Annotated in this window: 112 protein-coding genes, 3 tRNA genes, 1 pseudogene and 1 riboswitch (2 of these 117 cut by a window edge); of the genes and pseudogenes, 47 read left to right on the top strand and 69 right to left on the bottom strand. The window is 39.2% G+C overall.

Translation table 11 applies throughout. The annotated features are described in order from the left end of the window. Positions 1-126 carry the 5' end (the start) of a 1-deoxy-D-xylulose-5-phosphate synthase gene (dxs, locus tag JXQ92_RS15825; RefSeq protein WP_421987610.1) on the bottom strand. Its footprint begins 1,809 nt before the window's first position, so only the first 126 of its 1,935 coding nucleotides appear in the window; the start codon lies at positions 124-126; its stop codon lies off the left edge, out of view. Positions 127-275: 149 nt separating this feature from the next. Between dxs and JXQ92_RS15820 the strand changes: the two genes are divergently transcribed. Next, complete coding sequence (locus tag JXQ92_RS15820) at positions 276-1,025, top strand: segregation and condensation protein A (protein ID WP_421987609.1); 750 nt, start codon at positions 276-278, stop codon at positions 1,023-1,025. Between the two features lie 6 nt (positions 1,026-1,031). Then, positions 1,032-2,057: a TIGR00374 family protein gene (locus JXQ92_RS15815; protein ID WP_421987608.1), complete on the top strand. Its 1,026-nt coding sequence runs from the start codon at positions 1,032-1,034 to the stop codon at positions 2,055-2,057. A 110-nt stretch (positions 2,058-2,167) separates the two neighbouring features. Here the strand turns inward: JXQ92_RS15815 and JXQ92_RS15810 are convergent, their stop codons facing one another. After that, on the bottom strand, positions 2,168-2,587 hold the full coding sequence (locus JXQ92_RS15810; protein WP_421987607.1) for a nucleoside-diphosphate kinase: 420 nt from the start codon (positions 2,585-2,587) through the stop codon (positions 2,168-2,170). Between the two features lie 191 nt (positions 2,588-2,778). Between JXQ92_RS15810 and JXQ92_RS15805 the strand changes: the two genes are divergently transcribed. The 7 genes from JXQ92_RS15805 to secDF all read left to right on the top strand — a co-directional run bounded on the left by JXQ92_RS15805 (position 2,779) and on the right by secDF (position 9,949). Continuing rightward, the gene (locus JXQ92_RS15805) at positions 2,779-3,804 is read left to right on the top strand and encodes a DHH family phosphoesterase (RefSeq protein WP_421987606.1); all 1,026 of its coding nucleotides are present in this window, start codon (positions 2,779-2,781) and stop codon (positions 3,802-3,804) included. Further along, positions 3,801-4,673, top strand: coding sequence for an FKBP-type peptidyl-prolyl cis-trans isomerase (locus JXQ92_RS15800; RefSeq protein WP_421987605.1), 873 nt, complete (start codon positions 3,801-3,803; stop codon positions 4,671-4,673). Before JXQ92_RS15805 ends, JXQ92_RS15800 begins: the two co-directional genes overlap by 4 nt. Next, complete coding sequence (locus tag JXQ92_RS15795; protein WP_421987604.1) at positions 4,674-5,159, top strand: FKBP-type peptidyl-prolyl cis-trans isomerase; 486 nt, start codon at positions 4,674-4,676, stop codon at positions 5,157-5,159. 21 nt (positions 5,160-5,180) lie between these two features. Continuing rightward, positions 5,181-5,756, top strand: coding sequence for an RdgB/HAM1 family non-canonical purine NTP pyrophosphatase (gene rdgB, locus JXQ92_RS15790; protein WP_421987603.1), 576 nt, complete (start codon positions 5,181-5,183; stop codon positions 5,754-5,756). A 25-nt stretch (positions 5,757-5,781) separates the two neighbouring features. Further along, positions 5,782-6,408 (top strand): uridine kinase family protein, encoded by a 627-nt coding sequence (locus JXQ92_RS15785; protein WP_421987602.1) that lies wholly within the window; start codon positions 5,782-5,784, stop codon positions 6,406-6,408. Positions 6,409-6,445: 37 nt separating this feature from the next. After that, positions 6,446-6,811, top strand: coding sequence for a hypothetical protein (locus JXQ92_RS15780; protein WP_421987601.1), 366 nt, complete (start codon positions 6,446-6,448; stop codon positions 6,809-6,811). Between the two features lie 93 nt (positions 6,812-6,904). Next, a complete protein-coding gene (secDF, locus tag JXQ92_RS15775) occupies positions 6,905-9,949 on the top strand; it encodes a protein translocase subunit SecDF (RefSeq protein ID WP_421987600.1) in 3,045 nt (1,014 codons plus the stop codon). 70 nt (positions 9,950-10,019) lie between these two features. On the opposite strand, the gene JXQ92_RS15770 is transcribed toward secDF, so the two are convergent. The 5 genes from JXQ92_RS15770 to JXQ92_RS15750 form a co-directional block, all read right to left on the bottom strand. After that, positions 10,020-10,904 (bottom strand): succinylglutamate desuccinylase/aspartoacylase family protein, encoded by an 885-nt coding sequence (locus JXQ92_RS15770; RefSeq protein WP_421987599.1) that lies wholly within the window; start codon positions 10,902-10,904, stop codon positions 10,020-10,022. A 76-nt stretch (positions 10,905-10,980) separates the two neighbouring features. Beyond that, positions 10,981-12,450 (bottom strand): IMP dehydrogenase, encoded by a 1,470-nt coding sequence (gene guaB, locus JXQ92_RS15765; protein ID WP_421987598.1) that lies wholly within the window; start codon positions 12,448-12,450, stop codon positions 10,981-10,983. 134 nt (positions 12,451-12,584) lie between these two features. Further along, complete coding sequence (locus JXQ92_RS15760; protein WP_421987597.1) at positions 12,585-13,001, bottom strand: DoxX family protein; 417 nt, start codon at positions 12,999-13,001, stop codon at positions 12,585-12,587. Next, positions 12,994-14,160, bottom strand: coding sequence for an aminotransferase class V-fold PLP-dependent enzyme (locus JXQ92_RS15755; RefSeq protein WP_421987596.1), 1,167 nt, complete (start codon positions 14,158-14,160; stop codon positions 12,994-12,996). Before JXQ92_RS15755 ends, JXQ92_RS15760 begins: the two co-directional genes overlap by 8 nt. 1 nt (position 14,161) lies before the next feature. Then, positions 14,162-14,689 (bottom strand): thioredoxin family protein, encoded by a 528-nt coding sequence (locus JXQ92_RS15750; protein WP_421987595.1) that lies wholly within the window; start codon positions 14,687-14,689, stop codon positions 14,162-14,164. A gap of 15 nt (positions 14,690-14,704) precedes the next feature. On the opposite strand from JXQ92_RS15750, the gene pnuC reads away from it, so the two are divergent. From pnuC to JXQ92_RS15725, 5 genes are all read left to right on the top strand, one after another. Further along, positions 14,705-15,376 (top strand): nicotinamide riboside transporter PnuC, encoded by a 672-nt coding sequence (gene pnuC / locus JXQ92_RS15745; protein ID WP_421987594.1) that lies wholly within the window; start codon positions 14,705-14,707, stop codon positions 15,374-15,376. After that, entirely contained in the window at positions 15,373-15,882 is a 510-nt protein-coding gene (locus JXQ92_RS15740) for an AAA family ATPase (protein ID WP_421987593.1), read from the top strand. Before pnuC ends, JXQ92_RS15740 begins: the two co-directional genes overlap by 4 nt. A 28-nt stretch (positions 15,883-15,910) precedes the next feature. Next, positions 15,911-16,023: riboswitch (TPP riboswitch) on the top strand. Positions 16,024-16,075: 52 nt separating this feature from the next. Further along, a complete protein-coding gene (locus JXQ92_RS15735) occupies positions 16,076-18,532 on the top strand; it encodes a TonB-dependent receptor (RefSeq protein ID WP_421987592.1) in 2,457 nt (818 codons plus the stop codon). Positions 18,533-18,804: 272 nt separating this feature from the next. Beyond that, a complete protein-coding gene (locus tag JXQ92_RS15730; protein WP_421987591.1) occupies positions 18,805-19,803 on the top strand; it encodes an ROK family protein in 999 nt (332 codons plus the stop codon). Positions 19,804-19,806: 3 nt separating this feature from the next. Next, on the top strand, positions 19,807-20,454 hold the full coding sequence (locus tag JXQ92_RS15725) for a hypothetical protein (protein ID WP_421987590.1): 648 nt from the start codon (positions 19,807-19,809) through the stop codon (positions 20,452-20,454). A 56-nt stretch (positions 20,455-20,510) separates the two neighbouring features. On the opposite strand, the gene JXQ92_RS15720 is transcribed toward JXQ92_RS15725, so the two are convergent. The 4 genes from JXQ92_RS15720 to prmC form a co-directional block, all read right to left on the bottom strand. Next, positions 20,511-22,214, bottom strand: coding sequence for a M56 family metallopeptidase (locus JXQ92_RS15720; RefSeq protein ID WP_421987589.1), 1,704 nt, complete (start codon positions 22,212-22,214; stop codon positions 20,511-20,513). Continuing rightward, positions 22,214-22,582, bottom strand: coding sequence for a BlaI/MecI/CopY family transcriptional regulator (locus JXQ92_RS15715; RefSeq protein ID WP_421987588.1), 369 nt, complete (start codon positions 22,580-22,582; stop codon positions 22,214-22,216). The genes JXQ92_RS15720 and JXQ92_RS15715 overlap by 1 nt, the downstream gene beginning before the upstream one ends. Before the next feature lie 111 nt (positions 22,583-22,693). Next, a complete protein-coding gene (locus tag JXQ92_RS15710; RefSeq protein ID WP_421987587.1) occupies positions 22,694-23,377 on the bottom strand; it encodes an alpha/beta fold hydrolase in 684 nt (227 codons plus the stop codon). Between the two features lie 5 nt (positions 23,378-23,382). Next, positions 23,383-24,228, bottom strand: coding sequence for a peptide chain release factor N(5)-glutamine methyltransferase (prmC, locus tag JXQ92_RS15705; protein WP_421987586.1), 846 nt, complete (start codon positions 24,226-24,228; stop codon positions 23,383-23,385). 59 nt (positions 24,229-24,287) lie between these two features. Here prmC and ribD point away from each other — a divergent pair, with 59 nt between their 5' ends. Together ribD and JXQ92_RS15695 are read left to right on the top strand one after the other, a co-directional pair. Continuing rightward, a complete protein-coding gene (gene ribD, locus JXQ92_RS15700) occupies positions 24,288-25,334 on the top strand; it encodes a bifunctional diaminohydroxyphosphoribosylaminopyrimidine deaminase/5-amino-6-(5-phosphoribosylamino)uracil reductase RibD (protein ID WP_421987585.1) in 1,047 nt (348 codons plus the stop codon). A 10-nt stretch (positions 25,335-25,344) separates the two neighbouring features. After that, the gene (locus tag JXQ92_RS15695) at positions 25,345-25,827 is read left to right on the top strand and encodes a GAF domain-containing protein (protein WP_421987584.1); all 483 of its coding nucleotides are present in this window, start codon (positions 25,345-25,347) and stop codon (positions 25,825-25,827) included. Here JXQ92_RS15695 and JXQ92_RS15690 read toward each other — a convergent pair. The 5 genes from JXQ92_RS15690 to JXQ92_RS15670 form a co-directional block, all read right to left on the bottom strand. Next, positions 25,819-26,481, bottom strand: a complete 663-nt coding sequence (locus JXQ92_RS15690; protein ID WP_421987741.1) for a phosphatidylserine decarboxylase family protein — start codon at positions 26,479-26,481, stop codon at positions 25,819-25,821. The two genes, JXQ92_RS15695 and JXQ92_RS15690, sit on opposite strands and share 9 nt — an antisense overlap. Before the next feature lie 12 nt (positions 26,482-26,493). Then, positions 26,494-27,771 carry a Glu/Leu/Phe/Val family dehydrogenase gene (locus tag JXQ92_RS15685; protein ID WP_421987583.1) on the bottom strand — a complete coding sequence of 426 codons (1,278 nt, stop codon included), beginning with the start codon at positions 27,769-27,771 and terminating at the stop codon, positions 26,494-26,496. Positions 27,772-27,930: 159 nt separating this feature from the next. Beyond that, entirely contained in the window at positions 27,931-28,743 is an 813-nt protein-coding gene (locus JXQ92_RS15680; RefSeq protein ID WP_421987582.1) for a phosphatidate cytidylyltransferase, read from the bottom strand. After that, positions 28,736-28,948 carry a hypothetical protein gene (locus tag JXQ92_RS15675; protein WP_421987581.1) on the bottom strand — a complete coding sequence of 71 codons (213 nt, stop codon included), beginning with the start codon at positions 28,946-28,948 and terminating at the stop codon, positions 28,736-28,738. The genes JXQ92_RS15680 and JXQ92_RS15675 overlap by 8 nt, the downstream gene beginning before the upstream one ends. Next, complete coding sequence (locus JXQ92_RS15670) at positions 28,941-29,891, bottom strand: CPBP family intramembrane glutamic endopeptidase (RefSeq protein WP_421987580.1); 951 nt, start codon at positions 29,889-29,891, stop codon at positions 28,941-28,943. Before JXQ92_RS15670 ends, JXQ92_RS15675 begins: the two co-directional genes overlap by 8 nt. Before the next feature lie 35 nt (positions 29,892-29,926). Here JXQ92_RS15670 and dusB point away from each other — a divergent pair, with 35 nt between their 5' ends. Then, positions 29,927-30,922, top strand: a complete 996-nt coding sequence (dusB, locus tag JXQ92_RS15665) for a tRNA dihydrouridine synthase DusB (RefSeq protein WP_421987579.1) — start codon at positions 29,927-29,929, stop codon at positions 30,920-30,922. Positions 30,923-30,944: 22 nt separating this feature from the next. Next, positions 30,945-31,844, top strand: coding sequence for a DMT family transporter (locus tag JXQ92_RS15660; protein ID WP_421987578.1), 900 nt, complete (start codon positions 30,945-30,947; stop codon positions 31,842-31,844). Here JXQ92_RS15660 and JXQ92_RS15655 read toward each other — a convergent pair. Beyond that, positions 31,825-32,658, bottom strand: coding sequence for an endonuclease/exonuclease/phosphatase family protein (locus JXQ92_RS15655; RefSeq protein WP_421987577.1), 834 nt, complete (start codon positions 32,656-32,658; stop codon positions 31,825-31,827). The genes JXQ92_RS15660 and JXQ92_RS15655 overlap by 20 nt on opposite strands. A 225-nt stretch (positions 32,659-32,883) precedes the next feature. Here JXQ92_RS15655 and JXQ92_RS15650 point away from each other — a divergent pair, with 225 nt between their 5' ends. Further along, positions 32,884-33,765, top strand: a complete 882-nt coding sequence (locus JXQ92_RS15650) for a TraB/GumN family protein (protein WP_421987576.1) — start codon at positions 32,884-32,886, stop codon at positions 33,763-33,765. Positions 33,766-33,795: 30 nt separating this feature from the next. Here JXQ92_RS15650 and JXQ92_RS15645 read toward each other — a convergent pair whose 3' ends face one another. The 9 genes from JXQ92_RS15645 to JXQ92_RS15605 all read right to left on the bottom strand — a co-directional run bounded on the left by JXQ92_RS15645 (position 33,796) and on the right by JXQ92_RS15605 (position 44,069). After that, positions 33,796-34,002 (bottom strand): hypothetical protein, encoded by a 207-nt coding sequence (locus tag JXQ92_RS15645; protein ID WP_421987575.1) that lies wholly within the window; start codon positions 34,000-34,002, stop codon positions 33,796-33,798. Between the two features lie 20 nt (positions 34,003-34,022). Beyond that, positions 34,023-34,601 (bottom strand): DinB family protein, encoded by a 579-nt coding sequence (locus JXQ92_RS15640; protein ID WP_421987574.1) that lies wholly within the window; start codon positions 34,599-34,601, stop codon positions 34,023-34,025. 66 nt (positions 34,602-34,667) lie between these two features. Next, positions 34,668-35,249: a Crp/Fnr family transcriptional regulator gene (locus tag JXQ92_RS15635; RefSeq protein WP_421987573.1), complete on the bottom strand. Its 582-nt coding sequence runs from the start codon at positions 35,247-35,249 to the stop codon at positions 34,668-34,670. A 66-nt stretch (positions 35,250-35,315) separates the two neighbouring features. Continuing rightward, complete coding sequence (locus JXQ92_RS15630) at positions 35,316-36,062, bottom strand: sulfite exporter TauE/SafE family protein (RefSeq protein ID WP_421987572.1); 747 nt, start codon at positions 36,060-36,062, stop codon at positions 35,316-35,318. A gap of 5 nt (positions 36,063-36,067) precedes the next feature. Then, positions 36,068-37,537 (bottom strand): M20/M25/M40 family metallo-hydrolase, encoded by a 1,470-nt coding sequence (locus JXQ92_RS15625; protein ID WP_421987571.1) that lies wholly within the window; start codon positions 37,535-37,537, stop codon positions 36,068-36,070. A gap of 79 nt (positions 37,538-37,616) precedes the next feature. Then, on the bottom strand, positions 37,617-39,101 hold the full coding sequence (locus JXQ92_RS15620; RefSeq protein WP_421987570.1) for an MFS transporter: 1,485 nt from the start codon (positions 39,099-39,101) through the stop codon (positions 37,617-37,619). Positions 39,102-39,106: 5 nt separating this feature from the next. Beyond that, positions 39,107-40,474, bottom strand: a complete 1,368-nt coding sequence (locus JXQ92_RS15615; protein ID WP_421987569.1) for an alpha-amylase family glycosyl hydrolase — start codon at positions 40,472-40,474, stop codon at positions 39,107-39,109. Between the two features lie 2 nt (positions 40,475-40,476). Beyond that, positions 40,477-42,882, bottom strand: a complete 2,406-nt coding sequence (locus JXQ92_RS15610) for a glycoside hydrolase family 31 protein (protein ID WP_421987568.1) — start codon at positions 42,880-42,882, stop codon at positions 40,477-40,479. 161 nt (positions 42,883-43,043) lie between these two features. Continuing rightward, positions 43,044-44,069, bottom strand: a complete 1,026-nt coding sequence (locus JXQ92_RS15605) for a LacI family DNA-binding transcriptional regulator (protein ID WP_421987567.1) — start codon at positions 44,067-44,069, stop codon at positions 43,044-43,046. A gap of 434 nt (positions 44,070-44,503) precedes the next feature. Between JXQ92_RS15605 and fbaA the strand changes: the two genes are divergently transcribed. Then, entirely contained in the window at positions 44,504-45,568 is a 1,065-nt protein-coding gene (fbaA, locus tag JXQ92_RS15600) for a class II fructose-bisphosphate aldolase (protein WP_421987566.1), read from the top strand. Positions 45,569-45,616: 48 nt separating this feature from the next. Here fbaA and pfkA read toward each other — a convergent pair whose 3' ends face one another. The 5 genes from pfkA to JXQ92_RS15575 form a co-directional block, all read right to left on the bottom strand. After that, positions 45,617-46,600: a 6-phosphofructokinase gene (gene pfkA, locus JXQ92_RS15595; RefSeq protein ID WP_421987565.1), complete on the bottom strand. Its 984-nt coding sequence runs from the start codon at positions 46,598-46,600 to the stop codon at positions 45,617-45,619. A 150-nt stretch (positions 46,601-46,750) separates the two neighbouring features. Then, positions 46,751-47,320: a NifU family protein gene (locus JXQ92_RS15590; protein WP_421987564.1), complete on the bottom strand. Its 570-nt coding sequence runs from the start codon at positions 47,318-47,320 to the stop codon at positions 46,751-46,753. Positions 47,321-47,367: 47 nt separating this feature from the next. Beyond that, entirely contained in the window at positions 47,368-48,762 is a 1,395-nt protein-coding gene (locus JXQ92_RS15585) for a dicarboxylate/amino acid:cation symporter (RefSeq protein ID WP_421987563.1), read from the bottom strand. Positions 48,763-48,782: 20 nt separating this feature from the next. Continuing rightward, on the bottom strand, positions 48,783-49,859 hold the full coding sequence (aroC, locus tag JXQ92_RS15580; RefSeq protein ID WP_421987562.1) for a chorismate synthase: 1,077 nt from the start codon (positions 49,857-49,859) through the stop codon (positions 48,783-48,785). Between the two features lie 48 nt (positions 49,860-49,907). After that, the gene (locus JXQ92_RS15575; RefSeq protein WP_421987561.1) at positions 49,908-51,362 is read right to left on the bottom strand and encodes a BatD family protein; all 1,455 of its coding nucleotides are present in this window, start codon (positions 51,360-51,362) and stop codon (positions 49,908-49,910) included. Between the two features lie 146 nt (positions 51,363-51,508). On the opposite strand from JXQ92_RS15575, the gene JXQ92_RS15570 reads away from it, so the two are divergent. Further along, the gene (locus tag JXQ92_RS15570) at positions 51,509-51,697 is read left to right on the top strand and encodes a hypothetical protein (protein ID WP_421987560.1); all 189 of its coding nucleotides are present in this window, start codon (positions 51,509-51,511) and stop codon (positions 51,695-51,697) included. A gap of 37 nt (positions 51,698-51,734) precedes the next feature. Here the strand turns inward: JXQ92_RS15570 and queG are convergent, their stop codons facing one another. Next, entirely contained in the window at positions 51,735-52,670 is a 936-nt protein-coding gene (gene queG / locus JXQ92_RS15565) for a tRNA epoxyqueuosine(34) reductase QueG (RefSeq protein WP_421987559.1), read from the bottom strand. Further along, positions 52,670-53,698 (bottom strand): Holliday junction branch migration DNA helicase RuvB, encoded by a 1,029-nt coding sequence (ruvB, locus tag JXQ92_RS15560; RefSeq protein WP_421987558.1) that lies wholly within the window; start codon positions 53,696-53,698, stop codon positions 52,670-52,672. Before ruvB ends, queG begins: the two co-directional genes overlap by 1 nt. A 119-nt stretch (positions 53,699-53,817) precedes the next feature. Here ruvB and JXQ92_RS15555 point away from each other — a divergent pair, with 119 nt between their 5' ends. The 5 genes from JXQ92_RS15555 (at position 53,818) to JXQ92_RS15535 (ending at position 59,250) form a co-directional block, all read left to right on the top strand. After that, entirely contained in the window at positions 53,818-54,843 is a 1,026-nt protein-coding gene (locus tag JXQ92_RS15555; protein WP_421987557.1) for an FAD:protein FMN transferase, read from the top strand. Positions 54,844-54,922: 79 nt separating this feature from the next. Continuing rightward, on the top strand, positions 54,923-55,669 hold the full coding sequence (locus JXQ92_RS15550; protein WP_421987556.1) for a ZIP family metal transporter: 747 nt from the start codon (positions 54,923-54,925) through the stop codon (positions 55,667-55,669). Between the two features lie 75 nt (positions 55,670-55,744). After that, a complete protein-coding gene (locus JXQ92_RS15545) occupies positions 55,745-56,986 on the top strand; it encodes a DUF4221 family protein (protein ID WP_421987555.1) in 1,242 nt (413 codons plus the stop codon). 85 nt (positions 56,987-57,071) lie between these two features. After that, on the top strand, positions 57,072-58,304 hold the full coding sequence (locus tag JXQ92_RS15540; RefSeq protein ID WP_421987554.1) for a DUF4221 family protein: 1,233 nt from the start codon (positions 57,072-57,074) through the stop codon (positions 58,302-58,304). Positions 58,305-58,362: 58 nt separating this feature from the next. Then, positions 58,363-59,250: a cation diffusion facilitator family transporter gene (locus JXQ92_RS15535; protein ID WP_421987553.1), complete on the top strand. Its 888-nt coding sequence runs from the start codon at positions 58,363-58,365 to the stop codon at positions 59,248-59,250. A 73-nt stretch (positions 59,251-59,323) separates the two neighbouring features. Here JXQ92_RS15535 and JXQ92_RS15530 read toward each other — a convergent pair whose 3' ends face one another. After that, a complete protein-coding gene (locus JXQ92_RS15530) occupies positions 59,324-61,693 on the bottom strand; it encodes a ribonucleoside-diphosphate reductase subunit alpha (protein WP_421987552.1) in 2,370 nt (789 codons plus the stop codon). 36 nt (positions 61,694-61,729) lie between these two features. Next, positions 61,730-62,731, bottom strand: coding sequence for a ribonucleotide-diphosphate reductase subunit beta (locus JXQ92_RS15525; protein WP_421987551.1), 1,002 nt, complete (start codon positions 62,729-62,731; stop codon positions 61,730-61,732). Between the two features lie 473 nt (positions 62,732-63,204). On the opposite strand from JXQ92_RS15525, the pseudogene rplU reads away from it, so the two are divergent. The 5 genes and pseudogenes from rplU to JXQ92_RS15500 form a co-directional block, all read left to right on the top strand. Then, positions 63,205-63,507, top strand: a pseudogene (gene rplU, locus JXQ92_RS15520) (50S ribosomal protein L21); the annotation flags it as partial. 113 nt (positions 63,508-63,620) lie between these two features. Further along, positions 63,621-63,899, top strand: a complete 279-nt coding sequence (gene rpmA, locus JXQ92_RS15515; protein WP_421987550.1) for a 50S ribosomal protein L27 — start codon at positions 63,621-63,623, stop codon at positions 63,897-63,899. A 348-nt stretch (positions 63,900-64,247) separates the two neighbouring features. Beyond that, positions 64,248-64,511, top strand: a complete 264-nt coding sequence (locus JXQ92_RS15510; RefSeq protein ID WP_421987549.1) for a hypothetical protein — start codon at positions 64,248-64,250, stop codon at positions 64,509-64,511. A gap of 19 nt (positions 64,512-64,530) precedes the next feature. Continuing rightward, positions 64,531-64,812, top strand: a complete 282-nt coding sequence (locus tag JXQ92_RS15505) for a hypothetical protein (RefSeq protein ID WP_421987548.1) — start codon at positions 64,531-64,533, stop codon at positions 64,810-64,812. Positions 64,813-64,863: 51 nt separating this feature from the next. Beyond that, positions 64,864-66,012, top strand: a complete 1,149-nt coding sequence (locus tag JXQ92_RS15500; RefSeq protein WP_421987547.1) for a 6-bladed beta-propeller — start codon at positions 64,864-64,866, stop codon at positions 66,010-66,012. Positions 66,013-66,216: 204 nt separating this feature from the next. On the opposite strand, the gene JXQ92_RS15495 is transcribed toward JXQ92_RS15500, so the two are convergent. The 10 genes from JXQ92_RS15495 to pgi all read right to left on the bottom strand — a co-directional run bounded on the left by JXQ92_RS15495 (position 66,217) and on the right by pgi (position 75,926). Next, positions 66,217-66,822 (bottom strand): rhomboid family intramembrane serine protease, encoded by a 606-nt coding sequence (locus JXQ92_RS15495; RefSeq protein WP_421987546.1) that lies wholly within the window; start codon positions 66,820-66,822, stop codon positions 66,217-66,219. Further along, entirely contained in the window at positions 66,823-67,797 is a 975-nt protein-coding gene (locus tag JXQ92_RS15490) for a polyprenyl synthetase family protein (protein WP_421987545.1), read from the bottom strand. Further along, complete coding sequence (gene rnr / locus JXQ92_RS15485; RefSeq protein ID WP_421987544.1) at positions 67,790-69,952, bottom strand: ribonuclease R; 2,163 nt, start codon at positions 69,950-69,952, stop codon at positions 67,790-67,792. The genes JXQ92_RS15490 and rnr overlap by 8 nt, the downstream gene beginning before the upstream one ends. Positions 69,953-70,020: 68 nt before the next feature. After that, positions 70,021-70,728, bottom strand: coding sequence for a 3'-5' exonuclease (locus JXQ92_RS15480; protein ID WP_421987543.1), 708 nt, complete (start codon positions 70,726-70,728; stop codon positions 70,021-70,023). Positions 70,729-70,766: 38 nt separating this feature from the next. After that, entirely contained in the window at positions 70,767-71,165 is a 399-nt protein-coding gene (locus JXQ92_RS15475) for a hypothetical protein (protein ID WP_421987542.1), read from the bottom strand. Positions 71,166-71,185: 20 nt separating this feature from the next. Next, positions 71,186-72,322 carry a glycoside hydrolase family 113 gene (locus JXQ92_RS15470; protein WP_421987541.1) on the bottom strand — a complete coding sequence of 379 codons (1,137 nt, stop codon included), beginning with the start codon at positions 72,320-72,322 and terminating at the stop codon, positions 71,186-71,188. Continuing rightward, positions 72,312-73,046 carry a lipoyl(octanoyl) transferase LipB gene (gene lipB / locus JXQ92_RS15465; RefSeq protein WP_421987540.1) on the bottom strand — a complete coding sequence of 245 codons (735 nt, stop codon included), beginning with the start codon at positions 73,044-73,046 and terminating at the stop codon, positions 72,312-72,314. Before lipB ends, JXQ92_RS15470 begins: the two co-directional genes overlap by 11 nt. 35 nt (positions 73,047-73,081) lie before the next feature. Beyond that, positions 73,082-73,270: a hypothetical protein gene (locus JXQ92_RS15460; protein WP_421987539.1), complete on the bottom strand. Its 189-nt coding sequence runs from the start codon at positions 73,268-73,270 to the stop codon at positions 73,082-73,084. A gap of 14 nt (positions 73,271-73,284) precedes the next feature. After that, complete coding sequence (locus JXQ92_RS15455; RefSeq protein WP_421987538.1) at positions 73,285-74,274, bottom strand: type I phosphomannose isomerase catalytic subunit; 990 nt, start codon at positions 74,272-74,274, stop codon at positions 73,285-73,287. Beyond that, positions 74,274-75,926, bottom strand: coding sequence for a glucose-6-phosphate isomerase (pgi, locus tag JXQ92_RS15450; protein WP_421987537.1), 1,653 nt, complete (start codon positions 75,924-75,926; stop codon positions 74,274-74,276). The genes JXQ92_RS15455 and pgi overlap by 1 nt, the downstream gene beginning before the upstream one ends. A gap of 40 nt (positions 75,927-75,966) precedes the next feature. On the opposite strand from pgi, the gene JXQ92_RS15445 reads away from it, so the two are divergent. Beyond that, entirely contained in the window at positions 75,967-76,344 is a 378-nt protein-coding gene (locus JXQ92_RS15445) for a YraN family protein (RefSeq protein WP_421987536.1), read from the top strand. Here JXQ92_RS15445 and JXQ92_RS15440 read toward each other — a convergent pair. After that, positions 76,338-77,144 carry a toxin-antitoxin system YwqK family antitoxin gene (locus JXQ92_RS15440; RefSeq protein ID WP_421987535.1) on the bottom strand — a complete coding sequence of 269 codons (807 nt, stop codon included), beginning with the start codon at positions 77,142-77,144 and terminating at the stop codon, positions 76,338-76,340. The two genes, JXQ92_RS15445 and JXQ92_RS15440, sit on opposite strands and share 7 nt — an antisense overlap. 223 nt (positions 77,145-77,367) lie before the next feature. Here JXQ92_RS15440 and JXQ92_RS15435 point away from each other — a divergent pair, with 223 nt between their 5' ends. Together JXQ92_RS15435 and JXQ92_RS15430 are read left to right on the top strand one after the other, a co-directional pair. Continuing rightward, complete coding sequence (locus JXQ92_RS15435) at positions 77,368-78,057, top strand: hypothetical protein (RefSeq protein WP_421987534.1); 690 nt, start codon at positions 77,368-77,370, stop codon at positions 78,055-78,057. A gap of 28 nt (positions 78,058-78,085) precedes the next feature. Next, positions 78,086-79,195, top strand: a complete 1,110-nt coding sequence (locus JXQ92_RS15430) for a helix-turn-helix domain-containing protein (RefSeq protein WP_421987533.1) — start codon at positions 78,086-78,088, stop codon at positions 79,193-79,195. An 82-nt stretch (positions 79,196-79,277) separates the two neighbouring features. On the opposite strand, the gene JXQ92_RS15425 is transcribed toward JXQ92_RS15430, so the two are convergent. From JXQ92_RS15425 to JXQ92_RS15405, 5 genes are all read right to left on the bottom strand, one after another. Then, positions 79,278-81,257, bottom strand: a complete 1,980-nt coding sequence (locus JXQ92_RS15425) for a cadherin domain-containing protein (protein WP_421987532.1) — start codon at positions 81,255-81,257, stop codon at positions 79,278-79,280. Positions 81,258-81,377: 120 nt separating this feature from the next. Continuing rightward, a complete protein-coding gene (locus JXQ92_RS15420) occupies positions 81,378-82,031 on the bottom strand; it encodes a response regulator (protein WP_421987531.1) in 654 nt (217 codons plus the stop codon). Between the two features lie 42 nt (positions 82,032-82,073). Continuing rightward, complete coding sequence (locus JXQ92_RS15415; protein WP_421987530.1) at positions 82,074-84,995, bottom strand: ligand-binding sensor domain-containing protein; 2,922 nt, start codon at positions 84,993-84,995, stop codon at positions 82,074-82,076. Positions 84,996-85,140: 145 nt separating this feature from the next. After that, positions 85,141-85,214: transfer RNA gene (locus tag JXQ92_RS15410), tRNA-Asn, on the bottom strand. A gap of 91 nt (positions 85,215-85,305) precedes the next feature. Then, positions 85,306-86,559, bottom strand: a complete 1,254-nt coding sequence (locus JXQ92_RS15405) for an NRAMP family divalent metal transporter (RefSeq protein WP_421987529.1) — start codon at positions 86,557-86,559, stop codon at positions 85,306-85,308. A 202-nt stretch (positions 86,560-86,761) separates the two neighbouring features. Here JXQ92_RS15405 and JXQ92_RS15400 point away from each other — a divergent pair, with 202 nt between their 5' ends. From JXQ92_RS15400 to JXQ92_RS15390, 3 genes are all read left to right on the top strand, one after another. Beyond that, entirely contained in the window at positions 86,762-87,187 is a 426-nt protein-coding gene (locus JXQ92_RS15400) for an Hsp20/alpha crystallin family protein (protein WP_421987528.1), read from the top strand. Positions 87,188-87,335: 148 nt separating this feature from the next. After that, the gene (locus tag JXQ92_RS15395) at positions 87,336-88,784 is read left to right on the top strand and encodes a S1C family serine protease (RefSeq protein ID WP_421987527.1); all 1,449 of its coding nucleotides are present in this window, start codon (positions 87,336-87,338) and stop codon (positions 88,782-88,784) included. A 144-nt stretch (positions 88,785-88,928) separates the two neighbouring features. Next, positions 88,929-90,479, top strand: a complete 1,551-nt coding sequence (locus tag JXQ92_RS15390) for an aldehyde dehydrogenase family protein (protein WP_421987526.1) — start codon at positions 88,929-88,931, stop codon at positions 90,477-90,479. A 34-nt stretch (positions 90,480-90,513) separates the two neighbouring features. Here JXQ92_RS15390 and JXQ92_RS15385 read toward each other — a convergent pair whose 3' ends face one another. From JXQ92_RS15385 to JXQ92_RS15375, 3 genes are all read right to left on the bottom strand, one after another. Next, a complete protein-coding gene (locus JXQ92_RS15385) occupies positions 90,514-91,215 on the bottom strand; it encodes an NRDE family protein (RefSeq protein WP_421987525.1) in 702 nt (233 codons plus the stop codon). Then, entirely contained in the window at positions 91,203-91,718 is a 516-nt protein-coding gene (locus JXQ92_RS15380; protein WP_421987524.1) for a hypothetical protein, read from the bottom strand. Before JXQ92_RS15380 ends, JXQ92_RS15385 begins: the two co-directional genes overlap by 13 nt. A gap of 78 nt (positions 91,719-91,796) precedes the next feature. Next, positions 91,797-92,273 carry a YHS domain-containing (seleno)protein gene (locus tag JXQ92_RS15375; RefSeq protein WP_421987523.1) on the bottom strand — a complete coding sequence of 159 codons (477 nt, stop codon included), beginning with the start codon at positions 92,271-92,273 and terminating at the stop codon, positions 91,797-91,799. Between the two features lie 134 nt (positions 92,274-92,407). On the opposite strand from JXQ92_RS15375, the gene JXQ92_RS15370 reads away from it, so the two are divergent. From JXQ92_RS15370 to JXQ92_RS15345, 6 genes are all read left to right on the top strand, one after another. Further along, positions 92,408-94,282, top strand: a complete 1,875-nt coding sequence (locus JXQ92_RS15370) for a sigma 54-interacting transcriptional regulator (RefSeq protein WP_421987522.1) — start codon at positions 92,408-92,410, stop codon at positions 94,280-94,282. 434 nt (positions 94,283-94,716) lie between these two features. Then, complete coding sequence (locus tag JXQ92_RS15365) at positions 94,717-95,793, top strand: hypothetical protein (protein ID WP_421987521.1); 1,077 nt, start codon at positions 94,717-94,719, stop codon at positions 95,791-95,793. Continuing rightward, positions 95,790-96,413, top strand: a complete 624-nt coding sequence (locus JXQ92_RS15360) for a LysE family translocator (protein ID WP_421987520.1) — start codon at positions 95,790-95,792, stop codon at positions 96,411-96,413. Before JXQ92_RS15365 ends, JXQ92_RS15360 begins: the two co-directional genes overlap by 4 nt. 3 nt (positions 96,414-96,416) lie before the next feature. Next, complete coding sequence (locus tag JXQ92_RS15355; protein WP_421987519.1) at positions 96,417-97,100, top strand: Crp/Fnr family transcriptional regulator; 684 nt, start codon at positions 96,417-96,419, stop codon at positions 97,098-97,100. Positions 97,101-97,209: 109 nt separating this feature from the next. Then, positions 97,210-97,911 carry a head GIN domain-containing protein gene (locus JXQ92_RS15350; protein ID WP_421987518.1) on the top strand — a complete coding sequence of 234 codons (702 nt, stop codon included), beginning with the start codon at positions 97,210-97,212 and terminating at the stop codon, positions 97,909-97,911. A 62-nt stretch (positions 97,912-97,973) separates the two neighbouring features. Beyond that, positions 97,974-98,441 carry a hypothetical protein gene (locus JXQ92_RS15345; RefSeq protein ID WP_421987517.1) on the top strand — a complete coding sequence of 156 codons (468 nt, stop codon included), beginning with the start codon at positions 97,974-97,976 and terminating at the stop codon, positions 98,439-98,441. Positions 98,442-98,466: 25 nt separating this feature from the next. On the opposite strand, the gene JXQ92_RS15340 is transcribed toward JXQ92_RS15345, so the two are convergent. The 7 genes from JXQ92_RS15340 to mltG all read right to left on the bottom strand — a co-directional run bounded on the left by JXQ92_RS15340 (position 98,467) and on the right by mltG (position 104,173). Further along, a complete protein-coding gene (locus tag JXQ92_RS15340; RefSeq protein WP_421987516.1) occupies positions 98,467-98,625 on the bottom strand; it encodes a hypothetical protein in 159 nt (52 codons plus the stop codon). Positions 98,626-98,815: 190 nt separating this feature from the next. Next, complete coding sequence (locus JXQ92_RS15335) at positions 98,816-101,176, bottom strand: ABC transporter permease (RefSeq protein ID WP_421987515.1); 2,361 nt, start codon at positions 101,174-101,176, stop codon at positions 98,816-98,818. Between the two features lie 370 nt (positions 101,177-101,546). After that, positions 101,547-101,618: transfer RNA gene (locus tag JXQ92_RS15330), tRNA-Glu, on the bottom strand. A gap of 12 nt (positions 101,619-101,630) precedes the next feature. Next, positions 101,631-101,715 (bottom strand) — tRNA-Ser (locus JXQ92_RS15325). A gap of 69 nt (positions 101,716-101,784) precedes the next feature. Continuing rightward, positions 101,785-102,732 (bottom strand): YihY/virulence factor BrkB family protein, encoded by a 948-nt coding sequence (locus JXQ92_RS15320; RefSeq protein ID WP_421987514.1) that lies wholly within the window; start codon positions 102,730-102,732, stop codon positions 101,785-101,787. Beyond that, the gene (locus JXQ92_RS15315; protein WP_421987513.1) at positions 102,729-103,136 is read right to left on the bottom strand and encodes an acyl-CoA thioesterase; all 408 of its coding nucleotides are present in this window, start codon (positions 103,134-103,136) and stop codon (positions 102,729-102,731) included. Before JXQ92_RS15315 ends, JXQ92_RS15320 begins: the two co-directional genes overlap by 4 nt. A 2-nt stretch (positions 103,137-103,138) precedes the next feature. Then, positions 103,139-104,173: an endolytic transglycosylase MltG gene (mltG, locus tag JXQ92_RS15310; RefSeq protein ID WP_421987512.1), complete on the bottom strand. Its 1,035-nt coding sequence runs from the start codon at positions 104,171-104,173 to the stop codon at positions 103,139-103,141. A gap of 51 nt (positions 104,174-104,224) precedes the next feature. Here mltG and JXQ92_RS15305 point away from each other — a divergent pair, with 51 nt between their 5' ends. The 3 genes from JXQ92_RS15305 (at position 104,225) to JXQ92_RS15295 (ending at position 108,144) form a co-directional block, all read left to right on the top strand. Then, positions 104,225-104,848, top strand: a complete 624-nt coding sequence (locus JXQ92_RS15305; RefSeq protein ID WP_421987511.1) for an L-threonylcarbamoyladenylate synthase — start codon at positions 104,225-104,227, stop codon at positions 104,846-104,848. Continuing rightward, on the top strand, positions 104,848-105,483 hold the full coding sequence (locus JXQ92_RS15300; protein WP_421987510.1) for a WbqC family protein: 636 nt from the start codon (positions 104,848-104,850) through the stop codon (positions 105,481-105,483). The genes JXQ92_RS15305 and JXQ92_RS15300 overlap by 1 nt, the downstream gene beginning before the upstream one ends. 96 nt (positions 105,484-105,579) lie before the next feature. Next, positions 105,580-108,144 (top strand): ATP-dependent Clp protease ATP-binding subunit, encoded by a 2,565-nt coding sequence (locus JXQ92_RS15295; RefSeq protein ID WP_421987509.1) that lies wholly within the window; start codon positions 105,580-105,582, stop codon positions 108,142-108,144. Positions 108,145-108,206: 62 nt separating this feature from the next. On the opposite strand, the gene JXQ92_RS15290 is transcribed toward JXQ92_RS15295, so the two are convergent. From JXQ92_RS15290 to JXQ92_RS15265, 6 genes are all read right to left on the bottom strand, one after another. Next, positions 108,207-109,382, bottom strand: a complete 1,176-nt coding sequence (locus tag JXQ92_RS15290) for an amidohydrolase (RefSeq protein WP_421987508.1) — start codon at positions 109,380-109,382, stop codon at positions 108,207-108,209. Positions 109,383-109,456: 74 nt separating this feature from the next. Further along, positions 109,457-110,608, bottom strand: a complete 1,152-nt coding sequence (locus JXQ92_RS15285) for a cytochrome-c peroxidase (RefSeq protein ID WP_421987507.1) — start codon at positions 110,606-110,608, stop codon at positions 109,457-109,459. A gap of 52 nt (positions 110,609-110,660) precedes the next feature. After that, positions 110,661-111,188 (bottom strand): Spy/CpxP family protein refolding chaperone, encoded by a 528-nt coding sequence (locus JXQ92_RS15280; RefSeq protein ID WP_421987506.1) that lies wholly within the window; start codon positions 111,186-111,188, stop codon positions 110,661-110,663. Position 111,189: 1 nt separating this feature from the next. Continuing rightward, complete coding sequence (locus JXQ92_RS15275) at positions 111,190-111,522, bottom strand: hypothetical protein (RefSeq protein WP_421987505.1); 333 nt, start codon at positions 111,520-111,522, stop codon at positions 111,190-111,192. Between the two features lie 47 nt (positions 111,523-111,569). Beyond that, entirely contained in the window at positions 111,570-112,151 is a 582-nt protein-coding gene (locus JXQ92_RS15270) for an RNA polymerase sigma factor (protein WP_421987504.1), read from the bottom strand. 85 nt (positions 112,152-112,236) lie between these two features. Continuing rightward, positions 112,237-112,770, bottom strand: a complete 534-nt coding sequence (locus JXQ92_RS15265; RefSeq protein WP_421987503.1) for a Spy/CpxP family protein refolding chaperone — start codon at positions 112,768-112,770, stop codon at positions 112,237-112,239. Between the two features lie 188 nt (positions 112,771-112,958). Between JXQ92_RS15265 and JXQ92_RS15260 the strand changes: the two genes are divergently transcribed. Next, a complete protein-coding gene (locus tag JXQ92_RS15260; RefSeq protein ID WP_421987502.1) occupies positions 112,959-113,516 on the top strand; it encodes a thioredoxin family protein in 558 nt (185 codons plus the stop codon). Here JXQ92_RS15260 and JXQ92_RS15255 read toward each other — a convergent pair. Together JXQ92_RS15255 and JXQ92_RS15250 are read right to left on the bottom strand one after the other, a co-directional pair. Further along, positions 113,513-114,199 (bottom strand): ATP-binding cassette domain-containing protein, encoded by a 687-nt coding sequence (locus JXQ92_RS15255; protein ID WP_421987501.1) that lies wholly within the window; start codon positions 114,197-114,199, stop codon positions 113,513-113,515. The genes JXQ92_RS15260 and JXQ92_RS15255 overlap by 4 nt on opposite strands. Positions 114,200-114,545: 346 nt before the next feature. Beyond that, on the bottom strand, positions 114,546-115,343 hold the 3' portion of the coding sequence (locus JXQ92_RS15250; RefSeq protein WP_421987500.1) for a YpdA family putative bacillithiol disulfide reductase. The gene runs 165 nt beyond the window's last position; 798 of the gene's 963 nt are visible here — the last part of the coding sequence; the start codon falls outside the window, past its right edge; it ends in the stop codon at positions 114,546-114,548.

Raw genomic sequence — 115,343 nt, 5'->3', positions numbered from 1 at the left:
AGAGACATTATCTACTATAAATTGACGGAGTTCGTCACAAACGGCAACAAGTTGCGCTTGGTCTAATTCCTTTAAATCTGCTGGAGAATCAATTTTTGAGAGAAGTGGGCCGGGCTGTATTAACATCTATCTTTGAACTAGTGCCTAAACAACTACGCATATGCGCTGAATGTTTGACACTGTTTTCTATCTGCTACAAAATTAAAAATATTTTTGGGTCGAAATGAGAGATTTGACCATTCTCTATATATTTGATTGAAAAGACTTGATAATCCTTGAGTTTCGAGATTAAACTTCCACTCTTTGAAGGTCCATTCGACCTGCTACTTTTCTTTATTCAAAGGGATGAGTTGGATATTCATGATATCCCTATAAACCAAATCACAAAGGACTTCTTAGACTATTTACAGCATTTGGAAAAAATGAATGTGGAAGTAGCGAGTGAATTTATACTGGTGGCTGCAACTTTAATGCGTATAAAAGCAAAGCTTTTGTTGCCAAGGCCTGTTCTAGATGAAACAGGAGAAGAGATAGATCCTCGTGAAGAACTGGTTAGGCACTTGCTCGAATACAAGAAGTATAAGTCGGTGATTGAAGAATTGAGCCAAATGGAGGGCGATAGGCTTCAAAAGGAAACGCGCGGCAATGTTGTGAAAGAGCTGAAGAAGCTGGCGGAAACAAACAATGTTGAATCAGAGCTTCAGGATATCGATTTGTATAAACTCTTAAAAGTTTTCCAAAAAGTACTTTCCCGTCATCAGTATGAGTTAAATAAACCAACTCACAAAGTTGTGCAGTATCCTTACACCATTGCTACGCAAAGGGCCTATGTATTGAATAGGCTGATTGAAACCCCGCGTTTATCTTTTACAGAGCTAATCTCTTTATCACCCGAAAAAATCGTCGTTATTTTCAATTTCTTGTCCATTTTAGACCTTCTGCAGATGAGAAAAATCACAATGCACCTTGGCGATGGCTTCAATAATTTTTGGATTGAGCGAATTGAAGAAGAATTAGTTGATTAATCTCTCATGGATTCTGAGAAGGCACTTAAAACCCTCAATATTAGAAGTGTTTGGATTCCTGTAATTCTCGGCTTAGGTATAGTAGTTGCACTTATTCTTACGGATGATCGAATAAATGCTGAAACACTCGGACTAATCAAGGAAATAAGCCCCATAGCACTTCTTGTAGGCATAGGTATATTACTTTCTAAAGACTTTGTGAATACCGCTAGGTTCAGGTTTATTTCCAAACAACCTGTTACTTGGTCAAGCGCGATACGAGTTATCTTCCTCTGGGAATTCGCCATTGCGGTAACACCACCAATTGTTGGTGCTACTGGCGTGTTGGTTTACATTATGTTTCGGGAAAAGCTGTCTTTTGGCACCGCTTTAGCGTTTACATTATTGCTCGCCACTTTTGACAATCTGTTTTTTCTGACCGCCTCACCCATAGCCTTGTTAGTTTCAAATGGCGCTGTTTTACCAGAGAGCCAGGAAGTTTCAGCACGATTAGGAAAAGGAATTGAGCCCTTATTTTGGCTTAGTTATTCGCTAATTGCCCTATACACCACATTTATGCTCTCAGCAGTTTTACTTTTCCCTAAAGGGATTAGAAAGTTGACAGGAGCAGTTATGAATTTGAAATGGCTCAAGAAATGGGAGCTTGTCGTTACAAAGCAGGCTGATGATTTGGTACTCGTTTCGCAAGTATTGAAAGGAAAGCCTATTAGCTTTTGGTTATCTGTTTTAGGTATTACCTATGCCGTTTGGATACTGAAGTACAGCATGCTCAATGTATTAATTTGGGGCTTTACAGATTTAAATTTTGCGGATCAAGCTTTATTATTGGGTAGACATTTAACCATGTGGATAGTACTGCTGGTTTCACCTGCTCCGGGAAATGCAGGCGCTGCGGAACTTATTTTCCCAGTGTTTTTTGAAGAGTACCTTCGAGAATACACATTTGTTTGTTCACTACTTTGGCGATTATTAAGCTATTACCCATATCTATTGATCGGGGCTATTATCCTTCCAAAATGGATAAAAAGGTAAGTTTTTACCTAGCACCATTTGATTTAACCATTAGTTCTAAAGCCATTCAATCATGTTAGTACATAAAAAAAGCGGCCTAAGCCGCTTTCAATCTTCAGTTCGTTAAAAACTTAAAATCTCTCAGCCATTGAGAAATAAAAGTTTCCTTCTAGCGCCGCATTGTCATCAGAATCAGAACCATGAACGGCATTTTCTCCAATTGACTTAGCGTATATTTTTCTGATAGTTCCTTCAGCAGCATCAGCAGGGTTAGTAGCACCAATAAGCGTTCTGAAGTCTTCAACAGCATTATCTTTTTCAAGAATTGCAGCTACGATTGGTCCAGAAGACATATATTCTACTAGCTCACCGTAAAAAGGTCTTTCTTTATGCACTTCGTAGAATTTACCAGCCAACTCATTAGTCAGTCTAGTATATTTCATTGCAATGATTTTAAAACCCGCTTCTTCGATCATTTTCAAGATCCCTCCAATGTTGCCATCTGCTACTGCATCAGGCTTAATCATTGTGAATGTTCTGTTAGTTGCCATAACGTTATATATAGTTCCTTTTTAAAATTCGTGCGCAAAAATAGGGGATAATTTTAAAAATGAAGTGGCTTCAATATGAATCTTTCTAGGACTTAATATTCTGATAATCAATAAGCCTTTGATTGTTTGGTATCCGATTTCTTGACAACTTTGCCGATTCTTTGACAATCGACTTCGGTCGCAACTGTTGCATGGAAGATATAGACTTACTAAAAGCCAAGCTTAATAGCCCAAGCAAAATTGTAATTACTACCCATCATAAACCTGATGCCGATGCGCTAGGTTCATCTTTGGGAATGGCCAATTACCTGCTTAAAAAAGGGCATCAAGTACAGGTAATTACCCCTTCAGAATACCCTTCTTTTATTCATTGGATGAAAGGAAATGACGATGTACTCATTTATTCTGAAGGAACGCATGATCAATGCCAAACGCTTATTGAAAAAGCGGATATTATTATAACCTTAGATTTTTCAGTACTCAGTAGAATTAATGAGCTAGGAGAAATGGTAAGGTCAGCCGGCGGGTTTAAGGTTAATGTAGACCACCACCTTGATCCTGAAGATTTTGCTGATTTTAGACTTTGGAACACTGGGGCTGCTGCCACATGTGAACTTTGCTACGAGCTTATTTTGGCTTTAGGAGATGAGCATTTAATGGATAAAGATATCGCGGAATGTCTATATGCTGGCATATTGACAGATACAGGAGGTTTTAGACACCCAAATACAACCCAAAATGTTCATGAGGTGGTGTCAAAACTTATCGCTCATGGTGCTGATAACAGTAGAATTTCTAAAAATATTTACGATAAAAATTCTATAGATCGTTTGAGGTTTTTAGGTTATGCATTAAGCCAAAACCTAGAAGTATTAATGGATCAGAGAGTCGCCTTTTTTGCTTTATCGCAAGACGAACTAAGAAAGTACAATTCTAAAACAGGAGATACCGAAGGCCTTGTAAATTATGCTTTGTCAATTGAGGGTATTACCCTAGCTGCATTGTTTAAAGAAGCAGACGATGGCGTAAAAATTTCTTTGCGATCAATTGGAGAGTTTCCAGCCAATGAAATGGCCGGTAAATTTTTTAATGGTGGTGGCCATAGAAATGCGGCAGGAGGAAAAGTAGAAACATCGCTTGCTGAAGCGGTTTCCATGTTCAAAACGGCTATCGAAGAATACAAAGAAGGCCTAGAAGAAGAATTTAAAAAGGTATGAAAGGAAGCGTTGGACTAAGCTTTTTGTTGTTTTTGGTAATCATTTTAGGATGTGAAGGACAACCTGAATTTACACAGTTAGCATCTGGCCTTAGTTTTCGCTATGTCGATCAGCAAGAAGGAAATAAACCTCGAGTTGGCGATATCATGAAAGTTCAAATGAGTCACTTCTTAGGTGACTCCCTCATTTTTGAAACAAAAGAAGGCGGTATTTTCATCAACCCGATCACAGGGGCTCCGCCAAATTTGAGCGAAGCCCTAAAAATGTGTGGGACCGGCGATAGCGTACAAATTCAGATGTCTTTGGGTAAATACGGTCGGATGATTCAGATGCCGATGTCACCGAAAATGGATACCAGTCAAATCGTGACATGGAACATGAGAGTGGATGAAGTTGATAATGAATCAACCATTCTGGCCAGAATGAGAAGCGAACAACTTGAGAAAGACGAAGAATTAATTCAAGAATACATCGTTAACAATAATTTAGAAACTACTAGGACGGACGAAGGGCTTCATTACGTAACTTTACAAGAAGGGAATGGACAGTTTCCGAAATTGGGTGATAAGGTTTCTGTAAACTATACCTTGACGAGACTTGATGGCACTGTGTTGGATACCAGCCGGGAGGATGTAGCTAGAGCCAATAATCAGTATAGCGACAGAAGGACTTATGTACCTTACGAATTTGAAATAGGTACACAGGGTATTATTGAAGGTTGGAACCTAGGCGTACCAAAATTCAGTAAAGGTGGAAGAGGAAAGCTTATCGTACCATCGGTATTTGGTTATGGGGTGCAAGGCAAAGGTGCTGAAGTACCACCCAATACAGTTTTAGTGTTTGATATTGAATTAGTAGATATTAAGTAGATGAAAAAATTAACATACATATTTAGCGCATTAATGCTCTTGCTAGCAGTTTCTTGTGATTCAGACAATATTTTTGATGAAGCAGAACAACTTGAAATTGACGTAGCGCTAATCGATGATTATCTATCAGAGAATAACATGACTGCTCAAGTTGATGAGGAAAGTGGTTTACGCTATATCATCCAACAAGAAGGAACAGGTGACAATCCTGGCTTTGGATCTACAGTTTTTGTGCACTATACAGGTACACTTTTAGATGGAACTCAGTTCGATACTTCAGAAGGTTTAGATCCATTTGCTGTTGTTATCGGAAGAGGCAATGTAATTCAAGGATGGGACATAGGTTTAAGAAAATTAAAGGTCGGTACAGTGGCTAAATTCTTAATACCATCACGTCTTGGTTATGGTAGTAATCGACAAGGGTTACTTATTCCACCAAACTCTGTGTTGCTTTTCGATATTCGTATCACAGATATAAGGCAGTAATCTACAACTTGCTAATCAGCCATGAAACTCTGTTTTGCTACTAATAATGAGCATAAGTTAGAGGAGGTCCGTCAGATACTTGGCGATCGTTTTCAAATTCTCTCACTTAAGGATATTGGTTTTGAAGGCGAACTGCCAGAAACACATGAAACGCTAGAAGAAAACTCATTTGAAAAGGCAGAATACTTATTTGAGCGTTTTCAAATCCCTATTTTTTCCGATGATTCTGGTTTAGAAGTACATTCCCTTAACGGAAGACCGGGCGTACATACAGCATATTATGCTGGCGACAGAAATGCATCTAAAAACATGGCTAAAGTACTAGAAGAATTAGCTGAACATACTGATAGAAGCGCCCAATTCAGAGCCGTGGTAACGTTTATCGACACCAATGGGCATCATCAATTTGAAGGGATAATTGAAGGTCAAATTGCTCCTGAAATGACAGGTGAAGATGGATTTGGCTATGATCCAATATTTCTTCCTGAAGGGTACAACAAAACCTTTGCTCAGCTTTCGGCAGAAGTGAAGAACACAATGAGCCATAGAAAAAGATCTGTTGAAAAGCTCGCTCAATTCCTAAAAGCACTAAATTAATCTATAAGCTTTCTATTTTTGCACAATGGAGAAACCATTCATTATTGGCATTACCGGCGGTAGTGGTTCGGGAAAAACCCGCTTCTTAAAAGAATTACTTAAAGGGTTCGACGGTCGCTATGTTACCTGTATTTCACAAGATGATTACTACCGGCCAAGAGAATATCAGTTGGTAGATAAGAATGGTGAACTCAATTTTGACAGACCAGAATCTATCGATTATGAGCATTTTGCTAGCGATTTAAAGGCGCTTAGCGAAGGAAGGTCAGTTGAAAAGCTCGAATATACTTTCAATAACCCAGATGTAGAGCCAAAAAAACTGGTCAGAAAATCGGCACCAGTTATTCTAGTAGAAGGTATTTTTATATTTCATTATCAGAAAATCTCCGAGCTGATCGACCTTAAAATCTTCATTGACGCAAAGGATTATATCAAGTTGCAAAGAAGACTTAAGAGAGATAGAGAGGAAAGAGGCTATGAAGCAGATGATGTACTTTATAAATATGAGAACCATATTATGCCTTCATACCAAAAGTATATAGCGCCATACAAAGAGGAGGCGGATTTGGTAGTTCCTAACAATAAAGACTTTGATAAGGCTTTAGATGTACTTAGAGGCCTCATTCAGAGCAAAATAATCGATCAAGGTTAATGTTTCTTCATTCGTTTTAGTAAATTCGTGCCGCTGAATGAAAAGCCCAGTTCAAATATCTAACATAAAACGCTCGCTTTTTTTCCTAATGGGAATCTTAGTAGCCGTTTTTGTGGTGTCACAAGAAATTGTGGATTATCACTGTACACAGATATGCGAACAGATTGAATCTACGGATGATGAAGCCAATGATAAGCCAGAGCAAAATGTAGTTTATTCACTGACTACTCAGGTTTTATTACCGGCAAACATCCTTCAGATTGAGCCTTTTCAAGCCATTTTCATTGGAGAAGTAATCAGAGAGAAAGAAGAGAAAAGCATTTTTCTTCCAGAAATTGCATTACACGATTCTCCACATTACCGAACATTATTTCGGAAAATACAATCCCCTAACGCCCCATAGTTAGTCGGTTTAGGTTCATCAATTGAACCCACTTCTAAGTGCTTTTCAGCACCATTATATTTTAAATCTTTTTGAATAACCTATATATCACTAATGAAAAATAAGAATACGATTGTCTTTTTGACCGTCATAATTACAATGCTTTGCTTGTATTACTTATCTATTACCTTCTATTCTAGAGGTATCCAAGCAGACGCAATCGAATACTCAACTGATGAAAGTGGGGTAATTGACCAGACAAAAAAGCAGGCATATCTTGATTCAATCTGGATGGAGCCTGTCCTAAATATTTTAGGAGCAGAATTTACCTATAAGCAAATCAAGGATATTGAATTAAACCTTGGGCTTGACCTTCAAGGAGGTATGCACGTAACTTTGGAAGTATCTCCTGTTGAGATCATCAAAGGGCTTTCTGGCAATAGCCAAGACCCTGATTTCCTTAGCGCAATCGATGTAGCTTTAGATCGTCAGAAAAATAGCCAAGCGCCATTTACTACCTTATTTCAGCAAGCATATACTGAAATAAGCCCAGGTGGAAGATTAAGCAATATTTTTGCGAATGCGGCTAACAAAGGGAAGATTACATTTGAATCTTCTAACGATGACGTTATGAGTTTGATCAGCGAAGAAGTTGATCAATCTATCGATCGTGCTTTCCAGATTTTACGTACAAGAGTTGACCGTTTTGGTACTTCTCAACCAAATATTCAGCGACTTCAAGGAACAGGAAGAATCCAAATTGAGCTTCCAGGTGTTGACAACCCACAACGAGTTAGAAAATTGCTTCAAGGTGTAGCGAAACTAGAGTTCTGGGAAGTTTATAACGAACAGGAGATTACCCCAACGCTTCGGATTATCAATGATGAATTATTAAAACTTGAAACTGCAGCAGCGACAATTACTACTGATTTAAGTTCTGAGCTAAAGCCAGCTGATGGTGAAGCAGATAACGCATTGGAGGCACAATTGGCACAACAAGCCGATAGTCTAGCTAATGATTCTACAACCACTCAAACACCAGGCGTATCTAGTTTTATTTCTTTAAGAAAGAGTTACCGAAACGCAGACGGTCAAACCTTAGCCGGTTTTTATTACAATATGGCGGATACAGGTAAGATTAATACAATCTTGAAAAATGAGAAAATCACCAAACTCATACCTAATAACCTATCCTTCAAGTGGAGTGTTAAGGCAGAAGAGAACGATGCTGAAATGCTTCAACTTTATGCAATTAAGTCTACTAGGGGTGAAGCGCCTTTAACTGGTGAAGTAATAACGGACGCTCGTCAAAGTCTAGATCAAACAGCTAGACCTGCTGTAAGCATGCAAATGAATGCCTTGGGGTCTAAGAAATGGAAGAACCTTACCGGCTCTAACATCAACAGACAAATTGCCATTGTTTTGGATAACTACGTTTATAGCGCACCACAGGTAAATCAAGAGATTCCTTCGGGAAGCTCCATTATCAGTGGAAATTTCTCAGTAGAAGAAGCTGATGATTTGGCCAATATTCTAAAAGCAGGTTCGCTTCCAGCACCAACAAGAATTGTTGAAGAGGCCGTAGTTGGACCAACGCTAGGTATTGAAGCACAAAGACAAGGGATCTCTTCTATTCTAGTAGGGCTACTTATAGTTGTGGTGTTTATGATTGCTTACTACGCTAAAGGCGGGATAATAGCAAATGTTGCCTTATTGTTCAATGTATTCTTCATCATGGGAATTTTAGCAAACCTTGGAGCAGCACTTACGCTACCAGGTATTGCCGGTATTGTATTGACGATTGGTATGTCAATTGATGCCAACGTTCTGATTTTTGAAAGAATTAGAGAAGAGCTTAGAAATGGCGTGCCTATGATTCAGGCTATAAGCTCAGGTTATAAGAAGGCCTATAGCTCTATTATAGATGCGAACGTTACAACCTTCCTAACAGGTGTAATTCTTTACTCTTTAGGTCAAGGTCCGGTTAAAGGATTTGCCGTTACTTTAATGATCGGTATTATCTGTTCATTCTTCTCAGCTGTATTCATCACAAGAGTAATTGTGACATACATGACGAAGAAAGGAAACGACAGTAAAATCTCTTTCGAAACGCCATTCTCTAAAGGCTGGTTAAGAAACGTAAACTTTGATTTCCTAGGGAAAAGAAGATTGGCTTACATGATCTCAACTATCGTAATTGGTGTTGGTATTGTGGCGCTATCAACTAGTAGCTTAAGACTAGGTGTAGATTTTAAAGGAGGTAGATCTTATGTTGTAAACTTTGACGAGCCAATGGTGGCTTCAGATATGAAAGCAGCGCTTTCAACGGGTACTTTCAGCGAATCTGGTGTTGAAGTAAAAGAATACAATTCCAGCAACGTTCTGAAAATTACAACTTCTTACAAAGTAGATGAAGAGTCTACAGAGGCAGACGATGAAGTAAGAAATGAACTTGTTGCTGGTTTGGCCGGCGCAACCGGAAAAACCTTTATCGATGGAAAACTAGTACCAGAAACAGGTGAATTTACCATTGTAGGTTCTTCTAAAGTTGGTGCTACAATTGCGGATGACATTAAGAAGTCTTCTTACCAATCTTTCGGTTTAGCGATTATCGCAATCTTCTTATACATCTTAATTAGGTTCCGTAGATGGCAGTTCTCACTTGGTGCTATTGTAGCCCTAGTGCACGATGCATTTATTGTACTTTCTGCTTTCGCTATTATCGGATGGTTCGGAATTAGCTTTGAAATTGATCAAGTATTTATTGCGGCACTGCTAACGATTATCGGTTACTCCATAAATGACACCGTGGTTGTATTTGACCGTATTCGTGAGAACCTACAATTGAAAGGGTCCAAAGATTTGATTGGTACTTTCAATGAATCTATTAACTCAACTATAAGCAGAACTTTAATTACCTCTATGACTACATTGATCGTAGTATTGGTATTGTTCATTTTTGGTGGTGAAGTATTAAGAGGCTTCTCGTTCGCTTTACTCATCGGTATTCTTGTAGGTACTTATTCTTCAGTTTTTGTAGCAACGCCAATTGTTGTTGACATGACTAAGAAAACATTAGGTGCTGCGGCTGATAAGGAGAAAGAATCGGCTAGAGCTAGAGCATCTGCTAAGGCAGAAGCTACTGCGCAGCAAGGTTAATCCTTGGCGCAATACAAAAAGAAGCCCCTCCGATTTCGGAGGGGCTTCTTTTTTTGACGTAAATTATTCCTTAAATCTCTTCAACGATGAAGAAACCATCGTCGCCCGCTGCCTGGTAAAGTGGCATGAAAATTCGGCCCTCTTTTGGTGCAGTGATTTCGCCGTTATTATCTTCGGCAATGAGTTCTCCTTTTGCGATAGGTTGAAAACTTTTAAAGCCACCCTTCATTTTAAATGCATCGCCAACTTTTACCCCATGCCTATGAATTACACGCAAAAGGGATGGTAAATTTTCCTTAGGATCGATAAGAAGTTTAGGCGCTTCTGTCTGGGCTATTATACCTGAAAGCTGAAGTAACTGCCAAATTCCTTCTGTATGTATGTCGATAGCTTTAGGAGAACCAATTTGCCCCCCTTCGAAAGCAAACGAAACAACTTCTTCAGAAGAATAGTACTTCAATAAGGTAGTTCCTTGAAGGTAGTCGTCCAGATTGGTAATCATTGGAAGCCCCAACTTTTCAGCAATCGTAGTTTCATCTACCTTTCCAGGGTAGACTAAAAAATTGCCATTATCAGCAGATGTGGTATGTAAATCGATTACGAATTTCTGCTTGTAATCTTCTGAGAGCACCTCGTTAATAAGGTGATATAATTCTACTAATTCTTTGTCTTCGTTAACTAAATCATTGGGGTTTGAAAGGCATTGCTGAATGTGCTCGTCGGTCCAGCATCTGTTCAAGTCATGGTCAAGGAATCGTTTATGCGCTTCAATGGCTTTGAGGTTTCCAGCGATACCAATGATTTTTCCATTGATTTCGAAATTGCCATTATTGAGTCTTTGAAAGGTTCTTTCTATTGCCCTTATTCCTTCTTTCTCGTTGCCATGAATGCTACCAATCAAAATGATTAGTACTTCATTGCTAAGGCCAGTTTTTGACTCAATTATTCTCTTCATCTAAAGGGTATTGGTTGTCTTCAAAGCAGAAAAAAATTGCTTCAATGTACTTTTAAGACAACCACTACTTAAAAAATTATCTACTGTAGTTAGGCGCTTCTCTTGTGATAAAAATATCGTGCGGGTGGCTTTCTTTTGCGCCAGCTCCAGTAATCTTAACAAACTTAGCTTCTTGCATTTTTTCAATAGTTGGGGCACCGCAGTATCCCATACCTGCTTGAAGTCCACCAACTAGTTGATAAAGTACTTCTTGCACTAATCCTTTGAATGGTACACGGCCAACAATACCTTCTGGTACTAATTTCTTAATGTCATCCTCAGCATCTTGGAAATAACGATCCTTGGATCCATCTTCCATAGCTTCTACAGAACCCATACCGCGGTATGATTTAAATTTTCTGCCTTCATAAAGGATAACTTCACCCGGTGCCTCTTCAGAACCGGCGAGTAAGGAGCCAATCATGATTGTGTTTGCACCTGCAGCCACTGCTTTAACAACATCTCCTGAGTATCTGATACCACCATCTGCTATAATCGGAACACCAGAGCCTTTTATAGCTTTAGCGCATTCAAAAACAGCTGATAACTGAGGCATTCCTACGCCGGCAATAATTCTAGTTGTACAAATACTACCCGGACCTACACCAACTTTAATGGCGTCTGCACCAGCTTCTACTAAGGCTTTAGCCGCTTCAGCCGTGGCAACATTGCCCACGATAACGTCTAGTTCAGGGTAGGCTGATTTGATTTTTTTGGCGGTGTCTATTACACCTTTAGAGTGCCCATGAGCAGTATCAATACTTACCACATCAACACCTGCCTTAATTAAGGCGGCTATTCTTTCTTCTATATCTGGGGTTACACCAACTGCCGCCCCAACTCTTAACCGACCAAACTGATCTTTACAAGCATTTGGTCTATCCCTATTCTTTAAAATATCTTTATAAGTGATCAGCCCCGTTAATTTGCCTTTGTCATCTGTGATCGGTAGTTTTTCAATTTTATATTCTTGAAGAACATCTTCCGCATCATCTAGACTGATCCCCATTTTGCCCGTAACGAGGTTTTCTTGCGTCATGATTTCGCGCACTGGCTTTTTCATGTTTTTGATGAAGCGCATGTCGCGATTCGTGACAATTCCAATGAGAATACCTTCGCCGTCTACCACTGGAATACCACCAATTTTATTCTCGCGCATCATACGCTCTGCTTCCATAGCGGTACTATCTACATGAAGCGTTACTGGGTCCAAGATCATTCCACTTTGTGAACGCTTAACCTTCCTAACCTGTAAAGCTTGTTGCTCTACCGACATGTTTTTATGGATGAAACCAAGTCCACCTTCAAGCGCCATGGCGATGGCTAATTTGTGCTCAGTAACCGTGTCCATGGCGGCTGATACTAAAGGAATATTCAACTGAATATTTTTAGTCAACCACGTTTTGGTATTGGTATCTCTTGGTAAAACTTCAGAATAAGCGGGGAGAAGAAGCACATCGTCATAGGTAAGTGCTTCAAAAAGGAATTTGGATTGATCTATGGGCATGGCAAATAATTGTTTTATTATTTGCGGGACAAAAGTACGTAGATGATTCGAATCTTAAAAACGTTGCTACCTAAATAATTTTTTTGAAATAGGGAAGACTGGTTTGCGTGGAAAGGGTTTTCTGTTCAAGATTCTTAGATGTCCTTTTTCTTCTTTAAAAGATGCTCTATTTGCCATTTGTCCCACTCCTTAGGGATTACTAAAAGGAAAATAAGTAGTACTGCACGCCACATTACATTATTTAAGTCCCAAATGGGGCTACTTAGGCCATGGCCGAAAGAAACAATGAGTAGTACTAGCGCTAAGGCATAGAGCGCATAGTTTTTAAAAAGCCCAAGGACAAGCAAAGCGCCACCAATTAACTCAGCATAAGAAGTATAATAAGCAGCAAAAACAATCGAAAACTTAGGAAGAAAAGTTTCTTCATAGGGTTGAAAGCTGCCATAGACACCGTCTAAACCCCAAGTAAAGACCTTACCAATACCTTGCATCAGAAAGATGAGACCAAGTAATACTCGCGCAAAAAATGCAACAATAGTATGGTTAAGCATGTGATTGGTCTAAAACCTTAAAAGTATCCACTAGTTTTTCCAGATCGGATGCATCGTTGTAAACATTAGGCGAAATACGAATGGAATTTCCTCTTACAGAAACGAATATTCGCTGTTCAGCAAATCGGTGTTTTATGTTTTCCATATCCATGTGCTTAGGTAGCCTAAGCCCGAAAAGATGCTCGCCTCTAAATGCATTGTCTTCTATACTTACACCAAGATTTAATAATTCATTGATGTACGGTTTTGTGATTTCAGCACAATAAGCTTGAATGTTTTCTTGTCCCCATTCGTTTACTTGTGCTATGGCATGGGTAAGCATAGGTGTTAAGATGAAATTTGCACTTTCGCCAACTTCATATCGGATTGACCCTGGCTGATATGCTTCTTGATAGTTGATTAAGTTTCCAAAATCTTCGCTATTTAGCCTGTTCATCCAGTTATTCTCTATCGGAGCACCATCTTTAAAATATTCACCAAAGTAAGATACACCTGTAGCGTAAGGCCCCATCATCCATTTGTAGCCTGCTGCCACAACGGCATCGGGTCTAAATTCCTGCACGCTAAAGGGCAGCGCACCAATTGACTGAGTTCCATCGATGACTAAAATAGAACCAACCTCGTCGGCTCTTTGTCTAATCGCTTTTAAGTCGAATTTTGTGCCATCGGCCCAATGCACATGACCAGTGGCCACCATTTTTGTATTACCATCAATAGCCTCTAAAATCAACTCATTCCATCTTTTTCCTCTGCCTTCTTTTAAGTCTGGTGCTGAAACTACTTTTAACTCAATGCCTTTTTCTTTCGATAAAGTGTCCCAAGCATAAAAGTTGCTGGGAAACTGCTCGTCGGCAATTACAATATTATCTCCTTTCCCTGCTCTCAGGTTTTTAGCCACATTGGCCAAAGCATAGGATACTGAAGGTGTTATGGCACAAGATCGCTCTGACGGCGCGTCAATTAAGCGAGCAAATTCAGTTCTCAATCCTTTCGTATTATTGAAAAAATCCTCGGGTTTATTGGTGCTAGGGTCGTCTTTAGCATAAATAGCGTGGACGCCAATTTCGGCTACCGACTTTAACATCGGAGACATATAACTACAATTTAAATAGGTAATGTCGTCTGGTAGGTTGAATAAATGCTTTTGATTGGTCAGCATATCACTTTAATATTTTTTCAAGGTCTTGTTCAAAAGAGGCATCGGGCTCTTCTAAAATTCGTGCAACTTCTTTTCCATCAATCATGAATATGATGGTAGGTGTCTTTTTCACATTATACCCTTCTTCTCTTCCGGCCTGACTTTTCTTGTTTACATCTAAAGCATAAAGCTCAAGTTGATCGGCAATTCCAAGTTCTTCGCAAACCCTGATTAGTCTAGGTATTTCACGGTTACTATCGTGGCACCAAGTACCCATAAAAGCTAGAATTTTTAAGTCTTTCAGCTTACGTCTTTTGATATTTTTTAAGGTGTTTGTATCTACGAGGTAGGTCTTATAGTTTGTAGTGAACCATACTTTATAGGGCATTTTTTGAAGCCCTTCTTTGGTGATTGGGCCGTTTAGAATTTTATCAACCCTGCTTGAAATACTTTCTGTTTCCAAATTGTATTTAGTCTCTTGGGCAGAAGTCGCTAATGGGAAAACGATCATTAGTATAACTAGAATGATCAGTGCTTTATACATTTCCATATCAAATTATTCAGAGTGAATATATCAATTAATCATATCTTTGGCGCCATGCAGTTCAACGAGATTTGGGATCAAATCGTATCTACGGCGCTCAGCATGGACCTATGGGGAATCACTGGATTTCTTTTCGGGTTGTTGGCCGTTTATTTTCTCATAAAAGAGAGCATTTATACATGGCCATTTGGCATTCTTTATGTTATAATCTCCTTTGTAGTTTTTTGGCAAGCCAGATTATATGGAGACTTTCTTTTACATATATTTTTCCTTGTACTCAATATTTATGGATGGATTTATTGGACAAGGCCGAAGGATAAAGCCAAGCCTGAACTAAAGATTACACATTCTAACTCGAAGGAAATGCTAACCATGGTGCTGCTTACTGTTGCTGGTGTTTTTGTATTTGGCAAACTGTTGATTGAAATTCCGAACATGTTCGAAGGCGTAGAACCACCAGCACTGCCATATTGGGACAGTACTACATCCATTTTGAGTGTTACCGGTATGTGGCTTACCGCCAGAAAGAAAATAGATAATTGGTACTATTGGTTTGTAGTGAATGTACTGGCTACAGGAATCTACTTTTACAAAGAATTATATTTTTATTCACTGCTATACTTCATTTATATCGGCATGGCAGTAGCAGGATACCGCGCTTGGAAAAAAACAATGACACTTAATCAAGTATGAATTCAATCGCTGTTATTGGACCGGAAAGCACAGGTAAATCCACTTTGGCCAGTGCTTTAGCAGATTATTTCGGAACCAGATGTGTTCCTGAATATGCTAGAGAATTTCTCGGTAAACTGGATAGGCCTTATAATCAAGATGATTTATTAACCATTGCGAAAGGCCAGTTGGAAGACGAAAAAGCTTTTAGGAAGCAGGCAAATGATCTTATTATTCTTGATACCGATCTCTTTGTTATTAAAGTTTGGAGCGAATTTAAATACGGAAATGCTGATCCCTTCTTGCTTCAGTTACTTTCCATGAATCAAGCCGACTTGTACTTATTGACTTCCCCAGATATTCCTTTTGAAGATGATCCATTGAGAGAAAGCCCAAAAGACAGAGCGCGTCTATTCGATATTTATCACAAAGAATTGATGAATGCCGGTGTAAACTTTCAAATCGTAGATGGTTCACATGAGTCGAGGCTTCAGAAATCGATCATGGTCATAAATGATCTGATTTAGTGGATTTCATTTATGGATCACTAACTTTGCATGTAATAGGGGGTGCCTTTGCTCGATTTACGAGATTAAAAACAGGCTGAGATTATACCCATTGAACCTGATGCAGATAATGCTGTCGCAGGGAGGTATGTTAAACAATTGTAGGGAGTGCTCCCCTTTAGCACTTCTAAGTTTGACCATTTTAAATTAAATAATGAGAAAATTAGTATTGATGTCGGCTTTGCTGCTGACAGGATTGAGTGTATTTGCGCAATACACCATTAAAGGAACTGTAACGGATGCCGCAAATGGAGAAAAGTTACAGCGCGTAGGAGTTGTTTTAATTGAAACGACGCTAGGAGAGCCTACGAATGAAAGCGGTGAGTTTGAATTTAAGGACTTAGCTGCAGGAAAGTATCGCATAGTGGCCTATATGGTAGGTTATAAGCGATATGATGAAGTAATTGATCTTACTGGAGATTTAGACCTATCGATAGCGCTCGAAATAAGTACTACGAGCTTAGACGATGTTATAGTAACAGGAACACGAGCCACAGAAAAAACCCCGACAACCTATACGAATGTGGGTGCCGAAGAGATTCGAAAACAGAATTTAGGGCAAGACTTACCCTTTCTTTTGAATTGGACTCCGTCGGTAGTGACTACTTCCGATGCGGGGGCTGGAATTGGCTACACAGGGATAAGAATTAGAGGTAGCGATCCGACCAGAATTAACGTGACTATTAACGGAATTCCAGTAAATGATTCAGAATCTCAAGGCGTTTTTTGGGTCAATACACCTGATTTTGCCTCTTCTGCTGCCGATATTCAAGTACAACGTGGTGTAGGTACATCTACGAATGGTGCTGGCGCTTTTGGTGGATCGATCAATATCTTAACCAATGGATTGAGTCAAGATGCTAGAGCTGAAGTGAACACAAGTGTAGGATCGTTCAACACGCAAAAATATAACGCCATCTTTTCTACCGGTTTGCTCAAAGACAAATGGGCATTTGAAGGAAGGCTATCCCAAATTAGCTCAGATGGATTTGTAGATCGTGCATCATCTGACTTGCAATCTTATTACCTGTCAGGAGGCTATTTTGGTAAGAAAACGAGCATTAAATTCATCACTTTTGGCGGGGATGAAGTGACTTACCAAAGTTGGTATGGAACACCTGAAGCAAGACTTAGAAATGATGCCGCTGGAATTGAAGCAGTAATTGCAAATAACGGTTTTACCAATGCTCAGGCTGAAAACTTGAGGAATTCGGGGCGCAGTTACAACTTCTATGAATACGATAACCAGGTAGACGATTATGGACAAGATCATTACCAACTGCACATGAGTCATAACTTCAACACCGAATGGAATATGTCCCTAGCAGGGCACTATACAAAGGGTGCCGGTTTCTTCGAAGAGTTTAGAAACGACGATGACTTGGCCGACTATGGAATTGCTGATGTAGTGATTGGAGGGGCAACTATTTCAAGTTCTGATTTGATCAGAAGACGATGGTTGGATAATGATTTCTACGGGGTGGTTTATGATTTAAACTATACTTCAACAGATCTTGATGTCACTTTCGGAGGGGCATTAAATGAATACATTGGCGATCATTTTGGAGAAGTTATTTGGGCAAGGTTTGCCGGAAATAGCGATATCAGAGAGCGATATTACGAAAGCGAGTCACAAAAGGTAGATTTTAACACGTATGCTAAGGTAAACTATCAGGCAGGCGAAAAATTAAATTTGTTTGGTGACATACAGTTCCGAAGTGTCAGTTATAACGGAATGGGAATCGATAACGATTTAAGACCAATCGATTTCGATAAGAACTTTAATTTCTTCAACCCTAAAGTAGGAGCAACTTACCAGCTTACAGAAAATGCCAATCTATATGCCTCTTTTGCAGTGGGTAATAAGGAACCAAATCGATCTGATATTATTGATGCCGCACCAGGAGTAGATCCTAAGCATGAAACGTTGAATAACATTGAAATTGGCTATAAGCGTCAGTCAACCAATGGTGCCTTTGAATTCAATTACTATTTGATGGATTACAAAAATCAATTGGTACTAACTGGTGAAGTAAATGATGTTGGTGCCGGTATTAGAACTAATGTGCCTGATAGTTACCGTATGGGTATCGAGCTTTCAGGAACAACCAAGGTTGCGAAAAATCTTTTTTGGTCGGCCAATGTGGCGTTCAGTCAGAATAGAATTCAGTCATTTGACGAGGTAATCTTTGATTTTGGTGCAGCTTTTGACGAGTTCAATGAAGTAAGAACTAATTTCAGTGACACTGATATCAGTTTTTCACCAAGCGTTGTAGCAGGTAGCCAATTAGCTTTTAGGCCTGCCTTGGGCTTAGAATTTAGTCTATTATCGAAATATGTAGGAGAACAGTTTTTGGATAATACGTCAAATGATAACCGAAAAATCGATGCCTTTTTCGTCAATGACCTAAGAATTAACTATAGCTTTTCTACTGAACTTGTAAAAAGAGTTTCAGTGAACTTGTTGGTGAATAACCTCTTTAGTCATGAATACGAGTCTAATGGCTATACTTTCGGCTACTTCGGAGGTCTAGATTTTGAAGTAAGAGAGAACTATTTCTATCCGCAAGCAGGTACAAACTTCTTGTTATCATTAGGTTTATCCTTCTAATCACTTAAAGGGTAGTCTCTTCATGAAAAGAGGCTACCCTTTTATATTTTTCATTACTTTTTTAGTCACATCCCTAATCCTATTGATTATTCAGAGATTCAAATTTTGTTGACGAATTGTTTTATGCAATCGTTTACAGAGATATTAAAACTCATGTAAGAGTTTATGCCTTGAGATTGTAGATATTGGAATTAATCTACGAAAAATCACCCTTAACCGATTTTTTAGCCACTAAATACGGAGTTAGAGTCATCTGATCCCAAAAAAGAGCCATGAGGGAAACAGCAATTGGTATAGACATAGGAGGAACATTCACCAAATTCGGTTTGAGTGATGTTGAAGGGAACGTCCTGATGGAAGGTTCTATACCTACTTATACCCATTTAGAAATTAAGCCATTTTTAGACGCATTGAGCGAAGCTATCAAAGATGGCTTGAATCAAATTAATGAACCTTTTGAAATATTAGGTATCGGTATTGGTGCGCCTAATGGCAATTATTACAAAGGAACAATAGAACACGCGCCCAATTTGAATTGGAAAGGAATTGTGCCTTTTATTGAAATGTTCCAAGAATATTTCGACCTACCAATGGTTTTAACCAATGATGCCAACGCCGCCGCTATCGGGGAAAAGGTCTTTGGAGGTGCCAAAAACATGAACGATTTCATAGTCGTTACGCTAGGTACAGGCTTAGGTTCAGGTTTAGTGACACGTGGTAAGCTAATCTATGGCCACGATGGCTTGGCCGGAGAACTTGGTCACACCAATGTTTACCCTGATGGCCGTGAATGTAATTGTGGTAAAAGAGGTTGTTTAGAAACCTATGCCTCTGCCTCTGGTATTAAAAGAACTGTATTTAAACTTTTGGCTACCAATAACGATGAAACGCCTTTGCGTTCATATACTTATGAATCGCTAACGGCAAAGAAAATTACTGAAATGGCTTTAGCAGGTGATCCAATCGCGCTCGAAGCCTATCGATATACTTCCGATATACTTGGGTTGAAGTTGGCAGATGCTGCCGCAGTAACCAGTCCTGAAGCAATATTCCTTTTTGGCGGCCTCGCCAAAGCCGGTGATATTCTAATAAAACCTACAATGGATTCCTTCAATGAATACCTTTACCCTGGGTATAAAGGCAAAATAAACATCCGCCTTTCTGAATTAATGGATAGAAATGCTGCCGTTTTAGGTGCAAGTGCGCTAGTTTGGAGCGAAATTGTGCAAAACGAAGCAATTCAGGTGCCTCAACAGGTACGAGCCATATAGTTTATGTCATCACACCATATTGTAAGAGACGAGCAGGAGCCTGCCCTTTTAATCGATGATGCAGGTACACTCAGTACAGAATTCATTGACTTATTGTTGGAATGGAGTCCAACGATAATTGTTACTGCATATGCGCTAGATGAGGTACTATCTTGGGGAATAAAGATTGATGTGGTGGTGGCCCAGGCCAAAGATTTAGAAGTCCTCAAACCAAAATTGAAGCCTCAATCTCCCGTACAATTACTCGGTTTTGAGTCTGAAGACCTATTGAGTTGTGGCTATATATTTCTAAGCGATCAGAAGCACAGTGCAGTAAATGTTTTGGCAAGATTATATGATTCAAGAGCACTCGATCTGACAAAAGAGTACTTAGATACCATAGATACCGTCATTTACTATAACGACAAAAAATGGGTTTTCGCTCCGAATGGGCAGTTTGAAAAATGGGTTTCAGGAGGACAGCTTTTCGGTATTCATCCAGTGGCGAGAAGTACTTTCTTTAGCTCTGAGGGGTTTTATGCCGACTGGGTAAATGAAATGCTGCTAGAACCGATAGAATTAACGGCACAAGTAAATGGCCGTGTAAAAATTTGGACCAATAACAAACCGCTTTGGATAGTAGAGGATGTGCAGACCGATATTTATCATTAAATAAAAAAGGCTAGCACAAAAGCGCTAGCCAAGGTGTAATTCTCAAACATATTTAATCACATGTAGCGAGTTGGGATGGCAATTTTCATTCTAACCCTTACTTCTTTGCCATCTTTTACACCCCTTTTCCATGGGTAATAAGCCCTAATTTTTTCTAGTATCTCATTGTGGAGGGTACCCATAAACTTGTAGATCTTATCAATTTCTTTACTGTCCTCTTTTATATCAGTGACTAAGTTTAGTTCTGAAATACTATTGCCACCATTCACCACTAGCACAAAGTCAATCGTTTTGGGCATTAGGGTTTTATCAATATCATTAGGTAATTCCGCATCCAACGCAATTGATTTTTCAAAATTGGAAAGCCCGCCGATGGGCGCCGGCAGTTTGTCTACTTCTTTCGCGTCATAGATGGGCTGGTCTGATATTTTTTTCTTGGGAAGTGACTCATACATCACGACATATTTTGCCTGCCTTTTGATGGCAGTAAAGTCGTTTTCGAAGAAATCACTAAAAGTAAAACTGTATTCGGACTTGGCATCGGATCTAAAACTGACGTTTCTTAAGGTTGTATCTCGATTCGCAATCTGATAAAGTTCTTCTTGTTCTTCTTCTGACAATTTATCGAAAAAGAGCGTTTCTTGATCAGGTTGAAACGAGGCTAGATATTCTTGATAACGCTCATTCGCCAAATAGCGATAAGAAATAACCTTTCCCGGATTATCGGCTTTTAGTTTATCCAAGATACGTTGATGCTTGGTCGTGATCTTATTGAAAAACATAAATGAGAAAGATCCTCTAGCAATCTTTTCGGCAACTTTCGCTCGCGCTTCCTCTTTTGTTTCTTGGCCTTGGAGCGCATTTGCTGTACCCAGTGCTAGCATAAGAATCGCTAAGAATAGCGCGGAGAATATTGTTTGTGATGCGTGTGTTTTCTTTGTTTTCATGACTTTGAGCCTTTTTGATAAGGAAGAAACTAGGGCAAAAGAGTGGCCCAATGATATTGTATTTGCATTTACACTTACTGAGAGTAGTGCTTTTGCATAAGTATTGAAATCAGTAAATTTTAGAACATGTCGATCTGCTAAAGCTTCATGGTTACCCCTTAGTTCTTTTTGAAAGAGATGGATAATTGGGTTGTACCACAATAGGCATTGAGAAAAACCACATAGTACCATATCAATGGTATGTCCTTGTTCAAGGTGCGCACTTTCATGCTTCTCTATGATTTTCCAAATCTCTTGGTCATAGTCTGTGCCCTGTGGTACGAAAATCCATTTCCAGAACGAGAATGGATATTTAATGCCTCTGTGGGTGATCACATTGTCCTGAATATCAGTTCGGCGAGCACCAAAATAATACCAGCGAGCAAGCCGGAGTAACTCAATCAGCATTAATGACAGCGATACTAATAAGCCTAAGCCATAAATTCCTAGGATAATATCTTGCCAGTAAACCTCTGATAAGTTTATCGATGCCGTTGGACTCGTTGAGATCTCGGAATAAATAGTTTCAACTTCGACTTTCTCCATTCCTATTGACTTGATTTCAGGAATAGATGCCATTAGTGGGTGTTCTTCACTAATGGAGATTTGTAGGTCTAAAAGTGGAATGATGGATGCGACCAAAAGGCTCAGTAACAAAACTGTTCTTCTAAATTGGAATCGAGTATTATTTTTAAAGAGCACCCAATAAGTACCATAGATCAAGGCAAAGAGTAGGCTTGCCTTTAAGCTCCATATAAATAGATCGGTCAGCATTAGTCCTCCTCTTTTTTATCTTCAAGAATTTTGATAATCTCATCAAGTTCATTGATATCTAATTTTTCGCGGTCGGCGAAGAACGAAACTACTCTGCTGAGAGACCCCTCAAAGTATTTTCCCATCACGTTTGACATCGCGAAGTCACTATACTTTTCTTTACTTATGAGCGGCTCATACCGTTTGCTATTGCCTAGCATTTCAGAATTCACAAATCCCTTTTGTTCCAATACTGACAATACCGTAGCTACAGTGGTATAGCTTGGCTTATCGGTTTTGAATTGGTCTAGAATATCACGGGTAAAACCTTTTTTCAGTCCCCATAGGATTTGCATGATGCGTTCCTCTGCTTTTGTGAGTTCTTTCATATCAATTAATCTGATCTACTATAAATATAGTAGATAAACTATATAAATAGTAAAACTTCTAGATAAATAGTAATGGATTTGAAAAAACGGTGGCAAAATAAGCCCCGATGTCTAGAAAAAACGTTTGAGCGATGCCGCTAGAACTTTAGGGTCGACTTTCTCAATCGGATGCTTTGTTTCAAGGAACTCGCCGTATAAGCCATTCTCAATGGCTAAAACGGCTTTTTTAGATTCTTCTTGACCTACCATATGATCGGCGCCTCCTCTTAAAACTAGAACGGCTGAATTTACCTGATTTAGAGTATCATGATTTAACAGCGGTGCGTCACCGAGCTCTAACATCATGGCTGCTGTTTGTTGAACAAGTTCTTCCCATTTATCGCCGTGATTTTTCTCCAGAAAATTGGTGTAGGAAGGTATCTTTTCCTTCATCACTTCAGGGTTCATCCTTGAGGTTTCAAGCTCAGCACTTTCTGGGTTCCAATTAAATTTGGTACCCAATGTGGCAATTTTCCCAATTGTATTGGGTTGTGTCGCAGCAAGATAAAGCGCCACATACCCACCCATGCTATATCCAAAAATGTTGGGTTTTATTAGGTTATTTGCCTTTATAAAAACCTCTAATTCTTCAGCAAAGACTTCTATACCAAAGCCGGCTTCAGAAAAACTAGTTCTACCATGTCCTGAAAAATTGAAGCTGAATAAGTCGAAAGATTCTGCCAGAATATCTTTTAGCGGAGCGAGTGAATTTTCTGACCCTAAAGCACCGTGTAAAAGGATTAATGGTTTCTTCATAGTTATTATGGTTTCGAGACACGGATCATCCGATCTTTACCTTGTAAATCTTGTTGCATGATCACATCCGCGTAGCCAATACTTTTCAGTAGGCTGCAGGTGTCTTTCCCGTATGCTTCATGAATTTCGAAATATAATTTGCCTTCAGGTTTTAAAGCATTGAATGACTTTTCGGCAATAACGCGATAGAACAAAAGTGGGTCGTTATCGGGTACAAAAAGGGCTACATGTGGCTCATGATTGACCACATTGTCGTGCATTGTTGTTTTTTCTCTCAGGGGTATATAAGGCGGGTTGCTTATCACCACATCAAATGAATCAGCGTCCAAGTCAGCACTTAAAATATCTAGGTGTTCAAAATTTACAGATGCAGAAAGCGCTTTTGCATTTGATTTAGCCAATGTTAACGCCTCACTTGAAATGTCGACGCCTGTGCAATCAGAATTCGGTAATTCTAATTTTATAGAGATTGGAATACAGCCAGTTCCAGTTCCGATATCTAAAATGATTGGGTCGATTTTACGAGCATCTTTTAGCACCCAATCCACCAATCCCTCTGTTTCGGGCCTAGGAATAAGTGTGTGCTCATTTGTAAAGAACTTTCTGTTTAAGAAATAACTGAAGCCAACTATATGTTGGTATGGAATCTTTTTTTCCAATCTTTTTAAATCAGTTTCTAGCTGATCTTCTTCGACGTCAACTAACTGATTCATGGCCAAGTCAATTGACGTCAAGTTATAGCGATCGGCGAGATAGTTTCGTGCTATAGAGGCACTTTCTCTATCGTCATATATAGCTCCGATTCTATTCTGAATTCGTAGTAAAAGGTCTTTGGATTTCGCCTTTGGCATCACACAAAATAAGTGAATTAATTCCCTTGTTTGCCTAACTTGCGCTACCAATAATTAAGATGAACGATAATCATTATATGCGACGTGCGCTTGAACTTGCCGAATTCGGCAGGGGAACAACCAGCCCAAATCCAATGGTTGGCTGTGTAATTGTTGGCCAAGACGAAATTATTGGAGAAGGATATACCCAGCCAGCAGGTCAAGATCATGCTGAAGTTCAAGCGGTTAAAAGTGTAGAGGATCAGGCCAGACTAATTGGCGCTACGGCGTACGTAACCTTGGAGCCTTGCTCACATTTTGGAAAAACGCCTCCTTGTGCTGATCTCTTGGTTAGAAAGCAATTGAAGCGGGTTGTGATCGGTACAATAGACAGTAACCCTGAGGTTGGTGGAAAAGGAGTAGCGAGACTAAAAGCGGCAGGAATAGAAGTGGAGGTTGGTGTTTTAGAGCAAGATTGTCGTGAAATGAACGTAAGGTTTTTCACTTCTCTTGAAGCAAATCGACCTTTTATTATCCTGAAGTGGGCGCAAACTGCTGATGGCTTCGTTGCTCGAAAGAATTTTGATTCTAAATGGATCAGTAATCAGGAATCTAGAGCACTTGTTCATCAATGGAGGGGAGAAGAGGATGCCATAATGGTTGGAACCAACACAGCCCATTATGACAATCCAAGATTGAATGTTAGGGACTGGTCTGGCAAAGACCCAGTACGGGTTGTGATAGATAAGCAGCTAAGACTATCAAAAGATTTAAACCTATTTGATGGCCATCAACCAACCTTGGTCTATAATGACACCCAAACTTCAGAGGCTAACAATGTATCTTTTGTGCGAGTGAACAATGGTGACTATCTCTCTTCTATTTTGAAAGACTTAAATGGACGTGGTATTCAATCAATAATTATTGAAGGGGGTAGTGGTTTGTTAAACTCGTTTATTACTCAAAATTTATGGGATGAGGCACGCATATTTTCTACCCAAACTGTATTCAACGAAGGCATAGCAGCGCCAAAAATAGCTGGAGATCTCATATCGTCAAAATCAATTGGTACGGATAAGTTGAATTTTTATAGCAATACGGAACCATCTGAATTATTAAAAAGTTAGGTTAAGCATTATGGCGGAAGAACTAATTATCGAAGAGCATACTTCAAAAGCAGAAAAGTATCAGTCACTGATTCCTCAAATAGAGGCTTTGGTAACAGGTGAGTCTGATTTAACAGCCAACCTAGCCAATATTGCTTCTGCTTTAAAATATGGGATGGAATTTTTCTGGGTTGGTTTTTACCAAGTTAAAGAAGAACAACTAGTTCTGGGCCCGTTTCAAGGACCAATTGCTTGTACCAGAATCATGAAAGGGAAAGGCGTTTGTGGAACGAGCTGGGCCAAAGGAGAAACCATAATCGTAGATAATGTAGATGAGTTTCCCGGCCATATTGCCTGTAGCTCTGCTTCTAAATCAGAGATTGTATTACCAGCCTTCAAAAACGAAGAAGTAAACTTAATCTTAGATGTAGATTCGGATGTTCTAAATCATTTTGACAAAGTGGATCGAGAGTATCTTGAAAAATTGATGAGAATAGTAGAGAAACTACTCTAATTCGGCAATTACAGTTTGCCCTCCAATGGTCTTTTGACCTTTTTCCACATTGATTTTCGTATCTATTGGTAAGAATAGATCGACACGCGAACCAAATTTGATAAAGCCGAATTCTTTGCCTTGAATAACGCTTTGGTTCTCTTCTATATACCATTTAATACGTCGAGCGGCAGCGCCAGCTATTTGTCTTACTAGGATTTCTACGCCTTTATGAATCTCGTAAACTACTGAGGTACGTTCGTTTTCAGTGCTTGATTTTGGGTGCCAAGCGACCAAGTATTTCCCGGGATGGTACTTGAAGTATTTGATTAATCCGGTAACTGGGTTTCTATTGACATGTACATTTAGTGGCGACATGAAGATGGAAACTTGGATACGCTCTTCACCTTTAAAATATTCGGCTTCGGTGGTTTTTTCTACCACTACCACTTTACCATCGGCTGGAGCAATAATGCTTTTGTCGTTGAGTTCAATTTTTCGCTTTGGATTACGAAAAAATTGAAGAAAGAATAAAAAAATGAGTCCCTCAAAGCCAATAACGCCCCAAAACACGTTTTGAGAAACGTTAACTAAATAAAGCAGTCCTGTAGCAGTAGCGACTATAACAAGAAAGAGTACTAATAGTAGTACTCTTCCTTCTTTATGAATATTAATCATCAGTATTTTTTAGAACCCACCTCTGTACTTATAAGTCTCAGAGACTTTGTCAATAGCAACAATGTAGGCTGCTATTCTCATTGGCACCTTATATTTTATCGATGCGCTATAAACTTTGTCAAACGCATCTTTCATAATCCTATCAGATCTACGATTTACACGCTCTCTAGTCCATTTATAACCCAATCGGTTTTGAACCCATTCAAAATAAGAGACAGTTACACCTCCAGCATTTGCTAGAATATCTGGCGCTACCATAATCCCTTTTTCGTTTATTATGGCATCAGCTTCAGCCGAAGTAGGTCCGTTTGCACCTTCTACAATCAACTTAGCTTTAACATCATCTACATTGCCTGAATGAATTACGTCTTCAACAGCAGCTGGTACAAGTACATCAACGTCAAGCACTAACAGATCATTCGGATCGTCCATCATTTCAGCACCTTCAAAACCTTCTAGGGTTCCGTTGTTACCATTTCTATATTCTATAGCCTTTCGTACATCAATGCCATTTTCATTGTGGTAAGCCCCTGAGATGTCACTCACAGCGGTAATGCTACAACCTCTTTCTGCCATAAGTAAAGCAGCATAAGAACCTACATTACCGAAACCTTGAACAGCAATTGAAGCATGATAAGGGTTGATTTTTAATTTTTCCATGGCCGCTAAAGCGGAAACCATTACGCCGCGTCCTGTAGCTTCTACTCTACCTAAAGAGCCACCAAGAACGAGCGGTTTACCTGTAACCACGGCATTGACAGTAGTACCCATTGACCTTGAATACTCATCCATAAGCCAAGCCATTTCTCTTGGACCTGTACCCATATCTGGAGCGGGAATATCTCTGTCAGGACCAAAAACGCCTGCCATAGACTGCGTATATGCTCTAGTTAATCTCTCGATTTCACCAGCAGACATTTCACGCGGATTGCACTTAATACCTCCTTTTGCACCACCGTATGGAATATCTACCACGGCACATTTCCACGTCATCCAAGCCGCGAGTGCTTTCACTTCGTCAATGTTAACATCCATTGCATAACGCACACCACCTTTTGAAGGACCTAAAATGTTGGAGTGGATCACACGGTGACCTTCAAACACTTTGATTGATCCGTCATCCATAGTGACAGGAAGAGAAACAGAAACTTGTTTGGATGGAGATTTTAAAACGTTGTAAACTTGCTCGTCTAAACCCAATGCTTCAGTAGCAATGTTAAATCTAGACATCATTGACTCAAAAGGATTTGCCTTGTCCTTGATCGGAGCCGGTTCAATGTAACCCATAGGGAACTTATTGTTGATTTAAGTTTGTGTCAAAATTAAGTATTTTTTTGTCTAATTATCTACTATACAAACGATTTCAACACCAGTTAGTGTGCCTATGAGAAGATCTATATACTTAACGATTGACTAAGTGTTTAACTCAGAGCGGGATAAGATGTTTTATCCTATGAGTATAAGATAGGCAAAAGCGAATGGTAAGGCCAAAATAAGTCCATCAAAACGATCTAAAAAGCCTCCATGGCCCGGAAGCGTACTACCAGAATCTTTTATGGCGAGTGTTCTTTTAAAAAGTGACTCTACAAGGTCGCCGATTGTACCAAAAACGCTAACAACAATTGCCAGTCCTACCCATTCTATTGTAGTTAATTGATTAAAGTAGGTTCCAAAAATCAATAAAATTCCAACAGCAATAAGTAATCCACCGATAGCACCCTCCCAGGTTTTATTGGGCGATATTTTCTCATAAAGCTTCGTCTTACCAAAAGTTTTTCCTGTAAAATATGCGCCAGTGTCATTTGCCCATTGCGCGAAAAGAATCCCTAAGACTAGTTCATAGTTAAAAGTACCTTCTAAGAAGGCAATCGGTATTACTAGGCAAAAAGGAATGACGATGTACAACACGCCCAAAATGGACATGGCTACTGAACTGAGCACATTTTTTTTATCACTTCTTATCAGTGGAAGTATAAATAACGTCCCTATTAACACAGGGATAGCATAAAGGTATTTTTGCTCGAAATCTTCCGTCCAATTAACGAAGGTGAGTACAAAAAGCACTAGGCTGAGTACTAATCCCCAAGCTCTAAAGGGTTTTGTTCCGGCCGACTTTAGCAGACCGTAGAATTCGTTTAAAGCAAGAATAGCAAGAATAAGAAATAGGATAGCGAACGACCTGTAGTCGTAAACGATAGCACCAATAATGATGGCCACACCGATTAATGCTGTAATTGCTCTGGTTGCTAGATTACTCATCTTCGAATTTAATTTCTTCAGATATTATCTTGATGGCAGGCATCACAGAGTCAGGGTTTACCATTACTGTTACCATTCCTAGTTTATAGGCATGGTCTTGCTTATTAAAGACTATGGCTTTTAGGCCAGAGTTGACAAGGATGTCTTTTACAATTTCTGCCTGGTGAGAACTAGTGCTTTTAAATACGGTTTGCCAACTACTCACTCGATTGCTTTTGTTTAAGATAATGATTTCTAAATAAGAACATAAAAGCAATAAAAATGAGTGATCCGCCTATTTGTAAACCAATTGGAAAGGCTTCCGTATCGTCTAGGTTTGGAGCTGTTTCTTCCACTTGCGCGTAGTAAACGGCTATAACAGCAAAACCATTGTTCGCAATGTGAGATATGATTGGGTACCAAATGTTTCCAGACCAAAGGTAGAGGTATCCGAAAACGGCGCCCAGCATCATTCTTGGAACCAAACCATAAAATTGCAAGTGAATAGCACCGAAAATAAATGCAGAAACCCATATCGCGACATGAGCGTTTTTCGTCCAGCGGTGCAAACTATTTTGCAAAACACCTCTAAATAAAAATTCTTCCCCAATACCCGGTAAAACGGCTATGACTACAAACCCGAATAAGAATTGAGTGAAATTATTAAACGTTGTAAATTTTTCGGTTGTTTCTGCTAGCTGATCTTCGAGGTCTCTTGCCCAATCTTCGAAACCCGACATGAACTCTGGAAAGTGAATATTTGCATTCCATTCAATGAAGTAGGCATTTAAAAATAAGAAACAAAATGTACCTACAATAGTGGCAAATACTAAAGGAAACTGAACACCTCTTTCGTTTGAAAGTACATCAATATTTTTTCTGGCAATCGCCCTTAAGTAGACATATGGGGTGATAAAGCAGAAGAAGAGTGTATACGTTGCCTGTGTCGTTAGTACTTCTCCAAGGCCTAAATAGTCATAAAGTACGGTGGGGTCTTCAGTTAAAACATCCGTTGGGGCACCATTAATAAGTGCGAAAACTATAGAAGCAATTGCTCCTACAAATTGACCCACAAAAAAGCCAATGAAAACGAAGCCTAATACGATTAAAAAGGAAGATAATTCAGATCTTCCTCCAGTGATGTCTATTCCTTTCTCGATTCTCGCCATAATCGCGTAAATTTACGCGAATTTTCGAATAGGGTTTGGTTAAGATAGGAAACATAGAATTAGGAGACTTCCCATTGTTGCTTGCACCAATGGAAGACGTAAGTGATCCGCCATTTAGAGCTGTTTGTAAAGAAAACGGCGCTGATTTAATGTATACGGAGTTCATTTCATCTGAAGGCTTAATTAGGAATGCTTACAAGAGCGTTCAGAAGCTAGATATATACGATTATGAACGGCCAATTGGCATCCAAATATTTGGTGACAAGATAGAGTCTATGCGTCAGGCCGCAGAAATTGCTGAGGGTGCAAATCCAGAAATTGTCGATATTAATTACGGTTGCCCAGTAAAAAAAGTAGCCTGTAAAGGTGCTGGTGCAGGTATTTTGTTGGATTTGCCGAAAATGCAACAGATGACAGAGGAGATTGTCAAGCAGGTGAGCTTACCTGTTACAGTAAAGACTCGTTTGGGCTGGGACGATAGCACAATACAAATTGTAGAAGTGGCAAAACGTCTTCAGGATGTTGGAATTCAAGCGCTTTCTATTCATGGCCGCACCCGACAGCAAATGTATAAAGGCGAAGCTGACTGGACGATGATTGGTGAAGTAAAAAATCACCCTGATATTCATATTCCTATCTTCGGAAATGGTGATATCGATTCTCCAGAAAAGGCTTTAGAATATAAAAATAGGTACGGCGTAGATGGTGTCATGATTGGCCGTGCTTCTATCGGATACCCATGGATTTTCAATGAAATCAAACATTTCATGAAAACAGGAGAGACATTAGCTCCTCCAAATTTGAAAGAAAGAGTTTCGGTAGCTAAAAAACACCTCTCATTTTCACTCGATTGGAAAGGTGAGCGCCAAGGAATCTTTGAAATGAGAAGGCACTATACCAATTATTTCAGAGGTATTCGTGATTTTAAACCCTACAGAACTAAGCTTGTAGAGTCACAAAACCCACAAGAACTGTTCGAGTTACTAGATGAGATTTCAGTAGTTTTCGAAGGAGTGAACGCTTTGGTTTGATTTCTTGTTGGCATATCAAATCATGAAAAACACAAAGGTTCTTGCTTGGACTATTCTTATTATTCTGGCCTTAGTTTGGGGCTCGTCTTTTATCCTTATTAAGCGTGGATTGGCCGTTTATAGCGCAGGAGAGGTAGGAGCATTGCGCATTTTGGCAGCCTGTATATTTCTATTACCAATAAGTGTTCCTAAGCTGAAAAAGCTTTCGAAACGCCACATTAAACTCTTGTTTGGTATTGGCCTTTTAGGAAGTTTTATCCCTGCATTTCTTTTTGCATTAGGTCAAACCAGATTAGATAGTGGTGTAACTGGCGTAATGAATGGTTTAACGCCAATCTTTGTCTTGATTGTTGGGGCATTGTTTTTTAAGCAGAAGTTTGAAAAATCGATGTATCTAGGAATTTTCATGGCTTTTTTAGGTACTGTAGTTTTGCTAACTGCTAGTGGCGATGGTGGGTTTTCTGGTTTCAATCTTTATGCAATTTTTATAGTGCTTGCCACGATGTGTTATGGTATGAACTTAAATTTTATTAAGTACTACTTGGCAGATTTAAATGCAGTTGTAATTACTGGAGTTAGTATTCTTTTAGTAGGACCGTTGGCCGCTGGGTACTTATTTATTGGAACTGATTTTACCGATAAAATTTCGAATGCACCTGGTGCATGGGATGCATTAGGCTATATAAGTTTGCTTGGGGTAATGAGTACATCTATAGCTTTAATCCTTTTCAATAGACTGGTACAGATTACAACACCAATTTTCACGAGCATGGTAACCTATCTTATACCGATAGTTGCGATGGCATGGGGCTTATTTGATGGAGAGATACTTACTGCAGGCCAACTGGGTGGAATTGGTGCCATTCTTTTAGGTGTATTTATTACCAATAGAAAGAAAAAGGCTAGTTCAGCCGGAAAGTAGCCACAAGTGGGTAATGATCAGAAGGGTAGAGCTGCTTACTTTTCCAACGATCTATCTTAAACTCTACCAAAGACAAGTTCTCTTCTTTATCGTAGAAAATGTAATCTATTCTTGAGCAATGGCTCCCGCCGTTCCAGCCATGAAAAGTACAGCCTTCGAGTTCATTTCCTGTGTAAGTGTCTTCAAAAAACTCTTTTACCCTGGAGATTATATTATCTTCTACCCTCACATTGAAATCTCCCAATAATACCTTTGGCATATTTTCAGCCTCAGTCATAAGATTCCGCAGAATTAATTCGACACTTCTGATTCGGCTATTGTTGGACTGACGATCTAAATGTGTATTCAGGATTTTTATCCTTTTACCAGTATTTATATTTTCAAAAACCACCATGGTGCTAATTCTCGGTAGCGTATTTCCCCAACTTTTGGAAGCGGGTTTGCTTGGCGTGTTCGACAGCCAAAAGGTTTCATGATCTATGACCTTCCACGTCTTCTTGTTATAAAAAATAGCGTTTGATTCACCAGCTCCGTCCTTTTCAGTTCTAGACCGATATACAACATCAAGCTGAGGAACCTCTTCTAGAATTTGATCTATCTGTAAGGGAAGTGCTTCTTGCGTAGCGATTATTCCTTCTCGGTATCTTTTGAAAATAGTAAAGACTCTATCTCTTCGGCTTTTCCATTTATTCTCACCATCGCCTGGTGTGCCATACCTAATGTTAAAAGAAACTACATCAACGCTTTCTTGACCATGAAGGTCGCCGCCTAATACAAGGAGAATAAGAAATGCGTAGAATGTCAGTATTCGCATGCCCAAAGGTGCTAAATCTCGCCTATAAATTCAACTAACTGAGGCCCTTATCTCTATACCCCTCAATTAGGGTATTTCATCAGCTTATAAAAAGAGGCAAAAGTATGTTGGGCTTATTATTTTGATAGACTCATATGCTTCATTCATTCAGGCATATATCCGCTTAGCATATTATTAGTAAACACTCTTTGGTAAGACTATAGTTTGGTTGAAAAGAATCAAAATATGAATAGAAGAAACAACATAGCATACACAATACTTTGTCTTTTAATTGGCTTTTCCTTTTCTAAGGATGTAAATGCTCAAAAGGAAAAAAAATCACTTTTATGGGAAATTAGCGGCAATGGGTTAACTGAAAAATCCTACCTATATGGAACGATACATATTATTTGTCCGGATGATTTTTTCATGGGCAATCATGTGAAAGCGGCATTCAATAGTACCGATCAGTTAGTGATGGAACTAAACATGTCTGACGGTAGTGAGTTGAGGAAAGCACAAGAACTTATGGTCGCGACAGAACCAGTCGATTATAAGGGATTACTAACGGAAGGCCAGTATCAAGCATTAGACGCTAAACTTACTGAACGTTTAGGTGTGGGTATGAGTCGAATGGGTGTTATGAAACCATTTGCCATTAGTTCTATACTGCAACTTATGGTGATGGACTGCGAAGAAATGGCTTCTTATGAAAACTCATTTCAAGAAATGGCAGTGACAAATGAAATGATCATTTCAGGATTGGAAACGGCAACTTTTCAAATGTCAATTTTTGATGATATACCTCAAGAAGAGCAAATTCAATGGATAGTTGATTATATAGAAAACCAAGAGAGTGGTCAAACTGATTGGCGAAAAATGGTTGAAACGTATAAGGCTCAAGACGTAGAAGCCCTAGGGAATATTTTCAACAACTTCCCAGAATTCAAAAAGTATGAGGAAGAGCTAATCACGAATAGAAACAAAAACTGGATCTCAAAAATTGAGACATTAACAAAGGAGAAATCAATTTTTGTCGCTGTTGGAGCGGCTCATTTGGGTGGTAAAAACGGTGTAATCAGGCTCTTGAAAAAGGCAGGTTATAAAGTGACTCCCGTGACTGAATAACTAAGAAATGAGATTAAAAATAAGAAGGCCTTAGGGCCTTTTTTTATTTGCTACTTTATTTATGAGTTCAAAACCAACACCCATGGCGATGCCAACTGCAGCACCAATTCCTATATTATCTATTGCTACGCCAATACCAATGCCAATAGCAATGCCAGTACCGATGCTGCCAAAGCCGCGCCTTCTTGGCTGTAAATCTTCTTCCTCTTCTTGCTTGTCTGCTTCTTCAATGGACATTCTACAGACAAGTTAGTTAATTATGCAGGGACTTGATTTACTACAGTCTTAATTCTTTTTATTTGAACCAGGTGTCTTTCAGCATGGCCAATTACAAAACGGAAAGCATCGCCTAGTCTTAATTTTACTAATGGCCCTAGGGCAGTATTTACTTTGACTTTGTTGATATCAAATTCGCTTGACTGTTTGATGAGCTCTGCAAATTTTTCATGTAACGTAAAAAATTCTGTGATTACGCTTTCCGCATTTAAGACTTGAACAGGATTCATGGCACTAAATGTTCTCATAGGTCTAGTGACTTCACCATTATCTTTTGGTGAAATTAACCTGGTAAACATATCGCCCTTCCAATGCGATTTATACTTTTCTGAAGGCGTATTATGTTTTCCACTTTGAAATGCCTTTTCTACGTTTTTATTATAAACTTCAATGGCGAATGACATGTGTTTTAAGCATTGGAGTATACTCCACTTGTTCACATCTTCAGGCATGTTAAGCGTTCTTTCGTCAAGCCCTTCAAGAAGTGATTTTACTTCTGCCAATAAGTTTTCAACCGATCTAGATGCTTCGGAAAGGATTTGTTTTGATGTTGTGACCATGATATTTAGTTTATAAAGCTAAGGTCTGCATTGTTTCAATATTCTATGTTGATCTATATCAATAAATCAATCTTTTACTTTTTTTCTCATTCTTGAAAATGTCTCTGGAGTCATCCCTAAATATGAGGCCAAATGTTTTTGAGGGATTAGCTGAACTACATGTGGACTTTGTTTTATCAATCGATTATACTTTTCCTCAGCACTATCGGCAAGCATACTTTTAGTGAATATGCCAAAGCCAACCAGTACTTTCTGATAGAACAGTCTCATCCACCTTTCCATCAGTTTATAATTATCTAACAATTGCATTAAATCCTTGTAGCTTATCTTCAGCCCCTTACTTTTTGAAATTGTTTCTAGTGTCCAAGTAGAAGGCTGTTGAGTAATGAATGAATCATAAACGCCACTGTATTCGCCATTGTAAGAGAACCCCATATTATACTCGACCCCTTCCTTCAAAAAATAGCCTCTGATAAGACCTTGATGAACGTAATAAAAATAGGGCTCTATCTGATCTACTTCCGTAATGATCACGTTCTTTTCAAATTCGAAAGTGGTCCAAGGTGCAATAAATTTGGATAGTTCGGCTTCGGAAGGAGAGATGTAATTAAGAAATGATTGCTTAAGTCCTGTGACTAATTCGTCCATAGTTCAAGATAAAAATACTTATGCTAATTCTGAGTTGTCTCTTTAAAGAACAACTACTCTTACGGCTTAAAAGAATGAGAGTTTTATAGCAAAACCAATGGCTGTTAACATGACGAAGTATCTTACGTATTTCTCTTCTATTTTGGTGCTCCAACGACTTGTTAGCCATCCGCCAAGTGCACTGCCAATGGCCAGCGCAAACCCCAGTTCCCAATTGATCAGATCATTATAGATAAATATTCCTATTGAAGCGACTGTATATATAGGTACTATAACCACCTTCACAATGTTAGTTTTCAGTAAAGAAAACTTATTTACAAAAGTGAGGGCTGCCATAATTAAATAACCAACACCTGCTTGAATAAAGCCTCCATAAATTCCTATAAAGAAGAAAGTGACAAGCCCGATGATTTTTGTTTTACCATCAGTTTTCTCCGCCACATTTTGGCTGTTTTTCTTGCCAAAAAGCATGTAAGCCACAATGAGTACAATTACCCCTGCTAGAATTTTATTGAAGGTTTCACCCTTAACTTCTATGGCAATATATGAGCCTATTATAGCGCCAAAAAAGGCCGTAATTCCTAAGCCAATAGCGTAGTTGTTTATTTTAGAGCCTTTGCTTTTAAAGCCTTGTATAGCGAAAATCCCATTGAAAAATATGCCTATTCTATTTGTTGCATTGGCCACAACTGGGGGTAAACCCATAAATATGAGTACAGGGAGTGTTAAAAGCGAACCACCCCCAGCCAGGGTATTAATTACACCTGCGAGTAGGCCTACGCCAAAAAGGATAAGTAAATCGACTACTTCCAAAGTAACTATTTATCCCAACGCCAGTCTCCGCCGATCTGTAGCTTTAGTTTTAAACCGTTTCCTTCTAGAAAGGCTTTCGTTTCCGAATCTGAAAGTCGTTGTGCTGGTAAAGTGTCTGCATCGGCCAGAGCGTATAGCATCATAGATGAAAATCTTACATTGTTTCTTATGTGTTCTTCATTCACCAAATTAAAGTCATCACAATCTGAATGATAGCAACCATAAATAGATCGATCGAGATTTGAATTTGGCGCTAGATAGGGTATGCCTTGAATCATGAAAGATTGGTGGTCGCTATGTAAGCCAGCGCCGTTTCTGTTGCTATTGCTAAATGCTGTAGAATCAACGACTCTAATTTCCTTACCAATATTCGTAAAGAATTGTTCAGCTTCAGGTCTTCCGCCCGCGTTGAATCCAATGGGATTACCAGACATGTCTTGATTCATAACATATTTAATCTGATCTATGGAGCCATCTTTCAAGGCCGCATTAACATATGCTCTTGATCCAAGAAGGCCCTGTTCTTCACCCATAAACATGATAAACTCTATAGTTCTCTTTGGTTTCAAGTTCAGTGCTTTAAAAGTTCTTGCCATGTCGAGAACAGCAAATGATCCAATACCATTATCTATAGCGCCTTGTGCTAAATCCCATGAATCGAGGTGGCCGCCTACTATAATTTTTTCATCAGGAAGTTCAGAGCCCTTTATTGTAGCGATTACATTTCTCGCTTTAATTTGATCAGACGTGTTTGTCATCTGAATTTTGGCTCTTTTTTTCTCTTTTTTAAGTGATTCTTTTAAGGCTATTCCATCTTCTTTGCCGATGCAAACGGCCGGAATTTCAATAAGGCCTCCTGTTACAGATGCGGTACCCGTTAATAAAACTCCACCATCAACTTGATTGATGATGATGATTCCTTTTGCCCCATTATCCGTAGCTAACGCAGTTTTTTCGGATCGATGGAGATTAGATGATCCTGGAGTTGAGTTTGGTAAAATACCAATGTACACTAAGGCTATTTTGCCTTTAACTGCGCCTGGTTTTTCAGCATAGTCTGCTTCTAAACCATTTCCCATATCGATAATCTCTAGATCGATATCTGCAGATACAGGTGAGTGTGCTAAACTAACAGCCGAGTAAACTTCAAAGTTTGTTTTGTTCAGGTTGCCTATTTGTAATTCAATATCTCCGCGCATCCATGTTTCAACTTCAAAGGGGAAGTATTTCACATTATCAAAACCATAAGACTTTAAGAGGTTATAGGTATATGTTTCAGCCTTTGCGCCGTTTTCTGACCCTGTAAGGCGATGGCCAATGCTTGAAGAAGCCTCTCCGAGCGTTGAATAGGCCTTAGAGTTAGAGAGCACTTCCTTGTTGATTTGTTTGAAGGTTACACTCAGAGGTACTTTTAAGGAGGAGCAGGCAAAAAATAGTAAGCTAAAAAATGAGGCTAGCAGTAGGGATTTTTTCATGGTTTAAAAATCAAGCTTTTAATATAAAAATAAAAAGCAGCTATATAGCTGCTTTTCAATCTCATTCCTTGGGCTAATGCTACTGGGTATCTTGAACTCTAAGGGTTAGTAAACCTGATAAGATCATAGAAAACCCACCTACGACTAAGATTAACACGGTTTGTTCATTTAAAAAGGTGTTAAGAATAAATCCTAATAAGGAGGCGGCTACAATCTGAGGAATTACCACAAAGAAGTTGAATACACCCATATAGTACCCCATTTTTTCTGATGGTAACGCTCCTGAAAGAATGGCATATGGCATGGAAAGGATACTGGCCCAAGCGATTCCTACCCCTATCATACTGACCCATAGCATTTGAGGGTCGCTTATGTAATAGATCGATATTAAACCGGCACCTCCACAACAAAGGGCTATTAAATGGGTGATTTTTCTACTTGTTTTTCGAGCAATGAATGGAATGAAAATAGCGGCCAAAGCGGCAATACCATTATAACCGCCAAACAAGTTGCTCACCATGTCCGCTCCTGCATTGTATGCCTCGGAGGTTGTATCAGAGGAGCCATAAATATGTGATGTCACGGCCGGTGTACAGAAAATCCACATGGAAAAGAGGGCGAACCAAGAAAAGAACTGTACTACTGCTAGCTGTGTCATCGTTTTTGGCATCGTATTGAAATCCTTAACAATGTGAACTAAAGCAGCTTGTGTTTTTCCTTTTCGAATTAATTGCAAACCGATAAGATGCATCAACCCGAAGAAGAAAAGGCCACCCCCTAAAATATGTAATTGAGGCTCTAGACCAGCCATCGAGACAATTACTGAAAAGCCTGCACCCAATCCAGTAAGACCTTGTCCAATTCTTGAGAATTTCTGACTATAAATGCCTTCGTCTGATTCAGACATTGCGGGTGCATCATGCGCTTCTTCTTGTTCTGGCGGGTATTCCTTGGTGGTAAAAACTGTCCACAAAACAGTGATTAAATACATAATACCTCCAACATAAAAAGCATACTTTACAGATGGAGGAATACCCCCATCAGGGTCGATATTTGGTACGTTAAGCCAGTTGGCAAAAATCCATGGCATAAACGAGGCAACTAATGCACCGATGCCAATGAAAAAGCTCTGCATGGCAAACCCAGATGTTCTTTGTTCATCGGGTAATAGATCACCAACAAATGCTCTAAATGGCTCCATTGTAATATTAATAGAGGCATCCATAATCCATAAAACACCTACTGCCATCCAAAGGGTAGGAGAGTTGGGCATAAGGAAAAGTGCAATTGTGGCCGCAATAGCGCCAAAAGCAAAGTATGGTCGCCGCCGTCCCCATTTTGCGCTCCATGTTCTATCGGAATAATAACCGATAATGGGTTGCATAATCAACCCAGTAATGGGTGCTGCGAGCCAATAGACCGCCAAGTTTTCTGTATCTGCTCCTAGGGTTTCAAAGATTCTGGAAGTGTTCGCATTTTGAAGTGCAAACCCCATTTGAATACCGAGAAATCCGAAACTCATGTTCCAGATTTGCATAAAACTCAAGCGTGGCTTCTTATTCATAACTTTTATTTAGTAAATACTTTGAATCGATTTGGAGCGATCACTTGTTGTTTGGTTACTTTCAATGCTCCGCCACCAAAAACTCTTTGCATATCCAGATAGTCTTGATCTAGTTCAAATTCTACGCGTTCATCACTTACATTGATAATTGAAAGCACCATTCTGTTTCCTTTAACTCTTTTAAAGGCTAGAATTTTATCATCAGCCGTAGTTTCTATCCATTCGATACTACCACCGAAATTTCCATTCCAGAGTGCAGGGTTTTGCGATTTGGCTCTGAAAAGAGCACTATAAACTTGGCTGAATACATATCCTCCTGACCAATCGATCGGGTCTTTTTCGAAGAACTCAAGTCTCTTTTTGTTGTTGGCTTCCTGTCCTGAATACACTAAAGGCATACCGTATGTTGTGGCAGCAAAAGCAAACCAAGCTTCTTGCCCTTTTCCAAAAAACTCATCGGCGGTACCATTCCAGCTGTTTTCATCGTGATTGGTAATGATGTTCATTTTATAATACCCTTTTGGGTAGCGCTTAAAATCACGGGCATACATATCTTTTATGGCCTGAGTGCTTTCCTCTCCGGAAGCTACTTTTCGCATTAAATGCATGAGTTCCCATGAGTAAGACATGTCAAAAGCATCCATGTGGAGTTCTGTTTCCTCACCTTCAGCCAACATAAAGACTGGCTTTATGGCGTCAAGCTGTTTTCTTATGTCATTCCAAAAGTCTGTCGGTACCATACCTGCTACATCGCAACGATATCCGTCAATGTCAAATTCTGATACCCAATAGGTGAGGGCATCGGCCATGGCTGCTCTTAATTCTTGGTTTGAGTAATTTAGGTCAATCACATCATCCCAATCTTCCACTGGAGGCATAAATTCGCCTGCATCGTTTTTCGTATAATACTCTGGGTTAGATTCTGTCCAAACATGATCCCATGCTGTATGATTAGCCACCCAATCGATCAACACTTTCATGCCATTATCATGGGCCGTTTTAATCAAATCGCGAAAGTCTTTTTCGGTACCAAAGGCAGGATTAATTGCTTTGTAATCTTTCACGGCATAGTAACTGCCTTCCGTTCCTTTGCGATTTTTCTCACCGATTGGGTGAATAGGCATCAACCAAAGTATATCAATACCCATTTGTTTTAGTCGAGGAATATCCTTTGCAAACGCATTGAAGGTTCCTTCTTGGGTATGCTGCCGAATATTTACTTCATAAATAACAGCGTCTTTACTCCATTCGACGTTTTTTACATTGCTGACAGTTTCGGGCTGAACTGCTTCAGCCGATTCTTTCTTATCGCTACCACAGGAAAAAAGAAAAAGGCATAATATTCCTATGGCCAAGTAGTTTTTCATTTTCATGTTTAACTCCATTTAATTCTAATTTCTGAATCTATAAATTCTGTTTCTAAAAACTTCATGTTTTTGATGAGGTAATCTCTTTTATCCCGCTGTGGTAAAGGGTCAAATTCGGTAATTGGATCAATTAACCTTGTGTCTTCTTGCTGAAGTGATACGTTTCTCTGGTTAATTTCATAGTTATCAGCATCAAACCCATGCAAATAGACTTTTAAGGTCTTAAAAGTGGAAGTAAAGTCACCTGTTTTAGGGGTAAGGACTAAAGATTTTGCCTCAGCATCAAAAATTACATCTCGCTGATAATCTTGCCCGCTCTGGAACTCATATGTTTCTCCATCGTCTTCAAAGTAGTTCTGCGTGCTTTTTACATTGCCATAATACACATGAAGTTTCAGCTCACCATCGTGAGCTGCCTGGGTGTTTTGAACAACATTTTGAAGTGGAATAATGGCGCCTTCTTTCGCATAAACCGGTAGGTCTTCCATGCCTGTTTCTACCACATAATGCCTTCCGCCTTCAATTTTTTCATCAGTAAAAAACCTATACCACTTTCCTTCTGGAATATAGATTTTGGCAAATTCTTGGGTACTCGTTGTGGGGCAGACTAACAGCCAATCTCCTAAAGTGAATTCATTTTGAGCATTGCCATGATAAATTTCTGGATCATTGGTATAATCAATGGCTAAAGACTTATTGATAGGTGTGCCATTTTGGTGCGCCTTATAAAAGAGGCTATACAAGTAAGGCATCATCTTATAGCGTAAGTTGATGTAGTTTCTAGCTATTTCTTCAACTTCTTCTCCGTAAGCCCAAGGCTCTGAATCTCTTACATTGACCATGCTATGCACACGGAAAAAAGGCGCAAAAGTGGCTACAGCCAGCCATCTTGCAAAGAGTTGAGGGCTACTTTCATCTACAAATCCACCAACGTCATATCCAGCGACGGGAACCCCCGCCATACCAAGACTATTGACAAGTCTCACCCCTAACAACATATGGTCGTCGCCGGCCACATTGTCACCTGTCCAAACAGCTGAGTAGCGTTGTACGCCAGAAAAGCCTGAGCGAGTTAAGGTGAAAGGTCTTTTGTTACCTATATGCTTTTTAGCACCTTCGAAAGTTGCTCTCACCATTTGAAAGCCATATACATTGCGGGCTTTCTTGTGCGAAACTTCTTGTCCGTCATAATCGAATTCAATCATATTAGGAATGTCTTGTCCCCAACATGCTGGTTCGTTCATATCGTTCCAGAAGCCTTCAAGGCCAAGGTCGGTATAGAACTTTAACTCCTTTGCCCACCAATCTCTACCTTTTTCGGCTGTAAAATCTGTAAAATGACTATTGCCAGGCCAAACGCTTGCTTCGTAGTTGGTACCATCTGGATATTTTACAAAAACATCTTCTTCAATACCTCGATCATAGGTGCCGTAGCCTTTTTTGGTGGCTATTCCGGGATCAAGAATGACGACAACTTTAAATCCTTGAGAAGTTAATTTGTCAATTAAGGCTTTTGGGTTTGGAAAACGTTCCTTATCAAAAGTGAAGGCCATATAGTCCTTCATGTAATGTATGTCCAGATAAATGACGTCGGCTGGAATCTGTTTTTCGCGAAAAGTATCTGCGATATTGTAAACTTCGTGGTCGGGATAATAGCTGTAGCGGCACTGCTGAAAACCTAAACTCCATTTAGGTGGCATATGCATGGCACCAGTTAATTTTGTGTATTCTTGAATTACTTCATTCACAGTATCACCTTGAATGAAATAATAGTTTAATCCACCAGATTCAGCACTGAAATAGCTAAATCTATCATTATTGGAGGTGCCGAAATTGAAGTGTGTTTTATGCGTATTATCTAGGAAAATACCATAAGGCTTACCTTCACGAACACCAATGAAGAAGGGTGTTGAAACGTAAAGTGGATCTGTGTCATTATTAAAGCCAAAAGCATCGGAATTCCAGTTGTCGAAAGAAGATCCACGCCTGTTTAATCCGCCTCCTTTTTCACCCATTCCTAGGAAAATTTCATCAGAAGCTAGCGCCTTATAATTGGTTACTTCTTCGCCCAACCAACTCACACCAAAACTAGGATCATCTGCATTGAGTAGATCACCTGAATTATTATAAAAACTCAGTCTAAAGGGATCTTTTTGAATTTTGAGGTGGATGTGTTCCGTTTTCAATTCTAAAGAAACATCATTTTCGGTAGTCTTTACCGGGGCTTGTTCAGGTTTTAAAACCACTGAGAACGGATACTCTTCGAAGGCCTCGTATTTTGAAACTTGTACTCGTATTATTTTGGGGTTATAAGCTGTAAGTCTAAAGTGGTGCTTACCTGCTTTGCCGCTCGCTATATTTTCTTGTACCATTAGCTCGGTAATGGTACTGATTGATTCGTTCTTGAAGTTCATGAATGATGTATTCGCGTCTTATATACTTGACTTAGCGACTTCTATATTAACTAAAAAAGTGCAGCAAATAAACCAAAATAGAGCCTGAAGCTAGCCTATTGATGGCTTTCATCTATTCTATGCAAATCAAACGTTTGCAATAGTTGAAATATATTTTATGGCTAGTGTAGTCGATTAGACGAATCCCTTACAATGAGTTCAGTATCGAGTATCTTTATTTGACTCTTCCCTTTCTCTTTTGCATTTATTTCTTCCAGGATGAGCTTGGCAGCTTCACAGCCCATTTCGTATCCTGGTTGTGAAATACTTGATAATCCTGGGTTAATAAGTGATGAAAATTGCCAGTTGCTAAAACCTACAATTGCGATTTCCTTCGGAATAGAAATATCGGCCTTTTTAACGGCGCTTATCGCACCTAGGCCAGCCAAATCGTTATTGGCAAAAACACCATCTATTTTTATTCCGCTTTTAAGCAAAGCCGACATAGCCGCTTCTGCTTCTGTTTCGGAACCTTTCCTGCACTCAACAATGTGTTTTTCGTTCAATGGGATATTATAATCTTCAAGGGCCGATAAATAACCTTCTTTTCGTTTTCTAGCTATGATCAGGTTATCTGGTCCCGATAGGTGAGCAATATTTTTACACCCTTGTTTAATTAAGTGCTCAACCGCATCGTAAGCGCCTTGATAATCGTCAACTATGACACTGGAGGCATTCATGCCTTCAACAAGTCGATCGAAAAATACCATCGGCGTGCCTTCATCTACTACTTTTTTTAAATGCGCTAGGTCAGCCGTTTCTCTTGAAATAGATACAAGAAGCCCATCTACTCTGGCGCCCATTAAAGCATCGATACTATCTGCTTCTCGTTCATACTTCTCGTTCGATTGGCAGATCATCACATTATATCCTTCCTTCATTGCGGCGTCTTCAATGCCACTGATTACTGTGGAAAAAAAGAAGTGCACTGTTTCAGGAATAACAACGCCTATAACATTCGTTTTTTGGTTGCGAAGGCTAAGTGCGATAGCGTTAGGACGATAGTTGTATTTTTTCGCTAAGTCAACCACTGATTTTCTAGTGGCAGGACTTATGCCTGGAAAGTCTTTCAGTGCTCTTGAAACGGTAGAACAGGAGATGTTCAATTCTTTCGCTATATCCTTGATCGTAACCTGCCCACTTTTCATGATACTTGCCTCTGGAATAATCTATTGAAACTGTTTTTAAATATGCTTATATCTTTTGACTAAGCCATGATTTACAAAATATTTTAAAATAATTTTTTCACCTTTTTTCGAGAGTATTGGCTGTTTCAATCGATTGCAGAATTAATGTAGTGTACTGGCGCTAAGGCACTTAGATTGATAATTATTTTTTTAATCGCTACTTTCATTCAGTCAACAATCGCAAATGGGCTTTTGTTCTTAAAATTCAGCTGCCCCATTGAAGTTGTTGTCAGTAATTTCCTCCATTTCTATTATAGTTTACTTAATGTATAGCGCAACTTGTTGCGCTATACATGTTTTACGACCACGCGTAATTGGTATGCTCCCTTATATTTTGGAACGGGAATTTTTCTTTTCTTTGCAAACAATTAAGAATCTCAAACACTAGATATAACATGGGAAAATTCAGAAGTGGTGTATTATATGGTCAGGAGCTAAAGGATTGCCTGAACTACGCCAAGGAAAATGAATTCGCAATGCCTGCGATCAACGTAATTGGAACTAATTCAATCAATGCTGTATTAGAGGTAGCTAAAAAGGTGAATTCACCAGTAATGGTTCAGTTTTCAGTGAGTGGCGCTGCTTTTTATGCGGGTAAATCATTGGACAATGCAGGTTACAATGCATCTATTCAAGGTGCAATTTCTGGCGCAATGCACGTGCATCAAATGGCTGAGCACTATGGTGTTCCAGTGATTCTTCATACAGATCATGCCGCCAAAAAATTACTTCCATGGATTGACGGTTTGTTAGATGCTGGTGAAGCATTTTATAAGAAGAACGGACAGCCTTTGTTCAGTACGCACATGCTTGACCTTTCTGAGGAAACGCTAGAGGATAATATTGAGATTAGCTGTGAGTACTTCAAAAGAATGAATGCCATAGATATGGGCATTGAAATTGAATTGGGTATCACTGGTGGTGAAGAAGATGGTGTTGACAATACTGATGTCGATACGGATAGATTATATACTCAACCTGAAGAGGTAGCTCAAGCATGGGATGCTTTAAGACAAGTTGGAGACATCTTTACAGTAGCGGCTTCTTTTGGAAATGTTCATGGTGTTTATAAACCTGGTAACGTTGAATTGAGACCTTCTATTCTCAGAGATTCTCAAGTTTACATTCAGGAGAAATTTGGTACTGAAGAGAAACCAGTTTATTTCGTATTCCATGGCGGTTCAGGTTCTGAACCAGAAAAGATAGCTGAAGCAACTTCCTATGGTTCTATCAAAATGAACATCGATACTGATATTCAGTGGGCTTGTTGGGATGGTATTCATGCTTATTACAACGACAAGAAGGATTATCTGCAAGGACAAATCGGTAACCCTGAAAGTGACGATGCTCCGAATAAGAAATTTTACGATCCGAGAGTTTGGCTAAGAAAAGGAGAGGAAAGTATTGTAAAAAGATTAGAGCAGGCATTCGAAGAATTGAATGCTATGAATAGAAACTAAGACTAACTATGGTTTAGAAAAAGAAAAGGAGGCTTAAGCCTCCTTTTTTTATATTGACAGAATCTTAGCGATTCTAAATTCTTCGGCGCCGAGGCGTTTTTCTGTTTTAATTGCCTGACCGATCGGGGTATAGGCAATTTCATTGTTAATCATGCCAACCATTACCTTGGATTCATTATTTCTAAGTCCTTCTACAGCTGCTACGCCTAGTCGACTGGCTAACACTCTATCCATAGTAGTCGGTGATCCTCCGCGTTGCAGGTGGCCAAGTACGGTTACTCTTATATCGAAATAGCCTAATTCTTTTTTAACCTCATCGGCTACTTCATAGGCATTACCCAGTTGGCATCCTTCAGCTATTACCACCACGTTGGATGCTTTTTTATTGGCTGCTCCCTTTCTGAGTCTTTTAATAAGTGCTTCGATCGTCCAGTTATGTTCAGGAACAACCATAGCAACGGCACCACCACCAATGGCTGAGTTTACTGCAATAAAGCCGGCGTCTCTACCCATTACTTCAACGAAGAAAAGTCTTTCGTGCGAAGAAGCCGTATCTCTGATTTTATCGATTGCCTCTCTTGCAGTGTTACAGGCCGTATCAAATCCGATGGTGAAATCCGTTCCTGCCAAATCATTATCGATAGTTCCTGGAATACCGATCACAGGAACGTCGAATTCTTGGCTGAATATATTGGCTCCTGTAAATGAACCATCACCACCAATAACTACTAGTGCGTCGAGTTCAAATTTTTTAAAGTTCTCATATGCTTTTTCTCGACCTTCTTTGGTGCGGAATTCTTGACTTCTGGCAGTGAGTAAAAAAGTACCGCCTCTACTAAGAATATTGGAAACAGAACGTACATAGAGTTGTTCAATATTAGCATTGATCAACCCGTCGTAACCTTTATAAACACCGAATACTTCGATGTCGTAGTAGATACAGGCTCTCACAACGGCTCTTACCGCTGCATTCATGCCAGGGGCGTCTCCACCAGAAGTCAAAACACCAATTCTTTTTATCGTCGAAGCCATAGTCAGTTGAGTAATTAATCAAAAATACGGTTTTGAAATAGAACTGCGTCTGTATGGTGATTCGATTGTTATGCAATCGTTTGACGCATGCCACAAAAAAAACCACTCTATTTAGAAAATTGAGTGGTTTGTAAATGCTTTTATAGAATGTTAAACGCCTTCTGCCACCACTTCGGTAACATCATTTGGTAACATTCTTTTTAGAAGGTTTTCGATACCTGATTTTAGGGTAACCGCAGATGCAGGACACCCACTACATGAACCTTGCAAGTTCACTTTAACCACACCTTCTTCAAAAGAAGCAAACCCAATAGCGCCGCCATCTTGTTCCACAGCAGGTCGGATATACTCATCTAAAATGCCCTTAATCTTCTTCACCACTTCAGAATCATTCTCGTCGAAAAGGGGATCTTTTTCTAACTCTTCAAGAATCAGAGGTTTTTCTTCTTCAAGATATCCTTTGATTAAGTCTCTGATACCATCTTGTATTTCGATCCAATCTACTTTCTCAGATTTCGTTACCGTCACAAAGTTGCTCATATAGAAAACACGTTCTACATGTGGTAACTCAAACAATGCCTGTGCTAAAGGGGAGTCGGCAGCGGCAGTTACATCCGGATAATCGAAGCTTATTCCATCCTGAAGTAGCATAAAGTTCGCTACGAACTTCATGGAATTCGGATTTGGATTGGCCTCCATATATATACTAACAGCTCTCATGTTTCTGAATTTTGAATTACTTAACTACAAAGGTAGCCGATAAGTTCTTAGTCTTCCGATAATTCTCCTTCAGTTTTTGCAACAATTGTTGCGACCGTTGCATCACCTGTTACGTTAACAACTGTTCTTAGCATATCTAGTATTCTATCAACAGGGAAAATAATAGCAATCCAAGCCGGATTTAGTCCTACTGATTGCAATACGACAACCATCATAACAAGGCCTGCACTTGGTACAGCGGCACTACCAATCGAAGCCAATGTAGCTGTTAGCACAATTGTCAATTGTTGTGCTACGCTTAAGTCCACCATATGAAGCTGTGCCATAAAGACAACCGCTACGGCTTGGTATAAACTTGTTCCATCCATATTCACTGTTGCGCCAATGGGTAGTACAAAGCTCGATACATTCTTAGATACGCCGAGGTTATCTTCCACGCACTCCATTGTAACTGGTAGTGTAGCCGCACTAGAACTGGTAGAGAATGCCATGAGCTGTGCTGGGCTTATCTTTTTGAAGAATTTTTTATACTTCAAGGATTTCACGAATAGTCTAACAATGGTTGGGTAGAAAATGAAAATCAAGAAGAGTAGACCGATTGTTAGCGTCACTGAATACGTGGCTAATCCTTTAAAAATCTCGATAACTTCTGCAGGTGTATCTGCCATTTTTGCCACTACTCCGGCGAGCAAACAGAAAACGAAAAATGGCGCGGCTTTCATCACAAAATCAACCATTTTCAAGAAAACCTCATTAGCTCCGTTTATAAATGACGATAAGCCTGCTACTTTTTCATCGGGCAGGGCGGCCATACATATGCCGAAGAAAATCCCAAAAAAGATAACTTGAAGCATTAGTTTGTCATTCCCTAGGGAGGTAACAATATTTTGAGGCACCATATCGATTAAGAATTTCATAGGACCAGCGTCCTTATTCGCCATGGCTGCAGCTTGTTTGTCAGCTACCATTTTCTTTTGCTCCTCGGTCATTTCTTCAGCACGCTCGTAACTGGAGTATTTAGGGTCGTTCGTGAAGTTTTTGCCGTCTAATATTTCAACGCCGTTGGAATTAGCCCAACTCTCATAGCTTAATCTGTTCTTTATTCTTGACTCCTCATCTACCATGGAACCTGGTTGGACAACGTTTACCAAAAGGAGGCCGATTCCGACAGCTGTAACAGTTGTTACGAGATAGAACCCTAGGGTTTTTCCACCCATTCTACCCAATTTCGACATGTCTTTTAGACCCGAAATTCCGCTGATGATAGAAAACAGTACCAATGGTACGGCGATGTATTTCAGCATTCTGATGAAAATTTGACCGAAAGGATCGATCCAGTCAATAGTGAACTGATTCCAACCCATAGCACTTGAAGCAAAGGCCCAAATGATACCGGCAAGAAGTCCAATCATGATTTTTACATGAAGCGGAAGTTTTTTCATAGCTGAGAAATTGGATTTAATTACAATCGGTTAGCCTTGCTAATTAGCAAATAATCGGCAATAACCAAAGCTGACATTGCTTCAACGATGGGTACAGCTCTTGGTACTACACAAGGATCATGACGGCCTTTTCCTGAAACGGTAACGCTGTCACCATCCTCATTGATACTTTCTTGATCCATCATTATTGTGGCAACGGGCTTAAAGGCGACATTAAAGTAAATGTCTTGTCCGTTAGAAATGCCTCCCTGTACGCCTCCTGAATGATTAGTACGTGTTTTTACTTCGTTGCCCTCCTGATAAAAGGCATCATTATGTGCTGATCCATTTAATTTCACGCCATCAAAACCACTCCCATATTCAAAACCTTTTACCGCATTGATACTCAACATTGCCTTGCCTAATTCGGCATGTAGTTTGTCAAATACGGGTTCTCCAAGCCCTGCTGGGGTTCCTTTAATTACGCCGGTTATAATTCCACCAATGGTGTCTCTTTTTTTGCGCGTTTCATCAATCAGTGAAATCATGGCTTCTGCCATTTCAGGGTCTGGACAACGGAGAATATTATCTTCTGTTTTACTAAGGTCTAATTGTGTATAGTCCTTTTCTAACTTTAATGCACCAACCTGAGAAACATAAGACTGGCAAGTGATTCCGTAGTGTTTGAGTAAAAGCTTAGCAATGGCACCTGCCGCTACCCTTGCCACAGTTTCTCTCGCTGAGCTACGACCACCGCCTCGATAGTCTCTTATACCATATTTAGCCTGAAAAGTATAGTCGGCATGAGATGGTCTGAATTTATCAGCTATATGTGAGTAGTCTTTGCTTTTTTGATCCTCGTTACGAATTAGGATACTAATCGGAGTGCCTGTTGATTTGCCTTCAAAAACACCTGAGAGTACTTCGAATTCATCAGCTTCTCTCCGTTGGGTTGTTATTTTTGATTGGCCCGGTTTACGCCTATCCAATTCTGTTTGAATAAATGACTTATCTATTGTCAATCCTGCTGGGCAACCTTCGATAACCACGCCAAGGGCAGGGCCATGGCTTTCACCATATGTATGAATTTTGAAAATTTTACCGAAAGAGCTACCCATTATTGAGACTTTTGTTTCGGATTTTGATACTTCAGAAAAAGTAAGTCCTTATTTCTTGAAGAACATAAATCCAGCGGCTGCTAACATAGCGATAATTAGAATATTGGCAATAATTTGAGCCGCATTATCCTCTTTAAGCTTTTGAAGTTTATTGGCTGCCATGTCAATATTGTCATAAAAAGAACCCAAATCTGTTGAAGAAATTGATACATTCTTTTTACTCTCACCTGTTACGTTTAGCTGAACTTGTGAGCGAAGCGTATCATATACGCCTGACTTTGGATTGAAATAAATCCAGCTGAAATAATCTTTTAAGTCGTAAGCACCCGGCTCGTTAGGAATACCGTAATAGCTGTATTTCTTAGATCCAGTAACTCTGCCTCCACCTTTGTTTACATCTTGGCTGGTATTTGGGGGGTATATGTCGATGTCTTTTGTAGAAGGAATTTTTAGATCGGGGATACTTGAAATATTGCCTTCACCATAGATATTGAAATTGTATTCGAAGCTTTCGCCAGTAGCTACAGTGTTTTTATCTACTTTCTCGTCAAGTTCAAATTCTCCAACGGCTACGGCATCCTTCAGCGGATGAGGTGGTAAAGCTTTTACTTTTACAACTTTCTCAGATGTATTGAACGTTTTAAAATCTTCTTCTCGATCTCTTCCAAAGAAGGAAGGCGATTTAGCCACTCTATATTTTATCATTTCGAACGGTACCGAAGGGAATACTACGGGTTCTAGGTTTAAAGGGAAGAAAGCCGCTTGATAAATTTTGTAGCGTGTGTAATTCTTACCATTGATTCGGACCTTTTCGCCGTAGATATTTTCAATGTTGAAGTTTTCCTCCCAGCAATTATCAGGCTTTAGATCTTTAAGAATTTTTGAAAGTTGCTTCCCTGCTTCATAAAACTGTAAAGGCGCTCTATTTGCATCTGCTACATAGAAAGCGAATGTTGCTGTAAATCCCTCGCCGACATAAACTTCATCTTTGTCGGTGACTAAGGCTAGAAATGCATCTTCCTTTACATCTACAAATTCGGGGGTTCTAGAACTTCTAGTATCGTTTCCGAAAAGATTGCCAAATGGGTCGTTTCGCCCACGGCGACTATTACGGTTTCTTTCAACCGGTGGGCCAATCTTAATGGTTTTACCCTTAGAACTTACCTTTTTGCCATTTACTTCTACAGTGAAATCATTTAATGTGTATGAGCCCTCTTCTAAAGGGAGATAGCGTTGGATTACACTTTGGGAAGAAGAAATTTGCCCGTTGACTATATTAGTCTTGCTGCTAGAAGAAACACCTCTTTTCGCAAAGCCTTCAATATCAGGAAAATCTGAATAACTTTTTATACTACCGTTTTGAAGCGTTACCGTAATTGTAAAAAGTTCGTTCAGTCCTACTTCGTCCTTACCCAATTGAACTGATAATTCCTGTGCATTCAATGATGGAATGAATAGCAATGCTATTAATAGGACGGATAAAATATGACTGGACTTTCTCATTATAATTTCTTATTTTCAGTTCCTTTTGAAAATCTACATCAAAGATAGATTCATTTTTAAAAGAGAATAACCATTGGTATAATTCGTTCGTATCAATGGTACGTCCTTAACCGGATTTTAGATTCATAACCCTAAAAGTTCTTAACATGTTGGAGTATTTCAAGCTTATCCTCTCAAAGGTTAGTTTTGATAAAAGATTATTTGAGAGAGAGTTAAGAAAAGCAATCAAGTCACTCGTTGAAGATGAGTTGAATGAGCTTAAAAACTGGTGTTACACTCATTTTGGGCAAGTTTACGGACCCATTATCGATCGTCAATTCGTGTTGGCACCTTAACCAAATCATTAAACTAGCCCGTCAGAAATGATGGGCTTTAAATTTTTTTAAGGAATTCTAAGTTCCTTTTTAGCCCACTAAACTTTGTCCTTTTTACAGCAGATCCTTTAAAAGCTGTTCTGAAAACTTCTTCTGTTAAATCTTGCCAATTATTGTTAAATAATTCTAGCAACTCCTTTTTTGGCGAAAATGTTGGCTCCATGTGTTTTTTAGAGAACCGATTCCATGGGCAAACATCCTGACATATATCGCAACCAAAAGCCCAGCCTTCCATTTTATTTTTAAACTCATTTGGGATACTATCTTTTAGCTCAATTGTGAGGTAGGAGATACACTTACTCGCATCTAGTTCATACGGTGTTATAGCATCAGTAGGGCATGCATCGACACACTTGGTACATGTGCCACAGTAATCTTTGATTGGTCCATCCGACTCTAATTCTAAATCGATGATTAATTCAGCAATGAAAAAGAAGCTGCCCTGATTTTTATTGATCAGCAATGTATTTTTCCCAATCCAGCCTAGGCCGGATTTTTCCGCCCATTGACGTTCCATCACAGGGGCAGAGTCTACAAATACTCTTCCTTCAATATGGCCAATCTTAGTGTTTAGCTCTTCCAGAAAAGTTTTGAGTTTATCTTTTATTACAAAATGATAGTCCGTGCCATAGGCGTACTTGGCTATTTTATGATTGGGAGGCTTTTCTACCGATAAGTCTGTCTCAGGGTAATAGTTGTAAAGTAATGACACCACGCTTTTAGCACCCGGCACTAGTTTAGAAGGGTCAAGCCTTTTATCGAAGTGGTTTTCCATATAGCTCATTTTTCCATGAGCGCCACTTTTAAGCCATGCTTCCAGTTTAGGAGCTTCGTCAGCGAGAAACTCTGCCTTTGAGATACCACAGAAGTCAAAGCCGAGCTTGCTAGCAATTGCTTTTACGGTGTGGGTATTATTTGAAATTTGGTTATTCATCAACCAAATAAAGTCCCGGTATTACCTGGTTTCTTCAGTTTTAAATGATTGTAAGCCAAGTCGGTAGCTTCTCTTCCGCGAGAAGTCCTTTTAAGAAAGCCTTCCTGAATTAAGAATGGTTCGTAGACCTCTTCTATTGTTTCCGCTTCTTCGCTTACTGCTGTGGCAATGGTAGAAATCCCGACGGGTCCACCTTTAAACTTCTCTATAATAGTAGATAGAATGCGGTTATCCATTTCATCTAGGCCATGCGAATCGACGTCTAATGCATCTAATGCTAATTGACTTATGTCTAACGTAATGGTACCGGTACCCTTAATTTGAGCAAAATCTCTTGTTCTTCTTAATAGATTATTTGCAATTCTTGGGGTGCCGCGACTTCTACGTGCTATTTCAAATGCCGCATTTTCTTTAATAGGGGTATTTAGTATTTCTGAAGAACGCTGAACAATTAGCGTTAATAGTTTGGAATCATAGTATTCTAGCCGAGCATTAATGCCAAATCGTGCGCGAAGTGGGGAAGTTAATAACCCTGAACGTGTGGTAGCGCCTATTAAAGTAAATGGATTCAGGGTGATTTGTACCGTTCTAGCATTTGGCCCAGAATCGAGCATAATATCGATTTTATAATCTTCCATTGCCGAATAAAGATATTCCTCGACTATTGGGTTTAATCTGTGAATTTCATCGATAAATAAGACATCACCATCTTCAAGATTTGTAAGTAAACCGGCCAAATCACTTGGCTTATCCAATACAGGACCAGAAGTCACTTTGATTTCTGAACCTAGCTCATTCGCAATGATGTGAGACAGTGTCGTTTTTCCAAGGCCTGGAGGTCCGTGGAGCAGCACATGATCCAATGGCTCTGCTCTTTGCTTAGCAGCTTCCACAAAAATCTTCACGTTATCCACGATCTTTTTTTGTCCCGTAAAATCGTCAAAACTTAATGGTCGTAATGCTCGGTCAATGTCCTTTTCTATAGGATTCAAGTCGTCATCACTCGCACTTAAATAATCCTCACGCATGCTAGAAATTTTTTACAAGATAAAAGATTAAGATCGATGATGCTTTCTTCTGGGAAGTTTAATCTTTTAGCGCTGTTCTCAGTTTAGTTTTGGGCTATCTTTGTACCAATTGTTTGGCGATGGATAAGAATACTAAGTCTAGAATTTATTTGTTGGTTTTGATGATCGCGATATTCGTTGTTTGGAAATATCGAGAGGCTCAACCAAAAGAGGTCTATGTCAAGGGCATGACCATGGGTACGATTGGCTACAATATCAAATACCTAGATGCGCAAAACAGGAACTTCAAAAAGGAAATTGATTCTTTGTTGAGGGACTTTAACCAAGCCCTTTCTACCTACATCCCAGATTCGGAGATTTCAATTTTCAATCAGAAGGGTGATATTCAATTCTCTTCCCCATATTTTTATCAAGTATTGGAAGCAAGTAGGAAGGTAAATGCTGAATCAGAGGGAGCGTTTGACCCCACTATCGGCCTATTGATTGATGCTTGGGGATTTGGAGATGGTAAAACACTTCGGTTGGATTCTGTCCAAGTCGACTCGCTACAATCGTTGATTGGTTTTGAAAAAATAGAATACAATCAATCGGGGGCAAAAAAGTTAATTCCGGAAGTAAAACTCAACTTTTCAGCCATCGCTAAAGGTCAGGCTATCGATGTAGTTGCTGATTGGCTATCATCGATTGGTATTAATAACTACATGGTGGAAATAGGGGGCGAAGTAAGGGCAAAAGGTAGAAATCTTGAAGGCACGCTCTGGAAAATTGGTATAGAAGTGCCTGATGAAACACGATTGGGTGGTTTGTTTGATGCTGTATATCTTGACAATCAAGGTTTAGCTGCATCAGGCAATTACAGAATATTTAGAATATTGGATAACGGAACAAAGGTTGCCCATACGATTGATCCCATCACTGGTTTCCCGAAAATGCAGACTTTACTGAGCGCAACAGTTTTAGCACCGAGCTGTATGCTTGCCGATGGTTACGCAACTGCCTGTATGGTTATGGGATTAGAAAAAAGTATTTCATTGATAGAAAATGATCCGACTCTTGAGGCATACTTAATCTATGCAGATGAAAAGGGAGACTTGATTACCTACGTTTCGCCAGGGTTGAAAGAGAAGATTATCGGAGATTCTTAAACTCCTTTTGAACCTTTCTTAGTTAAAAATCATTTTCTTTTCGATATTTGCAATTCTGTTGCAAAAGTGACGAAGAAAGATGATTATTAATGCGTTCATATTGTTCTTAAGTGTAGCCCTACCAGGTTTACTACTCACTAGAATGAAGTCATTCAGTCAAAAGCGCATTGGTTACTTTTTAGTATTTGCTGGTGCGTACCTTTTTTCGATGACGGTGATTCATATCATTCCAGATTTGTTTTTGAGTGAAGAGGATCCTTTTAAATTAGGTTTATACATTCTCATTGGGTTTTTTCTTCAGAAGATTCTAGAGAATTTTTCCAATGGTGTCGAACATGGTCATGTCCATAGTCATGGCGGCTATTCCATACCATACCTTCTGATTGCTTTAGGCCTACATTCTTTTTTGGAAGGAAGTATTATGACTGATTCTATCCATTCTAATCATAGGCCAGATTCTGTTTATAGTCATGGTAGCTCTCCTAAAATACTTTTAGGGATCGTGATGCATAAAATCCCGGCTGCCCTTGCACTGATGGCTCTTTTAGTGGCGCAATTAAAGAATACTAAGAAGGCAGTACTATTGCTTTTAGTATTTGCCTTGGCCTCGCCACTTGGCTTATTCTTTTCTGAGTTCTTCGGGCATTCCGATGTGCTACCCGAACGTTATTTAGTTATCTTTTTTGCCGTTGTAGCCGGAAGTTTTCTTCAAATATCTACTACGATTTTCATAGAATCTGACCCGCACCATAAACTGAATTGGAAGCGCTTTTCAATTTCAATACTTGGCGCACTTGCCGCTGTTGCTGCTCAAATAGGTTTTTAAAGGTTAACCATAATTAACACGCGCTCTTTGTGTATTTCTAGATTGCGCTCTATCTTCTTTAAATTTCACATGGATATGGATTTGACAATGGCCAGAATTTATCGATTACTATGCCTCACAATATTATGTTCTTTATTTTATTCATGCGGAAAGAAAGAAACAGTCAGTGCGGATTCTAATGCGGATGATAAGGAAATACCGCAAGTAGTCGAAATAATTGATGGAGGTATAGTGACGCTGAAACTCGATTTAGATGCCAATTTTCAGTTTCTATCAGAGCTCCGAGGAATAAATATGGAAGGTAAAGATTATGTCACCTTCTATACTAGAAATGCCAATGCCATTTATTTATATGATGCGCTAACAGGAGAAATTGTGAAGAAAACGGTAATGGATACTGAAGGACCTAATGCTGTGAAAGGTCATTTCAGAATGTCGTATTTCTATCATTCAATAGATTCAATTTTCGTTAATGGGTTACCACTGGGGCTATATTTGGTTAGCAGTGATGGCCAAGTGCTTACCAAAAATAACCTAGGTCTTCATCAAGAAATAGCAAGGTTTGACAGCCCAAAACCAATGTTCGATTTTGCGTCGTTTTATAAAAACGGGAAGATATCCTTGGCAACTGAATCCATGCTGAATGATATTAAGACCAATGAACGGGTTCAATACGATTTCGAAAACGATCTACTTGGTGAGGAATCTATTAAAACCGATTTAATCATCAGTGATACTGAGGAGGCGAGGGAGATAAAAAAAGAGAGAAGGCGAAGGGGAGATCTTACACTCAATAGATTTAGGTTTTTTTCTGATAATGGTGAATACCTTTTTGCCAGTCACGTAATTTCAGACACTATTTATGCTTTTCAAGATGGGGAGCTCAAGAAAAGCATTTATGCCGGCGTTCCGGATGTGGATATTGCAGACTACGCGTCCTATGCTACAGTAAGAACTATTGAAAAGTTCAAGAATGGAATGGGTGCTATAGAGAACCCCAAGCAAGACCCTCAGTTTAAGAATACTCTAATGTCGCCAGATGGTAAGTGGATATACAGAGTACTTTATCATGCGACGAAGCCAAAGATTGAAGAGGGTTCTGATAGACCAAAACCTGAAGTTACGGCCGCTACTTTGGTGGTTTTAGATTTGGAAACAGAGAACTTGACCTATTTTGAATTACCGGTTAATGAAGTCGAACTGGGCATACCAATGAATCGACACGTTTTCGTAACCAGTAGAGGTATTCATTTCAGGGTTTTGGACCAAGAAAATGAAGATGAGGTGCAGTTTAGGTTATTTCGATTAAATAGGTAGGAGGTTCATCATAACTTAGGATTTAATTTTTTTAACTAAATTGATAGTTGGTGTTTTTGCCCCTAAAGTTTATCGATTATGCATTATGAAAGCAAAACTTCTTAACCATACTGGCTGCATGCTATTTCTTTCTTTCTTCGTTGTCTCCGCCTGCGGAAAGCGTGAGAAAACTGTAACAGATAACGCTGATGCGGAGAATACTTCAATTACAATTGTTGATGGTGGAATAAAAACTTTCTTACTCGATAATGAAGCGGACTTTCTTAACCTCCAAGGTTTAAAATTATCCAAAATTGATGGTAAAGAATACATGACATTCTATGGTAGGCAAGCTCATGCTATATATATGTATGATTACCCTGCATCAAGTTTGTTTCGAAAGATCAGTTTTAAAAAGAATGGCCCCAATGCTATTATTGGTGGACATGAATTCTTTTTCCATACCATGGATTCAATTTTCATTAAAACTGGTTCAGGTGTTAAGTTGATAAACAGTAAGGCAGAGATACTTACTAAAAGGACGGCTGGTAGCAGGCAAAAAAATGGAATAACGGTAATCTCTTCTGATGTTCCAATACTTCATTTCGACAATGTCTCCAAGTTTGATAATGGTCGAATTGATATGATAATGACACTCTTTAACAGAACGGGGGAAGATTATGAACGGGCAATTTTTGATTTTGAATCAAACCAAAGCGTCGATGAGTTTATTCAAACGAAAGTACTGATAAGCAACTTTGATGAGATTCTGAATGTGAATGAAGAGCGAAGGAAAAGAAGACAGTTCAATGGTCTCTTCTCTAGACATTTTGCCAGTAATGAGAATAGCCTGTACGGTACAACACCCATTTCGGATAGTCTTTTTGTGTTCGAAGGTGGCAAGTTATTGAAGACTATTTACGCTGGATCCCCATCAGTTCAAGTTGCAGACTATACATCATATGCAGGTATAAGAATCGCAGAGCATTTCAAAAATGGTATGAGTATCTCTGAGAATCCCAATCAACCTCCGTACTATGTGAACACACTAATGTCTCCAGACGGTGATTTTATATTCAGAGTGCTTTACCATGGGACAAAACCAAAGTTTGTTGAAGGTAAAGAAGCAGCAATCCCAGATCTTCGGGGTGCAACTTTAATAGTGTTGGATTTGGAAACAGAAGAACTTGTTTATTATGACTTGCCAGTTGCTGAAATTGACCTTGGTATACCAGACAATCGTCATGTATTTGTCACTAATCGTGGTATTCATTTTAGAGTTTTAGATCAAGAAAATGAGGATGAAGTACAGTTTAGGTTGTTCGAGTTGAAACGCTAATTATCTTACTTATTAATTTTGAAGCCTTGTTGCACCGAGATATATCTTATCTTAGAATATGGGCCACCATCACCATCATGCTGAACATAGCCATGGGTCTAAGAACCTGAAGGTTGCTTTTTTCCTTAATCTGTCTTTTACAATCATAGAGTTTATTGGTGGACTGCTAACTGGAAGCTTGGCTATCTTATCTGATGCCTTGCACGATTTGGGTGATAGTATTAGCATTGGTCTGTCTTGGTACTTTCAGCATCTTTCAGATACTAAGGACAGTAATCAAAAGTATACCTATGGTTACAAGCGATTCTCGCTTTTAGGTGCAATTATTAATGCAGGTATATTATTGGTGGGGTCTGTGATTATTATTAGCCAAGCTGCACCACAAATATTTAACCCTGGAGAGGTTGATGATCAAGGAATGCTCATCATTGCCATATTTGGTGTGATTGTTAATGGTGCGGCTGTTTTAAGGCTGAAAAAAGGCAAATCTATGAACGAACGTGTAATTCGTTTACACTTGCTAGAAGATGTTCTAGGCTGGATTGCTGTATTGCTGGGAAGTCTATTGATCATGTATTTTGATTGGCAATTTATCGACCCGCTTTTGTCAGTATTGATTGGTATTTTCATTGTATATAATGTCATCGCTAACTTAAAAAAGAGTTTTTCGATCATCTTACAAACCACACCAAACGATGTCGATATTCCAGCTATTCACAATGGATTAAAATCAATATCTGAAATCATTGATGTACACGATTGCCATGTTTGGTCAATGGACGGTGAGTATCATGTGCTATCAGCTCATGTTGTTTTAGATAAAGTGTATTCTCTTCGAGAACAGACAGATATTAAATCTAAGGCTAAGTTGTTATTAGCCGATTTGAATATTAAGCATTCAACGCTGGAATTTGAGGAAGATGGCGAAGAATGTGAAGGGTGCTAATGATGTAAAGGCATAAAAAAACCCTGACCATTTGGTCAGGGTTTACTGTTAGCAATAATTAACCCCAATTATACTAACTACCACATGCTTCACAAGAATCTGGATCATCTAGTGAGCAAGCCATATCAGCTGCTTTTTGTTCAAGCTGTGCTGCTGTAGGCGCGCTTGCTGCGGCTTTATCAACAGTAAACTGAATGGCACTTGTGGCTGCCTTTGATCTCAAGTAATACATACCTGTTTTCAATCCTTTCTTCCAAGCATAGAAATGCATAGAAGTTAACTTACCAAAATTCGGATCTTGGATATGTATGTTTAAGCTTTGCGACTGACAGATATAAGCTCCTCTATCAGAGGACATTTCGATAATTGATTTTTGTGAAATCTCCCAAACTGTTTTATACAAGGCTTTAATGTCTTCTGGAATATCTGGGATATTCTGAATCGATCCTTGTGCTGCAATCAGTTTATTCTTCATGTCGCCACTCCAAAGTCCTAATTTGATCAAGTCTTTCATCAAGTGTTTGTTCACAATTACAAATTCACCTGAAAGTGTACGTCTTGTATAAATATTTGACGTGTATGGCTCAAAACATTCGTTGTTTCCAAGAATCTGAGAAGTTGATGCAGTAGGCATTGGTGCAACTAGCAAAGAGTTTCTAGCACCGTGTTTCTTCACATCTTTCTTCAGTGAATCCCAATCCCATAAACCTGAATCTGGAGTAACTCCCCACATGTCGTATTGGAAGATTCCTTTAGATACTGGAGAGCCTTTAAATGTTTCGTAAGGTCCTTCTACTTTAGCCAAATCTTTCGAAGCAGTCATTGCAGCGAAGTAAATAGTCTCGAAGATATCCTTATTCAACTTTCTAGCTTCTTCAGAATCAAACGGCATACGCATTAGAATAAATGCATCTGCTAACCCTTGAACGCCCAAACCGATTGGTCGGTGGCGCATGTTCGAGTTCTTTGCTTCTTCAACTGGATAGTAGTTCACATCAATTACCTTATTAAGGTTCATGGTGGCTACATAGGTTACATCATAAAGTCGTTGGAAATCATACTCGCCTTTTTCTTCATTGACATACATTGGTAATGCAATGGAGGCAAGGTTACATACGGCTACTTCATCTGGTGCAGTGTACTCAATAATTTCTGTACAAAGGTTAGATGACTTGATGGTACCTAAGTTTTTCTGATTCGACTTTTTATTTGCCGCATCTTTATAAAGCATGTATGGTGTTCCAGTCTCAATCTGAGCTTCTAGCACTTCGAACCATAGGTCTTGTGCTTTAACAGTCTGACGTCCTTTACCTTCTCGCTCATATTTTTCATAAAGCTTCTCAAACTCATCTCCGTAAACGTCAGATAAGCCTGGGCATTCGTTAGGGCATAATAAAGTCCAGTCTTCATTAGCCTCAACTCTTTTCATAAATAGGTCTGGAATCCAAAGTGCATAGAATAAATCTCTTGCTCTTAATTCTTCTTTACCGTGGTTCTTTTTCAGATCGAGGAAATCAAAGATATCCGCATGCCATGGTTCCATGTACATAGCGAAAGAACCTTTTCTTTTTCCTCCACCTTGATCAACATAACGTGCAGTCATGTCAAAGTTTCTTAGCATTGGAACAACTCCATTTGAAACTCCTCCAGTTCCTTTAATGTACGATCCTTTAGCACGCACATTATGAATGCTTAGCCCAATGCCTCCAGCGGATTGAGAAATTTTAGCACATTGCTTTAATGTATCATAAATACCATCAATGCTATCATCCTTCATTGTTAGCAAGAAACAAGAAGATAATTGTGGTTTAGGTGTACCTGCATTGAAAAGGGTAGGTGTAGCATGAGTGAACCACTTTTCAGAAAGTAGGTTGTAAGTCTCTACTACTTTTTCTAAATCTTCTCCATGAATACCCACTGCTACACGCATCAGCATGTGCTGAGGGCGTTCAACAATTTTACCATCGAGTTTCATTAGGTATGAACGCTCTAAGGTTTTAAAACCAAAGTAGTCATAGCTAAAGTCGCGATCGTAAATGATTGTTGAATCTAAGGCCGCTGCATTTTTCTTTACTACACCGTAAGTTTCTTTCGAAATCAATGGTGCATTTTGGCCGGTTTTAGGGTCTACATAAGTATAGAGCCTTTTCATGGTGTTTGAAAATGACTTACTAGTTGTTTTATGTAGGTTAGATATCGCTATCCTAGCAGCTAGTTTGGCGTAATCTGGGTGGCGAACTGTCATAGTTGCCGCAATTTCTGCCGCAAGATTATCTAGTTCGGGTGTGCTCACACCGTCAAAAAGACCTTCTATAACTTTCTTTGCAACGTCGATTGGCTCAACGAAGTTGGAATCTAAGCCATAGGAGAGTTTTTCGACCCGAGCGGTGATTTTGTCGAATTTGACGGACTCGCGTCTGCCATCTCTTTTTATTACTAACATTATTTATTGGGGTTTGGGGGTATTAAATATTTTTTCTTAGAAGTCGGCATCAAAAGACAACGATCGTGAATCCGATGTATCGTCTTTATCTTTCATAACTCCTGCTTTCTGGTAATCTCCAACTCTCTTTTCAAAGAAGTTAGTTTTCCCTTGTAGTGATATCATTTCCATGAAATCGAACGGGTTGGTTGAATTGTAGACCTTTTCGCAACGAAGCTCTACTAAAAGTCTGTCCGTAACGAACTCTAAGTATTGAGCCATTAGATCTGAATTCATACCGATCAATCTTACTGGTAGAGATTCTGTTATGAATTCTCTTTCGATTTCAAGTGCGTCTAGAATAATTTCTTTGATTCGCTCTTGAGGTACTTGGTTGATGAGGTGCTCATTGTGTAAATGAACGGCGAAATCACAGTGTAATCCTTCATCTCGCGAGATGAGCTCATTAGAAAACGTAAGCCCAGGCATCAATCCTCTTTTCTTTAACCAGAAGATTGAACAAAAACTTCCTGAGAAGAAAATTCCTTCTACTGCTGCAAAGGCTATCAATCTTTCAGCAAAAGATGGGGAATCAATCCACTTAAGTGCCCACTCGGCTTTCTTTTTAATGGCATCGAAAGTTTCGATAGCATTGAAAAGCTCATTAGCTTCTTGTGGATTCTTAATGTAAGTATCTATTAATAGTGAATAAGTTTCTGAATGGATGTTTTCCATCATGATCTGGAAACCATAAAAGAACTTTGCTTCAGTATACTGTACTTCATTTACGAAGTTTTCTGCAAGGTTCTCATTAACAATACCGTCAGATGCGGCGAAGAAAGCTAAGATGTGTTTTATAAAGTATTGCTCGTCTTCGGTGAGTTTATCATTCCAATCGGTAAGGTCTTGGTGAAGGTCAATCTCTTCTGCAGTCCATATACTAGCTTCTGCTTTTTTATAGTACTGCCAAATATCATCGTGTTGTATAGGGAAAAGAACAAAACGGTTCTTGTTTTCCTTTAACAAAGGTTCCTGCGTAGCAGCCGTCAATTCACTCATGTCGATCTTCAGTTATTGGGGTCTTAATAATAATAAGTCACGTGGAAGAAGTGAACTTCTTCACATAAACACACATAATCGAAGGAAAACCTTCGAGGAATTCTCTAAATGTTTTAAGAGTTTCCAGTTAAAGTCTTGATACTCTTATGAGTTAGACTTTGACCAGAGGATAGGTTGTTTATTGGGGTCGTAACCTTTGACAAATATTACAAAAAGTAGGTGAAAAATCAACGCTAAATCTTTAGTTGTTTTGAATTTCCGATAGACTATAAAGTATGAGTTAAGTGACTGTGATATAGGGTAATATAATGCGGTATTTAGATTAAAACTTATCCTTTTTTTCTGCGTATGAAGGGTCAAAAAAAAATGAAAATTTAATATTGAAATTTCTCTTGCATTTATGCTTTTAGTTTGGTTTGTTTTTCGCAAACATTCTGTTACCTTTGCAGTCCGTTTTTGAAAAACCGTTCAAAATGTACGCAATAGTAGATATAGCAGGAAAGCAGTTCAAAGTAACGCAAGATCAATTCGTTTATGCTCCATTAATGGAGGGCGAAGAAGGCGCTTCCGTAGAGTTCGATAACGTAATGTTAGTCGACAATGAAGGTAAAGTTGAAGTAGGTACCCCAACAGTGAAGGGTGCTAAGGTGTCTGGTAAAATTATCGGTCATGTAAAAGGAGACAAGGTAATTGTCTTCAAAAAGAAGAGAAGGAAAGGCTATAAAGTTAAAAATGGCCACCGTCAAGACTTTACTAAAGTATTAATAGAGTCTATTGGTTCTGCAGGTGCTAAAAAAGCACCAGCTAAGAAAACCAAGAAGGCTGAAACTAAAAAAACTGAAACAACTGAAGAAGGGTAATTCTCTTCTGACTTAAAATTTAAAATACCATGGCACATAAGAAAGGAGCAGGTAGTTCGAATAACGGTCGTGAATCAGAATCGAAACGACTAGGCGTCAAAATTTATGGTGGTCAAGCAGCTATTGCTGGTAACATCATCGTTAGACAAAGAGGAACTAAGCATCACCCAGGTAAAAATGTTGGAATTGGCAAAGACCATACACTTTTTGCTTTGACTCACGGTGTTGTAGAGTTTAAAAAAGGAAGAAAAGATAGATCTTATGTTTCTATCTTACCTTTCGAGAACCAAGAAACTGCAGAAGCTTAGTTTTAAGTTTCTTCATTATAGCATTTGAAAACCCTAATCTCGAAAGAGGTTAGGGTTTTTTGTGTTTAATCAATCGTTAAGTATTCGTCATTCACCATTTATTTTTGATCATTCAAAGTAATCTGACAATATTTTACTTTTTAGTTCACTGGATTATCAAAAAAACTATTGTTGTAATAGCGACTAGAGAATTACCCAAAGTAGGATTCTTAGTGAAGTATAGCTATGTAAAAAAACAAAACAACTCTTCGATTGAATATTGATGAAAAAATATATTTAAAATAAATGTTTGATAGTTTGTTAATATATCTTTATCATTGATAAAATATATTTAAAAGCTAATATAATATGAATAAAACAAGAATAATATTATTACTCCTTCTCGTTGTTGGCATGAATGGGTTTAATTTCGCACAATCATCAGAATGCACTGCACCTGAGGGTTTTGTTTGTGGTAGTAAGAAGGGTGTAATATATAAAGATGTATTGGTATGGACTCCCATGGGACCTATGCCTAGAGCTACACCAAAAGACTGTTGTGTTGCCAGCACCCCAAGTATGGCATGTAATGCTGTGGCCGTAGGTTGCAATGACACAATTCAATTACTATAAACTGTTTAACCATAATTTTATGATGAGAATATTAAAAGTTTCTTTTGTTGCGCTTGTTTTGATAATCGGTGTTTTTTCAACCCCATCTATTAACGCCAAAAGTGAATCAGATGAATGGATGGTTGGTGGTGAGATGGCAACAACGTGGCTATGGCCCAACCTCTTCTCTGGAATACGAAGAGATTTATGTTGTGTTGATTCAAACCCAGATAATGCATGTAACCTTAAAAGTCAGTCGGATGTCCAAATGTGTCGGGCTGGTAGAGATAATGAAGCCTTTATTTTTGTTTTTAGGAAATAATCGCTTTGTGCTTTAGATAACCTGTATTCTAAATTGATCAATTCACTAAGAATGAGAAAGCTCTCGATATTACTACTTATTGTGTTTGGCTGCAGTTCAAGCCAAGAAAATAAGAAGTCAACGGCTACAATTGATATTGATACATCAGACTATGAAGAGAGTGTGATGTTGAGTGACGTATTCAAATCACTTGATGTAATCCCGTTAAATTATGTCACGGCTGCTCAACTAGGCTTCATAAAAAGCATCAAAGGCTCAGATGATTTAATTTTTGTGCACGAAGGCTCGAAAGAGAGGATAGTTGTTTTCGATAAAACGGGAAACTTTAAAGGTGAGATTAATCGACAGGGACCTGGGCCAGAGGAGTATGGTAAAATAAATTTTTTCGATATCAACGAAGCTCGTCGCACAGTCGAGATTTATGATATACGGAAAGGTGAGTTGACGGCTTATAATTTTGATGGAGAGTTCAAAGATAAGATTGACATCAGAATCATAAGCCGGGATTTTGCCATAACTAAAAATGGAAACTACTTATTCTATGTGCCCGATGAAATGACGGAAATAGATGACCAATTGCTTCAGCCAGGTGTCATTGTGGTTAATCGTAAAGGAAGTCTTTTACATTATCAGAAGTTGGGTGATTCTGGATATCATCCGATTATTTCTGGTAACGCAATTGTAAATTATAAATCGAAATCGTATCTATTTTCAAATTACACTGAACAAATCTATGAGATTGACGACAACGGAATCAGGCCATATCTAGAGATTAAATATTCTGATAAAATTGACGATAACGCTTACTTCAATCCAAATTATAATTTCGAGAATGAGACGGCACCATTTTTAAAGACAAATATCTTTAAGTCTGAGGACTATTTAGGCTATTCTTTTATACAAAGAAATCAGGGCAAAAATTTATTGGTAGATACAAGGTCTAATACATATAGCATAAGCAAGGTTTACAAAAACGATATTAAAGAAGATGTGTTTTTTTTCTTCAATGGCGGACCAATTGGAGATGATTTATACGCCTCAATAATCGACTATGATATGATTAACTCTTTTAAGGGCTACCTAAAGAACGAAGAAGTTAACAATGCCTTTAACAGAAATTTGGTCAACTCCATAGATGAGATTATGAGGGATAATAATTATAGTCCAATTCTAATTGTAGGTTCCTTTAGGACTGATTAAGTGATAAAAAATAATTCCTTTTGAAACGGAGGAAATAGCAAAGGCATAAGCCTTTAGACTAGATATTAGAAAACCCTGTTGGAAACAATGGTTTTTTGTGTTTCAATAAATACTCGCCATCCGCGCCATGGCTTGTAGCCAGAGGAAATCATAGACCTTTGGCTCATTTGGCCGAGCTAATGCTTAATCAAGAAGTGCGTTGATTTAAAACATCGTATTGATGAAGGCTTCGAGGGTGGAAGGCTTCAGTATAAGTACAAAAACTACACCGTACAATGCACCAAAAAGGTGCGCATCATGGTTGATATTATCGCCTCCGCGTTTTCCCATAATGATGGAATAGGCGATAAAAAGTGCTCCTAAAATATAGCCCGGTAAACAAAGTAGTCCGTAGAGGCAAAGCTCTTGCAGTGGGTCGAAAAGGATGAATGCTAGGACGAGTGCTGAAACTCCACCTGAGGCACCTAACGAGTTGTAATTTGGATTGTCTTTTTGCTTATAAAGCGTTGGTAGGTTGGCAATGGCTACTGCACTTAGGAAAAGTAAAACGTATAAAAAACTACCAGTTGATCCGAAATAGGTGTTGAATATTTCTTCGATGGCACCGCCAAAGAAATATAGGGTGAAAAGATTCATGAATAAATGAATCCCGTTGTTATGGACGAACCCAGAAGTGATAAGTCGTTCTAATTGACGCTCATGGAATGTAGCGTAAGTGTTTAACATCATTTTCTGATGTATTTCTGGACGCTGCCAAGCAAAATAGGTTATCGCTCCAATGGCGATCATCATTCCATAAGTTACTTCCATTTATCTGTCTCGGTTGATCAAATAGTTAGTGAAATCAATGAGTGTTTCCTTCTTTTCTTCGGGGGCATCAATTTTTGCTAATGCCTTAAATCCTTCTTGAAAGTACTCCTTCATTTTACTTAGTGTTAACGCTCTAATTCCGATCTCAGCATATACTTCTTTAACCGCTTCTACTTTTTCTTTAGGGTCAAAGTCTGCCAATGAAATCCACTTTTCTAAACGCTCTAATTGGTTACGATCGGCAAGTTCTAGTGCTTTTAATAATAGGAAAGTTTTCTTGTTGGAAATGATATCTCCGCCTACTTGCTTTCCAAATTTTTCTTGATCGGCATATACATCTAGCAAGTCATCTTTCAACTGAAAACCTATTCCAATGTCTACTCCAAACTTGTAAAGCGCTTCAGCTTCTTCTGTGCGAGCACCGGCTAGCATAGCGCCAAGTTTCAAACTAAAACCTAAAAGAACGGCTGTTTTTAGCCTAATCATATTTAGGTATTCTGCTTCTTCGACAGTTGGTAGTTCCTCAAAATTCATGTCGAGTTGCTGCCCTTCGCAGACTCCTGCGGCACATGCGTTGAAATCTTTAATAATTTCTGCTAAGTTATCCTTCGTATCAAGCAGTAGATCATAGGCTTGAACCATCATTACATCACCAGAAAGTATAGCTGTACTTTCGTTCCACTTCTCATGAACGGTTGGTTTACCTCTTCTCAGGGGTGCGTTATCCATAATATCGTCATGTACCAAAGTAAAGTTGTGGAATACCTCTACTGCTAATGCTTGGTTAAGTATTGATTTATGATCATCCTTAAACAATCTATAGGCGAGCAGTACTAATATTGGCCTGAGTCGTTTCCCGCCCAAAGACATAATGTATTTGATAGGGTCGTATAGTTCTTTGGGTTCAGCTCCATATTCGATTTTATCGAGCTGTTCGCTTATATCGTGAAGGAGTTCTTGAAGTTTGTTATTCATCTTCTTCTGTAAAAATTAGATCAATCGTTCGCCTGTCGATATCAGTTGCTTTTACTCTTACGAGCACTTCATCTCCGAGGCTGATCATTCGCTTGTTTCTTCTACCAATTATCCGGTAGTTTTGTTCATCATATTCATAGAAATCATCGTCCATATCCGAAATACGGACCATACCTTCACATTTGGTTTCAGTAATTTCTACATAGACGCCCCACTCGGTTACTCCACTAACGATACCATCGAATGCTTTTTGCTCAACAATCGACATGAACTGTACTTGTTTGTACTTGATAGAGGCTCTCTCGGCGTCGGCAGCCCTTTTTTCTCTACTGGAAGCATGAACACATAATTCTTCATAGGTTACTTTATCGGTCGATTTTCCACCGTCGAGATAGTGTTGTAATAGCCTATGAACCATCATGTCAGGGTATCGCCGAATTGGAGAAGTGAAATGTGTATAATGTGGAAATGCTAATCCGAAATGTCCTTTAGGTTCTGTGGTGTACTTGGCTTTTGCCATGGTACGAATGGCTAGTTGCTGAAGTACATTTTGCTCTGGAGTGCCTTCTATGTTTGTAATAAGGCCATTGAGCGATTTTGAAACTCCTTTTTTCTCAAAATCCATTTGATGCCCGAATCTTCGAGCAAAATTTGAGAAGGTCTCTAGTTTTTCCGGGTCTGGATTATCGTGAGATCTGTAAACAAACGTGAGTGGATTTGCTTGTTTATACTTGTTATAGATAAACTCTGCCACACGCTTATTAGCCAATAGCATGAATTCCTCTATGAGCATATGGGCGTCTTTTCTTTCTTTTGGGATTACTCCCAATGGAATGCCCTTTTCGTCAAGTTTGAATTTGACTTCGACCGTTTCAAAATTTACGGCACCATTGTTAAATCTTTTGCCCCTGAGCTTTTTCGCTAGCACATCAAGCGCCGTTATTTCTTCAAAATAATCACCCTCCTGGTTTTCCAAGCGTTCCTGCGCATCTTCGTAGGCAAAGCGACGGTCTGAATAGATGATTGTTCTACCGAACCACTCTTTCTTAATCTCACCTTCATCGTCGAGTTCAAAAACAGCTGAAAAAGTCAACTTTTCTTCTTCTGGTCTTAATGAGCAAAGGCCATTCGATAGCCTTTCTGGTAACATGGGAATTGTTCTATCCACAAGGTAAACTGATGTGGCGCGTTCAACAGCTTCTTTTTCTAAAGCAGTTTCCAGTTGTACATAATGGGTTACATCAGCTATATGAACGCCAACTTCTGTGTTTCCATTGGCTAAGCTTTTGATCGAAAGTGCATCGTCAAAATCTTTGGCATCTACCGGATCTATGGTGAAGGTTGGTACTTTTCTAAAATCTTTTCTTTTGGCAATTTCCTTGGCGGTTATTTTATCAGAAATAGTTTCTGCTTCCGCCTCAAGCCCTTCGGGGAATTCAAGCGGCAAACCAAATTCAGCAATTATGGAGTGAATTTCGGCATTGTGCTCACCTGCTTTACCCAGTACTCTGGTGATAATGCCTTCTGGCTTCTTATTGCGGTCGGGCCACTGCGTAATTTTTACAATGACTTTATCATTGTGTTTGGCTCCATTAAGATCTTCGTAGCGAACATAGATGTCATGGAACATTTTTTTGAAATCGGGAACAACGAAGCCATATCTGGTAGACATTTCCAGTTTACCAACGAATTCTCCTCTATTTCTTTCTAGAATTTCTACAACCTTTCCTTCTCTATGTTTGCCGTGTTTACCTGGTTTAATGATAATCTTCACCTTGTCGTCATCCAAAGCACCGTTTAGGTCATTCACAGAAATCCATACATCGGTGGTTTCTTCAGGGCCATCTAATACGGCATAAGCAAACCTAGCATTAACGCTGTCGATTGTGGCAACGAGTGTGGTTAAATCTACTTCCATGGTAAAGGCACCATTTCTAAGTTTTTTTATAACGCCTTTATCTTCAAGCCTGAAGATTGCTTCAGTTACCAGTGCTTTCGACTTTGAATCTCTTACACCAATGGATTTTAAGATTTGCTTGATCTGATAGCCACGTCCAGCATTCTGCGACAGGAAGTTGATAATGACTGGCTCAATTTTTTTAGAATTTCCTTTTGAGGCTTTTTGAGGAGGTTTTGATTTTCGTTTTCGGCCCATTAATAGGTTGGTATCGTATGTTTTAAAATTAGGAAGAAAAATGAGTAAAGCATCTATGTCGAGTTACTTTAAAGTAGTGCGATTTTATCTTGAGACAAGGCGGGCATTTGGTTGAGTCTTAGAAAGACTTGTGCCAGTACTACTACGTCATTTTTACAATAATTGCTGATTCTTTCCAGATCTTTTGTTTGGTGATAGACCCCGTTAACTTGGCTTCCGTCGATGTCATCTTTGCTACTGTCAATATTGAAAAGTGTGGCCAATAAATCGAGGGATGTAAAGTTTTTATAATCGCCGAACTTCCACATTTCCATGGTGTCGTAGTGTTTTACTTCCCATGGTTTTTTGCCACTGGTATTCAGTACATCAGGAATTTTTAAGGAATTGATAACTAGCCTTCTTGCTAGGTAAGGAAAATCGAATTCTTTTCCATTATGAGCACATAGTTTAAGGTCACTTTTGTTAAAATGCATATTAATGAGGTCGACAAATTCTGTTAACAATTCTTTTTCGTTGTGGTTTGCAATGGACTTTACGCGGAGATGTGGACCGCTATTATTGACAAAATAACCTACCGCAATACTCACTACTTTTCCAAATTCTGCGTAAATGCCAGCGCGGTTGTAAAGCGACTCAATGGTCTGATCTTCAGTACTTTTTAAACGATCGGCTTTCTTTGCCCATTGCATTTTGTAGCGATCTGATAAGTCTTTGAAACGGGCCTCAACGGATACTGTTTCTATATCTAGGAAGAGTATATTATATAAATTTACCATGTGTTTATTGTAAAATATACAATAAAATATACATGATATCAAGTAGCGCTTTTGCCCGGCAGTTCTAATTCCTCTATTTCTTCCAGTTCGAACTCTTTGAATGGCGCGATAATAAATTTTTTATCAAACATCTCATTAACAATGAAATAGCTTACCCAGAATTCATTATAAAAAGAGAAAACCTCAGGGTTGATCGGTTCTATTTTAGCGAAGCTTTGTTGTTCCACTGTCCCGACTAAATGTCTTAGTGTGGAAGTTTTCTTTGCATCTTTTTCTAAGTTCTCATAACCTTTTGAAACAATCATCACATTAGTGAGCTCAACCAAATTACGGTTGATCATATAGACGTGCCATTCGCTTTCACCTAGTGGTGAAATGCTTTTAGCAATGCACAGTTTTATGCCTGTTACTTCTGGAATATGGATGTCTTTTTTCATGGAATACTAAGGGAGAATGCTTATTGACTGAACTTAGAATACCAGTCAATCATAACTTGTTCTGCTTTTTTACCTTGTGGCGTGAAGTCTATGTCATAGAACCTTCTTCTATCTGAATTGTCGTCTTTTGGTTTGCTATAATTAGGGTACCATTTCCATAAATGGATGCCGGCAATAAATGGCTGATCAAAAACTTCTCTAAACATAGCTTCATAAAGGGTTGCTTGGGTATCTTCTGAATAGATACTTTCTCTTTCTTCTTTGCTCAATCTTTGTGGCCATTCCCATGGCTCTATTCCTGAATTAAGCGTGCTTTTGTATCCTGCTTCGGTAAATAGTATAGGTTTTTCGAATTTATCGGAAAACGCTTTTAGCTTTTCTAGGTGAGGCTGCCAGCCAGCTCTAACTTCTTCGAGCGAAGGATTCTCTTTGACCGTTAGTGGGAAGTAGGCTTGTACTCCGATATAGTCTAGTTCATCCCAAAAAGTAATTTCTTCAAATTCCATTGAGAAATTTGCTGCATAAGTGAGTTTTCCCGAGTACACAGCTCTAATTTTCTTAATTAATGATCGCCAGTCTTGTTCTCTTTCTATACATGTTTTGTGTAATTCTGTACCGATACACAACATCTCCATATTAGCTTCTTCGGCCACTTCAGCATAGTGTAAAATGAATTCCTCATAATCGGCGAACCACTTTTGCCAATCTTCTTCCGATTTCATAGATATTTCTCCTCGCCATTTTCCTTCTTTATCTCTCAACCAAATGTGAGGCTTTAAGATTGTGCTGATTCCGTAAGACTTCGCAAGTTTAGTTGTGGTTTTTAATCCAGCATCTCTTTCACCCCACCAAACACGACTGTCATCTCCCATTCTTCTATTATTGCCTATGGAAGGGTTGTCGTGTCCGCTTTGCCACCCGAAAGGTGTTTGTGAAATCCAGTTCACATGTTTATCAGCAAGAATTTTCATTGTAGCAGCGTCAACTACTGTTGAGCTACCCACCCAACAAACACCCCTGTGTTTCTCATGCATTGGGATATTAAAGGAAACCGAATTCGAGCCGCTATAAACATTGTCTTTTAGCCCAAGTAAACTGACCACTCCAATAACTATAACAATTGGGATAATATAAGAGTAGAGCTTTTTAGACTTCATGCGGTTTTATATTCATGCCAAAGACTTGAGACAAGTGATGTGTAAGCTTTGTTTGAACTTCTGACATATTTACGTGATGACCAAGCTCTTTGTTCATCGATGTCACTGCTTTGTCGTCTATGCCACATGGAACAATATGACCGAAATAGGAAAGGTCGGTATTGACGTTTAGGGCGAGGCCGTGCATGGTAACCCATCGGCTTGACTTTACGCCCATTGCGCAAATTTTTCTAGGTTCGGCTGCACCTTCTTCGAAGTCGATCCAAACGCCGGTGAGGCCCTCAATTCGGCCAGCAGAGACTCCAAAGTCCTTTAATGTAAGGATAATCGCTTCTTCTAAGAGTCTTAAATATTTATGAATGTCGTTGAAAAAATGGTCGAGATCTAAGATTGGATAGGCAACAAGCTGACCTGGACCGTGATAAGTGATATCACCGCCTCTATTAATCCGATAAAATTGAGCATAGTGATCTTTCAGTCCTTGATCATCAAGGAGCAAATTGTTAATAGATCCACTTTTCCCAAGAGTATAAACATGAGGGTGTTGACAAAAAATAAGATAGTTGTTTGTTGTAATTCGATCTTCGGGGCGTTCAATCTTGCGGTTTAAGATCTTTTGATCAACCGTTTTTTTAAACACCGTTTCCTGATAATCCCACACACACTTGTAATCATCAGTACCTAGGTCTATTACTTCAACTGTCTTATTAATATGAATACTCATGTCTTACGCGTTCACAGCCACATACACACGCTAAGTTAGGCTAGTTTCTCCTGTTCTCCTACACGCTCTACAGACAATACACGAACGTACTTCGTTATCTGTCTGTTTGCTTTGCGTAGGGCAGAAGTGTGATTTCGCGCTAGAAACTCTTTTCTAACCACGTTGTTATCCTTGGTATTTAAGAACGTGGCGGAGAAGCTCTTCATATTCTTCTTTCCAGCCATAGTTCAAAAATAGACTATGGCATGAAAGTTTCCAACATTTTAAAACCAGAATTGGTACGAATATGAACTTCGGGGAACTTTCTTGGTACTAAAACTGCATTTCCCATACATATTTTTGTATTATGCCCTTGAGTAGTAATTTCCGCTTCCCCTTCAACACATGTATAGATGACGAAGGAATCTGTTTCATAATGCTCCCGAATTATTCCTGTAGAAAAGTCTAATAGGTTAGTTTGAAAGTATTGAGATTTTACCAACGGCACAATCTCGTTTACGCTGCGATGATATGGCGTTTTATAATCAGAATAATGTTTGTAGTCTAGTGCATCGAGTGCTTCTTCTGTATGAAGTTCTCGCTTATTTCCTTCATCATCGGTGCGATCAAAATCATAGATACGATAAGTGACATCGGAAGATTGCTGAATTTCTGCTAAAAGTAAGCCTTTACCTATGGTATGAACCCTTCCTGCTGGAAGATAGAAACAGTCTCCAGCTTCTACTTCTTCTTGATTCAATAGATCGGTGAGTTTACCACTATTTAGGTGTTCGAGGTATTCTTCTTTGTTTGTGTTTTTATTAAATCCACTAATGAGTTTCGCATTTTCATCTGCTTGAAATACATACCACATCTCTGACTTACCAAGAGAATTATGTCGTTCTTTCGCTAGCTTATCATCTGGGTGAACTTGAATCGATAAGTCTTGTGCTGCATCTATGAATTTAACGAGCAATGGAAACTCATTCCCGTATTGTTCGAAAACTTTAGAACCAACAAGTTCTTCCTTGTAAGTACCGATAAGTTCGGGAAGTGTTTTTCCTTTTAAATTACCTTCCGACACCTCCGACAGATTGCCAGGAACTCCAGAAATTTCCCATGTTTCGCCACAATTAGTCAGTGGGGCAAAATCTTTTTTAAGAATGTCTTTGATTTTGGTACCACCCCAAATTTTTTCCTTAAAGATGGTGTCGAATTTTAATGGATATAGGTAGTTCTTATTATTCATTAGTCGCGCATTGCTTTGTAAGCATTGATCAGTCCGTTAGTCGAGCCATCGTGTTGAGAAATTGGCTCATTGTTGTTGAGTTTTGGAAGTATCTTTTTTGCCAATACTTTTCCTAATTCAACTCCCCACTGATCGAAGCTAAAGATATTCCAAATAACACCTTGAACAAAGATTTTATGCTCATACATCGCTACCAGATTACCCAGCACTTTAGGTGTTAGTTTTTTGAAAAGTATGCTATTGGTTGGTCGGTTGCCTTCGAATACTTTGAAAGGCGCAATCGCTTCAATTTCTGCTGCCGTTTTACCTTGTGCTTTGAGCTCTTCCTCTACTTCCGCTCTTGTCTTACCCATCATCAGTGCCTCTGTCTGAGCAAAGAAGTTCGACATTAGCTTCTCATGATGATCCCCAATCTTATTGTGACTAATCGCGGGTGCCATAAAATCACAAGGAATAAGTTTCGTGCCCTGGTGGATCAGCTGGTAAAAGGCATGTTGTCCATTTGTGCCTGGTTCTCCCCAAACAACAGGCCCTGTTTGATAATCCACCTGCTCTCCATTTCGATCAACAAACTTTCCGTTGCTTTCCATATTTCCTTGTTGAAAGTAGGCGGCAAATCGATGCATGTATTGATCATAAGGTAAAATGGCTTCAGATTCACTTCCAAAAAAGTTGCCATACCAAATACCAATCAGTGCTAGAAGCACTGGAAGGTTTTCTTCCATTGAGGCAGATTGAAAGTGTTCATCAATTTCGTAGGCGCCAACTAAAAGTTCTTCAAAATTGTCGAAACCAATGGTGCAGGCAATTGATAGCCCGATGGAAGACCAAAGGGAATAACGTCCGCCAACCCAGTCCCAAAATTCGAACATGTTATTTTCATCTATTCCGAAAGCCTTAACCGCGTCGCCATTCGTAGAAAGGGCTACAAAATGCTTTGCAATATCAACTTCATTTGCTCCCTGAGATAAGAACCATTCGCGCGCAGAATGCGCATTGGTCATCGTTTCTTGTGTGGTGAATGTTTTGGATGCGACCATAAATAGCGTTTCCTCAGCATTAACCTGCTTCAATATTTCTGCAATATGGCTTCCATCAACGTTGGAAACGAAATATGAAGTAATGCCATGAGTTGCATAAGGCTTTAGTGCCTCAACGACCATTACTGGACCCAAATCAGACCCTCCAATACCAATGTTGACGATAGATTTGATGGGTTTACCTGTATACCCCATCCATTGCCCACCGGTAATTTTGTCGGCAAAAATCTTCATTTTCGCCAATGCAGCATTGACTTGCGGCATCACGTCTTCCCCTGATTCCATTACGGGCTTACCAGAACGATTCCTCAATGCGGTGTGCAATACAGCTCTGCCCTCAGTTTGGTTAATTTCTTTTCCACTAAACATCGACTCAATTGCCGTATCAAGCTTGCATTCTTTGGCAAGCTCAATAAGCAAGTTTACCGTTTCCGATGTGATAATGTTCTTGGAGTAATCGACTAAAATATCGTTGAATTGAAGGGAGAATTTATTAAATCTATCCTGATCATTTTGAAAGAGGTCTTTCATTTGGACATTTTCCATGGTTTTAAAATGATCGACTAGTTTTTGCCAACTGGCGGTTTTGGTAGGATTGGTTGAGGGAAACATTGGATATAGTTTGATTTGGGGGTGAATTTAGCTGATTATAATGCCTAAATTAACGAAGGTCAGTTTCATATCAATGCAAACGTTTGGTAAAAAGGGAGAGGATATTGCCTGCGATTTTTTAATAAATCTTGGCTACGAAATTATAGTTCGGAATTATCGGTTTAAGCGGTCGGAAATAGACATAATTTGTAAAGGGGAAGGGTTGCTCATTTTTGTAGAGGTGAAAACACGCGCTTCCAGATCATTTGGAGCACCTGAGTCTTTTGTTTCCGAAGCTCAAAAGGAATCAATTGGTAGGGGTGCCGAAGCTTATATTGAAGCAATAAACTGGCCTTCAGATATTCGATTTGATGTGGTGAGTATATTTAAAAAAGGTTCAGAACAGGAAGTATTTCACATTAAAGACGCCTTCTATTGATTCTGGTCATCAGATCTATAAACGACTGTGGAATTTCTATTCCATTCTATTTTAACATAGGGCTTGACGTTCTTTAGGTAGAACTGTTCAGGGTATTGGATCTGCTTTTTGTATCTGACAACTCCGGGTAGATTATGAAATTCATCCCATAAACCCACCTTCTTATCGAATACATAATTTCCTCTTACTGCGACATTGCCGCTTTCAAAAAACAGATAATATTCACCCTCTTTTTTACCATATTGGTAAGGAATAACTTCTTTTATTTTCGTTTTGCGGTCTTCGTCGTAGTATGTGATTTTAGAATCTTTGAACCAGCCCTTGTGAAAGTGCTCTTTAGCATAAAGAGAAGAGTCTCTTTTTTGATAGAGCCAAGTGCCATGCTTGGCGCCATAGAAGTACATACCTTCAGCGACAACTATATCATCTACTGTCTTTTTGTAAGGGCCATGCAATAGCCTGTTGAGCGTTTGGCCACGTCCTTCTTTGGTTATAATCTGACCTTTTTTAGCATCGTGGTAGTAAATTTTACGCACGTAGCTGTCCACTTTAGCTGGCTCGCGCAGGACATTGAATATTTCGAAAGTTGTATTCGTTTGGCCATCTATTCTGGTAAAGGCTTTGCGCGTTCTCTCTCCGAAATAAAAATTCCTTTTTTTCTTCAGTTCAGCATCAGGAATAGTATCCACAATGCCTTTTTCAAATCGAATGTTCGGCTTTTCAGTTTCCTCTTTTGACTTCTTTTTCTTCTGCTTTTTAGTTTGTGCAGTAGCGAAAGAGCCTATTAGGGCGATGAACATGAAGAAGAGAATTGATTTTCTCATGGCAACAAAGTAACGAAATATTGGATTGATAAATTATAGGCGAGATTGAAAAAAGGTGGTGACAGTTTTTTCTAAAGAATCTTAACTGAACGTTAGCCGATTTATACCTCATGAAGTACGCATACTGTACGCGTACCTCTTCAGTCTCAATTTGTTTTACCCTGCTATCTCAATCGCGTATGATTGTCAAAAAAAAGTTATGAGAAATTATTTTTTATTGACCTTCCTGATGCTCACTATTTCAGAACAAGTAAACGGGCAGACGAGGACTTATGAGCTTAAAAAAGGGGATGCTTTTGATCTTATTATGTTTAATACGGTACCCGAATCGGGTGAAATTCTCAAAAAGTATTTTGGCTCGGCAGTAAGTGTTGCGCAAACCTATGGATATGTACCACAAAAAGGATTTCAGGTAGATCAAGCACCTTTTCAAGGAAATTACTGGCCAAAAACCATCATAGTTGGTAAATGGGGAGACTATGAGAAGCGAGTAGATTTTACGACCGAGATTACAAATGAGGTTCCTGATTTTCATGAAATGAGGAGGGAAATCTGGAGTACTTTCAATTTAACCTACTGGAAGATAAAAGAAGACCAAACTATAAGTGTTAACCCCGAAAAGTTTAACGTCTTAACAGCATATTGGGCCGAGAATACTGACTTATTCGAAAAGTTCAACGATCAGTGGATAAAGGTGGCGAAAGCCTCAGGAGGTAAAATGGTACTTGAACTAACTGATGGAACTTCTCCCTTCGGCTACAACTACGACCCTGATTATCTTACGATTACCGAGTGGGAGAGTCAAGCAGCTTTTGAGCAGTTTCGTATTAAAAATCAAAGCATGTCACATGTAGGAGTGAAACATGTAAATCAGTTTGCCCTTAAGTAGGCTTCTTTACGTTAATTTAATCGACGGTATGGAAATCATTTTAAACCAATTGGTGTATTTCGGTTTTTTGCAGTGCATTTTTTTGCTAGGTATTTACGCGTTCTCCACAAAAGCTCGCAAAAACATCAATCCCTACCTGGTAGTACTTTTGGTGGTGCTATTTATAGGTTTGTCTGGGAGGGTACTTTACGCGCTTGGTTTGTTTGGGGGTACGTACCGACTGATTGCTTTATCAGAGTATGCCACGTTTCTTTTCGGGCCGACAGTATTCCTGTTCACTAGATCTTCGTTAACCGCGCAACGGTTTACTAAAAAGGATTTGATTCACTATTTACCAGGTCTCTGTTATGCAGTGGTTCTTTCGGTTTACTATATGTTTTCTTCTCCGGCTCTTATCCAAGAAAGAATTCAAAGCGGACAATTGTATTGGGCGGTTGTTATCTTCATGGGTGCTGGTTTAATAGTAAATAGTGTTTACTGGGTGCTTAGTTTCAACGCCTATCGAACGTTTATCAATGCTTCGCTAGACGAGTTAAGTTTCTCTGTAAAGTCACGTTTTCTGAAGAACTTCCTAATATCTATTGGCTTTTGTCTTCTTGTCTGGCTTGCGGTTTATTTAATTGGAGTTTTTGGGCAAAGTTGGTTAGAGCGAGATGTTAGACCCTTTATATGGCTGAGTATTGCATACGTTATTTTGTTTATTTCTTATTACAACATAAAAGAGCCATCGATTTTTAAGATGGCCCATTTTGTAGCCTCTAAGAAATATGTTCAGTCTAAACTTACACTTAAGGAGCTAGAGGTTTTAAAAGCGAAACTAGATCAAGTAATGACCGAGAAAAAGCCATATCTCAACCGAAACCTGATGAAAGCGGATTTGGCAGAAATGCTTGGAGTCAATAGCCCAGATGTAGCGCGCCTACTCAATGAGCAGATAGGCATGAACTTTTTCGAGTATGTGAATTACTTCCGTATTAAAGAGTTTATCAAATTGGCTAGCACTGATAAAGCTAAAACCTTGACATTTTTTGGTTTAGCGCAAGAAGCTGGCTTCAATTCCAAAACAACTTTCAACAAGTCATTCAAAAAGATAATGGGAACTTCCCCTCGAGAGTATTTCACGCTCAATCCTAATTGAGATAGGTAATGATTTTTAGTATTAATAAAAAAGGAGGCTAGTTATTACTGGCCTCCTTTTTCACTTTGCGATTGTATAAATGTTATTGGTTAAAAACGATCTTTCTGATCTTATGATTTCGAGGATCAGCTACATAAATGTTTCCGTTGGCATCCACTGCGATTCCAGTTGCAAGGTCGAACTGAGCTACATCCCCAGTGCCGTCTACATCTCCAACACCAGCACCACGAGCTCCCGCGATAGTGATAACATTACCGTCAGGATCAATTTTCCTAATGGCTACATTATTCGTATCTGTGATATAGAGGTTGCCTTCTGAGTCGATGGCAATACCTGTTGGCGTGTTAAAAGCTGCATCAGTTCCCTGTCCATCAGCAAAGTTTTCTCTTGTGCCCGCAAATGTTGTTACGTTGCCTGATGGGTCAATTCTTCTGATTCTGTCATTGCTGCTATCCACTACAAATACATTTCCATTGGCGTCTACGGCCACACCTTTAGGGTTTCTGAACCTTGCAGAAGTACCGTTTCCGTCCGCATTTCCTTGTCCACCACCGGCGAAGGTGGTTACGTTTCCATTAGTATCGATTTTACGAATTCTATGGTTGCCTTCATCGGCCACAAAGATATTTCCCGCGTTGTCTCGAGTTATGCCTTTAATGTTGCTAAAACGAGCGACGTTTAAAGCACCATCCCTATATACTGTTGGATCGTCTCTGGTACTAATTTTACCAGTAAGTGTAGTCACATTCAAGCTATTATCAATCACTCGTATAGTTTCGGTATCCGAGACATAAACGGTTCCATTATCTACATCAAGCCTATCTGGAAAAGTAAATGTTGCTTGCGAACCGGCACCATCATTATTCCCTTCAGCACCCGTGCCTGCTATGGTCGTTACGTTTCCATTGGTATCAATTTTACGAATCCGCTTATTGCCAGAATCTGCTACATATACGTTACCATCAGCATCTACTGCTACGCCATTCGGGCTATTAAATTGAGCCGATTCACCTTGCCCATCCAGGAAGCCTTGTGTGCCACCAGCAAGAGTCGAAACGGTGTAACTAGCAGCAGGGTTAGATTCGTCAACGTCCGTTACTTCTATGGTGATAGTCGCGGTGTTGCTTAGTCCACCATCCGTTGCTTCCACGGTAATGCTATGACTGGTTGCCGTTTCAAAATCAAGGGATTGGTTTGTCGCTAAGCGAAGATCACCGCCATCAATGAGTCGGAATAGGCCATTATCATTTGCAGTTATACTAAAGGAGATATTATCGCCTTCAGCATCCGTAGCCGTTATTGTACCAATGGTTGTATTAGGGTCGATATCCTCCGCAACGGTAAATGTCTGATTGGCAATGGCAGGCGCCGTGTTTTCTGCTACATCTGTTACATTGATAGTGATCGTTGCCGAAGCAGTGAGGCTACCATCTGAAACGGTTACGGTGATATCGTGAGATGTAGTCGTTTCAAAATCTAAGTTCGCGCCAGCTGCTAAACTGATTTCGCCAGCTGTTGTAATTTCGAATAAGTCGTCTGAGTTTCCGGTAATGCTAAAAGTCAAGGCATCCCCTTCAGCATCTGCAGCCGCAACCGTGCCAATTGGTGCTGTATCGCTGATGTCTTCTGCAGCCGTAAAAGTCTGGGCTGCTATGGTAGGCATGGTATTTTCATCTACGTCGATTACGTTGATAGTTATTGTCGCTGTAGTTGTGAGCTGGCCGTCACTCACGCTTACCACAATGCTATGTGTTGTAGCGGTTTCAAAATCTAAATTCTGACCTGTGTTTAAGCCTAGCTGTCCACCAGTTGTGGTAGCGTCGCCTGCGGTAATGGTAAATAGGTTATTGTCGTTAGAACTGATGCTAAAAGTGAGGGCATCTCCCTGTTCATCAGAGGCGGTTACTATACCAATTACGTCGCCATCAGTGATTCCTTCAGAGGCATTGAATGACTGTGCACTGATAGATGGTGCAGTATTCGGTTCTTCATCATCACCACAGGCCACGATAGCTAGGCAGAAGAATAAAAATAGGAAAGACTTCTTAGTAATTTGCTTCATCCCAATAAGGTTTGTTTTGATTCAATTAATGTGTTTTCAGATAACCCAAATATGAGGAGATGCATGGCATATAAGCCATACCGTGTTTGGGGTATTTTTACTGAAAAAGCTGAATAGAGATCAAATAAGCCCTTCTTTAATAGCTTTTGCTGTCAAAGTACTGCGGTTGTGCACCTGAAGTTTTCGGTAGATGTTTTTGGTATGAGTGTCGACGGTATGTCGACTGATGAATAGAGTCTCACCTATTTGATCTATGGTTTGTCCCTTTACCAAATGCTCAAGAATCGTGATTTCTCTTTTTGTAAGAATTGAGTCTTTACTTTTGGATTGTGTTTGCCCATTGGCCAGCATTCGCATTACTTTTTTTGCGATTGCCGGAGATATTGGGGCACCGCCTTGTAGTACATCCTGAATGCCCATTAGGATTTGATCGCCAGGAGTCCTTTTCATTAAATAGCCATCTGCTCCAGACTTTATTGCCTCAAATACGCGTTCGTCATCATCGAAAATGGTTAACATGATAATGGCTACTGAAGGATACTTTTCTTTGTAGTGTGCTATGGCTTCAATACCCGACATACCGGGCAGTCCAATGTCTTCTAAGATAACATCTGGTGCCAAAGAATGATCAAACCCTTCGAACGCTTCTTCAATGGATCCAGCCACTAGCGCAAGATTCAATGAAGCTTCGTCGTTGATTAGATCGATAAGTGATTCTCTAAAAACGAGGTCATCTTCAACGATCCAAACGGTTTTTATATCAGTTTCAAGCATAGTCCAATAAACAGGTTAATTAAGGAATGCGCTATACCGCAATTACGGTAATTTCATTTTTAGACTTATTGCTGTGCCTTTTTCGGCACTAGAATTCAATGTTAACTGAGCATTGAGCAAACCAGCCCTATTGGAAAGGCTTCCTAGCCCATGACCCTTCTCTTTTTCTTTTATGTCGAAGCCAATGCCATTGTCTTTAAGAATTATTGTCAACTCATTATTTTTCAATCGAACAGTCAACGATGCACACTCAGCTTCTGCATGTTTTGCAATGTTATTGAAGCCTTCTTTCATAAATAAAAATAGGTGTCGCTTCTGATCTGCACTTAATGATTTCAATCTGTCAGTTTCGTTGAGCTGATCACTCATCTCGAACTTCGACTGATTTAGAAGTTCTGTCCCAACGGCATGGGTTTTCATTAGCAAATCTCCTAGGCTTTCTTTATTGGGATCAATCAACCAGACAATAGAATCAAGTGATGAGGCAAGGTTTCTAGCATTTTTGGTTATCCTTTCAACTAGTTCGGGCCTAGCCCTTCCATTCTTGAGTTGTCTTTGTAGGAGGTCACCAGTTAATGCAATGCCACTTAATCCACTCCCTACTTCATCATGTAAATCTCCAGCAATTCTCAGCCGCATTCTCTCAACTTCCAATAGCTTTTTAACTCGATATCGGTAGAGGCCCCATAAGATTAGTAGAACCGTGATAACTACAACTGATCTGAACCACCATGTTTGCCAAAAGGGAGGGAGTATTTCAATGATGATAGATTTCGCTTCTGGGTTCCAAAGGCCATCATTGTTAGACCCCATTACTTCAAATGTGTAGTCGCCAGGAGGTAATTTTACATAACGCGCTTGACGCGTCCCTTTATTTTCAACCCAATCAGGATCATGACCGACAAGTTGATGACGGTATTGATTTTGGGAGGAGTTGGTATAGTTAAGCGCTACATAGCTGACTTGAACCGTATTCTGATGCCAGGGTAGTGTGAGTTTATCTGTTTCTTCGAGGGTTGGACTAAAAGTTGAGTCACTCGTGATGACCTCTATGTCAGTGATGTGAAGGGAAGGGACAATAGTGTTTTGCTGAATTTGATCTGGATAAAAAGCAGTTATACCGTTTACCCCTCCGAATAGTAATTGGCCTTCCGAGGTTTGTCTAACTGACTTCCTGTTGAATTCTATGTTTTTCAAACCATCATTCTCATTGTAAAATCGTGTTTTCTTGTTTTGTGGATTGAAAGAAGCCAAGCCTTTTTCCGTACCCATCCAAAGTGTTCCGTTTTGATCTTGGTCAATACTGAAAATCACCCGATTCTCTAAGCTGGGAACTGTGGTCACTTGTTTGAAATCATTCGATTCTGTATTGAGACTAAAGAGCCCTCTATTGGTGCCGATCCAGAGGGTTTTATTGTCTTTAAACAACTCCCATATAGGCGTAGAAGATATGATCTTAGATGCCGGAACTACGGTTGAAAGGAATTGTACACTTTCTGATTTGATGTCATAAATTAATATGCCTACTCCCTCAGTCGCTATGTACAGTTGATCTCCGATAAGAGATTGGTCTTGAATGAGGGACGCTTTGGTGAGCTCTTGGAGTGGTTTGCTCTTAATTATTCTCCCATCTCTTTTAGATACCTGATGAACTCCCTCCTTGGAACTCACCCAGTTGTACCCATTGTCAGTTTTTAAAATTGAGAAGGATGGGTTGGTTTTTCCAATCGAGCGCGGGAGTTTAACATCCTTCCAGTTTCCATTTTTGGGATTGTACAAAAGGAGTCCAGCATCTGTGGCCAACCATAAGGGAAAATCCGATTCTGGTACTGTTTCGATGTTCCAGATGAAATTGAACCCTTCCGGAGCCTTTTGAGAGAACTGCTTTTTTTTGACTTGACCAGACTTTAGGTCATAGGTATAAAGTCCTAGGCCGAGTGCATTTGCATAGATGGTTTGTGATGAACTTTCAATCCCCATCACTACATCGCTGCTGGCATTGACGATATCAATGTGTTCAAATGGTTTTTGGAATGAATCAAAATGAAATAGGCCACTTAGTGTTCCAACCCAGACACCTCCGTTTCTATCGCTATCAATACTTCTTATAGCCGAGGATAGCGTGGAAGAATTGCCTAAGTCGATACTTTTGAGTTCTTGAGAGTCTTTAAAGTAAATAAAGAGGCCGATCTCTGTACCAATCCATAAGGTATTCTCATCTGTCTCCAGTAGTTCTTTGGCAAAAACATCATTTGGAAGTTTCGGAAGTATCGATGTCTTAACCTCAAAGGAGTCACTAAATGAGTTATGCTTAATCCAAAGAGAATTCGAATAGCTGCCCCAATGAAGCGGGATTTTATCGGTATTGTCGTTTTTCTTTATGAGATGAATGCTTTTTGTATCAACTCTGAATTTTTCTAGGGTCCCACTATTAGAAGACATCCAGATGCCATTTCGTCCATCTATGGCCAAGGTAGAAGCGGAATAGCTTGAGTCGATGAATCCAAATGCTAAGGTATTCGTATCGAACCAACCAATGGTATTTAGGTTGTTGAACCAGATTATGCCTTGGTTGTCTAAGTACATATGCTGGATGTCTAGTCTATCGTTTGGAATGTCTTGTGTTGTATCGAAGTGTTTGAATGTTTCCGTTTTTCTGTGGTAGAGATTGAGTCCATCAAGGGTTCCTATCCAAAGATTTCCATTTAAATCCTCAAGTATAGATCTGACTACATTATTTGAGACAGAGGTGCTGTCTTCAGTGTCATGATAGAAAACCTTGAAGTTATATCCGTCAAAACGATTTAGTCCATTGTCTGTAGCGATCCAAATAAACCCTTCGTGGTCTTGATAGGTGTCGTAGACAATATTATTCGAAAGCCCAGCTTGCGTGCTAATGACCTTCGGAATAGGCAGTTCTTGCTGAACTAGCTGGAATAAGCTTAGAAGCAGTGATAGGAACATTGAATGTCAGGTAGTGTTTTGTCGAAAAGACAAATTACTAAAAACAGATGGACCTCTATGTAGAATTATGTGAATTGATAGGGCTTGGGTTAAAAGCACGACACAAAAAAAGCCAGTCACTTTCGTAACTGGCTTATGATTGATGCTCCTCCTCTTGGACTCGAACCAAGGACCCTCTGATTAACAGTCAGATGCTCTAACCAACTGAGCTAAGGAGGAATTTTCAATTTTTTTGACCGTCTTGCGTTCAAAACGGAGTGCAATATTAGTAGTTGTATTCAATTAATCCAATATCTTTTTTGACATTTTTTTACCCCATGAAAAAATAAACGATCACATAGACAATTGCGAAGACCGAAAGGAACACAATTCCGCTTTTAGCAAGTAATAATAACCGCTTACTCGGGCGGAATTCTTCACCGATTTGTTTGGAAGTAATTACCCTATAATTAATAAGTGCGATAACCGGTGCAATTAAGAAGGAGATGATTGTGGCTAAATCAACAAGGTCTTTTAGGTTGGCTGCGAGCAGTAAAATAAACAGAAACGAAATGGCACTAACCGTCAATATCATGCCATTATAAGTTCTTTTTGGGTTGGCTTCTTTGAAAAATAACAACCTTACCGTTTCTCCCATCGCACGCCCAAATCCATCGACTACGGTAATTGTAGTACTAAACATGGCGCTAAATGCAGCCGTAGCGATGATAAGATATGCCCAATCACCTAAAGCGCTTGTAAAAAGTGTCACCACTTGGTCAGAAAATGTAGTGGAATTGCCTGAGAGCTCTATACCCGTTCCGTACATTACATTAGCACCTAATGTTAAGAAACAGATGGCCAAGATTGCGGTTACGATATACCCAAAGTTGAAGTCGAAGAGTACGGCTTTAAGCTTTGGGGTGTAACCAATTTGTTTCATTTTTTCTACAGCCCATAAGCTATTCCAGGTAGATAGATCTACGGCGGTAGGCATCCAGCCCATTAAAGCGATGATGAAAATTAAACTGCCTCTTTCTGTAATTTCAGGTGGAATAAAACCTTCTACGGGAGAAACTCTTCCCTTAGCCACGGATGCAAAAAAAGCGACCAAGGTAGAAACTAGCAGCACTGTGCCTACTATTTTAAGCATAGCATCTAAAAGACCATACCTCCCTATGGCTAAGACGATGGTACAGAACAGTAAAATGCCTCCTGAAACATAAGTGGGATCAATAGTAAGTCCAGTAAGGTTGTTTAGCATACCGGCAGTAACAAATGTTACTGCAGCGGTAACTGTAAACATGGAAAACAGACTTAGTAAGAAATAAATCCAGAGTACCCATTTTCCTTCGGCAAGGTAGCCCTCCAATAAACTCTTTTTGGTTGCGGCCGCATAGCGAGATCCGAACTCGAAGAAAGGGTATTTGAAAAGTAAGGCTAGGACAATAAAAGCAACTAGTCCATAACCAAAGTCGGCTCCGGCTCGGGTCGATTGGACTAAATGTGAAACGCCAATGCAGGTACTGGCAAATAGAATTCCTGGTCCTAAGGCCTTTAAAAGGTTTTTACGATTTGTAGACATTGATTTGCTATCGTCAGCTAAAATAGAGAATCATTAGATCATCTCATACGACAAGTTCCAACCTTGAAACTGTCAATATGACGCATAAATTATTAAAACAGAGAAAAAAGATGCCAATAAGGCAGTAAAAATCTAAATTTTCGCGATGGTACGGTTTTGAATAATAGAGGGGAAACGAATTAAAAATTTAAAACATAAAGACATGAACTTAGTACGTAGAAATTCAGATTGGGCATCCCCGGTAACAATAGATCGGTTTTTCGACCGTTTCTTTAATGAGTCGACTGACCAAACAGAGGCTTCGTTTACACCAAGTGTAGATATAGCCGAGTCGAGTAAAGCTTTTGAAATTCAATTAGCAGTACCTGGCTTAGATAAAAAGGATATTAGTATCGATTTAAGAGATGGTCTTCTGACTATCAGTGGCGAGAGGAAATTCGTGAAGGAAGATAAAGACAGGAATTTTTATGCTGTTCAAACGCAGTATGGAACTTTTAAAAAGTCTTTTCAATTACCAGATAGCGTAGAAGAAGCAAAAATTGAAGCAACTTATAACAATGGCATTCTAAATGTAGTTGTGCCGAAAGATGAAAGTAAAAAGATAGTTTCGAAGATAACCGTGAAGTAGGTTAGTGTTGTTGAGGTTGATTAAGGGGGCTACCAGAGATGGTAGCCCTATTTTTTTGTTAAATCAGGTTAAATCAGACCATATTTTAAATATATTAGAACACCACAGCTTTTTTGAGCGTTAGAATTCCAACGTTAACACTTCTGCTATGATAAGTAAAAAACAATTCTTCTTGGCTTTGCTGGCTTCTTCCTGTCTAGGAGGGTTAATCGTTCTCATAGGGATGAGTGTTTTAACTGATGGTCAGATAGGGCCCAGTAATAGCGATGACTTAAGCGCTTCAGTCACTACTTCTTTCAATAAAATTGATGAAACACCCCGTGACTACACAGTTCCAGAAGGAATCAATTTCATAAAAGCCTCTAGGGCGGCAGTGCCGGCTGTAGTTCATATTACCAATACAACAAGGCCATCCAGTGGTTCAAGGTCTTGGTCTAAGCTTTTAGGTAGAAGAGGTAGAGTAAGACAATCGACTGGTTCAGGAGTGATAATTTCACCAGATGGGTATATCGTAACAAATTATCATGTAGTAGAAGACGCAGATGAATTAGAAGTAAGGCTAGATGATAATCGAAGAATTGAAGCCGATTTAATTGGCGTAGATGAAGATACAGATTTGGCATTGATAAAAATTAAAGCGGGAGGGGACTTAGATTTTGTAGAGTTTGGAGATTCCGATCAAGTGGAAATAGGAGAGTGGGTGCTCGCCGTTGGAAATCCCTTCGATTTAAACAATACTGTAACTGCAGGTATTGTGAGTGCCAAAGCCCGAAATATTAACCTGATTAGCGGGCAAAGAAATCAATATGGTATTGAGTCATTTATACAAACCGATGCAGTGGTAAACCGAGGCAATAGCGGAGGTGCTCTTGTAAATCTAGATGGAGGACTAATTGGTATCAATACGGCGATAGCTACTAATACGGGAACATTTAGCGGCTATTCATTTGCTGTACCATCCATTTTAGTAAAGAAAGTTATGGATGACTTGCTTGAGTTTGGTGAAGTGAAACGCGGCTTGTTAGGGGTTCAAATTATGGATGCTGATGGCCGAGGGACAGATGAGTTGTCTGGGGTGCTGATTCGTGGTGTAAGCCCGGGTGGTGCTGCTGATGAAGCAGGTATAAAAGACAATGACGTAATCGTTGGTATCGATGAAAGACCAATTAAAACCACGAGTGAGTTACAGGAATTTGTAGCCAGAAAGAGACCAGGAGATGAAATAATGGTGCAATTCAAAAGAGATGGCTATGTGAAAGAGGCGAGCCTTACGCTAAGAGAGAAAGTTGAATTGATTTCCAGAGATCCAGAGGAAATTAAGTTTACCTATAAAATTGAAGGAGCAACATTTGCTGGCCTTTCAGATAGGTTAAAATATGCATTAAGGGTAGAAGGCGGTGTGCAGCTATTAGAGCTGGGAGATGGCGCATGGAAAGAAGCTGGAATTAAGGAAGGATTTATCATTACAAAAGTGGGCGATCGAGACATCACAGAATTAGAGCAATTTCAAAATCTTTTGGATGCCAAAAAGAGAGATTTCTATGTGATGGGTAAATATCCTGAAGGCGAAAAAGAATACTTCAAGATAGATTGGTAAAAAGACCCATTTCTATGATTTAAATAAAGAACCTCGCTTGTCGAGGTTTTTTTATGCTTTTGTGTGAAAGGCAATTCTGATTCATGTCTTTGCACACCTTCCAAAATAGCCGTAACTATGGGGTGGAAATTAAAAAAATAGAAAATGGAAATTCAGCAGGACTTCGGCATAGCTGAAGCACTTGAAAAATTAGGTGTTAAATCAAATAATAGTGGGACTTCTACAGGCCTTAAAACAATGGGCGCAGGAAGCCAAGTTTCATCATACTCACCTGTAGATGGGAAGCTAATTGGTTCTGTTACATCTACTACCAGAGAAGAGTACGAGCATGTTGTTACTACAGCTCAAGCTACTTTCAAATCATGGAGAGATATGCCAGCACCACATCGTGGTGAAATTGTTCGGCAATTCGGCGAAAAGCTGAGAATACATAAAGATGCGCTAGGTAAACTTGTTTCATACGAAATGGGTAAGTCTTACCAAGAAGGGCTTGGGGAGGTACAAGAGATGATAGATATCTGCGACTTTGCAGTTGGATTGTCTCGCCAACTGCATGGTCTGACCATCAAGTCTGAACGTCCGGGTCACCATATGCAAGAACAATGGCACCCATTGGGTATCGTAGGAATTATTTCTGCTTTCAATTTCCCTGTAGCCGTTTGGGCATGGAATACTGCTATAGCCTGGATTTGTGGAGATGTTTGTATTTGGAAACCATCAGAAAAAACACCTTTGTGCGGAATAGCTTGCCAGAATATTATTGCTGAAGTATTGAAGGATAATGACCTTCCTGAAGGAATCTCTTGTATGATCAATGGAGATTATACCGTAGGAGAAATGATGACTTCTGATGGAAGAGTACCATTGGTATCTGCAACAGGATCCATAAGAATGGGTAAAATTGTCGGCAGAGCAGTGGCCGAACGTTTAGGTAAGTCTATACTTGAATTAGGCGGCAATAATGCCATCATTATAACGCCAGAAGCTGATCTAAGAATGACAGTAATTGGTAGTGTATTTGGAGCTGTAGGTACGGCAGGTCAAAGATGTACATCCACAAGAAGGTTAATTATCCATGAGTCTATTTACGACAAAGTAAAGCAAGCACTTGTTGATGCTTATAATCAATTAAGAATTGGTAATCCGTTAGATGAAAACAATCATGTTGGACCGCTGATCGACACAGACGCAGTTAATAGTTATTTAGCAGCAATTGAAAAAGTGGGCGCCGAAGGAGGAAATGTTATCGTTGAAGGCGGTGTTTTACAAGGTGCTGGTTATGAAAGTGGTTGCTATGTGAAGCCGTGTATTGTAGAAGCAGACAATGCGTTTGCCATTGTACAAGCTGAAACATTTGCTCCAATTTTATATCTTTTGAAATATGAAGGAGATGTTCAAAATGCTATCGATCTTCAAAATGGTGTGGCACAAGGTTTATCTTCTGCTATCATGACCAATAACATTCAAGATGCACATTATTTCCTTTCAGCTTCAGGATCTGATTGTGGAATTGCGAACGTTAATATTGGTACTTCAGGTGCTGAAATTGGTGGAGCCTTTGGTGGTGAGAAAGAAACCGGTGGCGGTAGAGAGTCTGGTTCAGATGCATGGAAAGCTTACATGAGAAGGCAGACGAATACGCTAAATTATACAACTGAACTTCCTTTAGCACAAGGCATTAAGTTCGACTTATAGAAACGAAAGTTTTATTGGAATTGAGAAAAGGTGTCTATGACACCTTTTCTTTTATCAAATCTTCATAGACAAGGTTAAAATCAGCCTTAGCCTTTTCTATAGAGGTAATACTTACTGTTTTTACCACCTCATCCCTATTCATTACAAAATCATTCCAAGCATCACCCTTTCCTCCAGATTTGTGAAAAAGCATTATCTCCTCCTGAATGTAGCTGTGTTGTTCCTTCGTCCATAGCGCAAACCATGACCTGCGTTCTGCACGTACAGACTCAGGGTAAAGCGTACTTGAAGACCAGATGTAAGCTTCAGTAGCATCAAGTGTCTTGGTGTGAAGCTTTTTGCCATCCCAAACCATTTCATCTAATCTGGTTTGTTGCGCTCCCGAATCTACTACCACTAGCGTGAAAGGCTCCATGCCTTCAAACTCAAAGTTGTTTCTGAACTTTTGTAGGTCGTTAGTCTCGAAAAACTGAAGAACCATTTGACCTCGTGAGATTCTATAAGGCGGTTGATGTTTGTGTTTTTCAAAGCCACCATTTAAAAGGCAAAGTGTATACCTCTTTTTATCAGTAGCTATCCAAGTACCACCTGCTAGAGGGTCTTTCGGGTAGTATATAGTCGAAGTGCCAATCGAATAACCCTGAGGAGCTAAAGCCGCTCTTTTGGGTGTTTCGTCGCGATTGGAAGTGAGTACATAGTCAGTTTTACCATTAGGTAAAAAAGTTACTGTGCACATGTTTTATCCTTCTCGTATTTAATGGTAGAATAAGCTATGCCAAAACCTTCTGGAATTTGAACACTTGAAAATTCGCTTTTAATAGCAATTTTAATAATCGCCATGTGGTGGATTGCATGCTCAATGTTGTATTGCAACTCTCTATAGTAAGAAGTTACAATGTTGAAAGGCTCATCTTTGTTAGAATTGTAGTTAGCCTTTAACGTAAGTGTACTGTCGGCGGAGATTTTCTCAATTTCTATTTTGAGAGAGTTCATTTTTTCGATCGCTAAAAGGCGATTTTCTTCAATAACCCTATCGTGGCTTCTCTGATCGTAATTTACTTCACCAGAATTGATCCCTAGAATCATAAGATCGTAGAATTCAATAATATGGCGAATGTGCTTTCCAATAGTGTTATCCGATAAAACCTTTAGAGGTTGTCTAAATGCTTGATCTTCTAACTGTTTGGTGACCTGAATTATCTGATCTAAAATTCGAGCCGAAACCTCCTTTAATTGCATCTAATGTTGTTTTTTAACAGATAATAAGGCCAAATGTAAGTAATAATAATTTAAGATTTCTCGGAGGACACCTTCAAATCAATTGTTGGATATGATTTTACCCCATTCACGCTCTGCATTTGGTAGTAAATTAGGCTCATCCTTATTCCAAGATTTGAGCGTATTGGTGAATCGGAAGTTATAGAAAAGATAAAGTTTGTTATCAATGATTTTAAATGTCTCAGGGTCAATTCTGACTTTATCTCCACTAGCCATGGCATAGGCACAATACCCCCCATACTCAGGTTCATACTTGCTAGGCGACTTAAGAAATAGCTGCTTGTTGGCCTCTGTTGAGAAATGATAAGTAATGCCATTTTTTTTCGCAGAAAACTTGTCTGACCCTTCTACTGCCTTGTTTTCAGTAAAATAAGCCACCGGGTCATAACCCTGAATAGCCAACCCTTTCTTTAAATTATAATGCTTTAAATCATAAGACTGATTTTGGCCTTTTGCTGAAATTGTCAGCATAAAAAAGGAGAAACTGAGCAGTGAAAAAATTAGCGATCGTCGCATAGTCATATATTTATTTCAGGGTTCTAACGGAGAACAAATTTATTAGGATGTATCAGAAGCGCGGCTTCCTGACATTTGATAAAGAATTCTTGTTCAACCCATATCTCATATAATATTACGATATTTCGTGAAATATGAAAGGATTTGAACCCTCTATCGACTACACTAAGCTATCGGAGTTTACCGTAGAAAGAGCGCTTGCTTCTATTTTTTGGATGGACGAGACTGGTCAGCTCAAATTCGCTAATGAAACTGCTCAATTCCTTTACGGCTATACCGCCGAAGAATTCAAGAAATTAAATATCACCCGAATAAACCCAAATTTCAACGCGGATACTTATGCTGAGCTTTGGGAAAGATCTAAGATTGAGAAAAAAGTTAGGCTCGAATCAACGCATTTAAGAAAGGACGGAACAGAGATACCAGTTGAGATATTTGTAAATCACATTGAATTTGAAGGTGAAGCTTACAATGTAAGTTTCATCTTAGATATAACAGAAAGAAAGCGAAAAGAGCGTTTACTGCGTTCAGTTTCAGAAACAACATCCAATACCTTAGGGGGAGATTTTTTTGTAGCACTTGTAGAGAACATTTGTCGATCGCTGGGGGTACACATGACTATTGTAACGGAGTGTGTTGATGCCTCTAAATCTCGATTAAGAACACTTGCTTATTTTAAAGACAACAGGCTGCAGGAAAACGTAGAGTACGATACCCACGGCACCCCTTGCAAATTTGTGGTTGATAATTCCGAAACCTGGTTACTGGAAACAGGGGTTCATGATAAGTTTGAAAGAGAAAAAGGTGTAGAAGGTTACTTTGGTGTGCCAATCCTTTCTTCAGAGAATGACTGTATTGGTCACATTGCAATATTTAATGACACTAAACTGGAGCTTTCTGAAGAGGAGGTTGAAATTTTAAAGCTGTTTTCAGATCGGGCAGCGGTTGAAATAGAAAGAAAAATTGCGAACCAGAAACTAGTCGAAGCGGTAGAAGAAGTTGAAAGTCTAAAAGACAGACTGGAGGCGGAAAACACTTACCTACAAGAGGAAATTAAGTACGAACATAATTTTCAAGAAATTATTACCCAAAGCAGCAAATTCAGGTCGGTACTGTCTTCCTCCGAACAAGTAGCTACCACTGATGCAACGGTGCTTATTCTAGGTGAATCTGGAACGGGGAAAGAGTTACTGGCTCGAGCTATTCATAATATTAGTAAAAGAAGCAACCGTCCTTTGGTAAAAGTAAACTGTGCCGTGCTTCCAGCAAACCTGATAGAAAGTGAGTTGTTTGGGCATGAAAAAGGGGCGTTTACAGGTGCTATTGCGAAGAAAATTGGCCGATTCGAGTTGGCCGATGGCGGAACCTTGTTCTTAGATGAGATTGGAGAACTCCCTTTAGAGTTGCAATCAAAATTGCTAAGGGCCCTTCAAGAAGGTGAATTCGATCGCCTTGGTAGTACAAATACCATTAAGGTAGATGTGCGCGTAATTGCAGCAACGAATAGAGATTTACAGAAAGAAGTAGATGAAGGATCTTTTAGAGCTGATTTGTTTTATCGACTCAATGTATTTCCGTTATACAGCATGCCATTGCGAGAGCGGAAAGAAGATATTCCGCTTTTGACAAGGCACTTTGTGAACCGATATTCGGCCAAGATTGGCAAGAAGGTAATGTCAATTCCAAAGCGCGTAATTAACTCCTTACAAGGGTATCATTGGCCGGGTAATATCCGAGAATTGGAAAATGTAATTGAGCGATCGGTGATTCTTAGTAGTGGTCGCGCTTTAGAACTCGGCGATTGGATTCCACGAACCGAATCACAAACTTTTTCAAGCGATTTTGATACGCTTCATGAATTCGAAAGAAAGTACATCATAAGTGTGCTCCAGAAAACAGCCTGGCGAGTAAGCGGTGATAAGGGAGCAGCAAAAATTTTAGGCATGAAGCCGACCACCCTCGAGTCTCGAATGAAGCGCTTACAAATAAAGCGCGGTGTCTCGGGTTAGAATTTCATCATGTGTTTCAATTGTTCCTTCTGTCTGGAATAGTGTTGAGCTAAATGAATGCGAGCAGGCAAAAATGTAAGGAGTATTGATTTTATGTTATTTCCTGATATTTCGTGAAAAAAATTATACCAATAATTTTGTGATCAAAAAGCAGTCTAAATGATCTAATACCCCATAATTGAATTAGTTATCACTATTCCTGAATAATAGTGAAAATCACGAAATATAGTAATTTTATTTAGTATATTATTTAAGCTGTATGAATATAAACTATTGATAATCAATTGAGTATAATGATAAAATACGACTTGGCACGCTAGTTGTCATTAAGCAGACGCTTCTGTAGACGGCAGAGTGACAAAGTGTTGGTTAACACTTATTCTTGACAAAACTAAGTTTATGTTCAGGCGTTGATTATCTTTCGATTTTGATTTATGAGACATAGGTTACCACTTTTTCTGGTTAAGATAATCTACTATGAATATTGGCCCTTTTGGTTGTTTTTTATGCCTCTAGTGCCTTATTGGATTTATTTAGCAGCACGAGCAAAGTCTTTAACATACTTTACCGCTGCCAATCCTGGAATTATTCATGGAGGTGTTTTTGGCGAGTCCAAAATAGACATCTTAGAAAAGATTAATCCTAAGTATAAACCCACTACGCTATTCTTTGAAGCTAATACTAGCTTGTCAGATGTTGTAGCAGGAATTACTAATACTGGATTGACCTTCCCGATGATTATCAAACCCGATGTTGGTGAACGTGGCGCTGAAGTAGAAAAGTTGGACAGCCAACTGAACCTTGAACATTACATTACCCAAAACCATCAGGATTTTATCATTCAAGAATTCGTTGATTTTGAAATTGAGCTCGGTGTACTTTATCACAAGTTACCGATTAGTAATACCAGTAATATTACTTCAATTGTACAAAAGGAATTCTTGGGTGTAACTGGAGATGGAGTTTCAACAATTCGAACCTTGTTGGCAAAAAGCGAACGAGCAAAACTCCAGATGCCTGTACTTGAAGAGAAATTTGGAACGCATTTAAACGATGTTTTACCCAAAGGTGCATATGAAAATTTGCAGCCTATTGGAAACCACTGTTTAGGCACTAAATTTTTAAGTGGGCAACACCTAATCAATGATAAATTGGTGAGTGTTTTCGATGAGATAGCAGCTGATGTAGATGGTTTTAATTTTGGGAGATTTGACTTAAAAGTAAGTTCGATAGAAGACTTATACGCTGGGCGAAACATAAAAATATTGGAGCTCAATGGCGTGACTTCGGAACCAGGTCATATCTACGATCCAAAATATAGCTTGCTTCAAGCATATAAGGATACCATGACAAGTATGAAAACCTCATGTTTAGTCAGTATCGAAAATATGAAGCAAGGCGCTAGGGTTACTCCTTTTTGGGAAATGTTCAGACTATTGAGAACTCATTTTTCATCCAATGAATTATCTCAAAATCAAATGAACGGAACTAAAACTGCTTCTGCCAAATGATTTGGACGGTAATTGAAGCGTTGATAGTCGCTACAGCGATTAGTTTTGTTGCATCATTGCAACTAGGACCGGTTAATATGGGTACAATCCATACGGCCCTTCATAAGAATAAGAAAGCAGCCATCATCTTCGGTCTTGGCGGTAGTTTACCTGAGTTATTGTATTGTGGATTGGCCATTGGCAGTTCAAATTTTATATCACAATACGAAGGACTCGACGACTACCTCAAGTATTTGACAGTTGGAATCCTGCTTATTTTCGGGGTCTATTTGTTTTTACAAAAAGCCTCAACAAAACAGAATAACAAATTAGACAAGCAAGGAAAAGAACTTTGGGTAGGCGCTACGTTTGGTATGCTCAATCCACAACTTTATCCTTATTGGCTTTTTATAATTACGTTGCTTAGAAGCAATTCTATTTTAGAAAATAATTCTTTACCATCTCAAGTTGCTTTCGTAATAGGAACGGCCTTGGGTGCATTTTTACTGCAGTGGCTTGTTGCCGAGCTTACTACCAGGAATCGGGATTTCATCTTCAAAAAGTTGACGAAAAACTATAATAAGGTGTTGGGCGGAATTTTAATCGCTATGGCACTGATTCAATTGGTAATAAACTTATGATTCATGCAGAAAGAAATAAAATACTGGTACTTGAGAAACTATGATCTCTTTGCCAACCTAAGTAAAGAACAAATTCACGATCTATGTGCAATCTCACGTTTTGTGAGAATGAAAAAGAGTCAAACGATTCATTTCGCAAATGACGAGTCTAAGAGACTCTACTTCCTCATCAACGGGAAAATTAAAATAAGCGAAGTAGACGGTCTTGGTAATGAAATGATCAAGGATATAATTCTTACCGGTGATCTTTTTGGTGAAATCCCAATCACGTCTATGTTGCCAAGTCAAGAGTTTGCCGAAATTCTTTCGAGTGAAGTGATACTTTGCACTTTTACGATGGAAGAATTTGAAAAGCTGATGGAGAAGCACCCTAGTTTAGCCCTATCATTTTCAAAGAAAATGGGCGAGAAGCTCAGAAAACTAGAGCATAGATATGCAAACCTTGTCTTTAAAGATGTGAAGGCTAGGTTGAAAAGTTTCTTGGTAGACTGGGCACATAAAGAAGGTAAGCCTGCCGAAGACGGCTTGGTGATCAAAAATTACCTTACACACAATGAAATCGCAAGTCTGATAAGTTCATCAAGACAGACAGTAACTACGCTTATTAATGAGTTGAAGGAAGAAGGGACTATTCTTTATAGCAGGAGCTTAATTACTATTCCGAACATTAGCGCACTGGCCGCTTAACAAGTTATAAATATTGAAAAGAGACCGTCATATTATGGCGGTCTTTTTTGTTTGATGCAACCTCAAAGTATAAGTTGATGTCTATTGGTTGTAATTAAAGGTCATGGATATGAAAAACAACTTCAAAACTCAAATCACAATTATTTTATTATTAATCGCCTCGGTCGCTTTTGCACAGGAAAAAGAGACTAGAGATCTTGATCGATTCACTGAAATCAGAGTATCTGAAGGGATTGAGGTAATCGCTAAAAAAGGCAATTCGAACAGCGTAGAACTAGAAGTAGATCGGATTGATCTCGATCGTATTCTTACTGAAGTTCGCGGCGATCGTTTGACAATTAAACTGAGAAGAAATTCTTATAGCAGAAGAAATAACCGAAGAACAGTGAAGGCTTACATTACCTACACTGAGGAAATGGAAGAAATCGTGGCTACCACAGGGTCTGAGGTCATTTTCGAAGATATGATTAAGGTAAAAGAATTGCGTATTTCCACTAGTACTTCAGGAAAAGTAGATGTAAAAGCAGAAGTTACCTATTTGGATATGAGCGCAACAACTTCAGGTAGAGTAGAAGTGAGGGGTAAAGCCGTAGAGATAGAAGCAAAAGCATCAACTAGCGGTACCATTTACGCTTATGATGTGGAAGCAGAAGAAGCCTACGCAAAGGCAAATACCGGTGCTGATGTTAGAGTTAATGCAACTGATAGATTAAGAGCAAGCGCCAACACAGGAGGGACTGTAAGTTATAGAGGACGGCCACAGATTGATATGAAGTCGAATACAGGCGGAAAAGTACGACGTGCAAGATAAATAGCTAGATTCCACAGCGAGAGTTTTCTCAATACTTATAGCTTTGAGTAAAAGCTTTGAAAATGAAAAATAGAATTGTAATCGGAGCCCTTTTTGGGCTCTTATCGTTTGGCTCCCAAAGCCAAGCACAAAACGATAAAGCGGATATTAAAAAAGCGATTATGACCATGTTTGATGGTATGAGAGCAGGAGATAGTGCTATGGTTCACTCTGTATTCTCCGATCAGGTGATTTTCCAAAGGGTTCGTAATATCGAAGCCGATGGTTCGGCCATTGTAAATAGTGACTTCTCCAATTTTTTAAATGCAGTTGGTACACCGCATGATTTAGTATGGGATGAGCGCATTGAGTTCGGTCCTATTTTGGTAGATGATCGAATGGCATCAGCATGGGTACCCTTTAAGTTTTATTTAGGCGACAAGTTTTCACACTGTGGTGTGAACTCTTTTCAATTGCGAAAAACCGATGCTGGATGGAAGATCTTCCATCTGGTAGATACAAATCGGAAAGATAATTGCGTAGGCGGATAAAAAAAACGCCCCTTTCGGGGCGTTCTTACTTACCTTTACGGTAATGGTTCTCTATAATATCTCTCACTGAAACGCGCTGGTGATTGAAATTCTGGGAACCGTGTGAATTAGCGCTAGCGTTCGAATGCGTTTTAACCTCTCTAGAAGATTCATTCGAGACGCGAGCAGTTTTTAACTCCTCCATTACTTTTTACTTTGAAATCTAACGTTTAAAAAACTGTCAGTCTTATTCTCTCGTCTAGTCTGACACAAAATTATGCAATCGATTGCATTATCCAAGCCATTAATCTAAAAAAACTCAATATTTTAAAAAGATAATTAGTGACTTGTGCTTACGACATTAATACTACCCGTATTATAAAATAGACCCTACTTTAGTCGCTCAGGGCATGGATTGGATTTTTGGAAAGCGCCCTTAAAGTGTGAAACAATACCGCCATGCAAGTGACTGAAGCAAGAAGTACTAAAGCAAACACAAAAGCGTCTACCGGAACATTGATTCGGTATGCAAAATCTTGTAGCCATAATTGAGAAAGGTAGTAGCCACTTGGTACTGAAACGAGCAATGTAATACCCAGAATGGAGAAAAATTCGCTATAAATTATGCCAATAATATTCTGATGTGACGCTCCAAATACTTTTCTAAGCCCCATTTCCTTGAATCTCTTTTGTACAACTAATGATACTAGTCCAAAAACACCTAAGGCACCAATAACTATGGAGGCAAGCATGGAAATATTACCAATATCTCCCCATACTTTTTCGGCTTGGTAAAGCGTTTCCATATCTTCTGTAAGACTAGACTGCCTAAAGGGTTGTTCATATGAATTAAGGTACCAATACTCAGAAATCCTTTGCGACACGCTTTCCGAATTAGTACCGGCATATCTAATCACCATAAAATCTTCCATGGCCTCGCCAGGATGAATCACTAAAGGCTGAATTCGGTTGTGAAGCGTTTCGTAATTAAAGTCCTGGATTACGCCCACAATTGTATATTTCTCGCCCATATGAAAGATACTTCGGCCTAGGGCATCAGTTGAGTTATCTAGTTCAAATGCCGATATCACAGTTTGGTTTATGATAATCGGTTTTAGATCAGTGCTTTTTAAATACTCAAACTCAATACCGGTAAGTAACCTAATGCCTAGCGTCTCGAAATAGTCTTCACTTATTTCCGCAATATTCATTAAAATAGAATCCGTAGTTGTCGGGTCCGGTTTGTAGTATTCTGAGCCAAATGGTCGGCCTGGAATAGAATTTCCTCTAGAAACCGAAGTAACTCCCGCTACTGATAATGCTTTGTCTTTGAAACTTTCAAATCTTGTATGAATGCCCAAGTCTCTAATGGGTACGACCATCACGCCTTCTTGTTTAAAACCGAGATCTTTGGTCTTTACATAAGCCGCCTGTCGGTTAATGGTGAAAGCACCTACAATGAGTATTACTGAAATAACAAATTGAAACACCATAAGTCCCTTTCGGAGGTACCCAATCTTGCCAATGGTCACCACATTCAATAACACATCCGTCAATTTCATTCTCAGGATAACAATTGCAGGGGCAATTCCAGAAATGATGGCCGTGGTTAGAATAAGGCCAGAAATGATTAGCCAAATTTCCCATTGCCCCAATGGGTCTAACACTAAGTTGGTATCTAAAAGCTCATTAAATGGTCTTATCAGAAAATAGAGGGCAAATAAAGCGGCGATAATAGCAATGCCAATGGTAAGTATAGATTCGAATATAAACTGAAGATGTATCTGAGGTCCAAATGCTCCCGAAACCATTCTTACACCCATTTCTTTGAGTCTTTCTATGGAAGTAGAGACGGCTGAATTGATGTAGTTGATAGTGGCTAAAATGATCACGACAATAGCAATGATCAGCACTACGCGTACAAATAGAATATCGCTTTGAGGTTCTATTTCAGAGATAGCATTGGAATGTAAGTGAATATCTAGTAACGGTTGAAAATCGATTTGCTCCTCTGGAAATCGATCGGTAAGCCAAACTTGATATTTCTGATTGAAGGTATCAATGTTTGTTCCGGGTAAAAGTCGAATGTAACTATAGAAACCATTGTAACTACCGCTTAATATACCATAATCCATCACCTGGCGTAATGTTGGCATCGATGCCATAAAGTCGAAATCGAAATGCGAGCCAATCTTTCCTTTATTCTTAACTACGCCTGTAACTTTTAAGTCATGCTGAAGCTGATACCGAATAGTTTGGCCAATGGGATTTTCATTACCGAAATATTTTTCAGCCATCCTTTCCGTAAGGATAATTGAATTGGGTTCAACGAGTGCGGTATGCACGTCTCCTAAAACTAACTCATACCCGAAAACATTGAAAAATGAAGAGTCAGCAAAAATGAAGTCTTCCTCATAAAAACCATTGTCAATTTCACCCAGTAATGGAATATCCCAATGTTTGAAAATTAAGGTTGAGCTTGCAATTTCAGAAAACTCATCTCTTACTGAAAGCATGATTCTCGGACTCGTTTTGGCTAAGATTTGCGCATTGTCTCCTAGGTCTTCAGTTCTTAAAAGGCGATAAGTGTTTTCGGGTGATTTATGAAAAGTGTCGTATTCCAACTCATAGTTGGCATAAAGAATAAGTAGAACCGTAAGTGTAATGCCGATGCCGAGCCCCATTAAATTCACAAAAGAGGTAATCTTTCTTTTAATCAGGTTTCGGAATGCAATCTTGAAGTAGTTCTTAAGCATGAAAAGGTTTTTGCCAACGCAGGTTGCTCTTATTCAAACAAGATACCAAAATAGTAAAACTTCACTCAGTCGCTTCAGAGAACGTTTGGAATTAACAATGGAAATAAAAGCAGGATTTTCTGATCGTAATCGATCAGTTATTCGAACGGATTCGAACAAAGGGAAATCGTTAAGCGGAAAGTTTTGGTAAGGATACTCTAGAGGTCTTAAATAAAAAAAGCCAGCATTAGCTGAGCGTTTTTGAAGTAGTCCGTAGGAGGACCTCGCGTTAAAGAATCTTCCTGCGGAAGAATCTAGCGAAGGGCCAGCATGTCGGGTTGCTCCCCGAAGGGCATAAAAAAAGCCCAGCGTTAGCTGAGCTCTTTCGAAGTAGTCCGTAGGGGAATCGAACCCCTGTTACCAGGATGAAAACCTGGCGTCCTAACCCCTAGACGAACGGACCATTCATAATGTGCAGAGGCGGAGGGATTCGAACCCCCGGTACCTCGCGGTACAACAGTTTTCAAGACTGCCGCATTCGACCACTCTGCCACGCCTCTGTGTGTGATCTCCCGTTTGGGTCTGCAAAGATAGTGGGACTTTTTTTTTGTGCAAGTGGTAAAGGCCAATTAAATTTTTTCTGCCTTTAATTTTTTTGTTTTTGCCTTGTCGAAGGCTGCATTCATTTCAAAACCTACCAAAAGAATGAGCGAAATGATGAATAGCAAAACCATTAATACCAAAAGGACACCTATGGAACCATAAAGCCTATTGTAAGCGCCAAAGTTGTTGATGTAAAATGAAAACCCAAAAAAGGCGATGATAATGGCGAAGGTGGAGAAAACAGAACCCACGCTCATAAAATGCCATCTTTTGTGTACTGCGGGTGCAAGGTAATAGATACTGGAGATGGCTATTTGAAATACAATATATAACGCCAAAAATCGCAATAAAATAAGGATGTCGATAGAGATTTTTTCTTGAATAATTTCCCTGACACTGTTGCTCTCTAAAAGTTGCTGACCTACTACAAGAAGGCCAACCGATATTAATACGGACAACGCTAAAATGAATATGAGAATAGTCGCAATAAACCTCATTTTCAAGAACCCACGAGTTTCTACCGTTTTGTAGCTCGCATTGAAAGCACTCATTAAGGAATTCATACCATTGGTTGATAAGATTAGCGTAAGCACAAAACCAAATGAAAGTAGTCCACCACGTTGCTTATTAATGATGTCATGAATTGTAGAGTCAGCCGCCGAATAGAGGTTAGCCGGCAATATATTTTCTAGGAATCCAATAATTTGATCATTCGTTACATCCGGAAAGAAATTCTGGATGTATGGGGTAAGTGTAAACAAAAAAATGATTGCCGGAAATATGGCCATAGTAAAGCTAAAAGCCACACCATTGGCTCTGGCTAACAACCTGTCATTGCTCAACTTTTGAACGAATATAAGGATGGCATCATAAAGACCCACCTTGGCCTTTCCCACTTTTATATGCTGTAAAAGACCTACTAATTTCAAGTATAGTGAATTCTCTAGAATGATTGCTAGAAATTTCCCTTTCATCCGAAATATGGATTTAGTACATCTGTGAGTTCTTCGGGTGCTCTGCACGGACGATTGGTTTCCATATTGATAAACACCAGTGTTGTTTTACCTCGATTTACCAATACCCCAAGTTCGTTGTTAACTTCATACTCGAAAATCATTCTCACTTTTGGTAATTCTCTAATGATGACCTTTACCGTGAGCAACTCGTCATATTTTGCTGGAGCGAGGTATTTACATTCAAGATCATGCACGGGCATCATTATACCGTGCGCTTCTAATCTTTTATATTGAAAGCCTAATTGCCTTAAGGCTTCTACACGTCCAACCTCGTAGTACATGGCATAATTGCCATAGTACACATAGGACATCTGGTCAGTTTCAGCATATCTTACCCTAATTTGGGTAGAAGCACTATACATAATTAACGGTATATCTTTCTTCTATTCATCTCTTGTTGAAAAAGACGAGCATTTTTGTTGTGTTCAGTCAAAGTTTCTGCAAAACGGTGATAACCTGAGAAATCCTCCTTGGCACACATATAAAGATAGTTATGCTTTTCGTAATTCAGAACTGCGTCTAAAGACATGATAGTGGGTAGGTTTATCGGCCCGGGAGGTAAACCTCTGTACTTATAGGTATTGTACGGGCTGTCTATTCTAGTATCTGCTAAAAGCACGCGTTGTATCGTAAAATCTCCAAGGGCAAACTTAACGGTAGGGTCTGCTTGAAGTCGCATATTTTGTTTTACCCTGTTTACATAAAGACCGGCAATTTTTGGACTTTCACTACTTATGGAGCATTCATCTTGAACAATAGCGGCCAAGGTAGAAACCTCCTGAGGCGTAAGACCAATGGCTTCTGCTTTTGCAATTCTGCTTGGATTCCAAAATTTGTCATACTCCTTTTTCATTCTTTCAAAAAGTCCCTTAGCCGAAATTGTCCAGTAAACTTCATAGGTGTTTGGAATAAACATGGCCATGATGGTTTCCTTATTAAAACCAAGCTCATTGACGTAAGCCTCATTGTTCAGGAGAGATAAAAATTCTGATCTATCTATACCAGTATCTTCAGTAATTCTATCAGCCAACTCCTCTTTGAAACGGATGTTGTTGAATGTAAGGTCAATTGGAATCTGATCGCCTGCACGTAGTCTTCTGACCGTTTCCAGATTAGTCATTTCTGGTTCGAATAAGTATAAACCAGGTTTAATATTATCCTGATAACCCAAGATTTTTGAAACGAAGCTAAAGGATAGAATATCATCTACTATTCTGGTATCATACAACTTGTTTCTTAGCGAATCGAAAGTATCATCATTATCAATCAACATGGCACTCGCTGTTCCTTCTCTTAAGATATTGCTACCATAAAACACTTGATAGAAATAGAATGAGAAGGAGGTTAGGATCACCGAGAAGATCACCAAGCCAATCATAAAACGCTTTCTTTTCTGCATAAGGGCACAAAAATAGTCAATTTGTCCTAACTTCGACACCAAGTCACAGTCATGGAAGCAGAATTCATACGGCTCTACGAAGAAAATCCAGAGATTAGTAAGGTTGACAAAATTGTCAAAGTATTAAGGTCGGGCGGTGTTATCATTTACCCAACAGATACGGTTTATGGAATTGGTTGTGATTTTGGCAATGTAAAAGCCGTTCAAAGGGTCTGCCAAATTAAAAATACCAAGCCCCAATCCCTTTCTTTCATTTGTTACGATTTGAGTGAGATTTCGGCTTATACAAAAGGGTTGAGTACACCCATTTTTAAGGTGATGAAAAAGGTTCTTCCGGGCCCTTTTACCTTTATTTTAAATGCCAGCAATAGAGTACCTAAAGTGCTGAATGCTAAAAAGAAAACTGTAGGTATTCGTGTGCCTGATAATAATATTCCTCGTGAAATCGTAAAACAACTTGGCAATCCAATTATTACTACTTCTATACATGATGAGGACGCCGTTCTTGAGTACTCAACTGATCCAGAATTGATTTTTGAGAAGTATCGAAACTTGGTAGATATCGTAATTGATGGTGGTTATGGCGGAAACACCGGGTCTACTGTGATAGACTGTTCTAATGATGAACTTGAATTGGTTCGATCTGGTTTAGGCGATTTTGATGATTTACTTTGATGAAGGTTTTATTAGAATCTCAATACCTTCCATCAGTTGCTTATTTCTCTTTATTAATAAGGGCAAATACCGTATATATTGAAGCAAACGAGTACTTTGAGAAGCAATCTTACCGCAACAGATGCCATATAATAGGCGCCAATAAAATTCAATCGCTAAGTATTCCGGTACATCATGGAGGCAAGAAGATTTTGATGACTGATCTTGCGATCGACTACAAACAAAAGTGGATGAATAATCATTGGAGGGCCATTCAATCAGCTTATGGCAAAGCACCTTTTTTTGATTTTTATGGAGACTATATAAAGGATGTCTTCGAAACCAATCCCGGGAAACTCTTTGATTTCAATCAAACCCTCCTGACATTATGTCTTAAACTATTAAGAACAAAGGTGGAGATCTTAAATACTGAGAGTTACCAGAAAATGCCTCCTAATGACGTTATTGACATGAGATCTTGTATTCACCCTAAAAAATCTTTGGACAGCTTGACATGGTTTCGGCCAGAACCTTACCATCAGATCTTTGGCAAAGACTTTGTACCCAACATGAGCATCTTAGATTTACTGTTTTGTACGGGACCCGACGCATTGGATATTTTATATCAATCTGGGTCAGGATTAATGAACAAATAGGTTTTTGATTACGTTTCTAGTAGATCATAAGGTATAATCTTATTATATTGAAATCGTGGCTCAACGCTAAATTTGAGTCACCGAGAAAGGCAATAAATGGAAGCAAAATTTTCAAATAGAGTAAAGGAAGTTATCTCATTAAGTAGGGAAGAAGCCCTTCGATTGGGGCATGATTACATCGGGACCGAACATCTTTTACTAGGGATGATTCGAGAAGGAGAAGGTGTTGCGGTAAGCATCCTAAAAAAACTAGGTACTTCTTTAGAAGAACTTAGAGAAGCTATAGAGCGCGCTACCAAAGGAACGGCAAATCACAATGTGAAGAATTTAGCCAATATTCCTTTGACAAGACAATCTGAAAAGGTGCTCAAAATTACCTATTTAGAGGCAAAAATTTTCAAAAGTCAATTGATTGGAACTGAGCACTTATTGCTCTCAATCCTTCGGGATGAGGATAATATTGCTACTCAGATTCTTGAGAAATTCGACGTAAACTATGAAGTAGTAAAAGAAATGCTAGAATACCAGACTGACAATCCATTGGCCTCTTCAGATACAGATGATCCAGAAGGAGATTCTTCTAAAATGTTTGGAAGTAGCGGTGGTTCTGGAGGAGGGTCTGATAGACCTTCAGGAAAGGGAGGCGAAAAATCTAGAACACCAGTTTTGGATAATTTCGGAAGAGACCTGACCAAATATGCTGAAGACGGCAAACTAGATCCGATAGTAGGAAGAGAAAAAGAGATAGAACGAGTAGGCCAAATCCTGTCGCGTAGAAAGAAGAATAACCCAATTCTTATTGGTGAACCGGGTGTTGGTAAAAGTGCTATTGCGGAAGGTTTGGCCTTACGTATTATTCAGAAGAAAGTATCAAGAGTACTTTTCGGAAAACGAGTGGTTACCCTTGACTTAGCATCTTTAGTAGCTGGCACGAAATATCGTGGTCAGTTCGAAGAGCGAATGAAAGCAGTAATGAATGAGCTTGAAAAATCGCCTGAGGTGATCTTATTCATTGATGAACTGCATACAATAGTAGGTGCCGGTGGCGCATCAGGTTCTTTAGATGCTTCGAATATGTTCAAGCCTGCATTAGCGAGGGGTGAAATTCAATGTATTGGTGCAACTACACTTGATGAGTACAGACAATACATCGAAAAAGATGGTGCTTTGGCTAGAAGGTTCCAACAGGTAATGGTGGACCCTACTACTCCTGAAGAAACGGTACAGATTCTAGAAAACATCAAAGAAAAGTATGAAGAGCATCATCATGTTGGTTACACGCAAGAAGCTTTAGAAGCATGTGTGAAATTATCAGATAGATATATCTCAGATAGGTTTTTGCCAGACAAGGCGATTGATGTTTTGGATGAAGCAGGAGCTAGAGTTCATATCAATAATATTCACGTTCCTGATGACATTGTGAAGTTGGAAGAAGCGATTGAAGACATCAAGAAAGAAAAAAATAGAGTCGTAAAGAGTCAGAAATACGAAGAAGCAGCTCAATTAAGAGATAGCGAGAAAAAGCTGATCGATCAGCTAGATACAGCTAAATCTAAATGGGAAGAAGAAAGTAAGCTCCAGCGATATACTGTTGATGAAGACAACGTAGCAGAAGTAATTGCTATGATGACTGGTATTCCTACTAAACGTGTAGCTCAGAAAGAGCAAGCCAAATTAGTTGGTATGGGCGAGCAGTTGAAAGGTAGAGTAATCGGTCAGGATGAGGCAATTATGAAACTGACCAAAGCGATTCAACGAACAAGAGTCGGTTTGAAAGATCCCGCAAAGCCAATCGGAACATTCGTGTTTTTAGGCCCAACAGGAGTTGGTAAAACAGAATTAGCGAAAGTACTTTCGACTTACCTTTTCGATAAGGAAGATTCACTGGTTAGAATTGACATGAGTGAATATATGGAGAAGTTCTCCGTATCTAGGTTGGTAGGAGCGCCTCCAGGTTATGTAGGTTATGAAGAAGGTGGTCAGCTGACTGAAAAAGTGAGAAGAAAGCCTTACTCTGTCGTTTTATTAGATGAAATCGAAAAAGCGCATCCAGATGTGTTCAATATCTTACTTCAAGTATTGGACGATGGTATTCTAACTGACGGATTAGGAAGAAGAGTAGATTTCAGAAACACAATCATTATCATGACATCGAATATTGGTGTTCGAGATTTGAAAGATTTCGGTTCAGGTATTGGATTCAGTACCCAAACGAAACGTGACGGTGAGGAAGAAATGATGAAGGATACAATTCAGAAAGCCTTGAAAAAGACTTTCAGTCCAGAATTCCTTAACCGTTTGGATGATGTAATCATCTTCAACTCTTTAAGTAGAGAAGACATTCATAATATCATTGATATCTCTCTTGGTAAACTCTTAAGTCGCGTTGAGGCTATGGGATACAAAGTAACTTTGACGGAGAAGGCAAAAGACTTCTTATCAGATAAGGGCTTTGATCCACAATATGGTGCAAGACCTTTGAATAGAGCGATTCAGAAATATCTTGAAGATCAGATAGCCGAAGAGATCTTGAAAGGAGATATCAACGAAGGAGATACTTTGAGTGCTGATCACGATGGTAAGTCAGATCAATTGACGCTGAAAGTGAAGAAGAAAAGAGCTCCTAAAAAGAAGAAAGAAGAAGGTTCAACTGATAAATAGGCGAACTTGAATAATATAGAAAAAGCCATATCCATTTTGGGTATGGCTTTTTTATTTTGAGGTTAAGTGGCTTCCGTTTTGTTTGGAATGCTGTCCTTTATAAGTTGCCAAAACATCTTTACACCCGTCTCGATCAATTGATCAGGAAAGTCATAGTCGGGATTATGTAAGTCGGGAGTTTCATGACCAGAACCTAAGCCAAACATAGCGCCAGTTCCTTCTTTCAAGATCAATCCAAAATCTTCAGACCAAGGATTCGGGGCTGTCATCTCTGTAAATGGAACCTCAATAGTTTCAGCTGCTTTTTTGATCAGCTCAACAGCTTCATGATGGTTTTCAGTGACCTCGAAAGACTCGTGGAGGCTTAATTCTACTTCAAGCCCATATCTTTTGCCGATAGCGGTTGCCTCTTCTTTTAATACAGTAAGGAGTAGGTCGAAATCATGTTTTTCAAAAGCCCTCAATGTTAGCCAAGTCTCAGATTTACCAGCTGAAACACCGAAACTCTTTTCACCCACTTGACAATGAGTGAGCGTAATTAAAGTTCTGTTTGTAAAGTCATTTGTTTCCAAAATTCTATCAAGACAATGAATGAGTTGGGCTGTGGCTACTGCTGGGTTATTGCCACTTTTTGGTTGACTTGCATGAGCTGTGGTGCCGTGGTAGGTCACTTTCAACCCTGTTGAAGCCGCGCAAAAAGATCCCTTTTTGCAGAATACTGTTCCCATAGCATGTTTTGGCAAGTTGTGTAGTGCAAAAGCATAATCTGGTTTGATCTTTTTGAAACGATCGTCTTCAATTACGGCTTTGGCACCCTGCCCAGTTTCTTCGGCTGGTTGAAAAAGTAAAACGACGCGCCCAGATGTGAGTGTCTCATTTTGCAACAGTACCGCTAAACCACAAAGAATACTCATATGACCGTCATGGCCACATTTATGTGATGTATTTGGCGTATTGGAGCGGTGTAAAAACGTATTTGATTCGTGTATAGGTAGCGCATCGAGTTCTGCTCGTATCAGCACTGTTTTGCCAGCTTTCTTGCTATTCCAAATGGCGGCTACTCCAGTATCACCCAAATTCGTTATGACTTCATCAGGATTGTATTTAGCCAGAAACTCATGAATATGACTGGCAGTGAACTTTTCCTGGCCAGACAACTCAGGATTTCGATGCAATTCTTGCCGAAGATTTGTAAGCGTTTGAAGTTCTTGTGAGCTTAGCACATGATAAGATAACATATAAATGCAAAAAGGAGTCCCGTACGGACTCCTTTTCTTCAACCAAAATATATAGTATATGAACTACAATGCTTTTAATTATCAACGAAGGGATCGCTGAATTTATCATCTGATAAGAAAGAATTATCAGTGAGTGTATTCAAAAAAGCAACCAAAGCGTCGATCTCCTGACTATTTAAATTCATCCGGCGTGGTACGCCGTTATTTCCACGTAATCTTCTATCCAAATTTGGACTGTTTTGAATACCTGTGTTATAAAACTCAATGACTTCTCTTAGAGTGCTAAACCGGCCATCGTGCATATAAGGACCAGTCACGGCTATGTTTCTTAAGGAGTTCACTTTGAACTTACCATTGTCATTATTATTACCATTGTCACCGCCAACACCTAAGTCGGTAAGCACTGCATCTAAACCATTATTTCTAGCTTGATCTCCACTAAAAGTGGCACTTTCATGGCAATTGGAACACTGCGTTCTTGCACTGAAGAAGAGGTTTTTCCCGAGATTTTCTATTTCAGTGAAGTTGCCAAAATTAGCATCTTCATTGCCATTCGCGGCAGCTAAACCAACGTCATAACTTGCCTCATAAGAAACCATAGACCTTACAAACTGTGCCATGGCATCTGCAATTCGGTCAGTCGTGACTTCAGTAGAACCGAAGGCCTCTCTAAAAAGTGGCTGATAGTAATCTTGTTGTTGAATTTTGCTAACAAGCTCATTCAATGTTAATCCCATTTCAACTTGGTCTTGAATCGGCATTAAGACTTGCTCTTCTAAAGTGCTGGCTCGTTCATCCCAAAAGAATCGACCATTGTCATAATATCTGGCGTTGGCTAAACCCATTGAATTTCTACCCGTAAGTCCTCCTTCAAAACCAGTACTAAATGCGCTTGGATCGGCAAAACCATTTTCTTGTAAATGGCACGATGCACATGCTATCGTGTTGTTTGCAGAAAGTAATTTATCATAGAAGAGCACTCTTCCAAGTGTAGCACCCTCATCCGTTACGGGGTTGTCGTTTGGTGTGTTATCTATTCCTCTTACCTGCCCATCAGTAAAATGATTTGGTAAATCTGGGTTGGCGTAATTAAAAAATGTGCTTGGTAGATCTACTACATCGGAGATATCTTCATTAAAATTCTCATCTATTTCCGAGATCTCATCTGAATTGTCGCAGCTAAAAAAGATAAGCGATACGCCAATTAAAAATATATACTTCTTCATAACCTGTAATTTTTAGTTTGCGCAAACTGGTTATGAGAATTAGGCGTATTGTCTATCTTCCTTCTCTTGGTGGAGGTGGGCCTCCGCGACCACGATCATTCGGTAAAGGTCTTTGGCCATTCCGAGGACCGCCCTGATCACCTTGTTTTAAAACATCTTTAATGAGTTCATCAAAAATGGCTTGTTGTTCAGGTGAGCAGATTGCTCTTATTTGAGCAAAGTGATCATAGGTTGCTTTTTCTATGGAAACTTGCAATTCACCAAGTCGTTGCGTTAGCGAATTAACCTTATCATAAGCATTAGTTGTTCCCCAAAGGTCGTGGAGAGCTTTCCTAGCTTCCTGTGAGTCTCTTCTTAATTTTTGAACTAATTCAAAGTGACTTTCACGATATCCTTCAAGTTGTTTTAGTTGTGATTCGTCTAACTTGAGTCGTTCTTCTAAAACTTTTAACCCTCCTTTTGGGCGACTTTTTTGATTTGCCTGATAGCCTTTCCAAAGGAATGCTAATAACACAACATTTATCAGAGCTAGTGCTATGACCACCCCGCCTAAGTATTTATTATTGCTTAAGGTGTCCATATTAATAGCTATTTAAGTAATCGTAGTCGTCCGTTCCAGAGAAATAGTCTTGCGTCACGAGCGACACATCAGATTCTCCTTCCGTACTTTCCTGACCTGTATTGCTCAGAATAAAAAGACTGGCAAAATTTAAGATCAAAACGACACTAAGAACAGCCATGCTCATTTTAAGGTTTCCAATAAAAGCAAACCTGCCAATAGAAGAAGTTAGCTCGTCTTGCATCCTTACTTCCAGCTTGCTATAGAAAAACGGACTTGCCTCAGCTTTACCCAACCCCTCTAGGCTATTTAATGTCGAATTTATTTTCTCTTCTATGTCTTTTTCCGATTTCATACCTTGGTTTCTTTGAAATTAGATGTCTTTCAATGATTTAACTTGCGCTAAGCCATTAAATTTTTTTCGTAATAAGTCTTAAGTTTCTTCTGTAAATTTTTCCTAGCTCGAAACATGAGCGATTCTACAGATGAAATACTCGTTTCCAATACCTCTGAAATTTCTTGATAGGGTAGTCCTTCTACCTTGTGTAGTGTGAATGCTACTCTTTGACTCTCCGGTAATTCTTTAATAGCCTTAAACAAGGTTTGCGCATGTTCTTTGTTTTCAAGAATTACGCCCGGATGGTTAAATGTGGCACTTTTGGTGTTTTCATAGTCTTGATCACCACCAGTTAATGATTGTAGGAAAGCAAAACGTTTTTGAGTTTTACGTTTTCTGATTCTTTCCAAAGATTTGGTTGTAGCGATTCGGTATATCCAAGTAGATAATTTTGATTCACCTCTGAATTTTTCTACCGATTTATAAACCTCAATAAAAACATCTTGTGCTGCTTCTTCTGCTTCTTCCGCATTTTGAAGTAAGCCCAAACAGGTGTTAAATACCCGATCTTGGTATTCACTGACTAAGGTCCGAAAGGCTGTTTCAGATCTTTGCTGTAGTTCAGAAATAAGGTCTTGATCGGACAATGATATTGTGAAATTAAAAAAGGTAGCCTCAATGCGAGGCTACTCTAAATGTAAATGATTGTATGATTATTTGAAAATAGGGTACTTATCTTCCATGACTTGGCCCTCTATGTTGACCGCCTTTTTGGCCGGGTCCTTTACCCATTCTTTGTTTAAGGCCTTGAGCAATTTGATTGTTAAAAGCAACTAGTTGTTCCTCGTTAAGAATATTCTTGACTTTCTGACCTTCGGCAACCTTCAATTTCATTAAGCCGGTTTTCAAGTCTCCAATTTCTTCGATCACTTTGTTCACCGCTTTTTCATTGTAAGATTCGCTAGTGACCAACGTTTTGAGCCTTGCTTCTTTTTCCGCTACCTGATTCTTGATCGGTAAAGATGCTTTTTCGCTTTCCAATCTGAATGAATGTAGCTGCTCTTTTTGCTCTTCTGTTAGGTTAGGGATTTTCGGGCCTTGTGGACCATGCTGTTTTCCCATTGCTAGCTTTTGTCCTTGTTTCATTTCTTGTTGCGGACGATCAGGTCTTTCGTTACCCTGAAATCTTTGTGCCTGAGCTGAAGTGCCTAAGAACACTAAAGTGGCTAATGCGAATCCGTATTTTTTTAAATTTTGAGTTTTCATGACTTTAACTTTTATGATTTTCATTCTATGTTTTGCCTTGTTAGATGCTGAGGCTCAGAAAAAACTTGCGAAGAGAATTGTTAAAGGATGTTAAACTAAGAAAGCATGCTTTTTCAACCGTTTTTGGGCTTTATTCTTTGTCTTTTATGATTTGACGTCCATCTTTACCAACTTATAAGTATAAGATTATGGCAAGAACACTTTCTAATATGTTGCCTTTGGGCACTAAGGCGCCAAGCTTTGAATTGCTCGATACTATTTCGGGTAAAATGTGTTCACTTGAAGACCTCAAGTCGGATAAGGCCACAGTGATTATGTTTATTTGCAATCATTGTCCATTTGTAAAGCACGTAGATGAAGGAATAGTGGTTTTGGCTAATGATTATAAGAAACAAGGCGTTTCATTTATCGCTATGAGCTCCAACGATGTGGCTAATTATCCGCAAGATGCTCCGCATTTAATGAAGCTAGAAGCCGAAAAAGTAGGCTATAATTTCCCATATCTCTATGATGAAAGTCAAGCCGTAGCCAAATCATATGACGCAGCGTGTACCCCCGATTTCTACATATTCGATGGTGAATTGAATTGTGTTTATAGAGGCCAATTAGATGATTCTAGACCCGGAAATGGTAAACCGGTGACTGGACAAGATATGCGTGCTGCTTTAGACGAGATAATCTCTGAGAAACCCGTTACGACTCCTCAGATACCAAGTATGGGTTGTAATATCAAATGGATATCTTAAGGGTTGTCTATTCCTTTTAATTGGAAGTTCTTCTGCTGATCATTTGAATTTAAGTAACCAGCAAATTCAAGTGCATCTGCATTTTTGGAGATTGGTTTCAGTGCTCCCGATTCCATTATTAATAATCGATCGCTTATAGATAGTATATCTCCATATAAATGATCGGTAATGAGCATTCCCTTTTCCGCTTTCTTCAGTTCGATTTTGGTTTTGAGTAACTCAATACTCAGAGGTGATAAACCAGAAAAAGGCTCATCGAGCAATATGAATTTAGAGGCGGATTCAAGTAGTAAGTCAATTTCTACCAGCCGCTTTTGACCAAAGGATAAATGGCCAATTTTAGTTTTTGGATTGGATTGAAACAATCCTTCGATTGGCGCATAAGCTAAACCCATGTATTTGTAAGCTGAAGATAATGTCAAAGTATCTGGTAAGTAACCGTACTGAGGTAGATATTGGACTAACCGATTGTTAAATAGGTTCTTCACTTTTGTACCATCAATTCTCAGAGATATGTTTTTGGTCTTCCTTGCCGAGAACATTAACTCAAAAAGCGTCGATTTTCCAGAACCGTTTCTACCTAAAATCCCCACCGTTTCACCTATGGGCAGGTTTAAATAGATGTCGGATAGTATGGTTTTGCCACCAGCCTCATAGAACACACCGTCAACTTCTAGTTTCATTTAAAGTAGATTAAGGATTAAGAGTGTTAAAAGACTATCGGCTATGCCTAGCACAACAAATGTGGAATTGGGTGAGTAACCAGCATTCTTATAAAAGTTTAGCGTTTTTGAACTGAAATACTGAAAGTAGAACCCAGTCGCTATGAATTGGATCACTTTTAAAACCAGTATTGTTCCTGTTGAAAAAGAAAGGCTTTCCCAGACTTTATAATAGTAGAGGATGAAATGTATCGGTAGGAAAATTCCATACATCCTTCTATAAAAAAGAAACGAAAGTTTCAGTAGCACAATAATTCCCTGTTTTTGAGTCTGCGAAAGAATCAAAAACTAAGCCATAGGCTAATTACTATTTCGAACTCAAGATAGAATTAATAATAGTTTCGGAATGCTGTCTCGTATTTTCTATGAATAGCTTACTGGTTTGCAAGCCAGCATTGATCACACCTGCCACATATACGCCTTTCAATGGTGTTTCAAGGGTTGAATCATTGTGAATTGGTGTTTTATGACCGTCATCAGAAATATGAAGTCCTAATTTTTCGAAAAGGGTATAGTTTGGTTTATAACCAGTCATCGATAATACAAAGTCATTGGGGATAGTAACCTCACCTTCAGGAGTACTGATCGTTACTTCCTGTTCATTAATTTCTTGGACGGTGCTATTAAAGTAAGCTTTGATTTCTCCTGCCTTAATTCTGTTTTCAATATTGGGGCGAATCCAATACTTTACTTTTGGATAGATTTCTGATTCTCGGATGACCATTGTTACTTCTGCACCTTTATAAAAAGTTTCAAGTGCCACATCACAAGCAGAGTTTGCCGCTCCAATTACCACTACCTTCTGATCTACATATGGGTGAGGGTCGTCATAATAATGCTTCACCTTAGGTAAATTTTCACCAGGAATTTCTAGCATTCTTGGGGTATCATAAAAACCAGTGGCTATAACCACATTCTTACCATGAAATGCACCCTTAGTTGTGTCTATTCTATATCCATCGGTGTCAGGAAGCATGTTCAAAACTTCAGTGTATAGGCTAACCTGTAAGTCCCAGCTTTCTTGTACGCGTCTAAAATATTCTAGAGATTCTCGGCGCGTCGGTTTGTCGCCATGCGCGATAAATGGCACGTCTCCAATTTCCAA

This window comes from Roseivirga sp. (genome assembly GCF_049099775.1).
In the GTDB taxonomy this organism is placed as follows: Bacteria; Bacteroidota; Bacteroidia; order Cytophagales; family Cyclobacteriaceae; genus Roseivirga.
This window is presented reverse-complemented; position numbering and strand designations above follow the sequence as displayed.

Bases quoted from the DNA above. Each gene is read 5' to 3' on its own strand.
- JXQ92_RS15720 (WP_421987589.1), bottom strand. From the start codon at position 22,214: ATGCTGACCGATCTATTTATATGGAGCTTAAAGGCAAGCCTACTCTTT.
- JXQ92_RS15540 (WP_421987554.1), top strand. From the start codon at position 57,072: ATGAAAGCAAAACTTCTTAACCATACTGGCTGCATGCTATTTCTTTCT.
- JXQ92_RS15355 (WP_421987519.1), top strand. From the start codon at position 96,417: ATGCAGAAAGAAATAAAATACTGGTACTTGAGAAACTATGATCTCTTT.
- JXQ92_RS15770 (WP_421987599.1), bottom strand. From the start codon at position 10,904: ATGAAGAGAATAATTGAGTCAAAAACTGGCCTTAGCAATGAAGTACTA.
- ribD (WP_421987585.1), top strand. From the start codon at position 24,288: ATGAACGATAATCATTATATGCGACGTGCGCTTGAACTTGCCGAATTC.
- rnr (WP_421987544.1), bottom strand. From the start codon at position 69,952: ATGGGCCGAAAACGAAAATCAAAACCTCCTCAAAAAGCCTCAAAAGGA.
- fbaA (WP_421987566.1), top strand. From the start codon at position 44,504: ATGGGAAAATTCAGAAGTGGTGTATTATATGGTCAGGAGCTAAAGGAT.
- mltG (WP_421987512.1), bottom strand. From the start codon at position 104,173: ATGCAGAAAAGAAAGCGTTTTATGATTGGCTTGGTGATCTTCTCGGTG.
- aroC (WP_421987562.1), bottom strand. From the start codon at position 49,859: ATGGGTAGCTCTTTCGGTAAAATTTTCAAAATTCATACATATGGTGAA.
- JXQ92_RS15570 (WP_421987560.1), top strand. From the start codon at position 51,509: ATGTTGGAGTATTTCAAGCTTATCCTCTCAAAGGTTAGTTTTGATAAA.
- JXQ92_RS15340 (WP_421987516.1), bottom strand. From the start codon at position 98,625: ATGGAGGAGTTAAAAACTGCTCGCGTCTCGAATGAATCTTCTAGAGAG.
- JXQ92_RS15750 (WP_421987595.1), bottom strand. From the start codon at position 14,689: ATGGAAATGTATAAAGCACTGATCATTCTAGTTATACTAATGATCGTT.
- JXQ92_RS15510 (WP_421987549.1), top strand. From the start codon at position 64,248: ATGAATAAAACAAGAATAATATTATTACTCCTTCTCGTTGTTGGCATG.
- JXQ92_RS15360 (WP_421987520.1), top strand. From the start codon at position 95,790: ATGATTTGGACGGTAATTGAAGCGTTGATAGTCGCTACAGCGATTAGT.
- JXQ92_RS15265 (WP_421987503.1), bottom strand. From the start codon at position 112,770: ATGAAAACTCAAAATTTAAAAAAATACGGATTCGCATTAGCCACTTTA.
- JXQ92_RS15380 (WP_421987524.1), bottom strand. From the start codon at position 91,718: ATGCAATTAAAGGAGGTTTCGGCTCGAATTTTAGATCAGATAATTCAG.
- JXQ92_RS15300 (WP_421987510.1), top strand. From the start codon at position 104,848: ATGAAGGTTTTATTAGAATCTCAATACCTTCCATCAGTTGCTTATTTC.
- JXQ92_RS15345 (WP_421987517.1), top strand. From the start codon at position 97,974: ATGAAAAATAGAATTGTAATCGGAGCCCTTTTTGGGCTCTTATCGTTT.
- queG (WP_421987559.1), bottom strand. From the start codon at position 52,670: ATGAATAACCAAATTTCAAATAATACCCACACCGTAAAAGCAATTGCT.
- JXQ92_RS15670 (WP_421987580.1), bottom strand. From the start codon at position 29,891: ATGGCGAGAATCGAGAAAGGAATAGACATCACTGGAGGAAGATCTGAA.
- JXQ92_RS15680 (WP_421987582.1), bottom strand. From the start codon at position 28,743: ATGAGTAATCTAGCAACCAGAGCAATTACAGCATTAATCGGTGTGGCC.
- JXQ92_RS15350 (WP_421987518.1), top strand. From the start codon at position 97,210: ATGAAAAACAACTTCAAAACTCAAATCACAATTATTTTATTATTAATC.
- JXQ92_RS15685 (WP_421987583.1), bottom strand. From the start codon at position 27,771: ATGGGTTACATTGAACCGGCTCCGATCAAGGACAAGGCAAATCCTTTT.
- JXQ92_RS15530 (WP_421987552.1), bottom strand. From the start codon at position 61,693: ATGTTAGTAATAAAAAGAGATGGCAGACGCGAGTCCGTCAAATTCGAC.
- JXQ92_RS15725 (WP_421987590.1), top strand. From the start codon at position 19,807: ATGTCATCACACCATATTGTAAGAGACGAGCAGGAGCCTGCCCTTTTA.
- JXQ92_RS15505 (WP_421987548.1), top strand. From the start codon at position 64,531: ATGATGAGAATATTAAAAGTTTCTTTTGTTGCGCTTGTTTTGATAATC.
- ruvB (WP_421987558.1), bottom strand. From the start codon at position 53,698: ATGCGTGAGGATTATTTAAGTGCGAGTGATGACGACTTGAATCCTATA.
- JXQ92_RS15795 (WP_421987604.1), top strand. From the start codon at position 4,674: ATGAAAAAATTAACATACATATTTAGCGCATTAATGCTCTTGCTAGCA.
- JXQ92_RS15425 (WP_421987532.1), bottom strand. From the start codon at position 81,257: ATGAAGCAAATTACTAAGAAGTCTTTCCTATTTTTATTCTTCTGCCTA.
- JXQ92_RS15280 (WP_421987506.1), bottom strand. From the start codon at position 111,188: ATGGACACCTTAAGCAATAATAAATACTTAGGCGGGGTGGTCATAGCA.
- JXQ92_RS15715 (WP_421987588.1), bottom strand. From the start codon at position 22,582: ATGAAAGAACTCACAAAAGCAGAGGAACGCATCATGCAAATCCTATGG.
- JXQ92_RS15760 (WP_421987597.1), bottom strand. From the start codon at position 13,001: ATGCTTAACCATACTATTGTTGCATTTTTTGCGCGAGTATTACTTGGT.
- guaB (WP_421987598.1), bottom strand. From the start codon at position 12,450: ATGCCCATAGATCAATCCAAATTCCTTTTTGAAGCACTTACCTATGAC.
- JXQ92_RS15275 (WP_421987505.1), bottom strand. From the start codon at position 111,522: ATGAAATCGGAAAAAGACATAGAAGAGAAAATAAATTCGACATTAAAT.
- JXQ92_RS15305 (WP_421987511.1), top strand. From the start codon at position 104,225: ATGGAAGCAGAATTCATACGGCTCTACGAAGAAAATCCAGAGATTAGT.
- JXQ92_RS15490 (WP_421987545.1), bottom strand. From the start codon at position 67,797: ATGAATAACAAACTTCAAGAACTCCTTCACGATATAAGCGAACAGCTC.
- JXQ92_RS15710 (WP_421987587.1), bottom strand. From the start codon at position 23,377: ATGAAGAAACCATTAATCCTTTTACACGGTGCTTTAGGGTCAGAAAAT.
- JXQ92_RS15655 (WP_421987577.1), bottom strand. From the start codon at position 32,658: ATGCGAATACTGACATTCTACGCATTTCTTATTCTCCTTGTATTAGGC.
- JXQ92_RS15785 (WP_421987602.1), top strand. From the start codon at position 5,782: ATGGAGAAACCATTCATTATTGGCATTACCGGCGGTAGTGGTTCGGGA.
- lipB (WP_421987540.1), bottom strand. From the start codon at position 73,046: ATGAGTATTCATATTAATAAGACAGTTGAAGTAATAGACCTAGGTACT.
- JXQ92_RS15455 (WP_421987538.1), bottom strand. From the start codon at position 74,274: ATGAATAATAAGAACTACCTATATCCATTAAAATTCGACACCATCTTT.
- JXQ92_RS15500 (WP_421987547.1), top strand. From the start codon at position 64,864: ATGAGAAAGCTCTCGATATTACTACTTATTGTGTTTGGCTGCAGTTCA.
- JXQ92_RS15755 (WP_421987596.1), bottom strand. From the start codon at position 14,160: ATGCTGACCAATCAAAAGCATTTATTCAACCTACCAGACGACATTACC.
- JXQ92_RS15260 (WP_421987502.1), top strand. From the start codon at position 112,959: ATGGCAAGAACACTTTCTAATATGTTGCCTTTGGGCACTAAGGCGCCA.
- JXQ92_RS15320 (WP_421987514.1), bottom strand. From the start codon at position 102,732: ATGAAAGGGAAATTTCTAGCAATCATTCTAGAGAATTCACTATACTTG.
- JXQ92_RS15415 (WP_421987530.1), bottom strand. From the start codon at position 84,995: ATGTTCCTATCACTGCTTCTAAGCTTATTCCAGCTAGTTCAGCAAGAA.
- JXQ92_RS15335 (WP_421987515.1), bottom strand. From the start codon at position 101,176: ATGCTTAAGAACTACTTCAAGATTGCATTCCGAAACCTGATTAAAAGA.
- JXQ92_RS15475 (WP_421987542.1), bottom strand. From the start codon at position 71,165: ATGAAAAAAGACATCCATATTCCAGAAGTAACAGGCATAAAACTGTGC.
- JXQ92_RS15730 (WP_421987591.1), top strand. From the start codon at position 18,805: ATGAGGGAAACAGCAATTGGTATAGACATAGGAGGAACATTCACCAAA.
- JXQ92_RS15385 (WP_421987525.1), bottom strand. From the start codon at position 91,215: ATGTGCACAGTAACTTTTTTACCTAATGGTAAAACTGACTATGTACTC.
- JXQ92_RS15805 (WP_421987606.1), top strand. From the start codon at position 2,779: ATGGAAGATATAGACTTACTAAAAGCCAAGCTTAATAGCCCAAGCAAA.
- JXQ92_RS15815 (WP_421987608.1), top strand. From the start codon at position 1,032: ATGGATTCTGAGAAGGCACTTAAAACCCTCAATATTAGAAGTGTTTGG.
- JXQ92_RS15290 (WP_421987508.1), bottom strand. From the start codon at position 109,382: ATGTTATCTTATCATGTGCTAAGCTCACAAGAACTTCAAACGCTTACA.
- JXQ92_RS15550 (WP_421987556.1), top strand. From the start codon at position 54,923: ATGATTATTAATGCGTTCATATTGTTCTTAAGTGTAGCCCTACCAGGT.
- JXQ92_RS15435 (WP_421987534.1), top strand. From the start codon at position 77,368: ATGAGAAATTATTTTTTATTGACCTTCCTGATGCTCACTATTTCAGAA.
- JXQ92_RS15390 (WP_421987526.1), top strand. From the start codon at position 88,929: ATGGAAATTCAGCAGGACTTCGGCATAGCTGAAGCACTTGAAAAATTA.
- JXQ92_RS15375 (WP_421987523.1), bottom strand. From the start codon at position 92,273: ATGCGACGATCGCTAATTTTTTCACTGCTCAGTTTCTCCTTTTTTATG.
- JXQ92_RS15460 (WP_421987539.1), bottom strand. From the start codon at position 73,270: ATGGCTGGAAAGAAGAATATGAAGAGCTTCTCCGCCACGTTCTTAAAT.
- JXQ92_RS15800 (WP_421987605.1), top strand. From the start codon at position 3,801: ATGAAAGGAAGCGTTGGACTAAGCTTTTTGTTGTTTTTGGTAATCATT.
- secDF (WP_421987600.1), top strand. From the start codon at position 6,905: ATGAAAAATAAGAATACGATTGTCTTTTTGACCGTCATAATTACAATG.
- JXQ92_RS15445 (WP_421987536.1), top strand. From the start codon at position 75,967: ATGCCTAAATTAACGAAGGTCAGTTTCATATCAATGCAAACGTTTGGT.
- JXQ92_RS15295 (WP_421987509.1), top strand. From the start codon at position 105,580: ATGGAAGCAAAATTTTCAAATAGAGTAAAGGAAGTTATCTCATTAAGT.
- JXQ92_RS15695 (WP_421987584.1), top strand. From the start codon at position 25,345: ATGGCGGAAGAACTAATTATCGAAGAGCATACTTCAAAAGCAGAAAAG.
- JXQ92_RS15585 (WP_421987563.1), bottom strand. From the start codon at position 48,762: ATGAAAAAACTTCCGCTTCATGTAAAAATCATGATTGGACTTCTTGCC.
- JXQ92_RS15545 (WP_421987555.1), top strand. From the start codon at position 55,745: ATGGATTTGACAATGGCCAGAATTTATCGATTACTATGCCTCACAATA.
- JXQ92_RS15635 (WP_421987573.1), bottom strand. From the start codon at position 35,249: ATGGACGAATTAGTCACAGGACTTAAGCAATCATTTCTTAATTACATC.
- JXQ92_RS15780 (WP_421987601.1), top strand. From the start codon at position 6,446: ATGAAAAGCCCAGTTCAAATATCTAACATAAAACGCTCGCTTTTTTTC.
- prmC (WP_421987586.1), bottom strand. From the start codon at position 24,228: ATGCCAAAGGCGAAATCCAAAGACCTTTTACTACGAATTCAGAATAGA.
- JXQ92_RS15405 (WP_421987529.1), bottom strand. From the start codon at position 86,559: ATGTCTACAAATCGTAAAAACCTTTTAAAGGCCTTAGGACCAGGAATT.
- pgi (WP_421987537.1), bottom strand. From the start codon at position 75,926: ATGTTTCCCTCAACCAATCCTACCAAAACCGCCAGTTGGCAAAAACTA.
- rpmA (WP_421987550.1), top strand. From the start codon at position 63,621: ATGGCACATAAGAAAGGAGCAGGTAGTTCGAATAACGGTCGTGAATCA.
- JXQ92_RS15555 (WP_421987557.1), top strand. From the start codon at position 53,818: ATGGATAAGAATACTAAGTCTAGAATTTATTTGTTGGTTTTGATGATC.
- pfkA (WP_421987565.1), bottom strand. From the start codon at position 46,600: ATGGCTTCGACGATAAAAAGAATTGGTGTTTTGACTTCTGGTGGAGAC.
- JXQ92_RS15575 (WP_421987561.1), bottom strand. From the start codon at position 51,362: ATGAGAAAGTCCAGTCATATTTTATCCGTCCTATTAATAGCATTGCTA.
- JXQ92_RS15525 (WP_421987551.1), bottom strand. From the start codon at position 62,731: ATGAGTGAATTGACGGCTGCTACGCAGGAACCTTTGTTAAAGGAAAAC.
- JXQ92_RS15610 (WP_421987568.1), bottom strand. From the start codon at position 42,882: ATGAACTTCAAGAACGAATCAATCAGTACCATTACCGAGCTAATGGTA.
- JXQ92_RS15810 (WP_421987607.1), bottom strand. From the start codon at position 2,587: ATGGCAACTAACAGAACATTCACAATGATTAAGCCTGATGCAGTAGCA.
- JXQ92_RS15420 (WP_421987531.1), bottom strand. From the start codon at position 82,031: ATGCTTGAAACTGATATAAAAACCGTTTGGATCGTTGAAGATGACCTC.
- JXQ92_RS15440 (WP_421987535.1), bottom strand. From the start codon at position 77,144: ATGTTCATCGCCCTAATAGGCTCTTTCGCTACTGCACAAACTAAAAAG.
- JXQ92_RS15535 (WP_421987553.1), top strand. From the start codon at position 58,363: ATGGGCCACCATCACCATCATGCTGAACATAGCCATGGGTCTAAGAAC.
- JXQ92_RS15370 (WP_421987522.1), top strand. From the start codon at position 92,408: ATGAAAGGATTTGAACCCTCTATCGACTACACTAAGCTATCGGAGTTT.
- JXQ92_RS15395 (WP_421987527.1), top strand. From the start codon at position 87,336: ATGATAAGTAAAAAACAATTCTTCTTGGCTTTGCTGGCTTCTTCCTGT.
- JXQ92_RS15480 (WP_421987543.1), bottom strand. From the start codon at position 70,728: ATGGTAAATTTATATAATATACTCTTCCTAGATATAGAAACAGTATCC.
- JXQ92_RS15255 (WP_421987501.1), bottom strand. From the start codon at position 114,199: ATGAAACTAGAAGTTGACGGTGTGTTCTATGAGGCTGGTGGCAAAACC.
- JXQ92_RS15660 (WP_421987578.1), top strand. From the start codon at position 30,945: ATGAAAAACACAAAGGTTCTTGCTTGGACTATTCTTATTATTCTGGCC.
- rdgB (WP_421987603.1), top strand. From the start codon at position 5,181: ATGAAACTCTGTTTTGCTACTAATAATGAGCATAAGTTAGAGGAGGTC.
- JXQ92_RS15400 (WP_421987528.1), top strand. From the start codon at position 86,762: ATGAACTTAGTACGTAGAAATTCAGATTGGGCATCCCCGGTAACAATA.
- JXQ92_RS15430 (WP_421987533.1), top strand. From the start codon at position 78,086: ATGGAAATCATTTTAAACCAATTGGTGTATTTCGGTTTTTTGCAGTGC.
- JXQ92_RS15605 (WP_421987567.1), bottom strand. From the start codon at position 44,069: ATGAAAAGTGGGCAGGTTACGATCAAGGATATAGCGAAAGAATTGAAC.
- JXQ92_RS15640 (WP_421987574.1), bottom strand. From the start codon at position 34,601: ATGGTCACAACATCAAAACAAATCCTTTCCGAAGCATCTAGATCGGTT.
- JXQ92_RS15625 (WP_421987571.1), bottom strand. From the start codon at position 37,537: ATGAAAAAATCCCTACTGCTAGCCTCATTTTTTAGCTTACTATTTTTT.
- JXQ92_RS15365 (WP_421987521.1), top strand. From the start codon at position 94,717: ATGAGACATAGGTTACCACTTTTTCTGGTTAAGATAATCTACTATGAA.
- JXQ92_RS15470 (WP_421987541.1), bottom strand. From the start codon at position 72,322: ATGAAGTCTAAAAAGCTCTACTCTTATATTATCCCAATTGTTATAGTT.
- JXQ92_RS15620 (WP_421987570.1), bottom strand. From the start codon at position 39,101: ATGAATAAGAAGCCACGCTTGAGTTTTATGCAAATCTGGAACATGAGT.
- JXQ92_RS15315 (WP_421987513.1), bottom strand. From the start codon at position 103,136: ATGTATAGTGCTTCTACCCAAATTAGGGTAAGATATGCTGAAACTGAC.
- JXQ92_RS15285 (WP_421987507.1), bottom strand. From the start codon at position 110,608: ATGAAGAAGTATATATTTTTAATTGGCGTATCGCTTATCTTTTTTAGC.
- JXQ92_RS15735 (WP_421987592.1), top strand. From the start codon at position 16,076: ATGAGAAAATTAGTATTGATGTCGGCTTTGCTGCTGACAGGATTGAGT.
- JXQ92_RS15615 (WP_421987569.1), bottom strand. From the start codon at position 40,474: ATGAAAATGAAAAACTACTTGGCCATAGGAATATTATGCCTTTTTCTT.
- JXQ92_RS15740 (WP_421987593.1), top strand. From the start codon at position 15,373: ATGAATTCAATCGCTGTTATTGGACCGGAAAGCACAGGTAAATCCACT.
- JXQ92_RS15590 (WP_421987564.1), bottom strand. From the start codon at position 47,320: ATGAGAGCTGTTAGTATATATATGGAGGCCAATCCAAATCCGAATTCC.
- JXQ92_RS15495 (WP_421987546.1), bottom strand. From the start codon at position 66,822: ATGGAAGTAACTTATGGAATGATGATCGCCATTGGAGCGATAACCTAT.
- JXQ92_RS15645 (WP_421987575.1), bottom strand. From the start codon at position 34,002: ATGTCCATTGAAGAAGCAGACAAGCAAGAAGAGGAAGAAGATTTACAG.
- JXQ92_RS15650 (WP_421987576.1), top strand. From the start codon at position 32,884: ATGAATAGAAGAAACAACATAGCATACACAATACTTTGTCTTTTAATT.